This window comes from Actinocorallia populi (assembly GCF_002995495.1).
Taxonomy (GTDB): Bacteria; Actinomycetota; Actinomycetes; order Streptosporangiales; family Streptosporangiaceae; genus Actinocorallia; species Actinocorallia populi.
This window is the reverse complement of the sequence record NZ_PVZV01000008.1, coordinates 171,884-287,226: the sequence shown is the minus strand read 5'-3', so window position 1 is coordinate 287,226 and position 115,343 is coordinate 171,884. Positions and strand designations below refer to the sequence as shown.

At 72.4% G+C, this 115,343-nt stretch carries 96 protein-coding genes and 1 other RNA gene (2 of these 97 running past the window's edge); 49 read left to right on the top strand and 48 right to left on the bottom strand.

What is annotated here, in order from left to right; translation table 11 throughout:
• On the top strand, positions 1-149 hold the 3' portion of the coding sequence (locus C2865_RS30650; RefSeq protein WP_106402092.1) for a sensor histidine kinase. It extends 1,111 nt beyond the left edge of the window; only the last 149 of its 1,260 coding nucleotides appear in the window; the start codon falls outside the window, past its left edge; the stop codon is at positions 147-149.
• Here C2865_RS30650 and C2865_RS30645 read toward each other — a convergent pair.
• Positions 39-1,748 carry an AMP-binding protein gene (locus tag C2865_RS30645; RefSeq protein WP_232835891.1) on the bottom strand — a complete coding sequence of 570 codons (1,710 nt, stop codon included), beginning with the start codon at positions 1,746-1,748 and terminating at the stop codon, positions 39-41. The genes C2865_RS30650 and C2865_RS30645 overlap by 111 nt on opposite strands.
• A 239-nt stretch (positions 1,749-1,987) precedes the next feature.
• Here C2865_RS30645 and C2865_RS30640 point away from each other — a divergent pair, with 239 nt between their 5' ends.
• The 3 genes from C2865_RS30640 to C2865_RS30630 all read left to right on the top strand — a co-directional run bounded on the left by C2865_RS30640 (position 1,988) and on the right by C2865_RS30630 (position 6,864).
• Positions 1,988-3,193: a thiolase family protein gene (locus tag C2865_RS30640; RefSeq protein ID WP_106402090.1), complete on the top strand. Its 1,206-nt coding sequence runs from the start codon at positions 1,988-1,990 to the stop codon at positions 3,191-3,193.
• Positions 3,190-5,274 carry a 3-hydroxyacyl-CoA dehydrogenase NAD-binding domain-containing protein gene (locus C2865_RS30635; protein ID WP_106402089.1) on the top strand — a complete coding sequence of 695 codons (2,085 nt, stop codon included), beginning with the start codon at positions 3,190-3,192 and terminating at the stop codon, positions 5,272-5,274. Before C2865_RS30640 ends, C2865_RS30635 begins: the two co-directional genes overlap by 4 nt.
• 216 nt (positions 5,275-5,490) lie before the next feature.
• Positions 5,491-6,864, top strand: a complete 1,374-nt coding sequence (locus C2865_RS30630) for a hypothetical protein (RefSeq protein WP_106402088.1) — start codon at positions 5,491-5,493, stop codon at positions 6,862-6,864.
• 7 nt (positions 6,865-6,871) lie between these two features.
• Here C2865_RS30630 and C2865_RS30625 read toward each other — a convergent pair whose 3' ends face one another.
• The 5 genes from C2865_RS30625 to dxs form a co-directional block, all read right to left on the bottom strand.
• Positions 6,872-7,960: a baeRF3 domain-containing protein gene (locus tag C2865_RS30625; RefSeq protein WP_106402087.1), complete on the bottom strand. Its 1,089-nt coding sequence runs from the start codon at positions 7,958-7,960 to the stop codon at positions 6,872-6,874.
• A gap of 143 nt (positions 7,961-8,103) precedes the next feature.
• Positions 8,104-8,502 carry a hypothetical protein gene (locus tag C2865_RS30620; protein WP_232835890.1) on the bottom strand — a complete coding sequence of 133 codons (399 nt, stop codon included), beginning with the start codon at positions 8,500-8,502 and terminating at the stop codon, positions 8,104-8,106.
• An 82-nt stretch (positions 8,503-8,584) separates the two neighbouring features.
• A complete protein-coding gene (locus tag C2865_RS30615; RefSeq protein WP_106402086.1) occupies positions 8,585-9,898 on the bottom strand; it encodes an FAD-dependent oxidoreductase in 1,314 nt (437 codons plus the stop codon).
• A 35-nt stretch (positions 9,899-9,933) separates the two neighbouring features.
• Positions 9,934-11,418, bottom strand: coding sequence for an amino acid permease (locus C2865_RS30610; RefSeq protein ID WP_106402085.1), 1,485 nt, complete (start codon positions 11,416-11,418; stop codon positions 9,934-9,936).
• Between the two features lie 56 nt (positions 11,419-11,474).
• Positions 11,475-13,376 carry a 1-deoxy-D-xylulose-5-phosphate synthase gene (gene dxs, locus C2865_RS30605; protein WP_106402084.1) on the bottom strand — a complete coding sequence of 634 codons (1,902 nt, stop codon included), beginning with the start codon at positions 13,374-13,376 and terminating at the stop codon, positions 11,475-11,477.
• 130 nt (positions 13,377-13,506) lie between these two features.
• On the opposite strand from dxs, the gene idi reads away from it, so the two are divergent.
• Positions 13,507-14,073 (top strand): isopentenyl-diphosphate Delta-isomerase, encoded by a 567-nt coding sequence (gene idi / locus C2865_RS30600; protein WP_106402083.1) that lies wholly within the window; start codon positions 13,507-13,509, stop codon positions 14,071-14,073.
• On the opposite strand, the gene C2865_RS30595 is transcribed toward idi, so the two are convergent.
• On the bottom strand, positions 14,063-14,506 hold the full coding sequence (locus tag C2865_RS30595) for an ASCH domain-containing protein (RefSeq protein WP_106402082.1): 444 nt from the start codon (positions 14,504-14,506) through the stop codon (positions 14,063-14,065). The two genes, idi and C2865_RS30595, sit on opposite strands and share 11 nt — an antisense overlap.
• A 268-nt stretch (positions 14,507-14,774) precedes the next feature.
• Positions 14,775-17,510 carry an aconitate hydratase AcnA gene (gene acnA / locus C2865_RS30590; protein ID WP_106402081.1) on the bottom strand — a complete coding sequence of 912 codons (2,736 nt, stop codon included), beginning with the start codon at positions 17,508-17,510 and terminating at the stop codon, positions 14,775-14,777.
• A gap of 361 nt (positions 17,511-17,871) precedes the next feature.
• On the opposite strand from acnA, the gene C2865_RS30585 reads away from it, so the two are divergent.
• The 3 genes from C2865_RS30585 (at position 17,872) to C2865_RS30575 (ending at position 19,618) form a co-directional block, all read left to right on the top strand.
• Complete coding sequence (locus tag C2865_RS30585; protein WP_106402080.1) at positions 17,872-18,456, top strand: PadR family transcriptional regulator; 585 nt, start codon at positions 17,872-17,874, stop codon at positions 18,454-18,456.
• 86 nt (positions 18,457-18,542) lie between these two features.
• Complete coding sequence (locus C2865_RS30580; protein WP_106402079.1) at positions 18,543-19,148, top strand: PadR family transcriptional regulator; 606 nt, start codon at positions 18,543-18,545, stop codon at positions 19,146-19,148.
• A gap of 2 nt (positions 19,149-19,150) precedes the next feature.
• Positions 19,151-19,618 (top strand): DUF1707 SHOCT-like domain-containing protein, encoded by a 468-nt coding sequence (locus tag C2865_RS30575; RefSeq protein WP_106402078.1) that lies wholly within the window; start codon positions 19,151-19,153, stop codon positions 19,616-19,618.
• Positions 19,619-19,624: 6 nt separating this feature from the next.
• On the opposite strand, the gene eda is transcribed toward C2865_RS30575, so the two are convergent.
• Together eda and edd are read right to left on the bottom strand one after the other, a co-directional pair.
• On the bottom strand, positions 19,625-20,260 hold the full coding sequence (gene eda, locus C2865_RS30570; protein ID WP_106402077.1) for a bifunctional 4-hydroxy-2-oxoglutarate aldolase/2-dehydro-3-deoxy-phosphogluconate aldolase: 636 nt from the start codon (positions 20,258-20,260) through the stop codon (positions 19,625-19,627).
• A 634-nt stretch (positions 20,261-20,894) separates the two neighbouring features.
• Positions 20,895-22,688, bottom strand: a complete 1,794-nt coding sequence (gene edd / locus C2865_RS30565; protein ID WP_106402076.1) for a phosphogluconate dehydratase — start codon at positions 22,686-22,688, stop codon at positions 20,895-20,897.
• 126 nt (positions 22,689-22,814) lie between these two features.
• On the opposite strand from edd, the gene C2865_RS30560 reads away from it, so the two are divergent.
• The 6 genes from C2865_RS30560 (at position 22,815) to C2865_RS30535 (ending at position 30,036) form a co-directional block, all read left to right on the top strand.
• Entirely contained in the window at positions 22,815-23,927 is a 1,113-nt protein-coding gene (locus C2865_RS30560) for an ROK family transcriptional regulator (protein WP_106402075.1), read from the top strand.
• Between the two features lie 238 nt (positions 23,928-24,165).
• Positions 24,166-25,455: an ABC transporter substrate-binding protein gene (locus C2865_RS30555; RefSeq protein WP_106402074.1), complete on the top strand. Its 1,290-nt coding sequence runs from the start codon at positions 24,166-24,168 to the stop codon at positions 25,453-25,455.
• A 59-nt stretch (positions 25,456-25,514) separates the two neighbouring features.
• Positions 25,515-26,513 carry a carbohydrate ABC transporter permease gene (locus tag C2865_RS30550; RefSeq protein WP_106402073.1) on the top strand — a complete coding sequence of 333 codons (999 nt, stop codon included), beginning with the start codon at positions 25,515-25,517 and terminating at the stop codon, positions 26,511-26,513.
• On the top strand, positions 26,510-27,328 hold the full coding sequence (locus C2865_RS30545) for a carbohydrate ABC transporter permease (protein ID WP_198653721.1): 819 nt from the start codon (positions 26,510-26,512) through the stop codon (positions 27,326-27,328). Before C2865_RS30550 ends, C2865_RS30545 begins: the two co-directional genes overlap by 4 nt.
• A gap of 46 nt (positions 27,329-27,374) precedes the next feature.
• Positions 27,375-28,988, top strand: coding sequence for a glycoside hydrolase family 13 protein (locus tag C2865_RS30540; protein WP_106402072.1), 1,614 nt, complete (start codon positions 27,375-27,377; stop codon positions 28,986-28,988).
• A 10-nt stretch (positions 28,989-28,998) separates the two neighbouring features.
• Positions 28,999-30,036, top strand: coding sequence for a LacI family DNA-binding transcriptional regulator (locus C2865_RS30535; protein WP_106402071.1), 1,038 nt, complete (start codon positions 28,999-29,001; stop codon positions 30,034-30,036).
• A gap of 45 nt (positions 30,037-30,081) precedes the next feature.
• On the opposite strand, the gene C2865_RS40290 is transcribed toward C2865_RS30535, so the two are convergent.
• From C2865_RS40290 to C2865_RS30520, 4 genes are all read right to left on the bottom strand, one after another.
• Entirely contained in the window at positions 30,082-30,804 is a 723-nt protein-coding gene (locus C2865_RS40290) for a nucleotidyltransferase domain-containing protein (protein ID WP_198653720.1), read from the bottom strand.
• Complete coding sequence (locus C2865_RS40285) at positions 30,801-31,436, bottom strand: nucleotidyltransferase domain-containing protein (protein ID WP_269802755.1); 636 nt, start codon at positions 31,434-31,436, stop codon at positions 30,801-30,803. The genes C2865_RS40290 and C2865_RS40285 overlap by 4 nt, the downstream gene beginning before the upstream one ends.
• A gap of 120 nt (positions 31,437-31,556) precedes the next feature.
• Positions 31,557-32,402 (bottom strand): CDP-alcohol phosphatidyltransferase family protein, encoded by an 846-nt coding sequence (locus C2865_RS30525; RefSeq protein WP_157963958.1) that lies wholly within the window; start codon positions 32,400-32,402, stop codon positions 31,557-31,559.
• Positions 32,389-33,030, bottom strand: coding sequence for a phosphatidylserine decarboxylase (locus C2865_RS30520; RefSeq protein ID WP_232835889.1), 642 nt, complete (start codon positions 33,028-33,030; stop codon positions 32,389-32,391). The genes C2865_RS30525 and C2865_RS30520 overlap by 14 nt, the downstream gene beginning before the upstream one ends.
• A gap of 222 nt (positions 33,031-33,252) precedes the next feature.
• Between C2865_RS30520 and C2865_RS30515 the strand changes: the two genes are divergently transcribed.
• Both C2865_RS30515 and C2865_RS30510 read left to right on the top strand, forming a co-directional pair.
• Positions 33,253-34,095 carry a phosphotransferase family protein gene (locus C2865_RS30515; RefSeq protein WP_232835888.1) on the top strand — a complete coding sequence of 281 codons (843 nt, stop codon included), beginning with the start codon at positions 33,253-33,255 and terminating at the stop codon, positions 34,093-34,095.
• Between the two features lie 63 nt (positions 34,096-34,158).
• The gene (locus C2865_RS30510) at positions 34,159-34,428 is read left to right on the top strand and encodes a TFIIB-type zinc ribbon-containing protein (RefSeq protein ID WP_106402069.1); all 270 of its coding nucleotides are present in this window, start codon (positions 34,159-34,161) and stop codon (positions 34,426-34,428) included.
• Positions 34,429-34,516: 88 nt separating this feature from the next.
• Here C2865_RS30510 and C2865_RS30505 read toward each other — a convergent pair whose 3' ends face one another.
• From C2865_RS30505 to C2865_RS30470, 8 genes are all read right to left on the bottom strand, one after another.
• The gene (locus C2865_RS30505) at positions 34,517-37,090 is read right to left on the bottom strand and encodes a polynucleotide kinase-phosphatase (protein ID WP_106402068.1); all 2,574 of its coding nucleotides are present in this window, start codon (positions 37,088-37,090) and stop codon (positions 34,517-34,519) included.
• A gap of 117 nt (positions 37,091-37,207) precedes the next feature.
• A complete protein-coding gene (locus C2865_RS30500) occupies positions 37,208-38,248 on the bottom strand; it encodes a LacI family DNA-binding transcriptional regulator (protein ID WP_106402067.1) in 1,041 nt (346 codons plus the stop codon).
• 1 nt (position 38,249) lies between these two features.
• Entirely contained in the window at positions 38,250-39,542 is a 1,293-nt protein-coding gene (locus C2865_RS30495) for a GH1 family beta-glucosidase (protein ID WP_106402066.1), read from the bottom strand.
• Entirely contained in the window at positions 39,539-41,554 is a 2,016-nt protein-coding gene (gene yicI / locus C2865_RS30490) for an alpha-xylosidase (RefSeq protein ID WP_106402065.1), read from the bottom strand. Before yicI ends, C2865_RS30495 begins: the two co-directional genes overlap by 4 nt.
• The gene (locus tag C2865_RS30485) at positions 41,554-42,375 is read right to left on the bottom strand and encodes a carbohydrate ABC transporter permease (RefSeq protein WP_106402064.1); all 822 of its coding nucleotides are present in this window, start codon (positions 42,373-42,375) and stop codon (positions 41,554-41,556) included. The genes yicI and C2865_RS30485 overlap by 1 nt, the downstream gene beginning before the upstream one ends.
• Positions 42,372-43,295 carry a carbohydrate ABC transporter permease gene (locus C2865_RS30480; RefSeq protein WP_106402063.1) on the bottom strand — a complete coding sequence of 308 codons (924 nt, stop codon included), beginning with the start codon at positions 43,293-43,295 and terminating at the stop codon, positions 42,372-42,374. Before C2865_RS30480 ends, C2865_RS30485 begins: the two co-directional genes overlap by 4 nt.
• Positions 43,285-44,589 (bottom strand): ABC transporter substrate-binding protein, encoded by a 1,305-nt coding sequence (locus tag C2865_RS30475; protein WP_106402062.1) that lies wholly within the window; start codon positions 44,587-44,589, stop codon positions 43,285-43,287. Before C2865_RS30475 ends, C2865_RS30480 begins: the two co-directional genes overlap by 11 nt.
• Positions 44,590-44,719: 130 nt before the next feature.
• Positions 44,720-45,607, bottom strand: coding sequence for a LysR family transcriptional regulator (locus tag C2865_RS30470; RefSeq protein WP_106402061.1), 888 nt, complete (start codon positions 45,605-45,607; stop codon positions 44,720-44,722).
• 106 nt (positions 45,608-45,713) lie between these two features.
• Here C2865_RS30470 and C2865_RS30465 point away from each other — a divergent pair, with 106 nt between their 5' ends.
• Genes C2865_RS30465 through C2865_RS30450 form a run of 4 tightly spaced genes read left to right on the top strand, consistent with a single transcriptional unit; the run spans position 45,714 to position 54,037 of the window.
• Entirely contained in the window at positions 45,714-46,913 is a 1,200-nt protein-coding gene (locus C2865_RS30465) for an NAD(P)/FAD-dependent oxidoreductase (RefSeq protein WP_106402060.1), read from the top strand.
• A gap of 37 nt (positions 46,914-46,950) precedes the next feature.
• Entirely contained in the window at positions 46,951-52,779 is a 5,829-nt protein-coding gene (locus tag C2865_RS30460) for a type I polyketide synthase (RefSeq protein WP_106402059.1), read from the top strand.
• Positions 52,779-53,213 (top strand): acyl-CoA thioesterase, encoded by a 435-nt coding sequence (locus C2865_RS30455; protein ID WP_106402058.1) that lies wholly within the window; start codon positions 52,779-52,781, stop codon positions 53,211-53,213. Before C2865_RS30460 ends, C2865_RS30455 begins: the two co-directional genes overlap by 1 nt.
• 8 nt (positions 53,214-53,221) lie before the next feature.
• Positions 53,222-54,037 (top strand): class I SAM-dependent methyltransferase, encoded by an 816-nt coding sequence (locus C2865_RS30450; RefSeq protein ID WP_106402057.1) that lies wholly within the window; start codon positions 53,222-53,224, stop codon positions 54,035-54,037.
• Here the strand turns inward: C2865_RS30450 and C2865_RS30445 are convergent.
• On the bottom strand, positions 54,021-55,430 hold the full coding sequence (locus C2865_RS30445) for a 3' terminal RNA ribose 2'-O-methyltransferase Hen1 (RefSeq protein WP_106402207.1): 1,410 nt from the start codon (positions 55,428-55,430) through the stop codon (positions 54,021-54,023). The genes C2865_RS30450 and C2865_RS30445 overlap by 17 nt on opposite strands.
• Before the next feature lie 91 nt (positions 55,431-55,521).
• Here C2865_RS30445 and C2865_RS30440 point away from each other — a divergent pair, with 91 nt between their 5' ends.
• From C2865_RS30440 to C2865_RS30415, 6 genes are all read left to right on the top strand, one after another.
• Entirely contained in the window at positions 55,522-57,600 is a 2,079-nt protein-coding gene (locus tag C2865_RS30440) for a beta-glucosidase family protein (protein ID WP_106402056.1), read from the top strand.
• A 124-nt stretch (positions 57,601-57,724) separates the two neighbouring features.
• A complete protein-coding gene (gene lanKC, locus C2865_RS30435; RefSeq protein ID WP_106402055.1) occupies positions 57,725-60,325 on the top strand; it encodes a class III lanthionine synthetase LanKC in 2,601 nt (866 codons plus the stop codon).
• A 70-nt stretch (positions 60,326-60,395) separates the two neighbouring features.
• Positions 60,396-60,524: a SapB/AmfS family lanthipeptide gene (locus C2865_RS30430; RefSeq protein ID WP_106402054.1), complete on the top strand. Its 129-nt coding sequence runs from the start codon at positions 60,396-60,398 to the stop codon at positions 60,522-60,524.
• Positions 60,525-60,663: 139 nt separating this feature from the next.
• Positions 60,664-62,217, top strand: coding sequence for an ABC transporter transmembrane domain-containing protein (locus C2865_RS30425; protein ID WP_232835886.1), 1,554 nt, complete (start codon positions 60,664-60,666; stop codon positions 62,215-62,217).
• A complete protein-coding gene (locus tag C2865_RS30420; RefSeq protein ID WP_106402052.1) occupies positions 62,214-63,908 on the top strand; it encodes an ATP-binding cassette domain-containing protein in 1,695 nt (564 codons plus the stop codon). Before C2865_RS30425 ends, C2865_RS30420 begins: the two co-directional genes overlap by 4 nt.
• Positions 63,908-65,836 (top strand): prolyl oligopeptidase family serine peptidase, encoded by a 1,929-nt coding sequence (locus tag C2865_RS30415; RefSeq protein WP_106402051.1) that lies wholly within the window; start codon positions 63,908-63,910, stop codon positions 65,834-65,836. Before C2865_RS30420 ends, C2865_RS30415 begins: the two co-directional genes overlap by 1 nt.
• Here the strand turns inward: C2865_RS30415 and C2865_RS30410 are convergent.
• Complete coding sequence (locus C2865_RS30410) at positions 65,826-66,461, bottom strand: response regulator transcription factor (RefSeq protein WP_106402050.1); 636 nt, start codon at positions 66,459-66,461, stop codon at positions 65,826-65,828. The genes C2865_RS30415 and C2865_RS30410 overlap by 11 nt on opposite strands.
• Before the next feature lie 283 nt (positions 66,462-66,744).
• Here C2865_RS30410 and C2865_RS30405 point away from each other — a divergent pair, with 283 nt between their 5' ends.
• Positions 66,745-67,218, top strand: coding sequence for a lamin tail domain-containing protein (locus C2865_RS30405; RefSeq protein WP_106402049.1), 474 nt, complete (start codon positions 66,745-66,747; stop codon positions 67,216-67,218).
• Positions 67,219-67,264: 46 nt separating this feature from the next.
• On the opposite strand, the gene C2865_RS30400 is transcribed toward C2865_RS30405, so the two are convergent.
• Both C2865_RS30400 and C2865_RS30395 read right to left on the bottom strand, forming a co-directional pair.
• Positions 67,265-68,662, bottom strand: a complete 1,398-nt coding sequence (locus tag C2865_RS30400) for a class I SAM-dependent RNA methyltransferase (RefSeq protein WP_106402048.1) — start codon at positions 68,660-68,662, stop codon at positions 67,265-67,267.
• Positions 68,655-70,679, bottom strand: a complete 2,025-nt coding sequence (locus C2865_RS30395) for an APC family permease (protein ID WP_106402047.1) — start codon at positions 70,677-70,679, stop codon at positions 68,655-68,657. The genes C2865_RS30400 and C2865_RS30395 overlap by 8 nt, the downstream gene beginning before the upstream one ends.
• A gap of 179 nt (positions 70,680-70,858) precedes the next feature.
• Between C2865_RS30395 and C2865_RS30390 the strand changes: the two genes are divergently transcribed.
• Positions 70,859-71,524, top strand: a complete 666-nt coding sequence (locus C2865_RS30390; protein ID WP_106402046.1) for a potassium channel family protein — start codon at positions 70,859-70,861, stop codon at positions 71,522-71,524.
• Position 71,525: 1 nt separating this feature from the next.
• The gene (locus C2865_RS30385; protein WP_106402045.1) at positions 71,526-72,185 is read left to right on the top strand and encodes a potassium channel family protein; all 660 of its coding nucleotides are present in this window, start codon (positions 71,526-71,528) and stop codon (positions 72,183-72,185) included.
• Between the two features lie 83 nt (positions 72,186-72,268).
• On the opposite strand, the gene C2865_RS30380 is transcribed toward C2865_RS30385, so the two are convergent.
• The gene (locus C2865_RS30380; RefSeq protein ID WP_232835885.1) at positions 72,269-73,057 is read right to left on the bottom strand and encodes a sirohydrochlorin chelatase; all 789 of its coding nucleotides are present in this window, start codon (positions 73,055-73,057) and stop codon (positions 72,269-72,271) included.
• A 143-nt stretch (positions 73,058-73,200) separates the two neighbouring features.
• On the opposite strand from C2865_RS30380, the gene C2865_RS30375 reads away from it, so the two are divergent.
• The 5 genes from C2865_RS30375 to C2865_RS30355 all read left to right on the top strand — a co-directional run bounded on the left by C2865_RS30375 (position 73,201) and on the right by C2865_RS30355 (position 78,165).
• Positions 73,201-75,474, top strand: a complete 2,274-nt coding sequence (locus C2865_RS30375) for a sensor histidine kinase (protein ID WP_106402043.1) — start codon at positions 73,201-73,203, stop codon at positions 75,472-75,474.
• On the top strand, positions 75,471-75,869 hold the full coding sequence (locus C2865_RS30370) for a roadblock/LC7 domain-containing protein (RefSeq protein WP_106402042.1): 399 nt from the start codon (positions 75,471-75,473) through the stop codon (positions 75,867-75,869). Before C2865_RS30375 ends, C2865_RS30370 begins: the two co-directional genes overlap by 4 nt.
• The gene (locus C2865_RS30365; RefSeq protein ID WP_106402041.1) at positions 75,866-76,237 is read left to right on the top strand and encodes a DUF742 domain-containing protein; all 372 of its coding nucleotides are present in this window, start codon (positions 75,866-75,868) and stop codon (positions 76,235-76,237) included. Before C2865_RS30370 ends, C2865_RS30365 begins: the two co-directional genes overlap by 4 nt.
• Positions 76,218-76,787 carry a GTP-binding protein gene (locus tag C2865_RS30360; RefSeq protein ID WP_106402040.1) on the top strand — a complete coding sequence of 190 codons (570 nt, stop codon included), beginning with the start codon at positions 76,218-76,220 and terminating at the stop codon, positions 76,785-76,787. The genes C2865_RS30365 and C2865_RS30360 overlap by 20 nt, the downstream gene beginning before the upstream one ends.
• 100 nt (positions 76,788-76,887) lie before the next feature.
• Positions 76,888-78,165 (top strand): COG1361 family protein, encoded by a 1,278-nt coding sequence (locus C2865_RS30355; RefSeq protein WP_106402039.1) that lies wholly within the window; start codon positions 76,888-76,890, stop codon positions 78,163-78,165.
• A gap of 7 nt (positions 78,166-78,172) precedes the next feature.
• Here the strand turns inward: C2865_RS30355 and C2865_RS30350 are convergent, their stop codons facing one another.
• The 3 genes from C2865_RS30350 to C2865_RS30340 all read right to left on the bottom strand — a co-directional run bounded on the left by C2865_RS30350 (position 78,173) and on the right by C2865_RS30340 (position 80,527).
• Entirely contained in the window at positions 78,173-78,886 is a 714-nt protein-coding gene (locus C2865_RS30350) for a DUF3159 domain-containing protein (protein WP_106402038.1), read from the bottom strand.
• Positions 78,883-79,263, bottom strand: coding sequence for an OB-fold nucleic acid binding domain-containing protein (locus C2865_RS30345; RefSeq protein WP_106402037.1), 381 nt, complete (start codon positions 79,261-79,263; stop codon positions 78,883-78,885). The genes C2865_RS30350 and C2865_RS30345 overlap by 4 nt, the downstream gene beginning before the upstream one ends.
• Before the next feature lie 76 nt (positions 79,264-79,339).
• Entirely contained in the window at positions 79,340-80,527 is a 1,188-nt protein-coding gene (locus C2865_RS30340) for an MFS transporter (RefSeq protein ID WP_106402036.1), read from the bottom strand.
• 150 nt (positions 80,528-80,677) lie between these two features.
• On the opposite strand from C2865_RS30340, the gene C2865_RS30335 reads away from it, so the two are divergent.
• Positions 80,678-81,694 (top strand): LacI family DNA-binding transcriptional regulator, encoded by a 1,017-nt coding sequence (locus C2865_RS30335; protein WP_106402035.1) that lies wholly within the window; start codon positions 80,678-80,680, stop codon positions 81,692-81,694.
• Between the two features lie 92 nt (positions 81,695-81,786).
• Here C2865_RS30335 and C2865_RS30330 read toward each other — a convergent pair whose 3' ends face one another.
• The 3 genes from C2865_RS30330 to C2865_RS30320 all read right to left on the bottom strand — a co-directional run bounded on the left by C2865_RS30330 (position 81,787) and on the right by C2865_RS30320 (position 83,865).
• Entirely contained in the window at positions 81,787-82,587 is an 801-nt protein-coding gene (locus C2865_RS30330; protein WP_106402034.1) for a DUF3710 domain-containing protein, read from the bottom strand.
• A gap of 15 nt (positions 82,588-82,602) precedes the next feature.
• Entirely contained in the window at positions 82,603-83,067 is a 465-nt protein-coding gene (dut, locus tag C2865_RS30325) for a dUTP diphosphatase (RefSeq protein ID WP_106402033.1), read from the bottom strand.
• 102 nt (positions 83,068-83,169) lie between these two features.
• Positions 83,170-83,865: a PIG-L deacetylase family protein gene (locus C2865_RS30320; protein ID WP_106402032.1), complete on the bottom strand. Its 696-nt coding sequence runs from the start codon at positions 83,863-83,865 to the stop codon at positions 83,170-83,172.
• Between the two features lie 123 nt (positions 83,866-83,988).
• Here C2865_RS30320 and C2865_RS30315 point away from each other — a divergent pair, with 123 nt between their 5' ends.
• The 3 genes from C2865_RS30315 (at position 83,989) to C2865_RS30305 (ending at position 86,579) form a co-directional block, all read left to right on the top strand.
• Positions 83,989-84,273 (top strand): hypothetical protein, encoded by a 285-nt coding sequence (locus C2865_RS30315; RefSeq protein WP_106402031.1) that lies wholly within the window; start codon positions 83,989-83,991, stop codon positions 84,271-84,273.
• Complete coding sequence (locus C2865_RS30310) at positions 84,270-85,238, top strand: hypothetical protein (protein WP_198653719.1); 969 nt, start codon at positions 84,270-84,272, stop codon at positions 85,236-85,238. The genes C2865_RS30315 and C2865_RS30310 overlap by 4 nt, the downstream gene beginning before the upstream one ends.
• A gap of 66 nt (positions 85,239-85,304) precedes the next feature.
• Complete coding sequence (locus tag C2865_RS30305) at positions 85,305-86,579, top strand: cytochrome P450 (protein WP_106402030.1); 1,275 nt, start codon at positions 85,305-85,307, stop codon at positions 86,577-86,579.
• Here C2865_RS30305 and valS read toward each other — a convergent pair.
• Complete coding sequence (valS, locus tag C2865_RS30300; protein ID WP_106402029.1) at positions 86,567-89,104, bottom strand: valine--tRNA ligase; 2,538 nt, start codon at positions 89,102-89,104, stop codon at positions 86,567-86,569. The genes C2865_RS30305 and valS overlap by 13 nt on opposite strands.
• A 133-nt stretch (positions 89,105-89,237) precedes the next feature.
• On the opposite strand from valS, the gene C2865_RS30295 reads away from it, so the two are divergent.
• The gene (locus tag C2865_RS30295; protein WP_106402205.1) at positions 89,238-89,537 is read left to right on the top strand and encodes a DUF4235 domain-containing protein; all 300 of its coding nucleotides are present in this window, start codon (positions 89,238-89,240) and stop codon (positions 89,535-89,537) included.
• Positions 89,538-89,588: 51 nt separating this feature from the next.
• Here C2865_RS30295 and C2865_RS30290 read toward each other — a convergent pair whose 3' ends face one another.
• Complete coding sequence (locus tag C2865_RS30290; protein ID WP_198653718.1) at positions 89,589-90,380, bottom strand: hypothetical protein; 792 nt, start codon at positions 90,378-90,380, stop codon at positions 89,589-89,591.
• A gap of 53 nt (positions 90,381-90,433) precedes the next feature.
• A complete protein-coding gene (locus tag C2865_RS30285; protein WP_106402028.1) occupies positions 90,434-90,730 on the bottom strand; it encodes a DUF4193 domain-containing protein in 297 nt (98 codons plus the stop codon).
• 602 nt (positions 90,731-91,332) lie between these two features.
• Between C2865_RS30285 and C2865_RS30280 the strand changes: the two genes are divergently transcribed.
• Both C2865_RS30280 and C2865_RS30275 read left to right on the top strand, forming a co-directional pair.
• On the top strand, positions 91,333-93,201 hold the full coding sequence (locus C2865_RS30280) for a protein kinase domain-containing protein (RefSeq protein ID WP_106402027.1): 1,869 nt from the start codon (positions 91,333-91,335) through the stop codon (positions 93,199-93,201).
• 92 nt (positions 93,202-93,293) lie between these two features.
• Entirely contained in the window at positions 93,294-93,986 is a 693-nt protein-coding gene (locus C2865_RS30275) for a hypothetical protein (RefSeq protein ID WP_106402026.1), read from the top strand.
• Between the two features lie 70 nt (positions 93,987-94,056).
• On the opposite strand, the gene C2865_RS30270 is transcribed toward C2865_RS30275, so the two are convergent.
• Together C2865_RS30270 and C2865_RS30265 are read right to left on the bottom strand one after the other, a co-directional pair.
• Positions 94,057-95,223 carry a sensor histidine kinase gene (locus C2865_RS30270; protein WP_232835883.1) on the bottom strand — a complete coding sequence of 389 codons (1,167 nt, stop codon included), beginning with the start codon at positions 95,221-95,223 and terminating at the stop codon, positions 94,057-94,059.
• A complete protein-coding gene (locus tag C2865_RS30265; protein ID WP_106402025.1) occupies positions 95,220-95,873 on the bottom strand; it encodes a response regulator transcription factor in 654 nt (217 codons plus the stop codon). The genes C2865_RS30270 and C2865_RS30265 overlap by 4 nt, the downstream gene beginning before the upstream one ends.
• Before the next feature lie 157 nt (positions 95,874-96,030).
• On the opposite strand from C2865_RS30265, the gene C2865_RS40280 reads away from it, so the two are divergent.
• Positions 96,031-96,207 (top strand): hypothetical protein, encoded by a 177-nt coding sequence (locus tag C2865_RS40280; protein WP_198653717.1) that lies wholly within the window; start codon positions 96,031-96,033, stop codon positions 96,205-96,207.
• Here the strand turns inward: C2865_RS40280 and C2865_RS30260 are convergent.
• The 3 genes from C2865_RS30260 to C2865_RS30250 are packed head-to-tail and all read right to left on the bottom strand — an operon-like array spanning position 96,204 to position 98,985.
• Positions 96,204-97,025 (bottom strand): inositol monophosphatase family protein, encoded by an 822-nt coding sequence (locus C2865_RS30260; RefSeq protein ID WP_106402024.1) that lies wholly within the window; start codon positions 97,023-97,025, stop codon positions 96,204-96,206. The genes C2865_RS40280 and C2865_RS30260 overlap by 4 nt on opposite strands.
• A gap of 1 nt (position 97,026) precedes the next feature.
• Positions 97,027-97,899, bottom strand: a complete 873-nt coding sequence (gene hemH, locus C2865_RS30255) for a ferrochelatase (RefSeq protein ID WP_106402023.1) — start codon at positions 97,897-97,899, stop codon at positions 97,027-97,029.
• A gap of 9 nt (positions 97,900-97,908) precedes the next feature.
• Positions 97,909-98,985: a lytic transglycosylase domain-containing protein gene (locus C2865_RS30250; protein WP_232835882.1), complete on the bottom strand. Its 1,077-nt coding sequence runs from the start codon at positions 98,983-98,985 to the stop codon at positions 97,909-97,911.
• Positions 98,986-99,155: 170 nt separating this feature from the next.
• On the opposite strand from C2865_RS30250, the gene C2865_RS30245 reads away from it, so the two are divergent.
• Both C2865_RS30245 and sepH read left to right on the top strand, forming a co-directional pair.
• Positions 99,156-100,469 (top strand): D-arabinono-1,4-lactone oxidase, encoded by a 1,314-nt coding sequence (locus tag C2865_RS30245; protein ID WP_106402022.1) that lies wholly within the window; start codon positions 99,156-99,158, stop codon positions 100,467-100,469.
• A 454-nt stretch (positions 100,470-100,923) separates the two neighbouring features.
• Positions 100,924-102,657 (top strand): septation protein SepH, encoded by a 1,734-nt coding sequence (sepH, locus tag C2865_RS30240; RefSeq protein WP_106402021.1) that lies wholly within the window; start codon positions 100,924-100,926, stop codon positions 102,655-102,657.
• Positions 102,658-102,792: 135 nt separating this feature from the next.
• Here sepH and C2865_RS30235 read toward each other — a convergent pair whose 3' ends face one another.
• Positions 102,793-103,611, bottom strand: a complete 819-nt coding sequence (locus C2865_RS30235; protein WP_106402020.1) for an ABC transporter permease — start codon at positions 103,609-103,611, stop codon at positions 102,793-102,795.
• Positions 103,608-104,585: an ATP-binding cassette domain-containing protein gene (locus C2865_RS30230; protein WP_106402019.1), complete on the bottom strand. Its 978-nt coding sequence runs from the start codon at positions 104,583-104,585 to the stop codon at positions 103,608-103,610. Before C2865_RS30230 ends, C2865_RS30235 begins: the two co-directional genes overlap by 4 nt.
• 263 nt (positions 104,586-104,848) lie before the next feature.
• On the opposite strand from C2865_RS30230, the gene C2865_RS30225 reads away from it, so the two are divergent.
• Positions 104,849-105,343, top strand: a complete 495-nt coding sequence (locus C2865_RS30225; RefSeq protein WP_232835881.1) for a PH domain-containing protein — start codon at positions 104,849-104,851, stop codon at positions 105,341-105,343.
• Positions 105,340-106,824, top strand: a complete 1,485-nt coding sequence (locus C2865_RS30220; RefSeq protein WP_106402017.1) for a PH domain-containing protein — start codon at positions 105,340-105,342, stop codon at positions 106,822-106,824. Before C2865_RS30225 ends, C2865_RS30220 begins: the two co-directional genes overlap by 4 nt.
• A 347-nt stretch (positions 106,825-107,171) precedes the next feature.
• Here the strand turns inward: C2865_RS30220 and C2865_RS30215 are convergent, their stop codons facing one another.
• From C2865_RS30215 to C2865_RS30205, 3 genes are all read right to left on the bottom strand, one after another.
• Positions 107,172-109,424, bottom strand: a complete 2,253-nt coding sequence (locus C2865_RS30215; RefSeq protein ID WP_232835880.1) for a SulP family inorganic anion transporter — start codon at positions 109,422-109,424, stop codon at positions 107,172-107,174.
• 66 nt (positions 109,425-109,490) lie between these two features.
• Complete coding sequence (locus C2865_RS30210) at positions 109,491-111,359, bottom strand: hypothetical protein (RefSeq protein ID WP_106402016.1); 1,869 nt, start codon at positions 111,357-111,359, stop codon at positions 109,491-109,493.
• Positions 111,360-111,578: 219 nt separating this feature from the next.
• The gene (locus C2865_RS30205; RefSeq protein WP_106402015.1) at positions 111,579-112,151 is read right to left on the bottom strand and encodes a YbhB/YbcL family Raf kinase inhibitor-like protein; all 573 of its coding nucleotides are present in this window, start codon (positions 112,149-112,151) and stop codon (positions 111,579-111,581) included.
• A gap of 323 nt (positions 112,152-112,474) precedes the next feature.
• Between C2865_RS30205 and C2865_RS30200 the strand changes: the two genes are divergently transcribed.
• Both C2865_RS30200 and rnpB read left to right on the top strand, forming a co-directional pair.
• Complete coding sequence (locus C2865_RS30200; protein WP_106402014.1) at positions 112,475-113,851, top strand: NAD(P)/FAD-dependent oxidoreductase; 1,377 nt, start codon at positions 112,475-112,477, stop codon at positions 113,849-113,851.
• Positions 113,852-113,967: 116 nt separating this feature from the next.
• An RNA gene (gene rnpB, locus C2865_RS30195) (RNase P RNA component class A) lies at positions 113,968-114,338 on the top strand.
• A gap of 109 nt (positions 114,339-114,447) precedes the next feature.
• On the opposite strand, the gene C2865_RS41915 is transcribed toward rnpB, so the two are convergent.
• Together C2865_RS41915 and C2865_RS30185 are read right to left on the bottom strand one after the other, a co-directional pair.
• The gene (locus tag C2865_RS41915) at positions 114,448-114,648 is read right to left on the bottom strand and encodes a type II toxin-antitoxin system HicA family toxin (protein ID WP_106402013.1); all 201 of its coding nucleotides are present in this window, start codon (positions 114,646-114,648) and stop codon (positions 114,448-114,450) included.
• On the bottom strand, positions 114,645-114,872 hold the full coding sequence (locus tag C2865_RS30185; RefSeq protein ID WP_106402201.1) for a type II toxin-antitoxin system HicB family antitoxin: 228 nt from the start codon (positions 114,870-114,872) through the stop codon (positions 114,645-114,647). Before C2865_RS30185 ends, C2865_RS41915 begins: the two co-directional genes overlap by 4 nt.
• A 382-nt stretch (positions 114,873-115,254) precedes the next feature.
• On the opposite strand from C2865_RS30185, the gene C2865_RS30180 reads away from it, so the two are divergent.
• Positions 115,255-115,343, top strand: partial view of an ABC transporter ATP-binding protein gene (locus C2865_RS30180; protein WP_106402012.1) — the 5' portion only. Its footprint extends 817 nt past the window's final position; the window shows 89 of its 906 coding nt (coding positions 1-89); it begins with the start codon at positions 115,255-115,257; the stop codon falls past the right edge of the window.

The following is a 115,343-nucleotide window of genomic DNA, read 5'->3' as shown; positions in this document are numbered from 1 at the left end:
GGCCTTCGGGCGGCCTGGTGATCACCGTGTCCCTGCCGTCAGGTGCCGGTGCGCCCGTCGTGGACGGGGGCGGCGGCCAGGCCGAGGTCCTCGGGGGCGGCGTCGGTCCAGAAGGTGACGCGGCCCTCGGGGGTGCGGACACGGCCTGAGCGCAGGCCCTCCAGCCAGCGGTAGACGATCTTGCCGGTGGCGTTCCTGGGCAGTTCGGGAATGAAGAAGACATCCCTGGGGACGGCATGGCGGGCGATCTGGTCGCGGATGTGGTCGCGGACGGTGCCCTCGTCCAGTTCCATGCCGGGGCGCAGGACGATGTAGGCGGCCAGGCGCTGCCCGTACTCGCTGTCCTTGACGCCCGCCACGGCCGCCTCGAGGACCTCCGGGAGTCGCGACAGGGCGTCCTCGACCTCGCGCGGCACCACGTTCTCGCCGCCGGAGACGACCATGCCGTCCTGCCGGCCGTCCACGTAGAGCAGGCCCCGGGAGTCCAGGTGGCCGAGGTCGCCGGTGGACATCAGGCCCTCCCACACCTCGGTGGGGTCGCCGCTGGTGTAGCCCTCGAAGGCGTTCTCGTTGGCGGCGAAGATGCGGCCGATGGTCGCGCGGGGCAGCCGCCTCCCGTCGTCTCCGACGACGGCCACGGATGTGCCGCGCGGCGGGCGGCCCGCGGTGGCGGGGTTCGCCCGCAGCTCCCGGGGGCCCGCGATGCTCACCCAGCTCGCCTCGGTGGAGCCGTAGACGTTGTAGAGGCGGTCGCCGAAGGCGTCCATGAACCGGTGGGCGAGGTCTCCGGGCAGCGACGAGCCGCTGAGCGCGACCACCCGCAGGCCGCGGGTGTCGTAGGAGTCCCGCACCGCCTCGGGCAGCTCCATGATGCGCTGGATCATCACCGGGACGGCGAAGAGCGAGCACCTGCGCCACCTGTCCAGCTCGGCCAGCGTCTGCTCCGGGTCGAACCTGCGGTGCAGCACCAGCGTGGCCCGCAGGCCGAGCCCGAGCTGGAGGGCGGCGAAGCCCCACATGTGGAAGACGGGCGCGTCCACCACGAAGGTCTGCCTGCTGCGCAGCGGGATCCGCGACAGGATCGAGCCCAGCGGGCCGAGGCCGGGGCGCGGCCTGCGGCGGGCGCCCTTGGGGCGGCCGCCGGTGCCGGAGCTGAGCATGATGACCCGGCCGTCGGAGCGCGGCGGCTCGGTCGGACCGTGCGGGGTGTCGGCGATGAGCCGCTCCAGCAGCACGCCGCCGGGCATGGGCGCGTCGGCCCAGACGATGTTCTCGCGCAGCGGGCGCGGGCAGGCGGCCAGCATCGCGGCGAACTCGGCGTCGCAGACCAGCAGGTCGGGCCGGAACTCGGCGAGCACCGACCGCAGCTGGCCGGGGCCCGAGCCGGTGTTGAGCAGCACGGTCTCGGCCCCGCGCTTGCCGCAGGCCACGAGCGTCTCCACCAGGCCGCGGTGGTTGCGGCACAGGACGCCGACGCGGGGCCGCGGCCCGCTCAGCGGGAGGGCGAGCGCGAGCCGGTCGGTGCGCTCGTCGAGCTCGGCGTAGGTCAGGGAGCCGCTGTCGTCGATGACCGCGTGCTTGCCGGGCTGCGCCGCCGCCGCGGCCTTGGCCAGGCCGCCGAGCGTGGTGCCCCAGTGCTGCAGGGTGTTCAGCGCGCGGACCACCCGGACGGGATGGGCCAGGTGCAGGATGCCCGACCCGAGCAGCACGAAGAAGAGGTCGACCGCATGGCCCAGCCGTTGCCTCAACCCCGGCCGGTAGACAGGCCTCGCGTGCACCACCGCGCCCTCCCGGTGACTTTCCGCCACCGTAACCACGCGTGGCGTGCCCCACAAGTGGTCATGAACCGAAAACAGCGGGGGTTTTTCCGCCCTGGCGGAGCAGGGCGGCGGAACACCCGCGTCAGTGACTACTGACTAGTAACATGATGTGTTACCGACGAGTAGCACCGTCGGATCCGAGCCTTGAAGCCTAAGGAGACCTGATCGTGCCTCGCATCGCACGTGATGTCGTGTTCGTCGACGGCGTACGCACGCCGTTCGGCAAGGCCGGGCCCAAGGGCCTGTACGCCGAGACCCGCGCCGACGACATGGTCGTCCGCGCCATCCGTGAACTCATCCGGCGCAACCCCGGCCTGCCGCCCGAACGGGTGGACGAGGTCTCCATCGCCGCCACCACCCAGACCGGCGACCAGGGCCTGACCATCGGCCGGTCCGCCGCGGTGCTGGCCGGGCTGCCCAAGTCGGTGCCGGGCTACGCCGTCGACCGCATGTGCGCGGGCGCGATGACCGCGGTCACCACCACCGCCTCGGGCATCGCCTTCGGCGCCTACGACGTCGTCATCGCCGGCGGCGTCGAGCACATGGGCCGCCACCCCATGGGCGAGGGGGTCGACCCCAACCCGCGGTTCATGACCGACAAGATCGTGGACCCGTCCGCGCTGGTCATGGGCCTGACCGCGGAGAACCTGCACGACCGCTACCCGGAGGTCACCAAGGAGCGCTGCGACGCCTACGCGGTGCGCTCCCAGGAGAAGGTCGCCGCCGCCTACGCCGCCGGGAAGATCCAGCAGGACCTGGTGCCCACCGCGGTCCGCTCGGCCGACCGGGGCTGGGGCCTGGCCACCGCCGACGAGCCGCCGCGCCCGGGCACCACGGTCGAGGACCTCGCCAGGCTCAAGACCCCCTTCCGGGTCGCGGGCAACGTGACCGCGGGCAACGCCGCCGGTCTCAACGACGGCGCCACCGCCTGCCTGCTCATGGCCGAGGACGTCGCGGCGGAACTGGGCATGCCCGCCCGGATGCGCCTGGTCGACTTCGCCTTCGCCGGCGTGGAGCCCGAGGTCATGGGCATCGGCCCCGTCCCGGCGACGGAGAAGCTGCTGGCCCGCAACGGCCTCTCCATCCAGGACATCGGCCTGTTCGAGATCAACGAGGCCTTCGCCGTGCAGGTGCTGGCCTTCCTCGACCACTTCAAGATCGACGAGGACGACCCGCGGGTCAACCCGTGGGGCGGCGCGATCGCCGTCGGCCACCCGCTGGCCTCCTCGGGCGTGCGGCTGATGAACCAGCTCGCCCGCCACTTCGCCGAGCGCCACGACGTGCGCTACGGCCTCACCACCATGTGCGTCGGCATGGGCATGGGCGGCAGCGTTCTCTGGGAGAACCCGAACTGGGAAGGCGCGCAGAAGTGAGCGACCTCAACGAGATCTTCGCCGACGAGGTGGTCACCAAGGCCCTCGTCCGCGACGTCGAACTCCCCCACGGCGCGGGCACCCTGGCCCTCATCACGCTGGACAACGGGTTCGACCACACCAAGCCCAACACCTTCGGCCCCAACGGCCTGAAGGAGCTCGACAGGGCCATCGACGCCGTCGCCGCCCGCGACGACATCGCGGCCGTGGGCCTCACCGGAAAGCCGTTCATCTTCGCCGTCGGCGCCGACCTCAAGGGCATCCCGCTCATCGGCGACCGCGAGCAGGCGCTGGCGATCGGCAGGCTCGGCCACGACGTGTTCCGCAGGCTCGGCGAGCTGAAGGTGCCGTCGTTCGCCTACTACAACGGCGCGGCCATGGGCGGCGGCGTCGAGGTCGGCCTGCACTGCACCTACCGCACCGTCTCGCGCGGCGTCCCGGCGTTCTCCCTGCCCGAGGCGTTCCTGGGCCTGGTGCCCGGCTGGGGCGGCACCTACCTGCTGCCGAACCTCATCGGCGCGGAGAAGGCGCTCAAGCTCATCATCGACAACCCGCTCGCCCAGAACCGGGCGATCAAGGGGCAGCAGGTCTTCGACCTGGGCGTCGCCGACGCGGTCTTCGACACCGCCGACTTCCTCGAGGAGTCCCTGGCCTGGACCGCGCGGGTCCTCAAGGGCGACGTCAAGGTCGAGCGGCCCGCGGTCGACAGGGGCAAGGCCTGGGACGACGCGGTCAACATGGCCGGGTTCGTCCTGGAGGGCAGGCTGCACGGCTCGGCCCCCGCGCCCGTCCGCGCGCTGGAGCTGGTCCGCCTGGCCAAGGACCGCACCCGCGACGAGGGCTTCGCCGCCGAGGACGAGGCCCTGGCGGACCTCATCATGTCCGACGAGCTGCGGGCCGGCCTGTACGCCTTCGACCTGACCCAGAAGCGCGCCAAGCGGCCCGCCGGGGCGCCGGACAGGTCGCTGGCCCGCAAGGTCTCCAAGGTCGGCGTGGTGGGCGCGGGCCTGATGGCCGGGCAGCTGGCCCTGCTGTTCGCCCAGCGCCTGGAGGTGCCGGTCGTCATGACCGACCTGGACCAGGCCCGCCTGGACCGGGGCGTGGCCTACGCCCGCGGCGAGGTCGACAAGCTGCTGGCCAAGGGCAGGGTCAACGCCGACAAGGCCAACCGGCTCAAGGGCCTGATCACCGGCTCGCTCACCAAGGACGCCTTCGCCGACGCCGACCTCGTCATCGAGGCGGTCTTCGAGGAGATGTCGGTCAAGCAGCAGGTGTTCGCCGAGGTCGAGGCGGTCGTCTCGCCCGAGTGCGTGCTGGCGACCAACACCTCGTCCCTGTCGGTCGGCGAGATGGCGGGCAAGCTGGAGCACCCCGAGCGCGTGGTGGGCTTCCACTTCTTCAACCCGGTGGCGGTGCTGCCGCTGCTGGAGATCGTCCGCGCGGACGCCACGGACGATGTGACGTTGGCCACCGCCTTCGCCGTCGGCAGGCAGCTGAAGAAGTCGTGCGTGCTGGTCGAGGACGCGCCCGCGTTCGTGGTCAACCGCGTCCTGCTGCGCCTGCTCGCCGAGATCGTCGGCGCGGTGGAGGAGGGCACCCCGATCGAGGTGGCCGAACGCGCGGCGCAGCCGCTGGGCCTGCCGATGAGCCCGTTCACGCTGCTCGGCCTCGTCGGCCCGGCGATCGCCCTGCACGTCAACGAGACGCTCCACGCGGCCTTCCCCGAGCGGTTCCCCGTCTCGGCGAGGTTCCGCCGGTTCGTCGAGTCCGGCAAGCCCGGCGTCTACCGCCCGGACTTCACCCTCGACCCCGAGGCCGTGGAGCTCTTCTCCGGCGGCGACCGGCCCTCCACCGAGGAGCAGGTGCTGGCCCGCGCGGTCGAGGGCCTGGCCCAGGAGATCCGCATCATGCTGGACGAGGGCGTCGTGGCGGCGCCCGAGGACATCGACCTGTGCCTGATCCTGGGCGCCGGTTACCCGTTCCACCTCGGCGGCATCACGCCCTACCTGGACCGCACCGGAATTTCGGAGAAGGTCACCGGGAACCGATTCCTCGCCCCGGGCGTTGCATCAGTGGGATAGGGATCGTCCCGAAGACCAGCCGGGCGCGGGACTGGGGGGTTACCGGCCCGGCTGATGGAAGGCGTCCCGTGCCTCACGGCACGGGACGCTTTTCTTGCGTCCGCCCTGGTCACCCCCCGGTCGGAGCAGGTCAGAGCACTGACTCGGCGAGGCTTATTGATGAGAGATGTCCGTTAGGACACGATAGGAGCCCGCTGAAAGTCGTCTGGGGGAGTCGTGGGGTTCGGTATCCGCTACTTCGAGCTCGACCCCGATGCCGTCCGGCAGCGTCTGCACGCCCTGGGCGCGCGGTGCAACCAGCCGCCGCACCGCGTCCGCAAGATCGCGCTCGCCGGACCGCAGAGCGGGGTCTGGGCCGGGCTGCGCTCGGACGGCGAGCACCATGTGCTGGCGCTGATGCGGGGCGACCAGGCGGCACGTGAGGTGCTGGTGCAGGACTTCGAGGCGGCCTGGCAGATCCTGGAGGGCCTCGGCCTGGTCACCGGCGGCCGCCAGGAGAGCCTCCAGGAGGTCTGGGAGCTGCACGGCATCGAGTTCCGGCTGATCGAGGCGGCCGGGCTCGCCCCCTCCCTGGAGATCAACGGCCCCCAGGAGGAGCACGTCCGGTGGGCGGTGATCCAGCTGCGGCTGGACCCGGCCCGCGCCCGGATGTCCTCCGCCGTCTCCGGCCCGCAGGCCACCGTGACGTCCGGTCCGCAGCCCGTGCCCCACGTCCAGGCGCCCCCGCCGCAGGCCCCCGCCGCCCCTGCCCTTCCCGGGGTCCCGGTCGCGCCGGTCGCCCCCGGGCCGGGCGGCCCGCAGCCCCCCGCGGCCGGAGGCGGCCCGGCGACCCGGGCGGAGGCGGTGCCGCAGCCGGACGCCGAACCGCAGGCGCTGGTCACCGTGCCGATCCCGCCGCGCGAACCCGCCCCCGCGCCGGCCCCCGAGCCCGAGCCGGAACCGGATCCCACGCTGCTCCGGCAGTTCGTCGTGGCCGAGACCGGCTGGACCGGCGAGGCCAGCGAGTGGGTGCCCGGCGAGCACTGGATCCACTGGGCCGTGGTGCTGGAGAACCCCAACACGCTCTACTGGTGCGAGTTCCCCACCGTCCAGATCACCGTGCGGGACGAGCAGGGGCGGCTGCTGGGCCAGCACGAGCAGGTGCTGACCGCGCTGCCGCCCGGCGCCCGCATCGGCTGGGCCAGCGCGCTGGAGATCACCGGCAACCGCCCGCACACCCTGGAGATCACCCCGCAGCCCGCGGACTGGTACCCCACCGAGTCCCGGCCCGAGGACTTCCCGCCCTTCTCCTACCAGGCGGTCGAGTTCGAGATCAGGGAGCAGGAGTTCGAGGTGACCGGCGAGATCGTCAACCCCTACCCCCTGCACATCGAGGAGGTGGCGCTGGTCGCGCTGTTCCGCGACGACAGGGGGGCGCTGGTCAGCGGTGAGATGACCTTCGTGGAGGGATTGCCGGCGCACGGCACCACCCCGTTCAAGGTCGAGGCGACCGTGCCCGCGCCCTACGGGCCGATCGCCTCGCTCGATCTGCTCGCCGTGCCCTGGTCGTCCGGCGACTCCAACCCCTGGGAGTCGGCGCTGCACCGGTGAGGCGCGCTCAGTAGCGCAGGACCGCCGCGACGCGGCCGTGCTCGTCCAGCGAGCCGTCCGGGACGAAGGTGACCTTCCCGTCCCCGCGCAGGACCGCCTCCACCAGGTCGTCCACCGCGTCGCTGACGTACTCGCCCTCCATGCCGTCGTCCGGCTGCAGGCGGCCGTCCACGATGCGGGCCGGCACGAAGTGGCTCTCCTCCACCATGAGGTGGGCGACGCGGCCGAGGGGCGCCAGCTCCCAGCACTCCTCCAGGCCGCCGGCGAACCTGCGCGCCGAGCGCGCCCCGTCGAGCTCGTCCAGGGCCCGCTGCTGGGCCCTGCGGTGCTCCTCCTCCAGGACGGGCTCGACGGCGGAGGCGACCTCCGCGGGCGTCGCGGTGTCGAAGTTGCCCTCGACCGTCCCGATGACCGCGTCGGCGACGGCGTTGTGGACGACCTCCTGGAAGGCGCTGAGGTGCCGCTGGACCCCGATGACCACGAGGGGGCGCGGGTCGCGCTTGAGGACCTCGGTGAGGTTGGTCTCGATCTGGCGCAGGAACTGCATGCGCCGCTCGTCCCCGATGTGGAACTCGTGGGGGACCGGCCTGCCCCGCTCGTCGGGGACGGGGACCGCCTCGTCGTAGAACATGGGGAACAGCGCGTTGTTCACCTCGCTGATGCGCTGGCCGTCGCCGCCCAGCAGGCGGGTCTGCTTGCCCAGCGACAGCACCCAGTGCTTCCAGGTGTTCTCCAGCATCGCGACGAGGTCGCGGGTGGCGAACGTGTCGTCGATGATGACCCGCTCCCGGACGCTGACGCGCGGCAGGACGAAGGAGTGCGCCTCTCCGCCGTGGGCGGCCAGCAGCACCACCGCCTCGGCGGTGTGGTCGAAGTCGACCTGCTCGGCCGCCTTCTCCAGGTTGCGCATGAGTTCGTCGGCGACGCCCCGTTCCAGCTCCAGTTCGCGCAGCCGGTGCCGGGCCTCGTCCAGGAGCACCTTCAGCCGCACCTGGTCCTCTCTGCGTCCCGGCAGGAGGCGGTGGGTCGGCATGATGATCGAGACGGCCGGGAACGGCCGAGGTTCATGCAGGTCGGCGAGCTGCGACGCATCCACAGAAATCCCCCGATTTCTCGCGATCACTGTTTCCCTCAGGCTACTCAGCCGTCATTTACCCCAAGTCTCCATTGATCGCTCATCGGGCAAAGGATGACCCGGTCCGCGGCCCCGGATCGCGCGGGCCCGCCGGAGCCGGAAGGTCAGACGCGGTCGACCGCGAGGACCCGCCAGTGGTGGGTGACACCGGCCCGGGGGGTGCCCAGGTCCCTGCCCGCGTACGTCCAGCGCCCGCGCAGCCGCCAGGACAGGCCCGTCCCGTCGACGAGCAGGACCTCCAGGGCGAACGTCGCGTCCTGGGCCCGCGGGACGCCCGAGCGGTCGACGCCCGCCGTCGTGACCAGCGGGTCGGACTCGCAGCGCACCGCCCGCAGCCGGGTGCCGGGATCCTGCCGCCGCAGCCCCGACTCCAGGTCGCGGGCGAGCATGGCCGAATAGCCACCGCCCAGCCAGCGCAGCCGGGGAAGGACCTCCGGCGGAGGGAAACCGTACAGCTGGGGGCCGCCTGTCACGTCACGGAACCGTACGTCGAGGGTGGTCACGGGCACCACTTCCCTGCTTCCGACCCCATCGGGGTCCACTGACGATCAATGGCCCCCGATGGTCCTGCGAATCAAAGGTCGCTCAGCGGATCACGCAAGCGGAACGCATGGCCTCCCAGGTGCCCAGCTTGACGCTTTCACCGCGTGAGAGAGACTCTGCCAAAGCTTTCTCCGCCGCGTCCAGACCCAACCAGTGCCTATATGTGACGATTTCCACACCGCGGGAGCGCAACAGCTCTTCCATGTCCCCCGCGGGCCGCGGCCGGGACCCCAGTTCCGACAGGAGCGTCCGGACGGTCTCGGCGGCATCGGACTTGTTGGTGCCCACCACGCCGCTCGGGCCGCGCTTGATCCAGCCCGCCGTGTACTCGCCCTCGGCCACCTTGCCCTCGACGTTGCGGATGACCGAGGCGCGCTCGTCGAAGGGCACACCCTGCAGCGGGACGCTGCGGTAGCCGACCGAGCGGATGACCATGCCCACCGGCAGCGTCTCGAACTCGCCGGTGCCGGCGACCCGCCCGTCCACCAGCGCGGTCCGCTCCAGGCGCAGGCCCTCCACCCGGTCGGTGCCGAGGATCTCCGCGGGCGCCAGCCAGAACCGCAGGTCGATCCGGCGGTCGGCGGGCTTGGGCTCGCCCGTCCAGGCGCGCATCGCCGCGACGTTGCCGCGCACGTGCCGGTCGCTCTCGGCCAGCGCCGCGCTCTGGGCGTCCAGCTCCATGTCCTCGGGGCGCACGTGGATCGAGGCGTGGGGCAGCTCGCCGAGCTCCCTGGCCTCCTTGGTGGTGAACTTCGCCTGTGCGGGGCCGCGCCTGCCGATCAGGTGCACGCGTTTGATCCGGCTCCGGGACAACGCCTCCATCACGTGGACGGGGATGTCGGTCTCGTGCAGTTCCTCGGTGGTCTTGGCCAGGATGCGCACCACGTCCACCGCCACGTTGCCGACCCCGATGACCGCGGCCTCCTCGACCGACAGGTCGAAGGTGTGCCCCGCGGCGTCGGGATGGCCGCAGTACCAGTTGACGAAGTCGGTGGCGGCGATCGAACCGGGGAGGTCCTCCCCGGGAACGCCCAGCTTTCGGTCGACCATCGCTCCGGTGCTGTAGACCACCGCGTCGTAACAGGCGAGCAGATCCTCGCGGCTCATGTCCCTGCCGAGCTCCACTCCGCCGAAGAAGCGCACGCCCGGCGACTCCAGCACCCGCTGGAGATACCGTGCGATCGCCTTGATCGACTTGTGGTCGGGGGCCACGCCGTAGCGCACGAGGCCGTAGGGGGTGGGCAGACGGTCGAAGACGTCGACCTCCACCCCGTTCTTGACCAGGGCTTCGGCCGTGTACAGTCCGGCGGGGCCGGCACCGATCACGGCGACTTTAAAGTCCGTCACACTGGGCATTGTGCCTGCAACCACCTGTCGCAGACCACCGTGAGCTAGATCACGGATCGGGAGCTCTTTTCGGATTCCACCGCGAGCCTGCTGTGCCGGCGGCCGTAGGCCAGGTAGATCGCCGCGCCGAGGAGCATCCATACGAAGAACCGAATCCAAGTCTCGACCGGAAGGTTGACCATCACGAACAGGCTGCCCAGGACCGACAGCACCGGGACCAGCGGGACGAGCGGCGTGCGGAACGCCCGGTGCAGGTCGGGGCGGGTGCGGCGCAGCACCAGCACGCCGACGGAGACCAGCACGAAGGCGAAGAGCGTGCCGATGTTCACCAGCTCGGCCAGCGCCGACAGGGGGATCAGACCCGCCAGGACGGCGACGACCGCGCCCATGAGCATCGTCGAACGGGCGGGCGTGCCGTACCTGGGGTGCACCTTGGCCAGCCACTGCGGCAGCAGGCCGTCCCGGCTCATCGCGAAGAACACCCGGCTCTGCCCGAGCAGCAGGATGAGCACCACCGTGGTCAGCCCGAAGATGGCGCCGACGCTGATGATCCCGGCGAAGACCGGTTTGCCGACGGACTTGAAGGCGTCCGCCAGCGGCGCCGCCTCGCTGAGCTCGGTGTAGTGCTGCATGCCGACCACCACCAGCGAGACCGCCACGTACAGCAGCGTGCACAGGACCAGCGAGCCCAGGATGCCGATGGGCAGGTCGCGCTGCGGGTCGCGCGCCTCCTCCGCGGTGGTGGCCACCACGTCGAAGCCGATGTAGGCGAAGAACACGATCGCGACCGCGCCGAAGACGCCGAACCAGCCGAAGGCGACCGGCGTGACGCCGAAGAGCACCTGGATCAGCGGGGCGCGCACGCCTTCGACCGTCTCGGTGCTCTGCGCGGGCGGGATGAACGGGCTGTAGTTGGCGGCCTTCACGAAGAACAGCCCGGCGATCACCACCAGCGCGATCACCGCCAGCTTCACCGCGACCATCAGCGCGTTGATCCGGGAGGAGATCTTGATCCCGACGGTGAGCACCGCTGTCGCCGCCAGCACCACCAGCACGGCCGGGATGTTGAAGCGGGCGTGCTCACCGGCCAGCGAGGGCGGCAGTTCGAGGCCGATGCCCGCCAGCAGGGAGGCGAAGTAGCCCGACCAGCCGACGGCCACCACGGCCGAGCCCAGCGCCATCTCCAGGATGAGGTCCCAGCCGATGATCCAGGCGACGAACTCGCCCATGGTGGCGTAGGAGAAGGTGTAGGCCGAGCCCGCCACCGGGACGGTGGAGGCGAACTCGGCGTAGCACAGGGCGGCCAGGGCGCACACGACCCCGGCGCACACGAACGACACCGCGACGGCGGGGCCCGCGTACTCCCGGGCGACCCGCCCGGTCAGCACGAAGATCCCGGTGCCGACGATGACGCCGACGCCGAAGACGACCAGGTCGAGCGCCGACAGGTCCTTGCGGAGCCGGTGTCCCGACTCCTCGGTCTCCCTGACGGAACGCTCGACCGACTTGGTACGGAACAGGCTTGCCACCCACACTCCTCGCCACGGTGCGCGTCAACGTCAACACACACCGTAACGGGTCGGTGTCAGGTTGTGCGAGAGGGCGTGGACTCCCGCCGGGTCACCTTGGTGTGGGCGGCCGTGATCTCCTTGGCGAGGTCCTGCGGGGTGAGGCCGATCTCGGCCAGGATCTGGGCCCGCTTGGCGTGGTCGAGGAACTCCTGCGGGATGCCGAACGTGCGCACCGGGACGTCGACCTCGGCGTCGCGCAGCAGGCGGGCCACGGCGTCGCCCACCGCGCCGGTGCGGCCGTTGTCCTCCACCACCGCCACCAGCCGGTGGCCCGCGGCCGCCTCGGCCAGCGCCGGGTCCAGGGGCTTGACGAACAACGGGTCGACCACGGTCACCGCGATGCCCTCGCCGGCCAGGCGCTCGGCGACGTCCACCGCGGTGGGCACCATCGAGCCCGCCGCCACCAGCAGCACGTCCTCGCGCTCGCCCTGGACGATCACGTCCATGGAGCCCAGCTTGCCGACGGCGGGGATGTCGTCGCAGACCGGGCCCTTGGGGAAGCGGATCGCCGACGGGGCGTCGGGGATGTCCAGGCAGGCGCGCAGCAGGGAGCGCAGGCGCTCGCCGTCGCGCGGCACGCCGATGTGCATGCCGGGGATCAGCTGCAGGATCGACAGGTCCCACATGCCGTTGTGGGAGGCGCCGTCGTCGCCGGTGACCCCGGCGCGGTCCAGCACGAAGGTCACGCCCTGCTTGTGCAGCGCGATGTCCATGAGCACCTGGTCGAAGGCGCGGTTGAGGAAGGTCGCGTAGATCGCCACCACCGGGTGCAGGCCGCCCAGGGCCAGGCCGGCCGCCGACGTGGCGGCGTGCTGCTCGGCGATGCCCACGTCGAAGACGCGGTCGGGGTGGGCCTCGGCGAAGGCGGCCAGGCCCACCGGGTGCAGCATCGCTGCGGTGATGCCCACGACGTCCTGGCGCTCGGCGCCGATCTCGAGCATCTCGTTGGAGAAGACCTTGGTCCAGCTGGTGCCGCCGCCGGGCCTGCCCTTGCCGGTCGTGGGGTCGAACGCCCCGCCGCCGTGCATGTGGTCCTCGACGTTGGCCAGCGCCGGGCCGTAGCCCTGGCCCTTGACGGTGATCGCGTGCACGATCACCGGGCCGCCGAACTCGCGCGCCTTGCGCAGGGCGTGCTCCAGCGCCTGCTCGTCGTGCCCGTCGATGGGGCCGATGTACTTCAGGCCCAGGTCCTCGAACATGGCCTGCGGCTGCAGGATGTCCTTGAGGCCCTTCTTGAGGCCGTGCAGGGCCTCGTAGGCGAGCTCGCCGGCGACCGGCACCCGGGGCACGGTCTTCTTCACCAGGTCGAGCGCCTTCTCGTAGCCCTGGGTGACGCGCAGGTCGGCCAGGTGGCTGGCCAGGCCGCCGATCGTCGGGGAGTAGGAGCGCCCGTTGTCATTGACCACGATGATCACCGGCCGGTCCCTGCCCGCGGCGATGTTGTTCAGCGCCTCCCAGCACATGCCTCCGGTGAGGGCGCCGTCGCCCACGACCGCGACCGCGCACCGGTCGGTCTCGCCGCGCAGCTGGAACGCCTTGGCCAGGCCGTCGGCGTAGGACAGCGCGGTGGAGGCGTGGGAGTTCTCGATGACGTCGTGCTCGGACTCGGCCTGGCAGGGGTAGCCCGAGACGCCGCCCTTCTGGCGCAGGCCGCCGAAGTCCTGGCGGCCGGTGAGCATCTTGTGCACGTAGGCCTGGTGACCTGTGTCGAAGAGGATACGGTCGTTCGGGGAGTCGAACACGCGGTGCAGCGCCACGGTCAGCTCCACGACGCCGAGGTTGGGTCCCAGATGCCCGCCGGTCTTGGAGACGGCCTCGACCAGGAATTCCCGGATCTCCGCGTGCAGCGCGGGCAGGCTGTCGACGTCGAGGCGTTTCAGGTCGTCGGGGCCTTTGATCGACTCAAGCAGGCTCAAGCGGTCATCTCCTCTGAAGTAGAGGCCTCCGACGCTCTGTACGCTCCCGGAGCAGGCCCCTGCGGCTTATGGTTGCCCAGAGTTTAATGCGGGTTGGCGGAACTGGCGGAGCGAGGAGAAGAAAGTTCACATGGGCGAGAAGATAGTGTTGCTGGACGAAGCGGGACATCCCACCGGAACAGCGCCAAAAGCAGAGAGTCACCACAAAAACACACCATTTCACCTGGCGTTCTCGTCCTATCTGGTGAACGCCTCCGGACGGGTGCTGATCAGCCAGCGGGCGCACAGCAAGGCCAGCTTCCCCTCGGTGTGGACCAACAGCGCCTGCGGGCACCCCGCGCCCGGGGAGACCCTGCGCGAGGCCGTCACCCGCCGGGTGCGCAGCGAGCTGGGCCTGACGGTGCGCGACATCACGCTGGTCCTGCCCGGATTCGTCTACCGGGCCGAGATGAACGGGGTGGTCGAGCACGAGTGGTGCCCGGTGGTGCGCGCCCTGGTGGACACCGAGCCGGTGCGCGACCCCGCGGAGGTCGAGGCGTTCGAGTGGCGGGACTGGGCGGGCGTGCAGGCCCTGGTCCACGACCCCGACGCCTCGCCCTGGTTCGTCGAGCAGATGGAGCAGCTGGTGAAGCTGGGCCCGCCCCAGCAGTGGCGGCAGGCCGACGAGGGCCTGCTGCCGCCGGCCATCAGGTGGTGAGCACGCGCTCCCGGTGAGAGGGCGGCTCCAGCAGCATCGCCTTCACCTCCGCGGCCAGGGAGGGCTGGACGGTCCACAGCCCGCCCTGGCGCCCCAGCGCCACGATGGGGCGGCGCAGGGGCCGCACGCCCTCCAGCCGCCAGTGGCACTCCCCCGGCTTGGCCCACTCCCCGCACGCGCAGGCGGAGCCGCCGTCGCACACGTCGGTGAGCTCGGCGACGGCGATGGCCGCGCCCAGGGTGGCCAGCGGGTCGGACGGGTCCCAGCCCGCCGCGCGCACCCTGGGCAGCCCGCAGGAGTCGAGGTCCACCCGCATGGCCGCGTGGATCAGGAGCGTTCCACGGTAGGACGTCGGTTCCGGCTGGTTGGACAGCCGCCGGTGCCCTCGGGCGACGGCCCAGGCATACGGCTGCCGCACGCTGATCGCCTGCATGCGCTTCCTCTCCGGGATCCGCCTGACTCTCGGACTTGACACGACCCCGCACCGAACGAAGAGACCGGCCGGAGCCGGGGTAGGCGGGCTCGCCCCCGTCGACCGAGGCCCGGCGGCAGGAGAACCGCGGATTCCACCCGGCGAGAGATGGGGCCTCGTCGGAGAATCCTGACACAGAATCCTACTTTTTCCACCCCCCAGAGAGCGAGAAACCGCCGTCCGGCGAGCCGGACGGCGGTCTCCTGGCGGACGGGTCCGCCCAGCGCCCCTAGCGGGCGATCAGGCTGCGCAGCACGTACTGCATGATGCCGCCGTGGCGGTAGTAGTCGGCCTCGCCCGGGGTGTCGATGCGCACGACCGCCTCGAACTCCTTACCGTCGGCCTTGACCGTCACGGTCTTGGGCGTGCCGCCCTCGTTGAGCTTCTCGATCCCGATGATCTCGAACGTCTCGGTCCCGGTCAGGCCGAGCGAGTCGGCGCTCTGGCCCTCGGGGAACTGCAGCGGGATGACGCCCATGCCGATGAGGTTCGAGCGGTGGATGCGCTCGTAGGACTCGGCGATGACGGCCTTCACGCCCAGCAGCGCGGTGCCCTTGGCCGCCCAGTCGCGGGAGGAGCCCGAACCGTACTCCTTGCCCGCCAGGACGACCAGCGGGACGCCGGCGGCCTGGTAGTTGGCCGAGGCGTCGTAGATGAACGACTGCGGGGCGCCCTCGAGCGTGAAGTCGCGGGTGTAGCCGCCCTCGACGCCGTCCAGCAGCTGGTTGCGCAGCCGGATGTTGGCGAAGGTGCCGCGGATCATGACCTCGTGGTTGCCGCGGCGCGAGCCGTAGGAGTTGAAGTCCTTGACCGCGACGCCGTTGGCCTCCAGGTACTGGGCCGCCGGGGTGCCGACCTTGATGTTGCCGGCCGGGGAGATGTGGTCGGTGGTGACCGAGTCGCCCAGCTTGGCCAGCACGCGCGCGCCGTGGATGTCGGAGACCGGGGCGGGCTGCTCCGGCATGCCGTCGAAGTACGGGGCCTTGCGGACGTAGGTGGAGGCCTCGTCCCACTCGAAGGTGTCGCCGGTCGGGATGTTCAGGCCCTGCCAGCGCTCGTCGCCGGCGAAGACGTCGGCGTAGTCCTTGACGAACAGGTCCTGGGAGATCGAGCTCTCGACGACCTCGGCGACCTCCTCGGGGCTGGGCCAGATGTCGCGGAGGTAGACCGGCCCGTCGGTGCCCTCGCCGATCGGGTCGTTGAGGATGTCGATGTCCATCGTGCCCGCGAGCGCGTAGGCGATGACCAGCGGCGGCGAGGCCAGGTAGTTCATCTTCACGTCGGGGCTGATGCGGCCCTCGAAGTTGCGGTTGCCGGACAGGACCGCGGTGACCGCGAGGTCGTTGTCGTTGACGGCCTTGGAGATCTCCGGCTCCAGCGGGCCGGTGTTGCCGATGCAGGTGGTGCAGCCGTAGCCGACCAGGTTGTAGCCGATCTTGTCGAGGTACGGGGTGAGGCCCGCGCGCTCGTAGTAGCCGGTGACGACCTGGGAGCCGGGCGCCAGGGAGGTCTTCACCCACGGCTTGCGGGTGAGGCCCTTCTCCACCGCCTTCTTGGCGAGCAGGCCCGCGCCGACCATGACGTACGGGTTGGAGGTGTTGGTGCAGGAGGTGATCGCCGCGACCGCCACCATGCCGTGGTCGAGCTCGAAGGAGGTGCCGTCGGCCAGGGTGACCGGGACCTTCCGGTGCGGGCGGTCGTCGTTGCTCTCGCCCGCGGCGGCGGTGCCGACCGCCGGGGAGTCGGAGGCGGGGAAGGACTCCACGCCGGCCTCGTCCTCGGCGTCCTTGACGTAGTTCTGCACGTCGCGGCGCCAGGTCTCCTTGGCCTTGGAGACCTCGATGCGGTCCTGCGGGCGCTTGGGCCCGGCGATGGACGGCACGACGGTGGCCAGGTCGAGCTCGAGGTGCTCGGAGAACTCGGGCTGGGCGTCGGGGTCCAGCCACATGCCCTGTTCCTTGGCGTAGGCCTCCACGAGCGCGATCTGCTCGTCGGAGCGGCCGGTCAGGCGCAGGTACTTGGTGGTCTCGCCGTCGATCGGGAAGATCGCGCAGGTGGAGCCGAACTCGGGGCTCATGTTGCCGATGGTGGCGCGGTTGGCCAGCGGCAGGGCGGCGACGCCCGCGCCGTAGAACTCCACGAACTTGCCGACCACGCCGTGCTTGCGCAGCATCTCGGTGATGGTCAGCACCAGGTCGGTGGCGGTGGTGCCGGACGGCAGCTCGCCGGTCAGCTTGAAGCCCACGACACGCGGGATCAGCATGGAGATCGGCTGGCCGAGCATCGCGGCCTCGGCCTCGATGCCGCCGACGCCCCAGCCCAGGACGCCGATGCCGTTCTCCATCGTGGTGTGGGAGTCGGTGCCCACGCAGGTGTCGGGGTAGGCGACGCCGCCCCGGTCGAAGACGACGCGGGCCAGGTGCTCGATGTTCACCTGGTGCACGATGCCGGTGCCCGGCGGGACGACCTTGAACTCGTCGAAGGCGGTCTGGCCCCAGCGCAGGAACTGGTAGCGCTCCTGGTTGCGCTCGTACTCGACGGCGACGTTCAGGCCGAACGCCCGCGGCGAGGCGTAGTTGTCGACGATGACGGAGTGGTCGATGACCATCTCGGCCGGGGCGAGCGGGTTGATCTTGGACGGGTCGCCGCCCAGGTCGCGCACGGCCTCGCGCATGGTGGCCAGGTCGACCACGCAGGGCACGCCGGTGAAGTCCTGCATGATCACGCGGGCGGGCGTGAACTGGATCTCGGTGTCGGGCTGGGCGTTCGGGTCCCAGTTCCCCAGGGCCCGGATGTGGTCGGCCGTGATGTTGGCGCCGTCCTCGGTGCGCAGCAGGTTCTCCAGGAGAACCTTCAGGCTGTACGGGAGGCGGGCCGAGCCCTCGACGGCGTCCAGCCGGTAAATCTCGTAGGTCTTCTCGCCTACCCGCAGCTCACTCTTGCTGCCGAAGCTGTTCGCGGACACTTCCCGTCCTCCTCCTCCACGGCGTGCCGGCGGGCGGCACACCGGACGTCTGCCTGGGCGCTGGTGGAACTTCTCCCGCCCCGCTGCCTGGCCTGGACGGTCCGGCGCGGTGGGCGCGGTGGCGTTCTCCCCTGAGAATCCTGCCGTAGTCCCGATCGTACTCAGAACGCAGGTAAGCCTAACTTCGGCCGGATTTCTCTTGACGTCAAGGTATCCAGGATTTGTCTTGATATCAAGTTACCCATGGGTAGGTCAGCCACCCCCACACAGGGGGGATACGGACATCGTTGCTTGCCTCTCGAACGTTCTCGATATATCGTTAGTAGTGTCAAGAACGAAAAAGACTGATCGGAGCAACACCATGTACGGACGACGACACGGGGGACGCCGCCCCTTCGGGCTGCTCGACCCGGAACAGCCCTTCGGCGGGTTCCCCTTCGAGGGGCGGGGCGCCCGCCGCGGCGGCCCCTCCGGGCGCGGCCGCAGGAACGGGCGCGGCGCGGTGCGCGCGGCGATCCTCCTGCTGCTCGGCGAGGAGCCGCGCAACGGGCACCAGATCATCCAGGAGGCCGAACGGCGCAGCGGCGGGCTCTGGAGCCCCCGGCCCGGCGCGGTCTACCCCACCCTGCAGCAGCTGGCCGACGAGGGCCTGGTCCGCGGCGAGGAGATCGACGGGCGCAGGGTCTTCACCCTGACCGACGAGGGCCGCGAGCACGTGGCCGCCGCGCCGCCCGCCGAGCCGTGGGCAGAGCCCTTCCCCGGCGCGGGCGAGCTGGCCGCGGCCTTCCGGGACGCGGCACGGCTCCAGGCCGCGCTGGTCCAGGTGGTCAGGGACGGCTCCCCCGAGCTGGTCGCCGAGGCCCGCCGCCTGGTCGACGAGGCCCGGCGCGCCCTGCACGGGCTCCTCGCCGGCGGCCGGACCGCCGACGCGCCCGAAGCGAAGTGACACTCCGGCGCGGGGCCGGGAACCCCGGTTCCCGGCCCCGCGTTATCGATATATCTTTACGGTACGGTGAGTGATCGGAGGCACCCATGCACGGACGGCACGGCGGGCGGCACGGCCCCGGCCCCGAGTTCCTCTTCGGATGGAGCGAAAGGCGCGGCAGGGGCGGCCCCTGGGGCCCGCCCGGCGGCGGCTTCCCCTTCGGCCCGCCGCCTCCCCGCAAGGCCAGGCGCGGCGGGGTGCGCGCGGCGATCCTCCTGCTGCTCGGCGAGGGCCCGCACAACGGCTACCAGATCATCCAGGAGGTCGAGGAGCGCAGCGGCGGCACCTGGAAGCCCAGCCCCGGCGCGGTCTACCCCGCCCTCCAGCAGCTGGCCGACGAGGGCCTCATCCGCGGCGGGGAGTCCGAAGGGCGCAAGACCTTCTCCCTGACCGACGAGGGCCGCGAGCACGTGGCCGCCAACCCGCCCCGCGCCCCCTGGGACGAGCAGCCCTCCACCGAGGAGTGGCCCGGCGACCTCGGCGCGGTCTTCAAGGAGGCGGCTCAGCTGGGCACCGCGCTGGTCCAGGTGGTGCAGGCGGGCACACCCGCCCAGGTCGCCGAGGCGAGGCGCCTCATCGGCCAGACCCGGCGGCGCCTGTACGGCATCCTCGCCGACGACGACGCCGCCCCCGAGGACGAGGACGAGGAGTGACCATGCACCGGCACCACCACCCCGCCTACCAGCGGATCGCCGCCGCCCGGCTGGGCCGGCTCGCCGTGAACGACGACCGCCCGGACCTGCGGATCGGCGACGCCGAGCGCACCGCCGTGACCGAGGCGCTCCAGCGCCACTACGCCGAGGGCCGCCTCGACGGCGCCGAACTCGAGGAGCGCCTGGACCGCGCCCTGGCCGCCCGGACCGAGGCCGACCTGACGGAGATCGTCCACGACCTCCCCGGCCCGCGGCCCTGGCGCACCGCCCCGGAGCCCCGCGGCGGGCACCCCCGCCCCCGCCACCGGGGCTCGCGCTTCCTGATGACGGGCCTGCTCCTGGGCGCGGTCCTCCTCGCGATCGCGGTGGTCACCGGCTTCCCGGTCGTCTACGCCCTGGTCCGCATCCTGTTCCTGGCCCTGCTGTTCGGCCTCTTCTTCCGCCACCTGCGCCGCATCTGGTCGCGTTAGGGCGGCTCAGGCCGCCACGGGGCCGCCCAGGGCGGCGGCCTCGGCCGCGAGCTTCTCGATCCGCGCCCAGTCGCCCGAGGCGACGGCGTCGGCGGGGGTGAGCCAGGTGCCGCCCACGCAGGGCACGTTGGGCAGCGCCAGGAAGTCGGGCGCCGTCTGCAGGGTGATGCCGCCGGTGGGGCAGAAGGACAGGCCGGGCAGCGGCCCGGCGAGGGACCTCAGGTAGGGGGCTCCGCCCGCGGGCTTGGCGGGGAAGAACTTCAGTTCGGTGATGCCGTGCTCCAGCAGGGCCATGGCCTCCGACGCGGTGGAGACGCCGGGCAGGAACGGCAGGCCGCTGCCGGTCATCGCGGCGCGCAGGGTGTCGGTGCAGCCGGGGCTGACCAGGAAGCGGGAGCCCGCCTCGGCGGCCTGCTCGACCTGGCCGGGGGCCACGACGGTGCCGGCGCCCACCACGGCGCCGGGCACCTCGGCGGCGATCCGGCGGATGCCCTCCAGGGCCGCCTCGGTGCGCAGGGTCACCTCGATCACCGGCAGGCCGCCGGCGACCAGCGCCCGGGCCAGCGGTACCGCCTTGGCGGCGTCGTCGAGCACCACGACCGGCACCACGGGGGCGAGCTTCATCAGGTCCAGGGTCCGCATGTTCCATTCCTCGGGTCGCACGGCGGTCCCCCGCGCAGGCCGGCCGCGGCCCCTCCGCCACGGCCGGCCTCCGCGAGGAGGCGGTTCCCGCGAAGCCGGGCGCGGCCCCTCCTCCGGCCACGACCCCGCGGGAGAACAGTCCCCGTGGAACCGGCGCGGCCCCTCCGCCGCCCCGACACCACGGGAAACATCCCCGCGGACCGGGCACGGCCCCCGCCGCCCCGGTACCACGGAAAACATCCCCGCGGACCGGCTCCGGCCCCTCCGCCGTCACCGGGCCCGCAGGAAAACAATCCCCCGCGGAACCGGGCACGGCCTTCCGCCGACCCGGCAACGCGGGAAGTCGATTCCCCGCGGACCGGTTTCGGCCCCTCCGCCGTCATCGGGCCGCGGGAGAACAGTCCCCGTGGTTCCAGGCTCGGCCCCTCCGCCGGCCTGGAACCACGGGAGAACGGTCTCCCGCGGAGCCGGGCGCGGCCCCTCCTCCGGCCACGGCTCCGCGGGAAGTCGATTCCCCACGGGCCGGGTCCGGCCCCTCCGCCGTCGCCGGACCCGCGGGGAAGTCTCGTCTCGGGGCGCCGCCGGAGCGGCGCCGTTCGAGAAGTCTGCAGTCGTCGTCTGGTGACGACGGGGGCTAGAAGACCGAGGCGCCTCGTTCCGCCGGGCCCACCGAGGCGCGGAAGGCGGCGAAGAGGTCGCGGCCGGTGCCGCTCCACTCCTGGCGGGAGGGAGCCGCGCCCGTGCCGGGGCGGGCGGCGAGGTCGGCGAGCGCTTCGAGCTTGCCGGAGTCGGCGTCGAAGCGCACGACGTCGCCGTCCTGGATGCGGGCCAGCGGGCCGCCCGAGGCGGCCTCGGGCGTCAGGTGGATGGCGGCGGGGACCGTGCCGGACGCCCCGGACAGCCGCCCGTCGGTGACCAGCGCGACCTTGAAGCCGCGGTCCTGCAGCACCGACAGCGGCGGGGTCAGCTTGTGCAGCTCCGGCATGCCGGTGGCCTGCGGGCCCTGGTAGCGCAGCACGACCACCACGTCGCGGTCGAGCTCGCCGGCCTCGAAGGCGGCGAAGACCTGCTCCTGGGTGGCGAAGACCCGGGCGGGCGCCTCGATCACCCGGTGCTCGGGCAGGACCGCCGAGATCTTGACGACGCCGCGGCCGAGGTTGCCCTCGAGCATGCGCAGGCCGCCGTCGGCGGAGAACGGGTTCCCGGCGGGGCGCAGCACGTCCTCGTCGCCGGAGGTCTCGCGGGCGGGCTTCCACAGCAGGCCCTCGGTCTCGGCGAGGACGGGCACCGTGGTGTAGGCGTCCAGGCCCTCGCCGGTGACCGTTCTGACGTCCTCGTGCAGCAGCCCGGCCTCCAGCAGCTCGCCGATGAGGAAACCGGTGCCGCCCGCGGCGTGGAAGTGGTTCACGTCGGCGGCGCCGTTGGGGTAGATCCGGGTGAGCAGCGGGGTGACCGACGACAGCTCGGCGAAGTCGTCCCAGGTCAGCTCGATGCCGGCGGCGGCGGCCATCGCGGGCAGGTGCAGCGTGTGGTTGGTGGAGCCGCCGGTGGCCAGCAGGGCCACCACGCCGTTGACGAAGGCCTTCTCGTCCAGGACCTCGGCGATCGGCGGCGCGCCCTGCACGACGCGGCGGCCCGCCTCGTCGGTGAGCGCCTCGCGCAGCTTCGTGTCCGGCGCCACGAAGCTGGCGCCGGGCAGGTGCAGGCCCATGACCTCCATCAGCATCTGGTTGCTGTTGGCGGTGCCGTAGAAGGTGCAGGTGCCGGGCGAGTGGTAGGACTTCGCCTCGGCGTCCAGCAGCTCGTCGCGGCCGACCTCGCCGATGGCGTGCAGCTTGCGGATGCGGCTCTTCTCGGCGTTGGGCAGGCCCGAGCGCATCGGCCCCGCGGGCACCAGCACCGTGGGGAGCTGCCCGAACGCCAGCGCCCCGATGACGAGGCCGGGCACGATCTTGTCGCAGACGCCGAGCATGAGGGCGCCGTCGAACATGTCGTGGGCCAGCGCGATCGCGGTGGACATGGCCACCACGTCCCGGCTGAACAGCGACAGGTCCATGCCGGCGCGGCCCTGGGTGATGCCGTCGCACATGGCCGGGACTCCGCCCGCCACCTGGGCGACGCCGCCCGCCAGCAGGATCGCCTTCTTCAGCCGCTCGGGGTAGGTCCGGAACGGCTGGTGCGCCGAGAGCATGTCGTTGTAGGAGGTGACGATCGCGATGTTCGGCCGGGCGTTCCCGCGCAGCGCCGCCTTCTCCTCCGGGCCGCAGGCGGCGAAGCCGTGGGCGAGGTTGCCGCAGCCGAGCGCTCCGCGCGCGGGCCCCTCGGACCTGGCCTCGGCCACGCGGGCGAGGTACGCGGCGCGCCCGCCGGCGCTGCGCGCGGCGATCCGCTCGGTGACGCGGGCGACGACCGGGTGCACGGCTGCCATTGAAAGTCTCCCGGGGCAGATAGAAGAACCGGAGGCCTACCTTAGCAAGAGATCACAGCGGACTTAAGTAGGAAAAATTACAAAAGTCACGCGGAACAAGCCTCTCCGACATGGTTCACTTGAAGAATGCCGAGAGTGACCGGAGTTGCCGCCACCACCGGGGAGATCCTGCGCCTCATCCGGGAGGAGGGGCTCCACACCCGCGCGGAGCTGGCCCGCGTCACCGGCCTGTCCCGGCCCGTGATCGGGCAGCGGGTGAACGAGCTGCTGGACGCCGGTCTGGTGACCGAGAGCCCGGGCGTGTCCAGCGGCGGGCGGCCCGCGGCGCGGCTGGAGTTCAACGGCGCGGGCGGCACCGTCCTGGTCGCCTCCCTCGGCCACACCCACGGCCACCTGGCCGTCTGCGACCTGGCGGGCACGATCCTGAGCCAGGGGCCGGTCGACGTGGACGGCGGCCCCGAGGCGGGCATCGGCGCCGTCCTCGACCTGTGGGGCGCCCTGGAGCAGGGCCCGGTGCGCGGGGTGGGCATCGCCGTGCCCGGCGCGTCGGCCGAGCACGAGCCGGTCGTCGCCGCGGTCGCCGAGCGCTACCCGGTTCCGGTGTGCATCGACAACGACGTCAACGTCATGGCGCTGGGCGAGCACCGGCTCCGCCACGACGTGGACGACCTCCTGTTCGTCAAGGCCTCCACCGGCATAGGAGCCGGCATCGTCTCCGGCGGGCGCCTGCAGCGGGGCGCCTACGGCTCGGCCGGGGAGATCGGGCACATCTCCGTCCCGGACGGGCTGCTGTGCGGCTGCGGGACCGTGGGCTGCGTCGAGACCGTCGCGGGCGGCGCCGCGCTGCTGGCCCAGCTGGGCGGCCGTGCCGCGAACCTGCCGGAACTGGCGGCCCTGGCCCGTGCGGGCGACCTGGAGGCGGTGGCCGTGCTGCGCGACGCGGGCCGCCGGATCGGCGAGGTCGTCGCCGCCTCCATCAACGTGCTGAACCCGGCCCTGGTCGTCCTCGGCGGCGACCTGGCGGGCAAGAACCTCATCGCGGGCGTGCGCGAGACCGTCTACCAGAAGGCCGCGGCCGTGGCCACCCGCAGGCTGCGCATCGAGCCCAGCCTCCTCGGCGACGACGCGGGCCTCCTCGGCTGCGCCACCATGATCCTCGACCACATCCTCTCCCCCGGCGCCGTCGACGCCGCCCTGCGCGCCGCGCACAGCTCCCAGGACTCCACCCCGGTGCTCTGACCGGCTCCGACGAGCTTCTTGCAACTTTTCTTGCAGCTCTTGCAAGGCTTACCGGCGCGTCCGCCCGGCCTTCTCCCCTCGCCTGCCTGCCTCGCCCTGCCCTCATCACAGCAGTGTCACAAATCTTTCTGCAAGTTGCTGCAAACCATTTACATACTTGCAAGACGTTGCTAGCGTCCGGGCCACCGTCCGGACACCCCCCGGACGGCACCCCCTGATCGATCTGGAGGAAAGCACCATGCGGCGCATCCCCTTGACCGGCGCGGCCGTCGGTCTCGCGCTCGTGCTCACCGCCTGCGGTGGAGGCAGTGACGGCGGCAAGGACACCGAGAAGGCGGCCACGCTCGAGGGACGGGGTGAGATCACCTTCGTCAGCGGCAAGGACACCTCCGGCAACCTGCAGAAGCAGATAGACGACTGGAACGCCGCGCACCCGCAGGAGCCGGTGCGGCTCATCGAGCTCTCCGACAAGGCGGACGAGCAGCGCCAGCAGATGATCCAGAACGCCCAGACGAAGTCGGACGCCTACACCGTCCTCAACCTCGACGTCGTCTGGACCGCCGAGTTCGCCGCCAACCGCTGGGTGGAGGAGCTGCCCGAGGCCGGCCTCGGCCTCGACAAGCTGCTGAAGCCCACCGTCGACACCGGCCGGTACATGGACAAGCTGTACGCGCTGCCGATGGACTCCGACGCGGGCCTGCTGTACTACCGCAAGGACCTGCTGGAGAAGGCGGGCATCGAGAAGGCGCCCACCACCTGGAGCGAGCTGTTCGCCGCCTGCGACACCATCAGGGACAAGGTCTCCGAGGCGAAGGACCTCGACTGCTACGCCGGCCAGTTCGACAAGTACGAGGGCCTGACCGTCAACGCCTCCGAGGCCATCCACGGCGCCGGCGGCTCGGTCGTGGACGAGTCCGGCAAGCCGGCCGTGAACACCCCCGAGGCCAAGGCCGGCCTGGACGTGCTGGTCAACGCCTTCAAGGACGGCCACATCGACAAGAAGGCCATCACCTACACCGAGGAGCTCGGCCGCGCCGACTTCATCGGCGGCAAGCTGATCTTCCACCGCCAGTGGCCCTACCAGTACGCCTCGGCCACCGACCCGAAGGCGTCCAAGGTCGTCGGCAGGTTCGACGTGGCGCCGCTGCCCGGTTCCAGCGGACCGGGCGTGTCCACGCTGGGCGGCCACAACTTCGCCATCTCGGCCTTCGCCAAAAACAAGGCCACCGCGCTGGACTTCCTCAAGTACATGTCCAGCGCCGAGGTGCAGAAGGCCAACGCTTTGGTCATCGGCAAGGCGCCTTCCGTCGCCGCGCTTTACGAAGACCCCGACATCGTGAAGAAGTTCCCGTACATGCCCGCGCTGAAGACGGCCATCGAGAACGCCAAGGGCCGTCCGAAGGCCGTCAAGTACGGCGACGTCACCACCGCCGTCCAGGAGGCCGCCTACGGCGCCCTCACCGGTGAGACCACGACCGAGCAGGCGCTGACCGACCTGCAGGCCAAGCTCGAGACCCTCACCCCGTGAGCCCCCGCCGGGGCGGGGGCGCCGCCCCTGCCCCGGCCCGGAGCTCGAGAGAGAGACCCATGGCGACCATCCTCGACAAGTCCCCCGGCGGCGCCGCCCGCCCGGCGCGGGCTCCCCGGCCGGGCGGCCAGGCGCGCAACACCTCGCGGCGCCTGGCGCTGCTCCTGCTCTCCCCCACCTTCCTGGTGCTGGCGCTCGTCGTCGGCTACCCGGTGCTCTCGGGCATCCGGGAGTCCCTGTTCGCCCAGGCCGAAGGGCTGGACGAGAACGGCTTCGTCATCGAGGGCGAGCGGTTCGTCGGCCTGGACAACTACGCCGCGCTGTTCAGCGGCGAGCGCGGGGAGGCGTTCTGGAACGCCTTCTCCAACACCACGTTCTTCACCGTCACGGCCGTCGTCCTGGAGACGGCGATCGGCGTCGGGCTGGCGCTGATCATGCACCAGGCGCTGCGCGGCCGGGCGCTGATCCGGGCGAGCGTGCTGGTGCCCTGGGCGGTGCCGACCGCCATGTCCGGCCTGCTGTGGCGGTGGATCTTCCAGCCGGACGGGGTCGCCAACACCCTGCTGGGACAGGAGATCCTGTGGACCGCCGACGGCATCGCCTCCAAGCTCGCGATCGTCGTCGCCGAGGTGTGGAAGACCTCGCCGTTCATCGGCCTGCTGGTGCTGGCCGGACTGCAGATGATCCCCAAGGACGTCTACGAGGCCGCCAAGGTGGACGGCGCGAGCGCCTGGCAGCAGTTCCGCCTGATCACCCTGCCGCTGGTCAGGCCCGCACTGGTCGTCGCCGTGCTCTTCCGCATGCTCGACACCCTGCGCATGTTCGACCTGCCCTTCGTCCTCGTCGGCGCCAACAAGGACTCCGTCGAGACCCTGTCGATGCTCGCGTGGATGGAGGCGGGGAACCTGCGCTACGGCGTGGCCACCGCCTACGCCACGATCCTGTTCCTCTACATCGCGGTGATCGCCTACACCTTCGTCAAGGTGCTGGGCGCCGACGTCATCGGCGAGGCGCGGTCGAGGAAACCCGAGCAGACCGGAAAGGAGGTGGCGGCGTGAGGCGTAAGGCTCTGCCCTACCTGGGCGTCGCCCTCATCCTGGTCTTCTGCCTGGCGCCGTTCTACTGGATGGTCGTCTCGGCGTTCCGCCGGCCGTCCGACCAGTTCGACTCCGGCCCGTGGCCGTCGCCGTGGTCCACCGAGAACCTGGAGGCGGTCTTCGCCCCGGGCAACGAGTTCGTCCGGGCGCTGGCCAACAGCCTGCTGGTCGCCGGCGCGACCACCGTGCTGACCCTCCTCATCGGGGTCTTCACCGCCTACACGCTGGCCCGCCTGGACTTCCGCGGCAAGAACGCGGTGCTCGGCGTCATCATGGCGACCTCCATGTTCCCCGGCATCTCCCAGGTGGTGCCGCTGCTCAAACTGTTCACCGAGATCGACTGGATCAACACCTACCAGGCGATGGTCGTGCCCAGCCTGGGCTTCGCCCTGCCGCTGGCCGTCTGGAACCTCACGGTCTTCTTCCGCCAGCTGCCGTTCGAGCTGGAGCAGGCGGCGATGATCGACGGCTGCTCCCGCGGCCAGGCCTTCCGCAAAATCATCATTCCTCTGGCCGCGCCGGGGGTTTTCACGACCGCCATCATCGTGTTCATCATGGCCTGGAACGAATTCATCATCGCCTTCAGCATGGTCAACGAGAAAGAGATGCAGACCGCCACGGTCGCCATCGCCAAGTTCACCGGCGTCAGCGGGTTCGACCAGCCCTTCGGCACCCAGATGGCCGCCGCCGTGGTGGTGACGGTGCCGCTGGTGGTCCTGGTGCTCGTCTTCCAGCGCCGGATCGTCGCGGGCCTCACCGCAGGCGGCGTCAAGTAGCCCTGCCGCACTCCCAGACCGCTCCTATCCCCGGGGGGACTTCTTCATGACCGCTCAGACAGACAGCGTCCGGAGCACCGCGCGCGAGACCGACCGCTGGTGGCGCGACGCGGTGATCTACCAGGTCTACGTCCGCAGCTTCGCGGACGGGAACGGCGACGGGATCGGCGACCTGCCCGGCGTCCGGGCCCGCCTGCCGTACCTGGCGGCGCTGGGCGTGGACGCCGTGTGGCTGACGCCGTTCTTCGCCTCGCCGATGGCCGACTTCGGGTACGACGTGGCCGACTACCGGCGGGTGGACCCGCTGTTCGGCGACCTGGACGACGCCCGAGCCCTCATCCGCGACGCCCACGGGCTCGGCCTGCGGATCATCGTCGACATCGTGCCCAACCACACCTCCGACCGGCACGCCTGGTTCCAGGAGGCGCTGGCGGGCGACGCCGCCGCCCGCGAGCGCTACATCTTCCGCGACGGCAGGGGCGAGGAGCCGCCCAACGACTGGGAGTCGGTCTTCGGCGGCCCCGCCTGGACCCGGGTCGCCGACGGCCAGTGGTACCTGCACCTGTTCGCGCCCGAGCAGCCCGACCTCAACTGGGAGAACCCCGAGGTCCGCGCGGAGTTCGAGGACGTCCTGCGGTTCTGGCTCGACCTGGGCGCGGACGGCTTCCGCATCGACGTCGCGCACGGCATGATCAAGGCCGCGGGCCTGCCGGACGTCGGGCGCCCCGACCAGTCGCGGATGCTGGGCAACGACCCGCTGCCCTACTTCGACCAGGACGGGGTCCACGAGATCCACCGCTCCTGGCGGCGGCTGCTGGACTCCTACCCCGGGAACCGGATCGGCGTCGCCGAGGCGTGGGCGCCCACCACCGAGCGGCTCGCCCGGTACGTCCGCCCGGACGAGCTGCACCAGGCGTTCAACTTCTTCTTCCTGGGCGCCGACTGGGACGCCGGCTCCCTGCGCGAGGTCATCGACCTCTCGCTGGCGTCGGACGGCTCCGTGGGCGCCCCGTCCACGTGGGTGCTGTCCAACCACGACGTGCGCCGCCACGTCACCCGCTACGGCGGCGGCGAGGCCGGCCTGCGGCGGGCCCGCGCCGCGGCGCTGCTCATGCTGGCCCTGCCGGGCTCGGCGTACGTGTACCAGGGCGAGGAGCTGGGGCTGCCCGAGGTGCTCGACCTCCCGCCGGAGTTCCTGACCGACCCGCAGCTCGGCCGGGGCGCGGACGCCGGGCGCGACGGCTGCCGGGTGCCGCTGCCCTGGTCGGGCGAGCTGCCCCCGTTCGGGTTCGGCGAGTGCGAGGGCACCTGGCTGCCGATCCCGCCCGCCTGGAGCGGCCTGACCGTCGAGGCCCAGCGCGCCGACCCGTCCTCCACGCTGTCCCTCTACACCGCCGCCCTGGCCTTCCGGCGCGAGCACCCGGCGCTCGGCGACGGCTCGCTGGCCTGGGAGCCCTGCCCCGAGGGCACGCTGTCCCTGCGCCGCGAGCCGGGCTTCCACTGCCAGGTCAACCTCACCGGCGAGGAGGTCGCCCTGCCCTGCGCCGGCGAGGTCGTGCTGGCCAGCGGCGGCTTCCGGCGCGAGGGCGACGTGGTGTGGCTGCCCGCCGACAGTGCCGTCTGGTGGATCGAACCCGAGGGCGGCCCGCGTGGGCGGTAGATTGAGGCCCATGGCGACACGGTTGTCCGACATCGCGGCGCAGGCGGGGGTCAGTGAGGCGACCGTGAGCCGGGTGCTCAACGGCAAGCCGAACGTCTCCACCGTGACGCGGCAGTCGGTGCTCACCGCGCTGGACGTCCTGGGGTACGAGCGCCCGCCGCGGCTGCGCCCGCAGCGGGCGGGGCTCATCGGGCTGATCGTCCCGGAGCTGACCAACCCGGTGTTCCCGGTGTTCGCCCAGGTGATCGAGACGGCGCTGGCCACGTCCGGGTACACCGCGGTGCTGTGCACCCAGACCCCCGGCGGGATCCGCGAGGACGACTACACCGACCTCCTGCTGGAGCGCGGCGTCGCGGGGATCATCGTGGTCAGCGGCATGCACGCCGACTCCACCGCCACGCTGGACCGCTACACCAGGCTGACCGACCGCGGGCTGCCGCTGGTCCTGGTCAACGGCTACCGGGAGGGCGTCGACGCGCCGTTCATCTCCAACGACGACGGCGCATCGATCGAGCTGGGCGTGGAGCACCTGATCTCGCTCGGCCACACCCGGATCGGGCTGGCGCTCGGCCAGGAGCGGTTCGTGCCCTCCATCCGCAAGGCCGAGGGCTTCCGCAGGGCCCTGGCGGCGGGTCTGGGCATGGACGCCGCGGCGGCCGACGAGCTGATCACGCCCTCGCTGTTCACCGTGGAGGGCGGCCAGGCGGCGGCCTCCCGGCTGCTGGACCAGGGCTGCACCGCGATCTGCTGCGGCAGCGACATCCTGGCGATCGGCGTGATCCGCGCCGCCCGGCAGCGCGGCCTGCGGGTGCCCGAGGACGTGTCGGTGGTGGGGTTCGACGACTCCCCGCTGGTGCCCTACCTGGACCCGCCGCTCACCACGATCCGCCAGCCCGTCCGCGAGATGAGCATGACCGCGGTCGGCTACCTGCTGGAGGAGCTGGGCGGCAACCGGGTGCCGCGCGGCGAGCTGCTGTACCGGCCCGAGCTGGTGGTGCGCAGGTCCACCGGGCCCGTTGCCCGGACGGGCCCGGTGGACGGCGGCTGACCTCCGGCGCCGTTTACTTGAACATTCAAGCACGGCTCCGGGCGGTCAGTCCCCCCTTTCCGCCAGCCGGATCCGGACGACGAGGTCGTGCAGGGCCGCGCCGTCCCGCGGCTCCTCGGGCAGCCGCGAGGCGGCGCGCTCGTCCTCCAGCCGGGCCAGCAGCGCCGCCACGTCCGGCGCGAAGTCCCCGGCGGGCGCCGCGACGTGCTCGGCGGAGCGCTTGAGCCCGATCAGCTCCGGCAGGTACGCCGGGCCGCCCTCCAGCTCGTTCAGGTCGCACAGGACCTCGCCCGTCCGCATCAGGTGGATCCCGGTGAGCAGCACCCGGAAGGTGTAGAGCAGGGGCTTGAGCTCGCCGGTCTTCTCGTGCAGCCGCCACTGGGTGCGGGCGAAGCCCAGGTAGTGGTGGGCGTGGTGGCTGGTGAGCAGGCGCGGGGCCAGGGCGATGAGCTCCTCGTGGACGGGGGTCGTCTCCCGCACCAGGGGCGACAGGAGCTGCTCCAGGACGTAGCCGTTCCGCTTGCGCAGGAGGCGGCAGAACTTGAGCAGGTCGTGGGTGACCAGGTCGGTCTGGCGGTCCTGCGACATCCAGGTGAGGGTCTCCGGCCCCTGGACGAGCCCGACCACCTCCTCGGGCGGCAGGAGGTGCACGCCCCTGAGGTCCAGGTCGGAGTCCCGCGAGGGGAACCCGTACAGGTGCGCCCCGCTGACCGTCACGAAGACGCGGGGATAGGGGCAGACGTCCTCGGGCAGTTCGGCAAGGTTCACAGGGCCCTCCTCCGGACCGAGATCAGGAACTCCTCGACGGCCGCGCGGTCCGGGGCCTCGGGGAGCGGGGTCGCGGCCAGGGCGGCGTCCAGGCCGGCGAGGAGCTCGTCGCGCCAGGCGGCGACGTCCTCCCAGGTCCGCTCGCCCCGCCGGACGGCCAGAAGGCCCTCCCGGTAGGGCGTGGCGTCCACGAGGAGGTCGCCCGTCTCCACCAGGTGCCGGCCGGAGATCAGCAGGCGCAGCAGGTGCATGACGTGCTTCCACTTGACCGGGCCGCCGTCGGCCGGGGTGGCGCGCTGGAACTGCCGTTCGGCGTAGCGCAGGAACGTCCGGTGCGCCTTGCGGGAGAGGAAGGCCGGGCGCAGGGCGCGCAGCTCCTCCCCTTGCGGGGTGGTCTTCTCCACCAGGGGCGACCACAGGCATTCCAGGACGGTGGGGTTGGCCTCCAGCGCCAGCCCGCAGAAGCGCTCGACCTCCCAGGAGAACTGCTCGGGGAGCGGGCCGTCCAGATGGGTGGGCGGCTTGTCCAGCCGCCAGAACAGCTCCGTGGGGGCGACGAAGACGCCTCTGCGGTCGACGTCGCTGCCGGCCGTGTCCAGGCCGTAGGCGCGGGAGCCGGTCACGACGGACAAGATCGTGTGCTCCTCCACCAGTGCGATGGCGTCGATGGTCGGCCTCCGGGAAAAGAGACGCCCCGGCCGGGAGGGCCGGGGCGGGGGCTTGCTGCGGTACGCGGGCGGATCGCGGGCGGGTCAGCGCCTGCCGGTCTTCACCCGTTCCCCGGCGCGGCGGCGGCGGACGCTCACCCTGCGGGGGCGGCGCAGCGTCCGGCGCCGGGTGCGCGGGACGGCGTGCGCCACCCGCATGGCACGGCGCAGCCTGAGCATGATCACCGGGATCGTGCAGGCGGCCAGCAGCTCGGTGGCCGCGGTGAAGCGCATCCACTCCCCGCCGCCGGGCATGCCCGCGGCCCAGGCGACGACCGAGAGGCCGCCGACGGCCGCCCAGACCACCATCATCCCGGCGAGCGTGCGGCTGCTGGGCTTGGGGAAGGGCAGCCGGCTGACCGCCAGGGCCGCCACGCAGGCGATCGCCGCCAGCGCCACCGGGATCGGCGGCGACAGCACGATGATCGAGACCACGGTGAACGCGCACAACGGCGCGGGCATGCCGCGGAAGATCCCCGGTTCCGGCGCCGCGGTGACGTACCGGGCCAGCCGTACCACGATGGCCAGGAAGAACGCCGCGGCCGCCGCCATCGCGGGCAGCGCCCACTGGGAGGCGAACCCGGCCCAGGCCAGGGTCATCGCGGCGGGCACCAGACCGAAGGTGATCACGTCGGCGAGGTTGTCCAGGTGCGGTCCGTAGGGGGTGCTGCGCCAGCGGCGGGCCATGCGCCCGTCGAAGAGGTCGCAGATCGCCCCGATGAGCATGAGGAGGACGGCCCCGGCGAAGAAGTGCTCGTCCGTGCCCCGGAAGTCCCCCTGCACCATGATGCTGCGCAGCGCCGCGATCCCGCACAGCGCGTTGCCCAGGGTGAGGAAGTCCGCGGGGGAGAGCCGTTCCGTGGGGACCGCCTCCGGCTCAATCGCTGACAAGTCGCGTCTCACCGGCCCGGGTCCTCTGTCCGACGACGACCGCGGGGCGGACGCCCGGCGGCAGGTAAACATCGAAGCGGGAGCCGAAGCGGATCAGGCCGAGGCGTTCGCCCTGCTCCACCGTGGCGCCGTCCTCCAGGTAGGGCACGATGCGGCGGGCCACGGTCCCGGCGATCTGGACGCACTCCAGTTCGCCGATCTCGGTCTCGAAGCGCCACACGACCCGCTCGTTGCGGTCGCTCTCCTTGTCGAACGCCGGGACGTGGCCGCCCGCGACGTGCTCGACGGAGAGGATCTTGCCGGCCATGGGCGCCCGGTTGACGTGCACGTCCAGGGGGCTCATGAAGACCGCCACCCGGGTCCGCCCGTCGGGCCAGGGGTCGATGCTCTGCACCTTCCCGTCGGCTCCGGACAGCACCCGGCCGGTGCCATGGCGGGGCGGGTCACGGAAGAACCAGGTCAGGCCCGCGGCGGTGGCCGCCGCGGCGGTGCCCACCAGGGCGCGGTACCGCGACTTCCGGCTCAGCAGAACGGCGCCCGCCGCTCCGGCGAGCCCGGGGACCAGCCAGGGTCCGGCACCGCGGGCGATGGCCAGGGCCGCGCCCTCCGGTTCACGACGACCGGGCACTATCTCTTCAACTCCTAGGCAGAGGAACGGTTCGGGGGAGCTTACTCAGCGAGACGACCGTCACACCAGCGCGCCCGCGAGTGATCCACTCACAGTAGTCGATCACTACCCCCCGGTTACGATATGACACAGTCGGCCCCAGTGTGTCATGACTCGTTTGCCATTCACCTGGATTCCGAGGTGTTCCCTTCACGGTATACGGCGGAATGATTGACTGGAGGGGTGCGGGAACTACTCACCGAAGTGGCCCGGGACGCGGGCGGGGTCGGCGATCCCGCCATTCTCTACCAGCGGCACGACGTCCTGGTGATGCGTGTCGGCGAGATCGTCGTCAAGTCCCACCGGGCCGGGACCACCGGCCTGCAGGCCCGGGTCGCGGTCGCCGCCGCCCATCCCGACCTCCTGCTGGCCCCGCTGGGGCCGGTGCGCCGGATCTCCGGCCGCCTGGTGTCGGTCTGGCCCGCCGGGCTGCCGGTCGACCCCGCCGACCCGGCGGCCGTGCCCTGGGAGGAGGCCGCCCGGCTGCTGGCCGAGCTGCACTCCCGGCCGCTGCCCCCCGGGCTGCCGCGGCAGCGGGCGCCGATCCGGGTCCACGAGGTCCTGGCCAGGGACCTGCCCGCCGACCACCCCGCCACCCCGGTCGTCCGGCGCGCCTACGCCGCCCTGCCGCCGGTCCTGGAACCGGACGGCCCCGCCCGGCTGGTCCACGGCGACTTCCACCTGGGCCAGCTGGTCCGGCACGACGGCGCCTGGCGGCTGATCGACCTGGACGACCTCGGCCGGGGCGACCCGGTCTGGGACCTGGCCCGCCCTGCCGCGTTCTTCGCCTCGGGCGTCCTGGCGCCGGAGATCTGGTCCCGCTTCCTGGACGCCTACCGCGGGCACGGCGGGGCGGCCCTGACCGGCGACCCCTGGGACAGACTCGACATTCCGGCCCGCGCTCTGGCGATCCAAACGGCCGCCCGCTGCGTCTCACATGCTGTGGACGAGAACCGGCCGCTCGACGAGTACGAGACAGCCCTTATCGACACGTGTGACCGTATTGGCAGCCTCGCCCCATGTTGATGGCGTAGGGTGCCAACAAAAAACTCCTGCCACGGCCGGAGCCGTGCTGGAAAGGTGGCGGAAATGCTTCAGTGCCCGAAGTGTCGTGGCACGATGCGGACCTTCGACCGTAACGGGGTCCACATCGAACAGTGCGAGATGTGTCGCGGGATCTTCCTCGACTACGGCGAGCTGGAGACCCTCGCCCGGATCGAGAGCCAGTGGCGCCAGGCGACCCCCCCGCCGCCGGCCGCCGCGCCCGGCTGGGCGGCCCCGCCCGCGCAGCAGGTGGTCCACCACCACCACCCCCGCCACCACGGCGGCAGCCTCTTCGGCATGCTCTTCTCGACCTGATCCCCGGTAGACCGGGTTGCCCCGGTCCCCCCGGATCCGGCGGCACGAGGGCGGCGCCTTGCGGCGCCGCCCTCCGGCGTTCCCGGGCTCAGAGCCGGGGGTCGACCGGCTCGGACTCCAGCGCCAGCACCGCGAAGACCGCCTGGTGCACCCGCCAGAGCGGGTCCCCCCCGGCCAGGCGGGCCAGGGACTCGACGCCCAGCGCGTACTCGCGCAGCGCCAGGGAGCGCTTGCGGCCGAGGAAGCGGTCCCGCAGCCGGACCAGCTGGTGCGGGTCGGTGTAGTCGGGGCCGTAGATGATGCGCAGGTACTCGCGGCCCCGCACCTTCAGGCCCGGCTGGACGAGGTCCCGGCGGTCCGGTCCCGTGGCGGGCGCGGCGTCCAGCGGCTTGACGACCATGCCCTCGCCGCCCGCCTCGGTCAGGGACAGCCACCACTCGGTGGCGGCCGCCTCCGAGGCCGGGTCGGCCAGGTCCACGAAACGCGCCGCGGTGGGCCGGACCAGTCCCGACGGGTCGGCCGCGGCCAGGCGGTCGGCCAGCTCCAGGTGGGCGCGGTGGTCGGCGATCCCGTCCACGTGGGAGCGGCCCTCGGTGGCCAGCAGCTGGAAGGGCGCCAGCCGCACCCCGTCCAGGCCGTCGGTGGGCCAGCAGTAGCGGGCGTAGGCGTCGCTGAAGAGCGCGGCGTTGCGCTCCCTGCCCGTGACCCGCTCCAGGAGCGGGTCCACCTCCAGGCCGCGGGCCTTCGCCCGCTCCAGGAGCGACACCGCGGCGGGCAGGGCGGTGCGCGCGGCGGCGCCGGTCGCCGCGTACTGCACGCGCAGGAGCTCCTCCGCCTTGGCCGACCACGGCAGCAGCTCGCAGTCCAGGACCAGCCACGAGGTGTCGAGCTCCGCCCACAGGCCGGCCTTCGTCACCGCCGTGCGGACCCGGGCGAGGAACTCCTCGGTGATGTCGCCGGAGGAGAAGAACGCGCGGCCCGTCCGGGTGTGGACGGCGCCCGTGGAGCCGTCGTCGACACCGAACCGCGCGCGGGCGGCCTCCTCGTCCCGGCAGACGACCACGACCGCGCGGGAGCCCATGTGCTTCTCCTCGCAGACCACGTGGCGGGCCCCCTGCGCGCGGTAGGCGGAGAACGCCTCAGCCGGGTGCTCCAGGTAGTGCTCCAGGCCGGACGTCGCCACGGGGGCCATGGTCGGGGGAAGGTAGACCAGCCAGCGCGGGTCCACCGCGAACCGGCTCATCACCTCCAGCGCCGCCATCGCGTTCTCCTCGCGCACGGCGACCCGGCCCATCAGCGCGGTCTCCACCCCGCCGGAGCCCAGCACGTCCGTGACGCGCAGGGTGTCGATCTCCCGGTGCGCGCCCTCCTGGGACTCCTGCTCCGCCGCGAGGAGCGGCTTGACCGGCTCGTACCAGACCCGCTCGGCGGGGACGGAGACCAGTTCCTTCTCCGGGTAGCGCAGCGCGGTGAGCCTGCCGCCGAAGACCACGCCGGTGTCGACGCACAGGGTGTTGTTGGTCCACTCGGGGCCCGGCACAGGGGTGTGGCCGTAGACGACCATGGCCTTGCCCCTGTACTCGCCGGCCCACGGGTAGCGGACGGGCAGGCCGTACTCGTCGGTCTCCCCCGTCGTCTCGCCGTACAGCGCGAACGAGCGCACCCGGCCGGAGGCACGGCCGTGGTACTCCTCCTTGAGCCCGGCGTGCGCGACGACGAGCCGCCCTCCGTCCAGGACGTAGTGGCTGATGAGACCGTCCATGAACCGCACGGCCTCGCGGCGGAACTCCTCGGTCTCGGCCTCCAGCTGCTCCAGCGACTCGGCGAGGCCGTGCGAGACGGTCACCTTGCGCCCTCGCAGGGCGCGCAGCAGCTTGTTCTCGTGGTTGCCCGGGATGCACAGGGCATCGCCGTCGCGGACCATTCCCATCGCCAGCCGCAGCACACCCGGCGTGTCGGGGCCCCGGTCGACGAGGTCGCCGAGGAAGACGGCCTGGCGGGACGGGTGGTGCGCGCCGACCGGCCGGCCCTGCTCGTCGCGGCGCAGCTCGTACCCCAGTTCGGCGAGCAGGGCCTCCAGTTCGGCCCGGCAGCCGTGGACGTCGCCGATGAGGTCGAACGGGCCGGTGAGTTCGCGCTTGTCCGTCCACGACTTCTCGTAGACGATGCTCACCGCGTCGATCTCGGCCTCGTCGCCCAGCACGTAGTGGCGTTTGAACTCGCGGCCGATCCCGCGCATCCCGCGGCGCAGCTCGCGCCGCTGCCGGGGGATGACGTGGTCGGGCAGCTGCCGCTCGGGCCGCAGCGCGTTGCGCGCCTTGGCCAGCGCCTCCGGCACGTCCAGGACGATGCCCACGCAGAGCACGTCGTGGTCCCTGGCGATCCGCAGCAGCGCCTCGCGGGACTTCGGCTGGACGTTCGTGGCGTCCACCACCGTGAGGAGTCCCCGCCGCAACCGCGTCGCCACGATGTGGTGCAGCAGGTCGAAGGCGTCGCCCGTCGCCGACTGGTCGTTCTCGTCGTCGGAGACGACCAGCCTGCAGCGGTCGGAGGAGACCACCTGGCTCGGCTTGAAATGCCGGGCCGCGAAGTGGGACTTGCCCGACCCCGACACTCCGATCAGCAACACGAGGCCCATCTCGGGCAGCCGCAGTTCGGTCATCGCCCCAGTCTTGCGTGAAGATCGCAGTGAGGAAACCGGATTATCCATCGCGTGAAGGACACGGCACGCCGGAGACGCCGTACCGGGCACCCCTCCCGGTACGGCGCCTCCGCTCTCTCAGCCCCTGCGGCCGGGAGGGGCCGTGCTGGCCCTCGCCGTCAGCCGGGGCGGCAGGAGGGTGGCCTCGGGGACGTCGAGGCCGTCCAGCTTGGCCATGAGGAGGTCGACCGCGCGGGTGCCGACCTCGTGGGCCTCGATGGCCACGGAGGTCAGCGGCAGCGCGGTGCGCTCGGCGATCTCGTCCGGGCACAGCGCGACCACGGAGAGGTCCTGCGGCACCCGCAGGCCCAGGTCCGCGAAGGCCGCGACCAGCGGCTCCACCAGCGGCTCGTTGTGCACCACCACCGCGGTGAGGCCGGGGTGCAGGGCCAGCAGCCGCTCGGCCACGGCGCGCGCGGCCTCCGGGGTGGCCTCGCACGGGTGGATCGTCGACTCGATCCCGTGCGCGGCGCAGGACTCCTGGAAGCCCTCGATCACCCGCTGGGCGAAACCCGTCCCCCGCCGGTAGACCTCGGGCGGCGAGCCGACGAGGTCGACGCAGCGGTGGCCGAGCGCCGCCAGGTGGTCGACGCACGCCGCGCCCGCCGCCCGGAAGTCCAGGTCGATGCAGGTCAGCCCGGACGGCTCGGCGGGAAAGCCGATGAGCACCGACGGCCGGTCCAGCTCCCGCAGCAGCGGCACCCGCTCGTCGTGCAGCTGGACGTCCATCACGATCAGCGCGTCCGCCAGGGCGCTGCCGGCGACCCGGCGCAGTCCCGCGACGCCCTCCTCCTGGGTGAGGAGCAGGACGTCGTGGTCGTGCCGGCGCGCCTCGGTCACCACCGAGGCGGCGAACTGCATGACGACCGGGACGTGGATGCCCGGGCGCAGCGGCAGCATCAGCGCCAGCACGTTCGAGCGGCTGCTGGCCAGCGCCCGCGCCCCGGCGTGCGGCTGGTAGCCGAGCTCCTCGATGCTCTCCTGGACGCGCCGCCGGGTCTCCTCGGAGATGGTCCGCTTGCCCGACAGCACGTAGGAGACCGTGCTGGGCGACACCCCCGCCCGCCGCGCCACATCCGTGATCTTGACCGGGCTCTTCTTCCGCCTCTTCTCGCTCATGTCAGGCGTCCGGCAGGGTTGCGGATGCCGCCACGTCGCGGTACCAGCGGGCGCTGTCCTTCCAGGTGCGGCGCTGGGTCTCGTAGTCGACGTGGATGATGCCGAACCGCTTTCCGTAGCCGAAGGCCCACTCGAAGTTGTCCAGCAGGGACCACACGTAGTATCCGCGGACGTCCGCGCCCGCCTCGATCGCGTCCAGGACCGCGCCGAGGTGGCCGTGCAGGTAGCCGATCCGCCCCTCGTCGCGGACGGGTTCGGGGAACGCCGCCCCGTTCTCGGTGATCACCAGCGGCAGGCCCGGGTACTCCCGCGACAGCCGCAGCAGCAGCTCGGTCAGGCCGGACGGCTCGATCGTCCACCCCATGTCGGTGACCGGCCCCGGCTCGGCCGAGAACGCCAGGTCCTCGCAGCCGGGGAAGTCCGCCCGGCCGGTGCCGCCGGGCGCCACGACCGTCGTGGTGTAGTAGTTCACCCCGAGGAAGTCCAGCGGGGCGTGGATCGTCTCCACGTCGCCGTCGCGCACGAACGACCAGTCGGTGAGGTGCGCGGTGTGCGCGAACAGCTCCTCCGGATAGGCGCCGGACAGCAGCGGGCCGAAGAAGACCCCGTTGCCGACGGCGTCGGCGCGGCGCACCGCGGCGGCGTCCGGCCCCCGCAGCACCTGCGGGTTGAGGGTGACCCCCCTGCGTCCGGGCAGCAGCCGCGCGGCCAGGCCGTGCGCCAGGTTGAGGTGGTGGGCCGCGGTGAAGACGGCCTCGGGGTCCCGGCGGCCGGGCGCGTGCTCGCCCGTGCCGTGCCCGAGGAAGGCCGAGCACCACGGCTCGTTGAGGGTGATCCAGGTCGGGACCCGGTCGCCCAGTTCCTCGGCCACGACGGCGGCGTACTCGGCGAACCGGTGGGCGGTGTCGCGGTCGGTCCAGCCGCCCCGCTCCTCCAGCTCCCGGGGCAGGTCCCAGTGGTAGAGGGTGGCGGCGGGCTCGATCCCGCGCTCCAGCAGCCCGTCGACGAGCCGGGAGTAGAAGTCCAGGCCGCGCCGCTCGACCTTGCCGTACGGCAGGACCCGCGGCCAGGAGACGGAGAAGCGGTAGGAGCCCACGCCGAGGTCGGCCAGGTGCCCGAGGTCCTCGCGGTACCGGTGGTAGTGGTCGCAGGCCGTCTCGCCGGTGTCGCCGTTCGCGATCGGGCCGAAGCCGTCCCAGATGGACGGCGCGCGGCCGTCCTCGGCGACGGCTCCCTCGATCTGGTAGGCGGCGGTGGCCGCCCCCCAGACGAAGCCCTCGGGGAAACGTCTCATCTGTCCTCCAGGGGGATGACCGCGCCCGGGCGGACGAGCAGCGGAAGGCTCAGCACCCCGTGATTCTCTTTCACCCAGCGGGGCCCGGCGACCTTTTCCCCCGTCAGCAGACGGGTCCACTCGCCCTCGGGCACGTAGTAGGACACGTCGCCCGAAGGATCGAAGACGGGCGCGACCAGCAGGTCGGAGCCGAGCATGTACTGCAGCTCGAGCGTGGCGCAGGCCGGGTCCTCGGGGAACTCCAGGACCATCGCCCGCATCATCGGCACGCCGTCCTCGTGCGCCTCGCGCGCCACCTCGCGCAGGTAGGGCATCAGGGAGAGCTTCAGCTCGGTGAAGTGGCGCAGGACGTCCACCGACTCCTCGTCGAACGCCCACGGCACCCGGTAGGACTCGCTGCCGTGCAGCCGGCTGTGCGAGGACAGCAGGCCGAACGCGATCCAGCGCTTGAACAGCTCGGCGTCGGGCGTCCCCTCGAAGCCGCCGATGTCGTGGCTCCAGTACCCGAAACCGCACAGCCCGAGGGACAGGCCGCCGCGCAGGCTCTCGGCCATCGCGGGGAAGGTCGACTCGCAGTCGCCGCCCCAGTGGACCGGGAACTTCTGGCCTCCGGCGGTCGCCGACCGCGCGAACACGACGGCCTCGTCCTCGCCCTTGTGCTCGCGCAGTAGCTCGAAGACCGTCTCGTTGTACAGCTGGGTGTAGTAGTTGTGCATGCCCTCGGGGTCGGATCCGTCGTGGTAGACGACGTCCGTGGGGATGCGCTCGCCGAAGTCGGTCTTGAAGCAGTCCACTCCCATGTCGAGCAGCGCCTCGAGCTTGGACGCCCACCAGCGGCGCGCCTCGGGGTTGGTGAAGTCGACGACGGCCAGGCCGGGCTGCCACAGGTCCCACTGCCAGACGCCGCCGTCGGGCCGCCTGAGCAGGTATCCCTTCTCCTTGCCCTCGGCGAACAGCGGCGACCGCTGCGCGATGTAGGGGTTGATCCACACGCAGATCTTCAGGCCGCGCTCCTTGAGCCTGCGCAGCATCCCGGCGGGATCGGGGAACGTCCTGGGGTCCCACTCGAAGTCGCACCAGTGGAACTCGCGCATCCAGAACGAGTCGAAGTGGAAGACGCTCAGCGGCAGGTCGCGCTCGGCCATCCCGTCGAGGAAGGAGGTGACGGTCTCCTCGTCGTAGGAGGTGGTGAACGACGTCGACAGCCACAGGCCGAACGACCACTCCGGCAGCTTCGCGGGCCGCCCGGTGAGGGCGGTGTACTTGCGCAGGATCTCCTTGGGCGTCGGCCCGTAGATGAGCAGGTACTCCAGGGACTCGCCGCCCACGCTGAACTGGACGCGCGAGACCGCCTCGGAGCCCACCTCGAACGAGACGTGCCCGGTGTGGTTGACGAACACCCCGTAGCCGGCGTCGGTGAGGAAGAACGGGACGTTCTTGTAGGCCTGCTCGCTGGCGGTGCCGCCGTCGGCGTTCCACACGTCCACCGTCTGGCCGTTCTTGACCAGCGGCCCGAACCGCTCTCCCAGCCCGTACACGTGCTGCCCGACGCCGAGGTCGAGCTGCTCGCGGATGAAGCGGCCCTCGGGGGCGTCGAGCATCGCGGTCGCCTTGGCGGAGGTGCCGGTGAGGATCCGCCCGTCCGCCTCGAACTCCATGCGCCAGGGACCGTCCTTGCGGAACCGGACGGTCAGCGCGCCCGAGGTGAGCGTCGCCTCCTCGTCGGTGATCCTCCCCGGCTCCTCGACCGGAACGGTGTCCAGCGGGAAGCGCGGGCCGCGGTCCGCGCCGCCGGCGAAGTGGGTGACCCGGACGCTGATCACGTCCGCCAGGGGCGCGGCGCACTCGAAGGTGAGCAGGGGGCCCTTGAGGAGGTCGCCGCGGTGCCGGATCCGGGTGACGGGGGCGTACACGTTCAGGCTGCCGGGGCCCGCCTGGGCGTCCAGGACCTCCGCGGGATAGGAGGCCTGCACGCCCTCGCGCATGAGCCAGTATCCGTCGGTGAACTTCATTACTTGATGGCTCCTACGGTGATGCCGCGCGTCAGCGTCCGCTGGAAGATGAGGAAGAAGACGATCGCGGGGAGGATGCCGAGCAGCGAGGCGGCGCTCTGCATCGTGGCGTCCATGTACTTGTCGCCGGCGGTGACGCCGAGGGCGACGGGAACGGTCTGGTTCTCGTTGGAGATGAGGAAGATCAACGGGAGGAAGAACTCGTTCCAGGTCCAGATGAAGAAGAAGACCATCAGCACGGTCAGCGTCGGCATGCTCATCGGGACCACGACCCGCCACAGCGTGCGCCAGCGGCCCGCGCCATCGAGCTGGGCGGCCTCGAGCAGCTCGCGCGGGAACGTGCCGAACACCGACGACAGCAGGTAGGTGCCGAAGGCCGACTGGATCGCGGTGAAGATGATGATCATGCTCAGCCTGGTGTCGTACAGGCCGGTCTCCTTGGCCAGGTAGTACAGCGGGTAGACCAGCTGCTCCTGCGGGAGGGTGTTGGCCACCAGGAAGAGCACCATGATCCACAGCCGGCCCTTGACCCGGCCGATGCCCAGCGCGTAGGCGTTCAGCACCGACAGGACGACCGCGAAGAACGCGACCGAGGCGCTGATCAGGGCGCTGTTCCACAACTTCTGCCCGAAGTCGACACGGTCCCAGAACGCACGCAGGGCGTCGAAGTGGATGCTCTCGGGCAGGGCCAGCGGGCCGCCGGAGGAGTAGTCCGCCGGGGTCTTGACCGCGTTCATCGCCACGATCGCGAACGGCACGAGCATCACGACCGCCAGCACGGCGAGCGCCGCCAGCACGGATCCGCGCCTGATGGCCGTCATGACCGCTCCCCTCGGTCCTGGGCGCGCAGGAACGCGAACGTCACCGCGACGATGACCAGCGTCAGCACGGTCGCGATCGCCGAGCCGTAACCGACCTGGGCCTTCTGGAAGAAGTTCTGGTAGGAGAAGTAGGACGGGACGTTGGTCGACCCGCCCGGCCCGCCCCTGGTGAGCACGTAGATCGGGCCGAACACCTTGAGGGCGGCGATGGTGCAGGTCAGCAGCACCACGAAGACCTCGGGCCGGATCTGCGGCACGGTGATGTGCCGGAACCGCCGCCACCAGCCCGCGCCGTCCAGCTGGGCGGCCTCGTACAGGGCCGGGTCGACCCGCTGCAGGCCCGCCATGAAGATGACCACGGGATAGCCGATCTGCAGCCAGACGAGGATGCCGCCGACGCTGAACAGCGCGGTGGACTCGTCGCCGAGCCAGTCGTGGCCTTCGAGCCCGACCAGGCCGAGCAGCTCGTTGAGCGCGCCGTACGTCGGGTGCAGGATCCAGGTCCACACCACGCCGGCGACCGCGACCGGCAGCACCTGCGGCAGGTAGAAGGCCGCGCGCAGGGCGCTGGCGGGCCGCTGCCCGTAGTGCTTGGAGACGAAGTCGAAGATCGCCGCGGCCAGCACCAGCCCGATCAGGGTCGGAATGACGGCCATCGCGATGATGAGGACGACGTTGTTCTGGAAGGACTGCCAGAACCGGTCGTCCTCCAGCAGCTTCCGGTAGTTCTCCAGCCCGATGAACTCCGGGTCCCCCACGCCGCGCCAGCGGGTGAAGCTCAGCCCGACGCTCATCAGGAACGGCAGGCCGATCACGCACGCGAACAGGACGGCGCTGGGGACCAGGTAGAGCGCGTACGAGCCGCGCGCGGACGGCGGGCGGGCCGCCGTCCGCTCACGGGACTTCACGTCACTCGCCAAGGCCGTTGTCCTCGACGTGCTCCCGGTAGGGCCCGGCCAGGGACTCCAGGAACTGCTCCGGGGTGAAGCTGCCGTTGATCAGCTTCTGGGTGCCGGAGACCATGACGTCGTAGTAGCCGGGCGCGGGCCAGTCGGGGTAGAAGGCCAGACCGTCGCCGTTCGCCAGCTTGTTGTAGTTCTCGATGAGCTCCTTGGACTTGGGGTCCTCGATGGCCGCGGGGTCGGACGCGACCGGGACGCCGCCGGCGTTGCCGAGGATGTTCTGGATGTCCTTGCTCATCGTGATGTCGATGAAGTCGTAGGCCAGGTCCTTGGCGTCGGAGTTCTCCGGGACGACCCAGAGGTTCCCGCTGGAGCCGGCGTGCAGGTCGTTGCCGGGCCACAGGAAGCTGCCCCACTCGAAGTCCTTGATCTCCGTCTGGAAGCGGCCGTACCACCAGCTTCCGGAGACCACGATCGGGTAGTCGCCCTTCATAAAGGACGTGCCCATGTCCTCGGCCTTGATGCCGGCGGACTCCTTGGCGATGTAGCCCTTCTTCACCCAGTCGGCGAAGGTGGTCGCGCCGTACGTCCAGGCGGCGTCCTTGAAGTCGGCGGCGCCCTTGTAGAGCTCGAACCGGTCGACCCACGCGCGGTCGGCCTTGCTCAGCGCGAGCTGGTACATGATCTGCTGGGCCGGGTACTCCGCGCCGGCCGTGGCGATCGGGGTGACCTTCTCGGCCGCGAAGGCGTCGAGCACCCGCGTGAACTCGTCCATGGTCGTCGGGACCTCGACGCCGTGCTTCTCGAAGAGGTCCTTGTTGTAGTAGACCATCACGTACTCGGCGTAGTTGGGGACGCCGTACCAGCGGTCGCCGCCCATGACCCCGCGGTCGTCGTACTTGGCGGTGGTCTGCAGGGACGGGCCGAGCAGCTCGTCCCAGCCGCGCTCGCCCGCCTCCTCGGTCAGGTCGGTGAGCAGGCCCTGCTGGACGAGCAGGCCGGCGGTGGCGTTGCCCTTGTTGTACTCCAGGATGTCAGGGGCCTCGGCGGAGTTCAGCGCCATCGAGCCGCTCTGCTGGATCTGCTCGAAGGACTTCTCCTCGAACTTGACCTTCACGCCGGGGTGGGACTCCTCGAAGCGCTTGATCGCCTCCGCCCACGCCTGGCCCATCGCGCCGTCAGGGCTCTCGTAATGCCACAACCGCAGCTCCTTGGCACCGGACTCCGCCGGGTCCGAGCCGCCGCACGCGGCCAGTGACAGTGCCAGCGCGCCGGCCGTGAGCACGGCGGCGAGCCTGGTCTTTCTTCCCATGGGGTCCTCCTGGGGTGGGTCAGCCCCCGATAATCGAATCGCTTCGATTCGAAACGCTTCGACAGAAGATAGGACAAAGTGACCCAGGGCACAACACGGGAGGCGCACCGGGGCACGCCTCCTCAGGGACTCACGTCCAGGGGTTCTCGGGGATCCAGCCCTCCCGGCGGGCCAGCCGCAGTGCCGCGGCCACGACGGCCTCGGTCACCGGCTCGGCGGCTCGGGCGTTCCACAGCAGCTCCAGGTCGAAGTCCGGGAGCGGGTCGGTGAACGGGACGACGGCCAGGCCGTCGGGGACGTGGGGGATGGTCGAGGACGGGATGACGGTGAAGTTCAGCGGGTCGTTGGGGATCGGGTGCTCCCAGACGGTGAAGTCCTCGCCGGTGCTGGAGAGCGCCTCGAGGACCGCGTCGTGGTAGGCGGGCGCGCGGCGGCGGGGGAAGTAGCAGAAGGTGTGGCCGCGCAGGTCGCGCAGCGCCACGCCTCCGGACAGGGCCTTGGGGTGGGTGGCGGGCAGCAGCGCCACCAGGTGCTCCCTGCGCAGGGTCCGGCGGGCGAGCCGGGCGTGCGCGGGCGCGCAGCGCGTCAGCACCACGTCCGCCTCCCCGTCGAGGAGGGCGCGGTCGGGCGCCCAGTGCTTCACCGCCTCCAGCGTGATGCCCGGGTGCTCCTCGGCCAGGACCCGGGTCAGCTCGGGGACGGTGTCGAACCCCGCGGCGGGCAGGTAGCCCAGCCGCACGGTGCCCGCCGGTTCGGCGAGGTCGTCTCGGCCCAGCTCCCGTACGAGCCGGTCGGCGTCCTCGACGATCCTGCGGGCGCTGGCGACGAACTGCCGGCCGGCCTCGGTGAGGCGGGTCGGCCTGCGCTCGAAGAGCGCGACCCCCAGCTGCCGCTCCAGGTCACGGATCTGTCTGCTCAGTGGTGGTTGGGCCATGTTCAGTCTCCGCGCGGCGTTCTGGAAGCCGCCCTCGTCGGCGACCGCGATCACGTAGCGCATCAGACGAAGATCAACTGACATACCGGCACAGTATTACCGGTCAGTACCCAATGGGTATTGGACCGAGCATGATCACGCCCGGCAGGCTTACCCCCTACCAAGGAGTAACAATCGGGGAGAGAGCTTTTTGTCCGGCGAATACGACGTCGTCGTCGCGGGGGCGAGCACGGCCGGCTGCGCGGCCGCGATGCTCCTCGCGGCGCAGGGCGCGCGGGTCGCGCTGCTGGAGAAGCGCACCGGCATGGACGCCCACAAGGTGCTGTGCACCCACACCCTCCAGCCCGGCGCCCTGCCCGTCCTGAAGACACTGGGAGTGCTGCCGGAGCTGGAGGCCGCCGGCGCCCGGTGGCACGTCACCGAGCTGTGGACGCCGTGGGGCTGGATCCGGCCCCGCCCGGAGCCGGGCGGCCCCCCGCTGCCCCGGGGGCTCAACGTCCGCCGCTCCACGCTCGACCCGGTCCTGCGGCGGGCCGCCGCCGAGACGCCGGGCGTCGACCTGATGCTCGGCGAGCAGGTCACCGGCCTGCTGGAGGAGGACGGCCGGATCACCGGAGTGCGCACCGGCGGGCGGACCGTCACCGCCCGGCTCACCGTCGGCGCGGACGGCCGCAACTCCACCGTCGCCGCGCACAGCGGCCTGCCCGCCAGGGTCAGCGCCAACAACAGGCTCGGGTTCTTCGCCCAGTACCGGGGGCTTCCCCCCGCGCCCAGCCGGGTGTGGTTCCTCGACCCCGACACCGCCTTCGCCTTCCCCAACGACGGCGACATCACGGTGGTCGCCTGCTCCCCCGCCAAGGAGAAGCACTCCGCGGCCTTCCGGCGCGACATGGAAGGCTCCTACGAGCGCTTCATCCGCGCACTGCCCGACGCCCCTCCCATCGACGAGGGCGAGCGGGTCTCGAAGGTGGTCGGCACGTTCGACCTGCCCAACGTCTACCGCAAGCCGCACCGTCCGGGCCTCGCGCTCGTCGGCGACGCGGCGCTGGCCACCGACCCCGTGTGGGGCGTGGGCATCGGCTGGGCCCTGCAGTCCGCGCAGTGGCTCGCCGAGGCCTCCGTCCGGGGACCCGGCGAGGGGCTCGAGGAGTACGGGCGCAGGCACCGCTCCGCCCTCGACGGCCACCACAAGCTGATGGAGGACTACGCCTCCGTCCGCCCGTTCAACCCGTTCGAGAAGCTCCTGCTCTCCGCCGCCGCGCGCGACGCCGCCGCGGCCCGGCACCACCAGCGGTTCGCCGGACGGCTCATCGACGTGAAGGAGTTCGTCTCCCCGCCCGCGCTGCTGCGCGCGCTGCGGGTGAACGCCCTGCACCGTCTCGGCCGCTGACGCCGCCTTCCGTACCCCTTTCCTGGAGTTCCCTTCCATGTCTTCTCGCATCGCCATCATCGGTATGGCCTGCCGCTTCCCGGACGCGGCCAACCCCGCCGAGCTGTGGGAGAACGCCCTCGCCGGGCGGCGCTCCTTCCGCCGCCTCCCCCCGGAGCGCATCCGGATGGAGGACTACTGGTCGGCCGACAGGTCAGCGCCCGACCACTTCTACTCGACCGAGGCCGCGCTGCTGCGCGACTGGGAGTTCGACCGGCTGCGCTTCAAGGTCGCCGGAACCACCTACCGCAACACCGACATGGTGCACTGGCTGGCCCTGGAGGTCGCGGCCGAGGCGCTGGCCGACGCGGGCTTCCCCGACGGCAAGGGCGCGCCGCTGGAGTCCACCGGCGTGGTCATCGGCAACTCGCTGACCGGCGAGGGGCAGCGCGCCGCCGGGATCCGGCTGCGCTGGCCGTACGTCCGGCGGATCGTCGCGAACGCCCTGGAGGGCAAGGTCGGCAGGGAGGACCTCGCCGAGCTGCTGGGCCGGATGGAGCACGACTACAAGGCGCCCTTCCCGGTGCCGGACGGCGACTACCTCGCGGGCGGCCTGGCCAACACGATCGCGGGCCGCGTCTGCAACCACTTCGACTTCAACGGCGGCGGCTACACCGTCGACGGGGCGTGCGCCTCGTCCCTGCTGTCCCTCATCACCGCCTGCAACGCGCTGATCTCCGGGGACATGGACGTCGCGGTCGCGGGCGGCGTGGACATCAGCATCGACCCCAACGAGCTGATCGGCTTCTCCCGCGCCGGGGCCCTGGCCACCGACGACATGCGGGTGTACGACCAGCGCTCGGCCGGGTTCTGGCCCGGCGAGGGCGCCGGCATGGTGGTGCTGATGCGCGAGGAGGACGCCCTGGCGCGCGGCCACCGCGTCCACGGCATCGTCAACGGCTGGGGCATGTCCTCCGACGGCGCGGGCGGCATCACCCGGCCCGAGACCGACGGCCAGCGCATCTGCATCGACCGCGCCTACCGGCGCGCCGGCTTCGGCGTCGAGGAGGTGCCGTACTTCGAGGGCCACGGCACCGGCACCGCCGTCGGCGACGCCGCCGAGCTCCAGACGATCAGCGACGCCCGCAAGGCCGCCGACCCGTCCGCTCCCCCTGCCGTGATCGGCTCGATCAAGGCCAACATCGGGCACACCAAGGCCGCCGCCGGCGTGGCCGGGCTGATCAAGGCCGTGCAGGCCGTGAACCACGGGGTCCTGCCGCCGACCACCGGCTGCGAGCGGCCCCACCCGATCCTCACCGAGGGCACCCCGTCGCTGCGGGTGCTGCCCAAGGGCGAGGCGTGGCCGGAGGGCGCGCCGCTGCGCGCGGGCGTCAGCGCCATGGGTTTCGGCGGTATAAACACCCATGTGGTGGTGGAGTCCGCGCGCCCGTCGCGGCCCCGGATCGACGGGCGGACCCGCACGATCCTCAGCTCGCAGCAGGACACCGAACTGTTCTGCCTGGACGCCGACACCGCCGACGAGCTCGCCGCCACCGCGGTCTCGCTGTCGGCCGTCGCCGAGGGCATGTCCCGCGCCGAGCTGCCCGACCTCGCCGCACACCTCGCCACGAAGCTGGGCCGCCGGGCGCGGCGCGCGGCCGTGGTGGCGAGCACGCCGCGGCAGCTGGCCGACCGGCTCCGCCAGGTCGCCTCGCTCGCCGGAGCCGAACGGCACCTCGACCCGCTGGGCGGCGTGTTCGTCGGGACGCTCGGCGAGCTGCCGCGCGTGGTGCTGATGTTCCCGGGCCAGGGCTCGGGCGGGAACGCCTCCGGGGGCGCGGCCCGCCGCCGGTTCGAGGAGATCGAGGAGCTGTACGAGCGGGCCGCGCTGCCCACCGGCGGCGACCAGGTCGACACGGCCGTGGCCCAGCCGCGGATCGCCACCGCCTCCGTCGCGGGCCTGCGGCTGCTCGACCGCTTCGGGATCCAGGCGCGCGCCGCGGTCGGGCACAGCCTCGGCGAGCTCGTCGCGCTGCACTGGGGCGGCTCCTACGACGAGACCGCGCTGCTGCGGATCGCCGCCGCGCGGGGCAGGGCGATGAGCGAGCTGTCGGAGAGCGGCGGCGCGATGGCGAGCATCGCCGCCGACGCCGCCGCCGTCACGCCGCTGCTCGCCGGCGAGCCGGTGGTCGTCGCCGGCTACAACTCCCCCGGCCAGACCGTCGTCTCCGGGCCGTCCGAGGCCGTCACCCGCGTGGTGGCCGCGGCGACCCGGGCCGGGCTGTCCGCGGTGCGGCTGCCGGTCTCGCACGCCTTCCACTCGCCGCTGGTCTCCCCCGCCGCCGACGCGTTCGCCGCGCGGCTGGCCGAGGAGAGGCCCGGACCGGTGCGCCGCCGGGTCATCTCGACGGTCACCGCGGCCGCCGTCGCCGAGGACCCTCGGGAGCTGCTGCGCGAACAGATCACCGCGCCTGTGCGGTTCACCGAGGCGCTCGGCGAGGCGGCCAAGGACGCCGACCTGCTCATCGAGGTCGGTCCCGGCCAGGTCCTGACCGGGCTGGCACGCGAGATCACCGACGTTCCCGCCGTGGCGACCAGGACCGACGAGGAGTCCCTGGCGGGGCTGCTGCAGACGCTCGGCGCCGTGTTCGCGCTGGGCGCGAACGTTCAGATCGGCGAGCTGTTCGCCGGGCGGTTCAGCCGGCCGTTCGACCCCGCCGCCAAGCCCTACTTCCTGTCCAACCCGTGCGAGACCACTCCCGACGTGGACCCGGAGCTGCTGGTGAGCACGGCCCCGGCCGGGAGCGGCGCGACTGCGGTGTCCCCGGAGGCCGACGACACCACGGACCCTCTGCTGCTCCTGCGCCGGATGGTCGCCGATTTCGCCGAGTTCCCCCTCGAGTCGGTGCAGGCCGACAGCAAGTTCCTGGACGACCTGCACCTGAGCTCGATCGTGGTGGGGCAGATCGTCGGCGAGGCGATGAAGAAGCTCGGCCTGGACCGGCCCGCCGCGCCGACCGGCTACGCGACCGCCACGCTCGGCCAGGTGGCCGAGACCCTCACCCGGCTCGTCGAGACCGGTGAGGCCGCCACCGAGGACTCGGCCGAGGCCGCCGCCAAGATCGTCCCGCCCGGCGTGGACACCTGGGTCGAGGCGTTCGCGATCGACTGGCGCGAGCTGGACGCCCCGGCGCGCAGCGCGATGCGCACGCCCGGCGCGTGGCGGCTCGTCGGCGCGCACCCGGCCGGGCCCGCGCTGGCCGAGGCGCTGGAGGCCGCCGCGTGCGGCTCGGGCGTCGTGGCCGTCGTGCCCGCCGCCGGACCCGAGCGGCTCGGCCTGCTGCGCGCGGCCGCCGGCGCGGTGCTGGCGAACAAGGACGTCTCGCGCTGCGTGATCGTCCAGGAGGGACCGGGCTCCGCCGGTTTCGGCAAGACCCTGCACCTGGAGGCCCCCTGGGTCGCCACGGCCGTCATCACGGCCGACCTCGCGCAGGCCGGGCAGATCGAGCGCGTCGTCGCCGAGGCCGTCGCGACCGACGGGTTCCGCGAGGCCGCCTACGCCGCCGACGGCACCCGTACCGAGCCCGTCCTCCAGCAGGTCGCGCTCGCCGGGACGGACCTGCCGGTCGGCACCGGTGACGTCATGCTGGTGGCGGGCGGCGGCAAGGGCATCACCGCCGAGTGCGCACTGGAACTGGCCCGCGAGAGCGGCACCGCGCTCGCCCTGCTCGGCCGCTCCGACCCCGCGTCCGACGACGAGCTCGCCGCCAACCTGGCCCGCATGGAGGCGGCCGGGGTGACCGCGCGGTACTTCCGGGTCGACGTCACCGACCACGCCGCCGTCGCCGCGACCGTGCAGGAGGTCGGCGAGGTCCTCGGCAAGGTCACCGCCGTGCTGTACGGGGCGGGCGGCAACGTGCCGAAGCTGCTGGAGGAGCTCACCGACGACGACTACCGGCGGACCATCGACCCGAAGGTCACCGGCCTGGAAGCCGTCCTGAACGCCGTCGACCACGACACGCTGAAGCTGCTCGTCACCTTCGGCAGCATCACCGGGCGGGCCGGGCTGCGCGGCGAGGCCCACTACGCCGTCGCCAACGAGTGGCAGAGCGACCTCGTCCAGGAGCTGGCCGCCCGGCTGCCGCACACCCGCTGCCGCGCGGTGGAGTGGTCGTTGTGGTCGGGCGTCGGCATGGGCGAGCGGCTCGGCTCGGTGGAGAACCTCTCGCGCGTCGGCGTCCACACCATCACCCCCGACCAGGGCGTGCGGATGTTGCGCGGCCTCGTCGCCGACCCGGACGCGCCGGTCGTCGCCGTGGTCACCGGCCGGTTCGGGCAGATGCCGACCGTCCGGTTCGGCTCCGGCGAGCTGCCGCTGCTGCGCTTCCTGGAGCAGCCGCGGGTGCTCTACCCCGGCATCGAGCTGGTCGCCGACTCCGAGCTCAGCTGGGCCAACGACCCCTACCTGGCCGAGCACGTCTTCAGCGGCGGCACCAACGCGGTGCTTCCGGGCACCGTGGGCATCGAGGCGATGACGCAGGCCGCGGCCGGGGTGCTGGGCACCGACGCCGTCCCGGTCCTGGAGGACGTGGAGTTCCTGCGCGCCGTGGTCCTCGGCGAGGACGAGAAGGTCACGCTGCGGGTCGCCGCCCTGGTGACCGCGCCCGGCCGCGTCACCACGGTCGTGCGCTCCAGCACCACCCGCTTCCAGCTCGACCACTACCGGGCCGTGTGCGACTTCTCCGCCCCGGTTCGGACGACCGCAGCGCAGCGAGGATCGGCCGAACCGGCCCTCGGGGGTCTGGGGGTCGCCCCCCAGAAGAGCACAGTGCCCGCCCCGCTCGGGTTCGCCGACCCGGCCGACGCCGACCTGCCGGCGATGGCGTTCGACCCGGCCACCGACCTGTACGGGCCGATGCTCTTCCACGGGCCGCGGTTCAAGCTGGTGGACAGCGTGCACCGGACCGGCGCGCAGCTCGCGACGAGCCGGCTGCTGCCCGGCACCGGCGCGGCGTGGTTCGGCCGCTACCTGCCGTCCACGCTGCTGCTGGGCGACCCGGCCGCGCGCGACGCCTACATGCAGCCGATCCAGACGTGCGGCCCGACGGTCCTGGCGATCCCCGCGGGGATCCGGCGACTGGTGCCCGGACCGGCGACCGGCTCGGCCCCGGCGACGGTGCACGTCCGGCACCGGTTCGACGACGAGGAATGGGACGTGGAGGTCACCGGGCACGACGGGCGGGTCATCGAGACCTGGGAGGGCTTCACCACCCAGCTCGTCAGCAAGTACGAGGTGCCGTCGGTGTGGGTGCCGATGCTGCTCGGCTCCTACCTGGAGCAGGCGCTCATCGACCAGGGCCTGGCCGGCCGGATCATGCTCGACCGCGACCCGGCGGGCGCCGGGCGGCGGGAGGCCAGCGAGCTGATGCTCAAGCGGCTGCTCGGCGCGGGCACCGAGGTCTCCTGGCGGCCCGACGGCAAGCCCGAGGTGGACTCCGGACGGACGGTCTCGGTCTCGCACCGGGCCGGCGTCACGGTCGCGGCGGCCGTTCCGGGCGTCGACCTGGAGCTCGTGGAGAGCCGGGACTGGGCGAGCCTGCTCGGCCCGGACAGGCTCGCGCTGGCCGAGACGATCGCCGAGGAGGCGGGCGAGAGCCTCGACGCCGCCGCGACCCGCGTGTGGTCGGCCGGGGAGTGCGTGGTCAAGGCCGGGCTGCCGGTCGAGACCCCGCTCACCTTCGACTCGGTGAACGAGGGCGGCTGGGCCGGGCTGCGCTGCGGCGGGCAGCGCGTCCTCACCTACGCCACCCGGCTGCGGGACGTCGCCGAGCCCGTCGTGCTGGCCGTCCTCACCTCCGAGGGCCCGGCGGAAGGGCAGACCCGCTGATGGGCGACGCCTACGAGTACCGGCACATCGTCACCATCGAGGACACCGACCTCCTCGGCAACGTCAACTACGTCAACTACATCCGGTGGCAGGGCAGGGCCCGCGAGCTGTTCCTGCGGGACTACACGCCCGACGTCGTCGCCGGGTTCGCCGACGGGGTGCGGCTGCTGACCGTCAGCTGCCACTGCGACTACCTGCGCGAGCTGCGGGTGTTCGACGAGGTCGTGGTGCGGATGCGGCAGGGCGAGCTGGGCCAGACCCAGTCGGTGATGACGTTCGAGTACTGGCGGCAGCTCCCCGACGGCGGCGAGGAGCTCGTCGCCACCGGGGAGCAGCGGATCGCCTGCGTCACCACCGACGCCAACGGCCATCTCGTCCCCGCCCGTTTCCCCGAGTCGATGCGGCGCGTCCTTTCCCAGGTCCAGAGTCGTTAGGAGATCCCGTGCACGAACGCAAGGAGGAGGCGGTCGCGGCGACCGCCCGCTGGACGGCGGCCGTACGGGCGCACGAGTCCGGGCTGCCGGACGCGCTGTTCACCGACCCGTACGCCGCCGACCTGGCCGGGGAGGAGGGCTTCCGGCTGCTGGAGCGCTACGGCAACCCGGGCGTCAAGGAGTTCATCGCGATCCGCACCCGCTACCTGGACGAGGCGGTCGCCGGGGCGTCCGGCCAGGTCGTCCTGCTGGCCGCGGGGCTGGACACCCGGACGGCCCGGTTGGCGTGGCGGCCCGGCGCGGTCGTCTACGAGGTGGACCGGCCCGCGCTGCTGGAGGCCAAGGACGAGGAGCTGGCCGGGCTCGGCGCCCGGCACGGCTGCGAGCGCAGGACCGTCCCGGCGGACCTGACCGGCGACTGGCCGTCCGCGCTGCGGGAGGCCGGCTGGGACCCCGGCGCGCCCACCCTGTGGATCGCCGAGGGGCTGCTCTTCTACCTGCCCGAGGAGGACGCCCGCACCCTCGTGGGCGGGGTGGCGGAGCTGTCCGCGCCGGGAAGCGTGCTGGCGGGCGACCTGCTCAGCCACCAGTCGATGGTCAGCGAGTTCTCCCGCGAGGGGCTGCGCAGGCTCACCGAGGACGGCTGCCCCTGGCTGTTCGGCACCGACCGGCCGGAGGACTTCCTGGCCGACTGCGGCTGGCAGCCTTCCGAGGTGAAATGCCCGGGTGAGCCCGGCGCGTCCTTCGGGCGCTGGCCGTGGGAGCCCCTCCCCCGCGAGGTGGAGGGGTTCCCGCGCAACTTCCTGTTCACCGCACGGCGGTGAAGACGCCCATCTGGGTGGGCGGGCCGACCTCCGGGTCGTCCTCGCCCACCGGCTCGTAGCGGACCTGGTAGCCGTACCGGGCGCAGACCTCCTCGGCCCACTCGCGGAACTGCGCCCGGGTCCACTCGAAGCGGTGGTCGGCGTGCCGCATCCCCGTCAGGCCCTCGTAGCGCACGTTGTGCTCCACGTTGGGCGTGGTCACCACGACCGTCCGGGGCCGCGCGTGGCCGAAGACCACGCGGGCCAGGGCGGGCAGGCGGGGCGGGTCGACGTGCTCGATGACCTCCATCAGCACGGCGGCGTCGTACCCGCGGAACCTGTCGTCCAGGTAGGTCAGCGCGCCCTGGAACAGCTCCAGCCGCGCGGCCTGCGCGGAGGGCATGCGGTCGACCTTCAGCCTGCGGCGGGCGATGGCGACGGCGGTGTACGAGACGTCCACGCCGGCGACGCGGGCGAAGGACGGGTCGCGCAGCAGCCGGGCGAGCAGCTTGCCCTGCCCGCATCCCAGATCCAGGACGGAGCGCGCCTCCTCCTTCTTCAGCGCGGCGGAGACGGCCTCCAGCCGCCGTTCGTTCAGCGGGACCCTGCGCTCGTGCTCCTCCTCCGACCGGTCGGCCTCGGGCAGCTCCAGCGCGTCCTCGGGCAGGCCCTCGGCGTCGGCGAGGCGACCGAGCGCGGCCTGCACCAGCCTGCTCCGGTTGCCCAGGTAGCGGCGGGTGATCCCGGCCCGTTCGGGGTGGTCGGCCAGCCAGCCGGAGCCCGCGCGGATCAGCTTGTCGACCTCGTCGGGGGCGAGCCAGTAGTGCTTGGCCTGGTCGAGCACCGGCAGCAGCACGTACACCTGGTTGAGCGCGTCCGCGAGGCGCGCGGTCCCGCGCAGGGTCAGCGTGACGTACCGGGAGTCGCCCCACGCGGGGAAGCGCTCGTCCAGCGGGACGGGCTCGGCGGAGACCTCCCAGCCGAGCGGCTCGAACAGCCTCCGCGCGTAGGCCGCCCCGCCGCGGCAGGGCAGCGCGGGCAGCGACAACTCCAGCGGGACGGCCCCGTCGGCGAGTTCCTGGCGGGACGGGCAGCGCCCGCGCATCGCGGTGCGGAACACCGCGTTCATCGCCGAGGACAGCAGGGACGACGCCGCGTACGGGCGGTCGTTCACGTACTGGCTCAGGGAGAAGTCCGGGCTGTTCTTACCCCGGCTCCGCTGGAGGCCGATCGGGTCCACCTCCAGCAGCAGCGCGGCGGTGCAGCGCTCGGGAGAGGCCTCCGGGTAGAACACGTGAGCCGTCCCGAAGGCCTGCTCGAACGTCTGCACGCGGTCGGGGTGCTTGTGGAGCAGGAAGCCCAGGTCCGTCGCGGGGGCGCTCTCGTCCGAAGTCATCGTGATCGTCAGCAGCACCACGCCAGTCTCCCCCGGATCAGAGAAATGCACGATTTGTTATTCGCGCCGGGTTCCTGGCGAGTAACACCAGACACGAGAATGTCCGCTTGTGATCTCCCGAAGCACAGCAGTCGCCCTCGTCGCCGTCCTGGGCCTCCCCCTGCTCAGCGTGGCGGGGTCCTCGGCCGCCGCCCCCGGCCCCTGCGGGAGCGCGGCCGCCCGCCCCTGGTGCGACCGCGACCTGCCGCCGGACCGGCGCGCCGGGCTGCTGGTCAAGGCGCTGACCCTGGACGAGAAGCTCGGCCTGATGGCCGGGGACGACGCCCTCGGGCCGCTGTCGACGGAGACGAACCCCGACTCGCACGAGGGCACCGTCCGGGGCGTCCCCCGGCTCGGCGTCCCGACCGTGCTCATGGCCGGCGGCGGGCCCGCCGGGATCCGGCAGGGTCCGGGCACGGCGCTGCCCGCCCCGATCGCGCTCGGCGCGGGCTTCTCCACCGCGGCCGCCGCCCGGTACGGCAGGCTCGTCGGCGACGAGGGCCGGCGCAGGGGCAACGACATCGTCCTCGGGCCCGCCCTGGACATCCTGCGCATCCCCAACGCCGGACGGGGATACGAGTCCTACGGCGAGGACCCGTACCTGACCGGCGCCCTGGGCGCCCCCTGGATCAGGGCCGCGCAGAAGCAGGGCGTCATGTCGATGATCAAGCACTACCCTGCCAACAACCAGGAGACCGACCGCTACAAGATGAACGCGGTCGTCGACTCCCGGACGATGCGCGAGATCTACCTGCCGCCGTTCGAGGCCGCGGTCCGCCGGGGCGGCGCCGCCGCCGTCATGTGCGGCTACAACCAGGTGAACGGCAAGCCCTCCTGCTCCAACGGCGCGTTCCTGGGCTCCGTCCTGCGCGGCTCGTGGGGCTTCCGCGGATTCGTCGCCTCCGACTGGCTGGTCGGCGCGAAGAACACGGCGGGGTCCGTGCGCGGCGGCATGGACATCGAGATGCCCGTCGGCCTCGTGTACAGCAAGGACCGGCTCAGCGAGGCGCTGCGCGACAAGAAGATCACCCGGGGGCAGATCGACAAGCGGGTGCGGGCCTACCTGCGCACGCTCTTCGCGCACGGCGTGTTCGACCGGGCCCGGTACCGCGACCGGCCGCAGACCATCGACGTGGCGGCCGGCAACCGGACCGCGCAGTCCGTCGCCGAGAACGGCGTCACCCTGCTGCGCAACAAGGGCGTCCTGCCGCTCAAGGCCGGGACGAGCGTCGCCGTCATCGGCTCGTCCGCCGCCGACTACATCAGCGGCGTGGGCTCCTCCCGGGTCACCCCGCGCGACCCCGTCACCGCGCTGGAAGGCATCCGCGCCCGCGCGGGCGGCACCGTCGCCTACGCCGACGGCTCCAGCCTCACCGCGGCCGCCGCCACCGCCCGCCGCGCCGACGTGGCCATCGTGGTGGTCTCCGACGCGCGGGAGGAGGCCGAGGACCTCAAGTGCCTCACCCTCAAGTGCGGGGCTCCCGACCGCGAGGACCAGGACGCCCTGATCCGCAGGGTCGCCGCCGCCAACCGCAACACCGTCGTGGTCATGCAGACCGGCGGGCCCGTCCTCACCCCGTGGCGGAACAGGATCGCCGGCCTGGTGCAGGCGTGGTACCCCGGCGAGCGCGGCGGCACGGCCATCGCGCGCGTCCTTTACGGCGACGCCGAGCCCGGCGGACGGCTGCCCGTCACCTTCCCCCTCACCGGTGTGAAGGCGGCCAAGGGCGGAACCGTCCGCTACACCGAGCGGCTCCACGTCGGGTACCGCCGGTACAACGCCCGCAAACTCCCCGTCGCCTACCCGTTCGGGTACGGACTCTCGTACACGAAGTTCAAGTACAGCCGGCTGAAGGTGTCCGGCAACCGCGTCCAGGTGACCGTGACGAACACCGGGAACCGTTCGGGATCGGCCGTCCCGCAGCTTTACCTCACCTTCCCGCGCAGCGCCGGGGAGCCTCCCCGCCAGCTCAAGGGCTTCAAGAAGGTCACCCTGGCGCCGGGCCGGTCCAGGCGCGTCACCTTCGTCCTCGACCAGCGCTCCTTCTCCGTCTGGAAGAGCGGGTGGAAGGCCGTCCGCGGCTGCCACACCGTCGAGGTCGGCTCCTCCAGCCGCGGGCTCCCCCTGTCCGCCAGGGTGTGCCGCTGACCCGACCGGTGCGGAACGCATGATCCGCCCGTGCATCATCCATCGCGAGAGGTGACGGCTCGCAACTAGGAGTATCCACCGATTTCCTGAATTCTCGTTTCCAGCGGGCGAACGAGAGGGAGACGTGGACGGCTACGAGTTCTACTGCCGGATGGATCCGTTCTTCTACGACCGGCTCACCTCCGCGGCGCTGCGGGACTCGGACTACGCCAGGACGATCGGCCCCGCGCCGGACGGCTGGCTGCGCCACGTCACCGACACCTGGGTCTACCACGCGCCCGAGGACGCCGGGGACCTGCCGGCCCAGGGCTGGAAGATCCACGTCTCGGCCCGGCACGAGGACGCCGTCCGCGCGCTGGACCTCGTCTGGGAGCACTGCGTCGGGCGGCGGATCGCCTTCAAGCACCTGCGCGGCGCCCCCGCCCTGCTCGCGCAGAACTCCAAGACCGCCGACCGCGCCTCCAGCGGGAAGTTCATCACCGTCTACCCGCGGGACGAGGCGGAACTCGAACTCGCCCTCAAGGAGCTCGACGAGCTGCTCGACGGGATCGAGGGCCCCTACATCCTCAGCGATCTGCGTTACGGGACGGGGCCGCTCCACGTCAGGTACGGGGCCTTCGCCGAGCGCCACTGCCTGGACGAGCGAGGAGAACGCGTCCTGGCCCTGGAGAACGGCGAAGGCGAACTCGTCCCCGACGTGCGCGGAGTCGCCTTCGCCGTCCCGCCGTGGATCCGCCTGCCGGCGTTCCTCGAACCCCACCTGGAGGCGCGCAACGCCGTCACCGTCGCCGGCCTCCCCTACGAGATCGAGAACGTCGTCCAGTTCTCCAACGGCGGCGGCGTCTATTTCGGCCACGACCGCGACGGGCGGCGCGTCATCCTCAAGGAGTCCCGCCCGCACGCCGGTCTCGACGCCATGAACAGGGACGCGGTCGCCCGCTCCCGCCACGAGCGCGACATCCTGCGGCGCCTCGAGGGACTGGACGTGGTCCCGGAGCTGGTCGACCACTTCGTCCTCGGCGGGCACGAGTTCCTCGTCACCGGGTTCGTCGACGGCGAACCGCTCCAGCGCATGCTGGTGAACCGCTACCCGCTGTCCACCGCCCGTCCCGAGCCCGAGGCGCTGGCCGAGTACACCGCCTGGGCCTGCGAGATCCTGCCGAAGGTCGAGCAGGCGGTGGCCGCCCTGCACGCCCGCGGCGTGGTCTTCGGCGACCTGCACCCGGAGAACATCCTGGTGACCGCCGAGGGGCGGCCGGTCCTGATCGACTTCGAGGTCGCCTCCCCGGCCGCCGACGACGCCCGCCCCGCGCTGGCCCACCCGGCCTTCCTCGCCCCGGCCGGCCGGAGCGGCGTCGAGGCCGACCGCTACGCCCTGGCCTGCCTGGTCCTGGGATTGTTCGCCCCCCAGGTGACGATCACCCTCCCGCTGGACCCGGGCAAGGCCGCGCGGCTGGGGGCGCTGATCACCGAGACCTTCCCCGTCCCGCCCCGCCTCATCGAGGACGCCGTGCGGGTGCTGACCGGCGGGCGCGAACGGGGCGCCCCCCGCGCCGCGGCCCCCTCCGCCCTGGACCGGGCGGCCCGGGAGGGCTCGGCGGCATGGCCGGAACTGCGCGACGAACTGCACCGCACGATCCTGGCCTCGGCCACCCCCGAACGCGGCGACCGGCTGTTCCCCGGCGACGTCGCCCAGTTCCGCGGCGGCGGCGCGGTGAACATCGCCACCGGCGCGGCCGGCGTCCTGCTGGCCCTGTACGAGACCGGCGCGGGCCGGTTCCCGCAGTACGAGGACTGGCTGCTGGACCGCGCGCTGCGGCCCGGCAACGGGCTGGGCCTGTACGACGGCGTGATCGGCGTCGCCCACGTGCTGCACCGGCTCGGCCGCCGGGACGACGCGCTGGAACTGGCCGGGCGCTGCCTGGACGAGCACCGCCTGAACGGGCACCGCCACGACCCGGGCCTGAGCCTGTACTCGGGCCTGTCCGGGCTGGCGCTGGGCCTGCTCGGGCTCGGGCTCGCCGACCCGGCGCGCGAGATCGTCCGGACCTGCGCCGAGCGGATCGGCGGTCCGGACGGCGTCCCCGGGCTCAGCGGCGGCCGGCACCCGCGGGCCGGGCTGATGCACGGCTCCTCCGGGGCGGCGCTGCTGTTCCTGCACGCCTACGAACTCGACGGCGATCCCGCGCTGCTGGACCTGGCGCGCGACGCCCTGGCCCAGGACCTGCGCCGCTGCAGACGCGGCCCGGACGGGTCCCTGCAGGTCGACCAGGGCTGGCGCCTCCTGCCCTACCTGGAGGAGGGCTCGGCGGGCATCGTCCCCGTCCTGTCCCGCTACCTGTCCCACCGGGACGACCCGCGGCTCGCCGGGTCCCTCGCCGGGCTGCGCGCCGTCGCCGGGGCGCGGTTCTTCGTCCAGCCCGGCCTGTTCAACGGCCGCGCCGGACTCATCGCCGCGCTGCCCCCCGGCGACCCGGACCTGCCCGGCCTCGTCGCCGGACTGCGCTGGCACGCGCTGGTCCACCAAGGGGGGACGGCCTTCCCCGGCGACCGGCTCCTGCGGTTGTCGATGGACTTCGCGACCGGTACGGCCGGAGTCCTGTTCGCCCTGGGCCACGCGCTCGACGCGGCCCCCTGCTTCCTCCCCCTGATGCAGCCGCCCGGCACCGCGGACCGGAAGCACCGAGCGGCTCCCCCCTCCGACACCTGGAAAGGAGGTGCGTGACATGCCCTGATCTGCCGCTAGGCGCCCGCGAGACCCCCGCATCCCATCAGCGAAAGAGAAGGCGGATCACATGACCCTGCTCGACCTGCAGACCCTGGAGACCCCTGGCGGCGGCGGCCACGGCGGCGGCAGCACCCTGACCGTCCTGGGCTGCGCCTCGGCCAAGCCCAGCAACCTCAGCCTGCTCCTCTGCCACTGAGCGGACCGGCGGCCGGACGCGCCCCCTGACGTCCGGCCGCCGGGACGGCCGTACAGGTGAGACGGCTCCGGGCGGCTCTGCGGAGCACCGCCCGGAGCCCCCGTGCGGACTGGAACATTCCCGAGGACCGGAGGTCGCGGTGCGGTGGTGGCTCGCGCTCTTCGCGGTGGCCGGAGCCGCGTTGCAACTCGCCCTTCCGGCCGTCCTGGGCGCGGCCTTCGACCGGACGGTCTCGGGGGACCCCGGGCTCCTGCCGGCCTGCGCGCTGCTGGTCGGCGCGGCGGTGGCCTGCGACAGCCTGGAGACCTGGGCGGCGGGAGCGACCGGCGCGGCGGCCTCGGCCCGGTTGCGCGAGCGGGTCGTGCGGCATGTCCTGGCGGCGGGGCCGTCGCTGCTGGGACGGTTCCCCGGCGGGGAGCTGGCCACGCGGGCCGGGCTGAACGCCGAGGAGGCCGGGCAGGCGCCCCAGGCCCGGATCGCCGTGCTCGCCTCGCTCGTCCCGACCGCGGGCGGGCTGGTGGCACTGGTCCTGATCGACCCGTGGCTCGCCCTCGCCCTCGTCGTGGCACTGGTCCTGATCGGCCGGGTGCTGCGCGCCTTCCACCGCGACTCCGGCGTCCTCGCCGAGCGCTACCAGCGCACCCAGGGCGAACTCGCCTCCCGGCTCGTCGACGCCCTGGCCGGGGCCCGGACGATCGCCGCGGCCGGCGCGGCGGACGCCGAGACCGCCCGGGTCCTGGCCCCCCTCGCCCTCCTGCGCGCCCACGGCATGCGGTTGTGGCGGGCCAACGCCCGCGCCGGAGTCCGGGCCGGGCTGGTCGTCCCGCTCCTGGAGGTGGCGGTGCTGGCCGCGGGCGGGCTGCGCCTGGCCGCCGGAGAGCTGACCGTCGGGGAGCTGTACGCCGCGGTCCGCTACGCGGTCCTGGGCGCCGGTCTGAGCTCGGCGCTCGGCCAGGTCGGCGCCCTCGCCCGCGCCCGCGCCGCCCGCGCCCGCATCCGGGCGGTGCTGGAGGAGGCCGCGCCCCCGCACGGCGACCGGGAGCCGCCCGAAGGGCCCGGCGCCCTGGAACTGGCCGGGCTGGCCGTGCCCGGCGGCGCCCTGGTCGCCGTCGTCGGCCGGTCCGGCTCGGGCAAGTCCCGGCTCGCCGCCTCGGTCGCCGGGCTCGCTCCCCCCGCCTTCCCCGTGCTCCTGGACGGCGTCCCGGTGCCGGAGCTGTCCCGCCCGGCGCTGCGCCGGGCCGTCTCGGTGGCCTTCGACCGGCCCGTCCTGGTCGGCCCCACCCTGGGGGAGGCGATCACCCTGGGCGGCCCGCGCGCCGATCCCGTGCCCGCGGCGCGGGCGGCCGAGGCCGACGTCTTCCTGCGCGCCCTCCCCCGGGGGTACGCCACCCCGCCCGAGCGCGCCCCGCTGTCCGGCGGGGAGCGCCAGCGGGTGGGGCTGGCCCGCGCGCTGGCCCGCCCCTGCCGGGTCCTGGTCCTGGACGACGCCACCTCCTCGCTCGACCCGCTCACCCGCAACCGGGTCCTGGCCGCCGTGGCCGCGCTCCCCGCGACCCGGCTGGTCGTCACCCACCGGGCCGCCACCGCCGCCGCGGCCGACCTCGTCCTGTGGCTGGAGGACGGCCGCATCCGCGGCCACGGCGCGCACACCGACCTGTGGCGCGACCCCGGCTACCGGGAGGTCTTCCAGTGAGGCGGCGGCCCCTGCCGGTGATCGTCTGGCGGGCGCTGCGGCAGGAGCCCGGACGGCTGAGGCGCATCCTCGCCTGGTCGGTGCTGGAGAGCGCCCCGGCGTTCTTCCTGGGCTACGCCGTCGCACGGGCCGTCGACCTGTTCGCCGAGGGGCGGCCCGCCGGCGGCCTCGCCTGGCTGGCGCTGCTCGCCCTCGTCTGGACGGGGGCGGCGGTCGCGGCCGGGCGGGTCGTGCTGGCGGTGGCCGAGGTGGTCGAGCCGTTCCGGGACCGGCTGCTGGCCCATGTCGTCCGGCACGGGCTGGCCGGGGGGCGCCCGGCGGACGCGCCGGCGGCCCGCGCCAACCAGCAGGTCGAGCTGGCCAGGGACTCCCTCGCCTCCGTCGTCACGGTCCTGCGGTCCTTCGTCTTCACCGTGGCGAGCGTGGTCCTGGGGCTGCTGGCCCTGATGCCGCAGATCGCGCTGCTGGTGCTGCCGCCGTTCCTGCTCGGCCTGTGCTGCTTCCTGTGCTCGCTGCCCGCCCTGGCCCGCCGCCAGCGGGCGTTCCTGCGGGCGGACGAGCGGACCACCGGCGCGGTCACCGGGCTGGCCGGCGGGCTGCGCGACATCGCCGCCTGCGGGGCCGAGGAGCGCCTGGCCGGGCAGGTCTGCGGGATCGTGGCGGAGCAGGCCCGCGCGGGCCGCGCCCTGGCCCGGGTGACCGCGCTGCGGACCGTCGCCCTGGCGCTCGGCGGGCTGCTGCCCGCCCTGGTCCTGCTGGCGGGCACGCCCTGGCTGCTCGGCCGGGGCGCGAGCGCGGGCGCGGTCGTCGGGGCGCTGGCCTACGTCACCCAGTCGCTGGCCCCCGCGCTCGGCGGGCTGGTCGAGGGCCTGGGGATGAGCGGCGTCAGGCTCGCCGCCGTCCTGGACCTGCTGCTCCTCGCGCCCCCGCCGCGGCGCGACCTGCGGCCGCCGCGCCCCGGCCGGCCGCAGGTCGAGCTGCGCCGGGTCTCCTTCGCCTACGGCCCGCGCGCCGCGCCGGTGCTGCGGGGGCTGTCGCTGGCCCTCGACGGCGACGACCACCTGGCGGTCGTCGGGCCGAGCGGCATCGGCAAGTCGACGCTGGCGGGCCTGGTCTGCGGGCTGCTCGCCCCCGACACCGGCGAGGTCCTGGTCCGGGGCGTCCCCGCCCCGCTGCTCGACCCCGCCGCCCGCACGCTGATCCCCCAGGAGGCCTACGTCTTCCAGGGCACGCTCCGCGAGAACCTGTCCTTCCACGCCGCCGCCTCCGACGCCGCGCTCTGGCGGGCCGCCGACGCGGTGGGGCTCACCGGGCTCGCCGAGCGGCTCGGCGGGCTGTCGGCCCGGGTCGACCCCGCCCTCCTGTCGGCGGGCGAACGCCAGCTCATCGCGCTCACCCGCGCCTACCTGGCCCCCGCCGGGCCGACCGTGCTGGACGAGGCGACCTGCCACCTGGACCCCGCGGCCGAGGCCCGCGCGGAGCGGGCCTTCATGGAGCGCGGCGGCGTCCTCCTCGTCGTCGCGCACCGGGTCTCCTCGGCGAAGCGCGCCGCACGGGTGCTGTTCATGGACGGCCGCACGATCGCGCTCGGCCCCCACGCCGAACTCCTCGACTCGTTCCCGCACTACGCCGAGCTCTTCGGATCCGAACCGCCGGTGAACCCGGTGAGACTGGTGGAAGGAAAAGCCTGATGCGTGTGACCGCCTACCCGCGCGCGGAGCGCGGCGACCTGGTGGAGGTCCTGCACGGGCGTCCCGTGGCCGACCCCTACCGCTGGCTGGAGGACGCGGCCTCGGCGGCGACCGCCCGGTGGTCGGCCGAGCAGGACGCGCTGTGGCGCGCCCACGCCGCCGGGCTCCCCGGCCGCGAGGCCCTGCGCGAGCGGGCACTGGCCCTGGCCGACGCCGGGACGGTCACCGCACCGGTCCGGCGGGCCGGACGGGAGTTCGCGCTGCGCCGCCTGCCCGGCCGCCCGCATCCCGTCCTCTACGCCGACGGGCGGGCCATCGTGGATCCGGCCCTGCTGGATCCGGGCGGCACGACCGTCCTGGACTCCTGGGACCCCTCCCCGGAGGGGACCCGCGTCGCCGTCCAGCTGTCCCGGGACGGGACCGAGGTCGGCGACCTCCACGTGCTGGACGCCGGGACCGGGGACGTGCTCGGCCCGCCCGTCCCGGGGTGCCGCCACGCGCCCGTCGCCTGGATCTGCGAGGACGCCTTCTACTACGTGCGCGACCAGTGGATGAGGGTACGCCGGGTCGGCGGCGAGGACACCGCCGTCCTGCGGGTGAGAGGGGTCCCCGGCCTCGGGATCAGCCACGACGGGAACTGGCTGGTGATCTCCTCGGCCGGGCCCGGGGGGACGGGGCTGCGGCTGGCCGACCTGCGGCACGGCTCTCCCGCCGCGCCGCCCTCGCGGCCCGTCCCCCACGCGCTGGCCGCCGCCGTCGGCCGCGACGGGCGCCTCTACCTGGCCGTTCCGGAACGGGACGGGCTCGCCCTCGCCGTCGCCGACCCGCGCCGCCCCCGGGAACGCCGGACGCTCCTGCCGCCCGACCCGGAGGCGCCGCTCGCCGACTTCACCGTCCTCGCCGAGACGCTGCTGGTCTCCCGCCTCCGCGACGGGGCGGGTGAACTCCTGCGGCACGACCGGGAGAGCGGCGCGTACCTGGGTTCCGTCGCGCTGCCCGGCCGCGGCACCCTCGGGCGGCTCTCCGCCGAGGGCGACTCCGCCTGGTTCACCTACACCGACACCCTCACGCCCCCGCAGGTCTGGCGCTACGACGGCGGCGCGGAGGCCGCGTCCCTGTGGGAGGACTCCCCCGCCCGGATCGGACTCCCCGAGGTCCGCACCCACGTCCTCACCGCGACGTCCCCGGACGGGACGCCGGTACGCGTCACCGTCCTGGCTCCGCCCGGCGCCGGGCCCCGTCCCACGATCCTGCACGGCTACGGCGGGTTCGGCCTGCCGATGACGCCTTCCTACGCCCCCGACTCCCTGGCCTGGATCGAGGCGGGCGGGGCGCTGGCGATCGCCCACGTGCGCGGTGACGCGGGCAGCCGTTCCCAGGGCGTGGGCGCCCACCGGATGCGGACCCTGGAGGACTTCCTGGCCGCGGCCCGGCTCCTGATCGACGACGGCTGGACCTCCCCCGACCGGCTCGGCCTGTGGGGGGAGTCCAACGGGGGCCTGCTGGCGGCCGCCGCCCTCACCCGCAGCCCCGAGCTCTTCGCCGCCGCGGTGTGCGTCGCCCCCCTGCTCGACATGGTCCGCTACGAGCGCTCCGGCCTCGGCCCCCTCTGGACCGCCGAGTACGGCTCCGCCTCCGACCCCGCGGCCTTCCACCACCTGCTGGCCTACTCCCCCTACCACCGGGTCCGCCCCGGGACCCGTTATCCCGCGGTCCTCCTCGCGTCCTTCGGCGGCGACACCCGGGTGGACCCCCTGCACGCGCGGAAGATGTGCGCCGCGCTCCAGCGGGCCACCTCCGGGGACGGCCCGATCCTGCTGCGCCACGAGTCCGGGGTGGGCCACGGCGACCGCGCCACCGGCACGGCCGCCGGGCTGGCCGCCGACCTGCTGGCCTTCCTCGCCGCCGGGACCGGCCTCAGCCGTTGAACCGCCGCACGGATTCGTGCCACAACCAGCCGCGCTCCCGGGCGATGGCGATCGCCTCCACCCGGGTGCGCGCTCCGGCCTTGCCGACGATCCGGGCCAGGTAGTTGCGCACCGTCCCCGGTGACAGGTGCAGCCGTTCGGCGATCTCGCCGACCGTCGCGCCCTCCGCCGCGACATTGAGGACGTCCAGTTCCCGGGGGGTGAGCGGCGGAGGCGCGGTCACCAGCTCGGCGTAGGCCAGGTCGGGGTCGACGACCCGCTCGCCGCGCGCGACCCGGCGGATGGCGTCGGACAGCTGGACCGGCGAGCTGTCCTTGAGCACGAAGCCGAAGGCTCCCGCGGCCACCGCGCGGCGCAGGTCCCCCGGCCGGCTCCGCGCGGCCAGCACGACCACCGCGCACTCGGGCGCCGTCACGCGCATCTCCTCGATCAGGGGGAAGAAGTCCAGGCCGGGCAGTTCGGAGGCGACCAGCGCGACGTCCGCCGCGCACTCCATCGCCACCCGTGCCACCTTGCCGGCGTCGTCCGCCTCGCCGCCCAGGACGATGTCCGGTTCGTCGGCCAGCAGCGCGGCCAGCCCGCTGCGGAACAACCGCGCCTGGTCGGCGATCAGCACCCGAATCACAGCCGCCCTTCCCTGGTCACCACCGGCAGGTCGCCCACGACGACCGCAACTCAGCGTGAAGGAGAAATAGCACTAGGTCAAATGTAACATTCGAAACTTTTTACCTTTAAGGCTTCAAAAACCTAAGCGGGATCTTCCTGACAAACCCAGAACTAGCCAGTCAGCTAGCGGCGGCGCCCCCGCCGCACCGCCTGCCTCCCCTGCTTCATAAGACATCGGGTACAAAAGCCCAGTAGTCTGCTGAACCCTGCCAGTCTGGGGCGACTCCAGGCCCCTTGGAGAGATGGGAGACGAACCGCTGATGCGCAAGTCACTGATCGGTGCCCTCGTCCTCGGCGTCGCCCTGCCGCTGGTCGCCGCGGCGCCCGCCGAGGCCGCCCCCGCCGTGCGCTTCTCCTTCGTCCAGTACGACGCCAAGGGCAAGGACACGCGCAAGAACGTCAACGGGGAGTACCTGGTCGTCACCAATCGCGGGCGCAAGGCGGTGAGCCTGGCGGGCTGGACCATCGGTCACACCCGGCAGCTGAAGGACTCCAAGTACGTCTTCTACTTCCCGGCGCGGAAGTTCACGGTCAAGCCCGGGGGCAAGGTCATGGTGCGCATGGGCGAGGGCAGGAAGACCAGGACGACCGTCTACCAGGGCATGCGCCGCCACCTGTGGCCCAACGTCAAGGGCGCGGCCTACCTGTTCGACAAGGCCAACAAGCGGGTCGACGCCTGCGCCTGGAACAGCGCCAAGGGATCCACCGCGTGCTGAACCGCCGCTGAGGAGGCGGGGCGGACGGCTCCGCCCCGCCCTCGGGTCAGCCCCTGACCAGGGAGGCCACGCACTCGACGTGGCTGGTGTTGGGGAACAGGTCGAACGCCCGGAGCGTCTCCAGCACCCAGCCGCGCGCCGAGAAGTACTTCAGGTCGCGCGCCAGCGTCGCCGGGTCGCAGGACACGTACGCGATCTTCCGGTTGGTGCGGCGGGCGATCTCGTCGACCACCTTCTCCCCCGCGCCCGCCCGCGGCGGGTCCAGCACCGTGATGTCGGCGCCGCGCACCCGGGAGCCGCCCCGGTGCCCGGCCGCCCCGCCGCGCTTGGCCTGCGCCGCGGCGGTGCTCCTGCCCTGGCTCTGGCCGAACTCCAGCGCGGCCAGCACCTCCTCGACCTTGCCCTGCTCGACGCTGACCTGGGGCAGGTCCCTGAGGTTGAACTTGGCGTCGCGCACCGCCTGGCCCCCGGCCTCCACGCCGACCACCAGGCCGCCGGCGCCCACCCGCTCGCCCAGCACCCCGGCGAACAGGCCGACCCCGCAGTACAGGTCCAGGGCGATCTCGCCCTGCTTGGGCTGCAGCGCCTCCAGCACGGCCGCCACCAGCGTGTCCGCCGCCCCCGGGTGCACCTGCCAGAAACCGCTGCCGGTGACCTGCCACAGGCGCCCGGCCGCCTCCTCCCGGACGAACGGCACGACCGGACGGCGCCCCTCCCGCTGCTGCTGCGGCGGACCCTTGCGCTCCGGCTTGACCAGCCGCACCGGGACGTCCAGCTGCGGCACCTGCACCGGCTTGCCGCGGCGGCCCTTGGGCTCGGAGACCACCACCAGGCGGTCGCCCGTGGCGGCGGACGTGATGCCCTCCACCGAGGACGCGCCGGACCAGCGCTTGCGCTCGATGCCGATCATCTCCACGCCGGGGTGGGCGATCAGGCACTCGTCCACGTACTCCAGCTCGTGCGAGCGGTGCTTGCGCAGCCCCACCGAGCCCTGGGGGTCCACGGCGAACTGCACGCGGGTCCGCCAGCCGAGGCCCGGGCCGGAGCTCAGCGGCTCGCCGTCCTCGGTGTAGACGGCCGGGACGGGCACCTCCTCCACGTGCACGGGGCGGTCGATCCCGGCCAGCCGCTTCAGCTGCTCGGCGACCACGTCGGCCTTCAGCGCCCGCTGCGCCGCCGGGGCGGCGTGCTGCCAGTCGCATCCACCGCACCGGCCGGGCCCCGCGAACGGGCAGGGCGCCTCCACGCGGTCCGGCGAGGGCCGGAGGATCTCCACCGCGTCCGCCCGCAAATAGGTACGGGTCTCCTCGGTCACCCGGGCCCGGACGAGCTCTCCCGGGAGGGCATGGCGCACGAACACGACCAGCCCCTCGTGCCGGGCCACGCAGAAGCCTCCGTGCCCGACAGGGCCGACTTCGAGTTCAAGGAGATCCGAATCAGTCACGTTCCGCGAGTTTAGTCTGCTCCGGGGAGTCGCCCCGCCGGACCGGGCCGGCCCCTAGGCGCTCGACCCGTGCCTTGCGGCGCGCGGAGGAGGCCAGCTGCCAGGGGACGCTGGTCACCATGACGCCCGGCTGGAAGAGCAGGCGGCCCTTCAGGCGCAGGGCGCTCTGGTTGTGCAGGACGTGCTCCCACCAGCGGCCCACCACGTACTCGGGGATGTAGACGGTCACCACGTCGCGGGGCGACTTGCGCCGGACGTTGCGCACGTAGTCCAGGACCGGGCGGGTGATCTCGCGGTAGGGCGAGTCGAGGACCTTGAGCGGGACCGGCAGGTCCAGGGCGTCCCACTCGTCCTGGAGCCGCGCCGCCTCCTGGGTGTCCACCGCGACCGTGACCGCCTCCAGGATGGAGGGGCGGGTGGCCCTGGCGTAGGCCACGGCCCGCAACGTCGGCTTGTGGATCTTGGAGACCAGCACGATGGCGTGGTTGCGCGCGGGCAGCGCGTACTCCCCCTCGTCGGGCTCCAGCTCCACCGCGACCCGGTCGTAGTGGGTGCGGATCCCCCGCATCAACAGGAACAGGACGGGCATCGCGATGCACACGATCCAGGCGCCGTGGGTGAACTTGGTGATGAGGACGATCACCAGCACGGTCCCGGTGATGACCAGGCCCACCGTGTTGATCAGCCGGGAGGTCTTCATCTGGCGGCGCTTCGCCGGGTCGGTCTCGGTGCGCAGCAGCCGGTTCCAGTGCCGGACCATGCCGGTCTGGCTCACGGTGAACGACACGAAGACGCCGAGGATGTAGAGCTGGATCAGCTTGGTCACGTCCGCCTGGAAGGCGTAGATCAGCACGATCGCGGCGCCGGCCAGCATGAGGATGCCGTTGCTGAAGGCCAGCCGGTCGCCGCGGGTGTGCAGCTGCCGGGGCAGGTAGCGGTTCTGCGCCAGCACCGAGGCGAGCACGGGGAAGCCGTTGTAGGCGGTGTTGGCCGCCAGGACCAGGATCAGCGCCGTCATGGCCGTCACGAACACGTACATGGGCGTGAAGTTGCTGAACACCGTCTCGGCGATCTGGGTGATCACCGTGTTCTGCTGCTTGGAGACGTCCTCGCCGGTCGCCGGGTCGATCAGGTGGCTGCCGTGCAGGGGGTCGGCGGCCTTGGCCCCCGTCAGGTAGGCCAGCGCGGTGACGCCGCCGAACATGGTGACCGCGACCAGGCCCAGCATGGCCAGCGTCTTGGCGGCGTTCTGCCCCTTGGGCTTCTTGAACGCCGGGACGCCGTTGCTGATCGCCTCGACGCCGGTGAGCGCCGCGCACCCGGAGGCGAACGCGCGCAGCAGCAGGAAGACCCCCGCCGCCCCGGCCACGCCGGTCGCGGTGCCCTGGACCTCCAGGTCAGCGGTCTCGGCCCTGAGCTCGGCGCCGAAGGCGAGCCGGGTGAAACCCCAGATCATCATGGAGAACACCGCGAACATGAACAGGTAGGTCGGGACCGCGAAGGCGATGCCCGACTCCCGCAGGCCGCGCAGGTTCAGCATGGTCAGCAGGGTCACGATCAGGATCGCGAAGCCGACCTTGTGCTCGTGGATGAGGTGGGAGAACGCGCCGAGGTTCTCCACCGCCGACGAGATGGACACCGCGACGGTGAGCACGTAGTCGACCAGCAGCGCGCTGGCCACCACCAGTCCCCAGTTGCCGCCCAGGTTGGTGGTGGCGACCTCGAAGTCGCCGCCGCCGCTCTGGTAGGCCCGGACGTTCTGCCGGTAGGAGGCGACCACCACGAGGAGGATCAGGATGACCGCGGCGCCCACCCAGGGGGTGAAGGCGTAACCGGCCAGCCCGGCGATGCCCAGCGTGATCAGGATCTCCTGCGGCGCGTACGCCACGGAGGACAGCGCGTCGCTGGCGAACACGGGAAGCGCGACGCGCTTGGGCAGGAGCTGCTCGTGGGCCTGGCGGCTGCGCAGCGCCCGTCCCAGCAGCAGACGTTTGGCAACGTCGGGAACCTTCGACACGTAGAGAGACTCTAACCGGCGCCCGCATACGTTTTCCTGACGGACTCCCCCCCGGCGGCGGCGCGGCGGAGCCCGGGGGCCGGTATCCCGAATCGCGGTAGACCGGGCCTTGACCCGTTCAGGGGGATACTGTCGCGTACAGCCACCGAACATCTTCACGATCGAGAACGGGACGGTTCGTGCATATCGTCATCATGGGATGCGGCCGGGTCGGCTCGACCCTGGCCCATATCCTGGAGGACAAGGGCCATTCGGTCGCCATCATCGACCAGAGCCCCGAGGCGTTCCGCCGGCTGCGCGGGACGTTCAAGGGCCGCAGGGTGATCGGCATGGGCTTCGACAGGGACGTCCTCATCGAGGCGCAGATCGAGAAGGCCTCCGCCTTCGTCGCGGTCAGCAGCGGCGACAACTCCAACATCATCTCCGCGCGGGTGGCGCGGGAGACCTTCGGTGTGGAGAACGTCGTCGCGCGCATCTACGACTCCCGCCGGGCCGAGGTCTACCAGCGGCTGGGCATCCCGACCGTGGCGACCGTGCGCTGGACCGCCGAGCAGATGCTGCGCCGGCTGCTTCCCGACGGGGCGATGCCGCTGTGGCGCGACCCCACCGGCGAGGTCAAGCTCGCCGAGGTGCAGACCGACCCGGCCTGGATCGGCGCCCGGGTCGCGGACCTGGAGAGCGCCGCGCGCACCCGCGTGGCCTTCCTCAACCGGCTCGGCGAGGCCGTGGTCCCCACCGGGGACACCGTCATCCAGGACGGCGACGTGGTGCACGTGATGGCCCGCACCGCCGACATCGACCGGATCACCGAGGCGCTGGCCGAGCGCGTCCAGGAGGGCGAGTGACATGCGCGTAGCGATCGCCGGGGCCGGCGCCGTCGGCCGCTCCATCGCCCAGGAGCTGCTGGAGAACGGGCACGAGGTCCTGCTCATCGACAAGGACCCCAAGGCCATCAAGGTGGAGATGGTGCCGCGCGCCGAGTGGCTGCTGGCCGACGCCTGCGAGATCTCCTCGCTGGACGACGCGGCGCTGGAGCGCTGCCAGGTGGTGGTGGCCTCCAGCGGCGACGACAAGGTCAACCTCGTGGTCTCGCTGCTGGCCAAGACCGAGTACGGGGTGCCCCGGGTGGTGGCCCGGATCAACCACCCGAAGAACGAGTGGCTGTTCAACGAGTCCTGGGGCGTCGACGTCGCGGTCTCCACCCCCCGCCTGCTCAGCGCGCTGGTGGAGGAGGCGGTCAGCGTCGGCGACCTGGTGCGGCTGATGACGTTCCGCCAGGGCGACGCCAACCTGGTCGAGCTGACCCTGCCCGACGACGCCCCGCTCAACGGCCAGCGCGTCGGCACCGTCCAGTGGCCCAGGGACACCGCGCTGGTGGCGATCCTGCGCGAGGGGCGGGTGCTCGTGCCGTCCAAGGACGACACCCTGGAGGCCGGGGACGAGCTGATGTTCGTGGCCAGCCAGGACGTCGAGGACGAGCTGGGGGACCTGCTCAGCCCCCGCTGAACCGCCGCGGAACGAAAGAGGCCCCCGGGTCCGCCGACCCGGGGGCTTCGTCGTGTGCGGTCACCGCGCTCCGTGCCGGAGCGTCACTCCTCCAGGCCGCCGGACTGGTAGTAGGCGGCCTCCAGGGCCTCCACGTACCGCAGGACGGCCAGCTGCGCCACCGCAGGATGCGCGCCCAGCGGGCGGGCCGGCTCGGCGCCCGCGTCCGCCGCGGCCTTGGCCAGCTCGGTCTCGTCCACGTCCAGCGCGCAGGGGGACAGCGCGGGCCGGTGGGAGCCCATGCCGCGCAGCGACTCGGCGGCGGCGGCCAGCGCCGCCGGGTCGCCCAGCGGCGCGGCCACCACGGGGACGGCCAGCCGGGAGGCCAGCAGCACCGAGGTCACCTCGGCGCTCTCGTCGACGGCGCGGCAGGCCAGTACGACGCCGTCCGCGGCGGTCACCATGCTCATCATGCGGATGCGGTCGGCGCGGGCCAGGCCCGACTCGGCCAGCCTCATGTGCAGCGCCTCGGCCAGCAGCGGGTGCGGGCCGAGCCCCTCGGAGACCAGGATGGGCAGCTCGGCCAGGCCCTGGCGCAGCGCGGTCTCGACCGCGGGGTCGGGGGTGAGCAGCAGCGGCACGACCACGGCCGCGGGGTCGCCGTCCATCAGGCTCAGTTCGGCGTCGGCTCCGGCGTGCACGGGGATTCCGGGGTGCATCGCGGTGATGATCCGTGCCATCTCGGCCATGACCTCGGGCGGCCCGCCGGCGAGCACCACGGCGGGTGAGTCGGGCGGGAGCGTGAAGGAGCCGCCGCGGTGTCGGCCGCCGCGACGACCGGCACGGCGCCGGGTGGGCAGCGCGTCGGGAGTCACATCGGGGAGTTCGGTCACGGGGTAAGGGTAGTCCCGTAACGTACTTACTTTGTGCGATATGCCCGGGGAAGCGCAGGAGATCACCCCCGTAGTAGGCTCCGCACGTCCCCGCCGTTTCACTGTGACCATCCGACGGAACCCCCCACGGAGGCCTGCCGGGCATGCGACGTTCGCGCAGCCAGCCGATCAGATCCGCGATCATCTCGCTGCTGGCAGTCCCGCTCACCGCGCTCGTCGTGCTGTGGGCGTTCACCGCGGCCAGCGTCCTGTCCCAAGGGCTCGACCTGGCCAGGGCGCGCACGCTGAAGGCGGACCTGGTGCAGCCGGTCCGGGAGCTGGTCGGGGCGCTCCAGCACGAACGCAGGCTGTCGATGCTCATCATGAGCCTCCCGGCGGGGGTGCGGCCGGGCCAGCTGCAGACCTACCGCGACCTCACCGACTCGGCGCGCGAGGTCTTCGACCGCAACATCTCGAGCCGCAACCTGCGCGGCTCCGTCGGCGAGGACGTCCGCGACCCCATGGACCGGCTCGGCCGCGAACTGGGCAGCCTGGCGCTGCTGCGCTCCCTCGTCGACGACGGCGGCGCCCGCAACCGCGCCGAGGTCTACACCCACTTCCAGAACCTGGTCGACGGCGCCTTCAGCGTCCAGCGGGCCGTCGTCCCCGTGCAACCGGAACTCGCCCGCGACAACGCCCTGCTCATCTCGCTGAGCCTGGCCAGGGAGCAGGTCTCCCGCGCCGACGCCGTCGCCGTCGGCCGGCTGCCCGCCGCCGCCGGCTCCTGGGACCGCAAGGAGCTGACCGCGGCCGTCGGCGCCCGCGACTACATCTACGACGACATCCTCCCGCAGCTGCCGGCCGGAGAGCGCGACCGCTACAACGCCCTCTTCAACACCGTCGACTACCAGCGGCTCGTGCAGATGGAGGAGCGCATCACCCGCGGCACCGCGGCGGTGCCCCAGCAGGAGTGGGACGCCGCCACCGGCAAGGTGCTCGGCGACCTGCAGGACCTGGAGACCGGCCTGCGCGAGGAGCTCGACGAGCGGGAGCTGTCGGCCTCCTTCGGCGTGCTGCTGCACATCTGCCTGCTCGGCGGCATCGGCCTGCTGGCCGTGGTCCTCTCGCTGGTCATCGCCTGGCGGGTGGCGCGCAGGCTCATCCGGGAGAGCCGGGCGCTCGCCGACACCGTCGGCGACTTCACCCGCGACCAGCTGCCCGTGCTCGCCGAGATGGTGCGCAAGGGCGACCGGATCACCGACCCCGGCGCCCCCTCCGGGGTGCGGTTCAGCGTCACCGAGATCGAGCGCGTCTTCCGCTCGTTCGCCGCCGCGCGGTCGGCCGTCCTGGAGGCCGCCCGGCACGAGGCCGCCACCATGGGCACCGTCCGCGACGTGTTCGTCAACCTGGCCTCCCGCAACCAGGCGCTGCTGCACCGGCAGCTGTCGCTGCTGGACCAGATGGAGCGCGACGCCGACGACCCCGACGAGCTGGCCCTGCTGTTCCAGCTCGACCACCTGGCCACCCGGATGCGGCGGCACGCCGAGGGCCTGGTCATCCTGGCGGGCAAGGCGCCCGGACGCGGCTGGCGCTCGCCCGTCCCGCTCATGGACGTGGTGCGCGGCGCGGCCTCGGAGGTGGAGGACTACACCCGGGTCCGGGTGCTGCCCATGCCGGGGATCGCGGTGCTGGGCCCCGCCGTCGCCGACACCATCCACCTGCTGGCCGACCTCATCGAGAACGCCGTCCAGTACTCGCCGCCGGACGCCCCGATCGAGGTCTCCGGGCAGGGCGTCGCCTCCGGGTACGTGCTGGAGATCGAGGACCGCGGCCTGGGCCTGCCCGCCGACGTGCTGGAGCAGCTCAACGAGCGGCTGGCCGCGCCGCCGGACCTCGCCCTCTCCGACAGCGCGCGGCTCGGCCTGTTCGTCGTCGCCCGGCTGGCCCGGCGGCACGACATCAAGGTCTCCCTGCGCGCGTCCCCCTACGGGGGCACCACCGCGGTGGTCTTCCTCCCCACCAGGATCCTCAGCACGGACCTGCCCGCGGCGGAGCCCGCAGAGCCCCGGGAGAGGCGCGCGACCGCCCCCTCCCCCGCCCCGCTGGAGGCCGCTCCGGACCCCGCGCCTGCGGCGCGGGCGGCGTCCCCCCGGCCCGTCCTGGTGGAGGATCCCCCCGCGGAGCCGGAGTTCCACCAGGGGCTTCCCCGGCGGCGGCGCAAGGCGCGGTCCCAGCCGTCCGCCGAGGCGGCGCCCGCGGGTCCCGCGCCCGCGGCCCCGGGGCCCGTCGGCGCGGTGCCGCCGGCCGCCGGAGCCGAACGCTCCCCCGACGACCTGCGGCTGCGCATGTCGGCGATGCAGCGGGGCTGGGAGCGCGGCCGCTCCGAATCGACCTCCTTGGCCGACGACCCGTCCCTTCCCTCTGAGGAGCGCCCATGACCGAACCCGGTGATCTCAACTGGCTGCTCGACAACCTGGTCACCCGGGTGGCCCAGGTCAGGCAGGCCGTCGTCCTGTCCAGCGACGGCCTGGTCGTCGGCCAGTCCCGGGAACTGGCCCGGGACGACGCCGAGCACCTGGCCGCGCTGGCCTCCGGCTTCCAGAGCCTGGCCCGCAGCACCGGCGAGCAGTTCCAGGGCGGCGCCGTCCGCCAGACGATCGTGGAGATGGACGAGGCCTTCCTCTTCGTCACCTCCGCCGGCCAGGGCGCCAACCTGGCGGTCCTGGCCGACGCCAAGGCCGACGTGGGCGTCATCGCCTACGAGATGGCCATGCTGGTCACCCGGGTGGGGCGGCACCTGTCCGCGCGGCCCCGGACGGCGAGCCAGTCATGACCGGCCACGAGTGGCTCGACGAGGAGGCGGGGCCGATCGTCCGCCCCTTCACCCTCACCGGGGGCCGGACCGCCTCCGGGCATCCGTCCGGTCTCGATCTGATGACACTCGTGGTACGCACTTCCGAACCGGTGTACGGTTCGCTGCTCCTGTCCCCGGAACACGAGGCGATCCTGCGCCTCGCCCACAGTCCGCTGACGGTGGCCGAAGTGGCCGCCGAACTCGACCTCGCGGTGGGCGTGGTGAAGGTGCTGCTCGGCGACCTGCTCGCGGACCGGCACATCACGATGCGCCGTCCCGCTCCGGTGGCACAGTTCCCCCATCCCAGAATCATCGAAGAGGTAATTCATGGACTCCAGGCCCTCTGAGGCCGAGCTCGCCGTCAAGATCCTGGTGGCGGGCGGGTTCGGCGCGGGGAAGACCACGCTGGTCGGCTCGGTCAGCGAGATGCGCCCCCTGCGCACCGAGGAACAGCTGACCGAACGCAGCGTCGGGGTGGACGAGCTCACCGGCGTGGAGCAGAAACGCACCACCACGGTCGCCATGGACTTCGGCCGCATCACCCTGCGGACCGGGCTGGTGCTCTACCTGTTCGGCACGCCGGGCCAGGACCGGTTCTGGTTCATGTGGGACGAGCTGTCCGAGGGGGCGCTCGGCGCGGTCGTGCTGGTCGACACCCGCCGGCTGGCCGACTGCTTCGCCTCGATCGACTACTTCGAGCGGCGCGGGCTGCCGTTCATCATCGCGGTGAACACCTTCGAGGGGGGCAAGAACCACACCCCCGACGACATCCGGGTGGCGCTGGACCTCGATCCCGACATCCCCGTCATCAACTGCGACGCCCGCAGCCGCGAGTCCACGCGCCAGGTGCTCATCACCCTGATGGGCCACGTCATGACCGCGATGGCCCGCCGCTAGCCTTTACCGGACCTTGACCGGCGTGCCTCGGGGGCACGTTAGGAGAGTCGGCACTCTTCGGATTACAACGGTTACTCTCAATAACTTCGGGAGTCCGTCGATGATCCACAGCTTCAGGCGCGGTACCGGCGCCGTCACGCTCGTCTCGGCCCTGGCGGTCGCGGGGCTCGCTCCCGGGCTCCCCGCGCCCGCCCACGCCGCGGACGGGCAGCCGGTGCCGCAGCCCCGGTGGCAGCAGCCGAAGGAACGGCCCAAGTCACTGGTGCGGCCGGCCCGTCCGGCCAAGGCCGAGAAGGCGCGGAAGAAGAAGCGCAGGGCCGCCCGGCCCGTCGAGGCCCGGCGGCCGGAGATCCGGCTGGACATGGGCGGCCCCGAGGGCCCGCTCGTGCCCGGCCGGACCTACGAGTGGCCGTACTCCATCACCAACCTGGGTTCGGAGCGGGCCGAGGAGGTCTTCTTCGTGGCCCCCGTCCCCTACGACCTGGAGTTCGTCTCCGGGCAGGGGAACTGCTCGATGCAGGGCAAGGACGTGGTCTGCGCCGTCGGCCCCCTGGGCGAGGGCAAGACCCACACCGGGACGATCACCACCAAGGTGGCGGAGAGCGCCAAGCCCGCCACCACCGTCCAGGGCAAGGTCACGGTCGAGTGGAGCGGCGGGACGACACACGGGTCCTTCCCCGCCCACACCGTCTCCCCGACCTCGGACCTGGTGGTGACCGCCGACGGCCCGGCGCAGCTCCAGCCCGGACAGAAGATCACCTACACGTTCACCGTGGAGAACCGCGGCCCGTCCCCGGCCACCGGGGTCACCGTGAGCGCCCCGGCCGCCTCGCCGCCGCAGACCGCGGTGCAGGTCGAGGCCGGCCAGGGCTGCACCGCGCAGGCCGGCCAGGGCGTCACCTGCCAGCTGGGCACCCTGGAGGCCCAGCAGAGCAAGACCTTCCACGTGGTGTTCAGGGCGACGCCCAAGGCCTCACCCGGGCTGATCTACGTCAGGCGCTTCGAGGCCGTGTCCGGCGTGCCCGACCTGCACCCGGAGGACAACCACGCCACCGTCCGGCCCACCGTGATCAGGTACCTTCCCACCCGGGACAGGGAGGAGTTCCCCGGCCCCGTGCGGCCCCGGCCGATGCCGCACCTGCCGCAGGACGCCCCGGGGCCCCGGGAGGCTCCCGAAAGGCCGGCCGCCCCCGCCCCGGCGGCTCCTGCTCCGGCGGCTCCCGCCGCGCCCGTCCCGGCGCCGCGCACGGCCGTCGAGGAGCTGCCGGACACCGGGAGCGACACCCAGTCGCGGGTGGACCTGGCACTGGCCCTGCTGGGCACGGGCCTGATCCTGGTCGGCATCGGCGCCCGCCGCAGGCGCGCCGGCGCCCGTTAGCGCGCAGTCACTCGCCGGGCGCCGGACGGGCGCCCGGTTCTGCGTTCCCGGCCGCGGCGGGGGACTCCAGCGGGGTCCTGCCCCGGGCGAGCACCCAGACCATCGCCCCGAAGGAGGCGACCTGCAGCGGCCAGCCCAGCGCGATCTTGGCGGTGCCCAGCCAGCCGACCATGCCCGCCAGGTACAGCGGGTACTGCACCACCACCCGCAGGAGGCACGGCAGCACCAGCAGCCAGGTCAGCCTGGAGCACAGGCGCACCACCGCCGGGTTCTCGCGCCAGGCGGTCGGGTCGCCGGTGACCGAGCCGATGATGAACCCCACCACCGGCCAGCGCACCGCGATCGAGAAGATCATCGCCGCCGCGTAGCCGGCGTTGTAGAGGATGCCCGGCAGGAACGCGTCCTCGGCCTTGCCGGTGCGCAGCGCGAAGAACGCGGCGATGCCGATGCCGAACAGGCTGTTGAGCACGAACTGCACGGTGGAGCGCTGGGCCAGCCGGACCACCAGCAGCAGCACCGCCGAGCCGACGCCCAGCCCCACCGACAGCCGCAGGTCGTGCGTGATCAGCCAGGAGAGGGTGAAGGCGATGGTGGGGACCGCGCTCTCGACCGTCCCGCGCACCCCGCCGAGCGCCTTGCTCAGCTGGGTGCGGACCGCCGCCTCGACGGTCTGCCTGGCCTGCTCGTCGGTGGATTTTGCGAAGGCGTCGGCCTCTGTCACGTGATTCCCCGAAGCTCGTAGCGCGGATTGAAGATGACCTTGCGACCGTCCTGGAGGCTCACCAGGCCCTCGGCGCGCAACCGGCGGCCGGGCTCGATCCCTGCGATGCGGCGGCGGCCGAGCCAGACGAGGTTGACCACGTCCGAACCGTCGTAGAGCTCGGCCTCCAGGGCGGGGGCCCCGCCCCGTGGACGCAGGGTCACGGTACGTAGCGTACCGGCGACCTGAGCGCGGCGGCGCTCCCCGCACTGGGCGATCGGCGTCGCACCCTCAGCGCCCGTGTCCTTCTTGAGCTCCTCCGCTTCGAGCTCGGCGTTGCTGGAGGCGAGGCGGCGCAGGAACCTCCGCAGGCCGCCCCTCTCAGGCGCTTCGTCCATGAAGCAGAGGCTACGGCATCTCGTCCCCTCACCGGCAGTCCGCGTTCATTCCCGGATCATCCTGGCTTCTCCCCCGTCACACGGCCTTCGCCCCGGGGCGCGCCCGCAGCCAGGCCCCGCCCAGCGCGCACAGGGCGACGGCGGCCAGCCCGCCGAGCGCGGCGCCGGAGAAGGAGGCGCGGTTGCCCGCCTCCTCCTGGAGCCAGCCGGCCAGCGCGGAGCCCGCCGAGGTGCCGACCGTCATGAAGGCCACGATCCAGGCGAACGCCTCGGTGACGGTGCCGGTCGGCGCCAGCCCCTCGACCAGCCCGAAGACGCAGGCCAGGACCGGGGCCAGGCAGACGCCCGCCAGGTAGGACAGCAGCACCATGACCGGCAGCGACGGTGTGAGCGCCAGCAGCGCGTAACCGGCGGTGAGCCCGGCCAGCAGCGGGAGGATGCGCCGTTCGGGCGCGCCTGGCCAGACGCGGGAGCCGTAGACCAGCCCGCCGGTGAGCGCGCCCAGCGCGTTGACCGCCAGCAGCCAGCCCTCGGCGCCCTCCTGGCCCCGCCCCTCGGCGTAGGCGGGCATCGCCACCATGAGCACGCCCAGGCTCAGCCCGACGAAGCCCAGGCAGGAGGCGAGGAGCAGCAGCCCGCGGGAGCGCAGCGCGCCGGCCCAGTGCGCGGCGCGGACCTCGCCCCGCCAGTCGCGGGAGGGCCGGGAGGTGACCACCACGAGCGTCCCGGCCAGCCCCAGCAGCGCCGCCGCGTACAGGGACGCGGTGTCGGAGGCCAGCCCGGCCAGGACGACCAGGAGCGGGCCGAAGGTGAAGATCAGTTCCTGCGCCGCGGCGTCCATGGAGTAGGCGGCCTGCACGTGGGAGGGCCGGTGCAGCACCCGGGGCCACAGGGCGCGCAGCCCCGGCTCCAGGGGCGGTGTGAAGAAGCCCGCCAGCGCCACGGTGAGGACCGCCAGCGGGACGGAGGAGATCCCGGTGAGGGCGAAGAGCACGAATCCCAGCCCGGCCAGCAGGGCGCTGGGCAGGAGGATCCTGGGCTGGCCGAGCCGGTCCATCATCCTGCCCAGCAGGGGCTGCCCCACTCCCGTCGCCAGCCCGTGCACCGCCGACAGGGCTCCGGCCAGGGCGTAGCTCCCGTCCTCGGCGCGGGTGAAGAGGACGATGGCCAGCGCCCCCATCCCGTTCGGCAGGCGTCCCAGCAGGGTGCCGCCGAGCAGGCGGGCCGCCCAGGGGACACGCAGGAGCTCTCCATAGACGCGCATTTTTCTCCTCGCTTGTGGGGGTATGCGGGGATATGCGAAAGTAATACGTATGACGAGGGCGGGCATAAGACACAGGCGATGTCTCTGCTCTCCGGCCCGTACGTAATACTTCGTGTTCCACCAGACCTCACCCTAATCTCAAGGGGCGTGATGCCTGCAGAAACTCCGCCCACGAGCAAGGACGTGGCCGCGGCGGCGGGAGTCTCCCAGTCCACCGTCTCGATGGTCCTCAGCGGCAAGTGGCCGGGCAGGGTCTCGGCGAGCACCGCGCAGAAGGTCCGCGACGCCGCCGAACGCCTGGGCTACCGCCCCAACCCCGCGGCCCGCAACCTGCGTCTCGGCCGGACCCGCACGATCATGCTCGTCACCCCGACGATCACCGCGCCGTTCTTCTCGTCCGTCTACATCGGCGCGGCCCGGGTCGCCGCCGAGCACGGGTTCAGCCTGGTCGTCTTCACCTGGCCGCTGGAGCTCGACGGACCCTTCAACGGACCGCACGAGGCCATCGACGGCATGCTCGCCTCCTCCATGGCCGAGGCGTCCCTGGCCGGGATGCGGCGGCCGGTCCCGCTGGTCATGCTCGACAGCGACCCGGGCGGCGCGGCGCCCACCGTCAACTTCGACATCGACGGCGCCATGCACGACCTGACCGGGCACCTGTTCGCGCTGGGCCACCGCCGGATCGGGCACGTGGCCGCCGACATCGACGTCTGGACGTTCCAGTGCCGGGCGGCGGCGCTGGAGGCCAGGGTGCCCGACGTGGTCACCGAGCGGGCGGCGATCAGCATCACCACCGGCTTCGAGGCCGCGATGCGGCTGCTGTCGCGGCCGGACCGGCCCACCGCGCTGGTCTGCGACGACGACACCCTGGCCGTCGGCGCCCACAAGGCCGCGCAGGCGCTCGGCCTCGACGTGCCGGGCGACGTGGCCATCACCGGCTTCGACGACGTGCTCCTGGCCGAGGCGCTGGAGATCACCACGGTCCGGCTGCCGGCCGAGCAGCTCGGCGCCCGCGCCATGCTGGCGCTGCTGGACCTGCTGAACGGGCGCACCCCGCCCCGGCCCGTCCTGCCCACCGAGGTGGTCATCCGGCGCTCGACCTCGCCCACCGCCCCGCTCACCATCGAGACCGGGCACGCCGACACCGCGGACCGCACGGTCTCCTGAGGCGGCGCGCGAAGCGACGAGGGCCCCGGCCGGTGGTTACCGGCCGGGGCCCCTCCTCCCGCCGGGGCGGGCGCGTCAGTGCGGGCGCGCGGTCAGCGGACCTCGCTGATCTCGGGGCCGCGGCGGAACGGGTCGAAGCCGTCCTCGGCCTCGTCCTCGTCCTCCTGCTGGGCGAAGGCCTGCTGCGCCTCGGCGGGCAGGGTGAGCTCCAGCAGCTCGCGCGGCGGCATCGGGTGGTCGCCGCGGACCACGACCACCTGGCGGAACACGTCCTCCAGGAACTGCCACTGCTCCTCGTCCTGGACCGCTGCGCCGGTGACGACGGCGCGCAGGAACCAGCGGGAGCCGTCCACGCCGATGAAGCGCAGCGGCTGCCAGGCGTAGCCCTGGTCGATGATCTCCTGCGGGATCTGCTCGCGCATCTCCTGCGGCATCTGCTCCAGGACCTCCGGGGTCAGCGGCGCCGGGATCATCGCGTGCAGCTCGGGACCGAACGGGCCCTCGGCGTCCTGCACCTGCCCCTGGGCGTTCTCGGTGACCTCCTCGGCGAGCTCCTTGCGCAGCTCGTCCCAGATCCCCGAGCGCTTGGGGGCGGCCAGCGCCTGCAGCTGCATGCTGCTCTCCCCGGCGACCACGGTGATCGCCACGATCCGGCCGTTGACCGGGTTGCCCTCGGCGTCGAACTCGTTGGGCTCGAGGTTGACCTGCACCTCGATGCCGGGCCCGATCGGCACCTGCAGCGCGCCGAAGTCCAGCCGCTCCATCTCGGGCACCGTGTCCACGGCGGCGTCCCAGGGACCGCCGGCGGCCTCACCCGTCTCGGGCGCCTCGGCCTCGGTCCCGGCGGTCTCCGCCGCCGGCTTCTCTTCCTGACGACGACGTCCGAAAGCCACTTGACTACTCCTTCGTTATGAGTGCGCCCGCTGAGCGTATCCCCCGGTGGAGCCGAAACCACCGCTTCCGCGGGCCGATCCCGGCAGTTCCTCCACCTCGTGGAAGGCCGCCCGCTCCACCTTCTGGATCACCAGCTGGGCGATGCGGTCCCCCCGGGCCAGCCGCACGGTCTCCCGGAGGTCGGTGTTGATCAGGGTGACCATGATCTCACCCCGGTATCCCGCGTCCACGGTGCCGGGCGCGTTGACGAGTGTCACCCCCAATTTAGCCGCCAGACCAGAACGCGGATGGACAAAAGCGGCAAAACCATCAGGCAGCGCGATGGCCAGCCCGGTGGGCACGACCTCCCGCTCCCCCGGCTCCAGCACCACGTCCCGCGCCGCGTGCAGATCGGCTCCGGCATCCCCCGGATGCGCGTAGGCGGGCACCGGCAGTTCCGGATCCAGCCGCCTGAAGAGCACCTCGACACTGCTCCGCACGTCACTCCCCCGATGTCCAGGCCTCGGGCCGCCCCGCCCGGGCACGGCCGCCACGGGAACCCTACCGTTCCAGGACCCGTTTCAAGGTCGGCGGAACGGGCCTCAGATCTGCTCGAAGGGCACGGCGTACGGGACCCCGACGGACGCGCCGGTCTCCGCGACGATCGAGCGGATCATGCCCTCGGTGTCGAAGTCGCCGTCGAGGTTGTCGAAGTAGACCTTGTGCGCGCGCAGGGCGTGCAGGCCGGTCTCCATATGGTCGGTGACGTCCACGTAGTGCGCGGCCTGCGGGGAGTTGGCGAACAGCGCGAAGCGCACGCCCTGCCAGGCGGGCTCGGCCAGGTCCCGGAAGACCCACGGGTTGGCGGCGTCGCGGATCGCGTCCACGACGGCCGGGCCCAGGACCCGGTGGTCGGCCATGTTGAAGTTGCCGCCGCCGAACGTCTCGCGGAAGTTCAGGGAGACGACGGCCTCCGGGCGGTGCCGCCGGATCGCCCGCGCCAGCTCCCGGCGCAGCGGCAGGCCGTACTCGAGCGTGCCGTCGGGAAAGCCGAGGAACTCCACCGTCGCCACGCCCACCCGGCGCGCCGCCTCGATCTGCTCGGCCTCGCGCAGCGGCCCGACCCGCTCGGGCTCCATCGACTGGATGCCCGCCTCGCCGCTGGTCGCCAGGACCTCGACGACCTCCTTGCCCTGCGCCGTCCAGCGGGCGATCGCCATGGCCGCGCCGTACTCCAGGTCGTCGGGGTGCGCCACGATCGCCAGGGCGCGCTGCCAGTCCTCAGCCACCGGTTCCATACGTTCCACATTAGCCCGCCCGAATTCCGTATTGATCGGTGGACTCTTCATGGAATTCGCATTACATGGCTCCCCCTTTATCCCCTCACCACCGGACCCATCCGCCGTCGCCAAGCGAGCCATATGACTGAGAATCCCTTCGACAGGCTGCTGGACAACGGCACTCCCCGCGCACCGGCCGACGTGGGACGGCTGGGCGGCTTCCCCCTGAACGCCTCCTGGCGCAGGCCGCTGGAGCCGGAGCCCTTCGGAGGCGCGGCCCTGGAGGCCATTGGCACCGAGCCCGGCCTGCTGGTCCTGGCCCCCTGGTCGTGCTCTTCGCCCGTCCTCCGCTGCTCCTCCGGCGCGTCGCGCCGGTCGCGGGGGCGCGGCGGGCCTGAGGACGCCGCACTAGTCTGTCCGGCGTGAACCTGAAGACCAGTCGCGGCGGGCCGCGTGTGAGGACGAGCGCGCGTCTGGCGCCCCTGGCGGTCCTGCTGGCCGCGGCCACGGCCTGCGGCGGCGGTGGCGGCGACGTCGGCACCGTGCCCGTGTCCAGCGCGCGGACGGCTCCGGCGGCCTCCCCGCCGGCCCCGTCCGCGCCCGGCACCCCCGCCGCTCCGGAACGGGCGCCGGCGGTCAAACCGAAGGTGGCGCCGGGGGTCTCGGCGCGGTGGGTCGTCTACGACCGCACCACCGGCAGGACCGTCAGCCGGCGGGCCGTGCACAAGACCGTGCGCTCGGCCTCGGTGGTGAAGCTGTTCATCGCGCTGGACTACCTGCAGCGGCGCGGCGGGAAGGTGGCGCCCGCCGACGCGAGGCGGTTCCGTGCGATGCTGCGCTCCAGCGACGACAAGGCCGCCACCCATTTCTGGAACCTGGGCGGCAAGGGCGCGATCGTCAAGCGGATGAGCAAGAGGATCGGCCTGACCGACACCGCGCCGCCGCCCGCCGCGCAACCGGGGTACTGGGGCTACACCGCGATCAGCGCGATGGACATCGCCAAGACCTACCGGTACCTGCTGGAGAAGGCCTCGCCGAGCGCCCGTTCGACGATCATGGGCCATCTGCGCAAGGCGACCAAGTGCGGCACGGACGGCTTCGACCAGTCCTTCGGGCTGCCCCGGGCGACCAGGCGGGCCGGGGCCGTCAAGCAGGGCTGGTCCGGCTTCGGGCTCACCCCGCCCTACCCGTGCACGAGCGGCGCCCGGTTCGTCCCGGCGGCCGCGCCCGACCTCGGTCTGGGCCGCCCCGTGCTGCACACCACCGGCACGGTGGGGGGCCGGGACCGCTGGATCGTGGTCGTGCTGACGCTCAACCCCGCGGGCGCGTCCTACCGCTCGTCCGTCGAGCGCATCACCGCGCTCACCAGATCGTTGACGAAGGGCCTCTGACGGGGCTTGACCGGGAGGGCCCGCGGGGGGTTGCATAAACCGAACGCGGTTCTGATGGAGGCGGCGATGACGGTGCAGACGACCGGACCGGCGGGACTCGACCTGTCCGACCCGATGTTCTGGACCCGGCCCCTGGCCGAGCGCGACGCGGCCTTCGCCCACCTGCGTTCGCTGCCCTCCCCGGTGCTCTTCCCGGAGATCGACGTGCCCTTCATCAAGGGCGGCGACGGCTACTGGGCGCTGGTGCGGCACGCGGACGTGGTGGAGGCCAGCCGCCGCCCTGAGGTCTTCAGCAGCGAGCCCACCACCAACAGCATCGCCGACATGCCCGGCTACCTGGCGCGGTTCTTCGGCTCCATGATCAACATGGACGATCCGCGGCACGCCAAGATCCGGCGCATCGTCTCGCGCGCCTTCACCCCGCGCGTGCTCGCCCGCCTGGACCACCAGATCGAGGAGACGGCGCGCGGCATCGTCGACGGCGTGCTGCGCGGCGAGGGCACCGGCGACTTCGTCTCGGACGTGGCGGCCCGGCTGCCCCTGACGATCATCTGCGACATGATGGGCATCCCCGAGGCCGACCGGGAGATGGTGCTCGAGCGCTCCAACACCATCCTGGGCATCGGCGACCCCGAGTACGGGGTCGGCTCGCAGATCAGCCGGGTCAGCGTCGGGATGGCCCTCACCCGGCTGCTCGACGCCGGGATGGAGCTGCAGCTGCTCATCCGCAGGCTCGGCCGGCTCCGCCGCCGCCGGCCCGGCGACGACCTGGTCACCGCGCTCGTGCACGGCAACGTCGACGGCGAGCACCTCACCGACCAGGAGCTCGGCTCGTTCTTCATCCTGCTCGTCGTGGCGGGCAACGAGACCACCCGCAACGCCATCAGCCACGCGCTGAAGCTGCTGACCGTCCACGAGGACCAGCGCGCCCTGCTGCTGGCCGACCCGGCCGCCCGGATGCCCGGCGCGATCGAGGAGGTCGTCCGCTACGCCACGCCCGTCATCCAGTTCCGCCGCACCCTCGCCCGCGACACCGTCCTGAACGGCCACCCGCTGCGCGAGGGCGAGAAGGTGCTGCTGTTCTACAACTCCGCCAACCGCGACGAGGCGGTCTTCCCCGACCCCGACCGCTTCGACATCACCCGCTCGCCCAACCCGCACGTCGGGTTCGGCGGGCCCGGCCCGCACTTCTGCCTGGGCGCGAACCTGGCCCGCCGGGAGATCGGCGTGATGCTGCGCGAGCTCTACACCCGCGTCCCCTCCCTGCGCTCCACCGCCCCGCCGGACCGCCTCCTGTCCGGCTTCATCAACGGCATCAAACACCTTCCCTACGAGGTCTGAGACGGGCTCTCGGCCAGGGTGACGTCGACCTCGAGCGGTCCGTCCGCCGGAGCGACGGCCAGGTCGGCGATGACGCCCGCCGCGCGCAGGTCGGCCTCCGCGCGGGCGGCGAAGGACGCCTCCGCGCCGCGCAGGGCCGCGCGGGCGACCTCGGCGCGCATGGACGTCCGCGCGGCGGACTTGGCCTTGCGGATCTGGCGCAGGGCGTCCGCGGTGGCGGACAGGATCCGCGGGTCGCCCGTCTCCGGCAGCTCCTCGGGGGCGGGCCAGGACGCCAGGTGGACCGAGCCGTCACGCCACCAGGACCAGACCTCCTCGGTGACATAGGGCAGGAACGGGGCGAAGAGCCGCAGCATGACGTCCAGCGCGGCGCGCAGCGCCGACCGGGCGGCCTCGGAGCCGGGCCCCCGGCCGTAGGCGCGCTGCTTCACCAGTTCCAGGTAGTCGTCGCAGAACTGCCAGAAGAACCGTTCGACGCGCTCCAGCGCCCGCGTGTAGTCGTAGGACTCGAACGCGGCGGTGGCCTCGGCGGCGACGCTTCGCAGCTCGGCGAGCATCGCCAGGTCCAGCGGCTCCAGCGCGTCGTCGGCGAGCGGCCCCTCCAGACCCAGCACGAACCGGGAGGCGTTGAGGATCTTGAGGGCGAGCCGGCGGCCGACCTTGATCTGGCCGGTGTCGAAGGCGGTGTCGGTGCCCGGACGGCCGTTGGCCGCCCAGTAGCGGACGGCGTCGGAGCCGTACTCGCGCAGCAGGCCCAGCGGGGTCACGACGTTGCCGACGGACTTGGACATCTTCTTGCGGTCGGGGTCGAGGATCCAGCCCGACAGCGCGGTGTTCGTCCACGGCAGCGAACCGGACTCCAGTTCGGCCCGGACGACCGTGGAGAACAGCCAGGTGCGGATGATGTCGTGCGCCTGGGGGCGCAGGTCGTAGGGGAAGACGCGGGAGAAGAGGTCGGGGTCGTGCTCCCAGCCGCCGGCGATCTGCGGGGTGAGCGAGGACGTCGCCCAGGTGTCGAGGACGTCGGGGTCCCCGGTGAAGCCGCCCGGCTTCCCGCGCTGCTCCTCTGTGTACCCGGCGGGGACGTCGGAGGAGGGGTCGACGGGCAGCAGCCCCTCCTCGGGGACGAGCGGCCGGTCGTGGCGCGGCTCGCCCTGCTCGTCCAGCGGGTACCAGACGGGGATCGGGACGCCGAAGAAGCGCTGCCGGGAGATCAGCCAGTCGCCGTTCAGGCCCTCGACCCAGTTCTCGTACCGCGAACGCATGTACGCCGGGTGCCAGGAGATCTGGCGGCCCCGCTCCAGGAAGCGCTCGCGCAGCGCCTCGTCGCGCCCCCCGTTGCGCAGGTACCACTGCCGGGTCGTGACGATCTCCAGCGGCTTGCTGCCCTTCTCGTAGAAGGAGACCGGGCGGACGACCGGGCGCGGGTCGCCCTCCAGCTCCCCCGACGCGCGCAGCAGCTCCACGATCCGCTCCCGCGCGGAGTGGACGGTCTTGCCCGCCAGCTCGGCGTACGGCTCGGCCGGGACGTCCGACGGCGGCTCGGCGGCCAGCCTCCCGTCGCGCCCGACGGCGGCGCGGATCGGCAGGTCGAGCTCCCGCCACCAGACGACGTCGGTGGTGTCGCCGAACGTGCAGACCATGACGGCGCCCGAGCCCTTCTCGGGGTCGGCCAGGCGGTGCGCCAGGACGGGGACCTCGACGCCGAACAGCGGCGTGCGGACCGTCCGGCCGAACAGCCCGCGGTAGCGCTCGTCGTCGGGGTGGGCGACGAGCGCGACGCACGCGGGCAGCAGCTCCGGCCGGGTCGTCTCGACGTGGACCGGCCCGTCGGGACCGCGGAAGGCCAGCCGGTGGAAGGCGCCCGGGTGGTCGCGGTTCTCCAGTTCGGCCTGGGCGACGGCGGTGCGGAAGGTGACGTCCCACAGGGTGGGCGCCTTCGACAGGTAGGCCTCCCCCCTGGCCAGGTTGCGCAGGAACGCGCGCTGGGAGGCGGTGCGGGCGCGGGCGCCGATGGTGGAGTACAGGTGGTTCCAGTCGACCGAGAGGCCGACCCGGCGCCACATCTCCTCGAACGCCTTCTCGTCGACCTCGGTGAGCCGCTCGCACAGCTCGATGAAGTTGCGGCGGCTGATCGGGATCTGGTTCTTGCCGGGCTTCTCCGGCGGCTGGAAGTCCGGGTCGTAGGGCAGGGAGGGGTCGCAGCGGACGCCGTAGAAGTTCTGGACGCGCCGTTCGGTGGGCAGCCCGTTGTCGTCCCAGCCCATCGGGTAGAAGACGGCCTTGCCGCGCATGCGCTGGTAGCGGGCGACCGTGTCGGTGTGGGTGTAGGAGAAGACGTGCCCGACGTGGAGCGATCCGCTGACCGTCGGCGGAGGCGTGTCGACGGAGTAGACCTCCGCGCGCTCCCTCGTCCGGTCGAAGGCGTAGGTCCCCTGCTCGGCCCACAGCACCACCCACTTGTCCTCCAGGCCGTCGAGGGAGACCTTCTCGGGGACAGCGGGGATGCGTGGTGTCTGTGTCATGCGCCAAGGATAGAGAGAGGTCACAGCCCCGTCGCGCTTATTTCCCGGGGGCCGCGGGGATGAAGGCGGGATCGCGATAGCGTCGTCGCGGTCGGAAAGTGCCGGACGCTGAGGAGGAACGACGAGGATGCGGATGCGCCAGAAGCCGGATGTCGGCTGGAAGATCTTCGTGGGGGTCGCCGGGCTGGCGGGCGGCTTCGTGGCCCGCAAGGGCCTGGAGTACGCCTGGACGAAGGGGACCGGAAAGAAGCCCCCGGTCAGTCCCGAGTCCCCGGACGTCACGCTGGGCGAGGCCCTCGGCTGGTCGGTGCTGATCGGCGTGGGCATGGAGGTCACCCGGGTGCTGATCAGCCGCGCCGCGGTCAAGCGCTGGGAGAGCAGCACGGGTGCGCTGCCGCTGCACCTGCTCAAGGAGACGCCGCTCGCCGACTAGGCGGCGAGGCCCCCTCCGCGCGGCGGGCCGCCTCCGGAAGGAGGCGGCCGGTCAGTCGGCCGGAGGGGGGCCGGGCGGCGGCAGTTCCGAAGGGCGGTGGCCCGGGAACTCGCGGGCTCCCCGGTCCAGTCCCTTCACGCCGCCGTACCTGGCGAGGTCGTCGCGCACCTTCTCCGCGAGCTTCTTGGTGGCCGCGCGGTTGAGCGTCCCGCCCGCCACGGCTCCGGTGAGGAAGGGCCCCAGCGTCGTCATGTGGCGGCCGAGCGTGCGCAGCAGCCGTTTGCGCAGCGCCGCCTTGGCGGCGCTGCCGAGCCCGGCGCTGAGCGAGCCGGTCTCCAGCGGGTTGACGCCCCGCTGCTTGGCCCAGGCGGTGACGTGCGCCATCGCCCGCTGGGCCGGGCCGCCCTGCACCTGCACACCGTGCGCCTCGTGCAGCTCGGCGATCAGCTTGGTCTCGATCGCCGCCACCACCAGGGTCTCGGCGACGATCTGGGCGGGGGCGGTGAGCAGCAGCGGCGGGGCGGTGAACTGCACCGCCGCCAGTGCTCCACCGGCCGCGCCCACCGCCGTGGTGGCGTTCACGGCGTTCCGCGTCAGTTCGTCGGCGAGGGCCTGTGCGGACAGGCCCGGATGGTGCCGGCGGAGCGTCTCAAGATCCCGGATCGGGATCCTGGGGGCGATGTCGGCGAACACCTCACCGAGCCAGCGGCCGCCCTGCAGGCCCCTGATCCCGGCCTGCCTGGCGTTGTCGCTCAGCAGCCGGGCCAGCCTGGCCAGCAGCCTGCCGCGGGTCGCGTTGTCCAGGTCCTCCGTACCGGACAGGCGACCGATCAGCTCGCCCATCTCCCTCCGCTCGTCTTCGGGAGCGGGAAGGTGTTCGCCTTCGTCCGTCATGGTCAGGCCGCGCACTCGGTGCAGACCGGCTCGCCGTTCTTCTCCTTGGCGAGCTGGCTGCGGTGGTGGACCAGGAAGCACCTGCTGCAGGTGAACTCGTCGGCCTGCTTGGGAACCACCTTGAAGGACAGTTCCTCGTTGGACAGGTCCGCGCCCGGCAGCTCGGCGACCTCGCCGGCGTCCAGGTCCTCGTCGATGATCCCGGCCGACTTGTCGGTGCGGCGGGCCTGCAGTTCCTGCAGGCTGTCCTCACCGAGGTCGTCGTCGGTCTTGCGTGGGCTGTCGTAGTCGGTGGCCATCTCTCTCCATCCCCCTCACACCCTCGGGGCGCCGCCCTGAGGCTCCGTTCCTCTATATGCACCCCGTCGCGCGGATGTAACGCCCGAGAGGTCTAACTTGTGCCCGATCTTGGGCGGGAAATTCTGTCACATAATGTGACGCTCAACACACATGTCGCAATGATGCTCTCCAGTCGCGGAAATACCCTCGGGCGTCCGCGGCCGACCTTCCTGCCCGGAAAGGCGGGTCGCGCACCGTGGAATCACCCACATGGAGCGCTACCGCGGCGGGGATCATACCCCTTGGGGACGTCGGGAGGAGTCATGACATGACCATGTGCGACAAAAAACCGCAAGACATTGCCACCTTTGTGGCGAACAACACTGCTTCGTCCACCGTCGCACCAGAGGAAGACCGGACAAGACCGGGACACAGGTCCCTGGGGTGCGGACAGGGCAAAGCTCTAGAAAAGGGCAGAACCTCGGACAGCACTCGTACGTCTGACCTAACGCGATATCGTCGCCGCTTGATGTCCCACCGCGGTGCCTGCACCGGCACGCAGCACCCGTGGGCCGAACGCGCCGGCGCGCGTTGAACGTTTCACCGACCTGGGAGGGGTCACATGCCGAAGTACGCTCCCCTGGAGCAGGGTGACCCGACCTCGCTCGGCGCCTACGAGGTGCTCGGGCGCCTCGGCGCGGGCGGCCAGGGCGCCGTCTACCTGGGCAGGACGGCCGGCGGCGAGCACGTGGCCATCAAGCTCCTGCACGCCCAGATGAACGCCGACCCCCAGGCGCGGGCCCGCTTCGTCCGCGAGGTCGCCGCGGCCCAGAAGGTGGAGCCCTTCTGCACCGCCCGCATCATCGAGGCGCAGGTCGACGGCGAGCAGCCCTACGTGGTCAGCGAGTACATCGACGGGCCCTCCCTGCACGAGCTCGTCGCCACGCAGGGGCCGCGCCCGGCGCAGGAGCTCAACCTGCTGGCCATCGGCATGCTGACCGCCCTCGCGGCCATCCACGAGGTCGGCATCGTGCACCGCGACTTCAAGCCCAACAACGTGCTCATCGCCGCCGACGGCCCCCGCGTCGTGGACTTCGGCATCGCCCGCACCGTCAACTCCCAGGAGAGCGCGGTCACCGCGACCGGCATGGTGGTGGGCACCCCCGGCTACCTGGCACCCGAGCAGCTCACCGGAGCGCCGCTGCAGCCGGGCGTCGACATCTTCGCCTTCGGCGCCACCATGGTCTTCGCCGCGACCGGCCAGTCGCCGTTCGAGGCCGAGACCCTCCCGGTCATCATCAACCGCATCCTCAACGACGACCCCGACCTGTCGGGGCTGCCACCGCAGCTGCGGCCGCTGATCGCCGGCTGCCTGGCCAAGGACGCCGCCCGCCGCCCCTCGGCGCTGGAGGCCCTGCTGCAGCTGGTGCCCCAGTCCGGCGGCGCCGCGGCCACTCCCGGCCAGCGCGAGGAGCTCCTCAACGAGGGCACCCGGATCGCCGCGCAGCTGCCCGCTCCGCCCCCTCCGCGCACGCCCACCCCGGCGCCCTTCGCCCCGCCCGCCCAGCAGCCGCAGCAGCCCTACGCGGCCGCCCCCGGCACGGTCAGCCCCCAGCCGTTCCAGCAGCCGGGCCTGCCGCCGCAACACGGGCAGCCCGGCACCCCGCCGCCGTTCCAGCAGTCGGGGTTCCAGCCCGGACTGCAGCACGGACAGCACCCCCAGCACGGGCAGCACCCCCAGCCGGGCCAGCCGAGCTTCCAGCCGGCCTCTCCGTTCCAGCCGCACACTCCCCCGCCGTTCCAGCCGGGCGGCCACGGGCAGGGCTTCCCGCCCGGCCCCGGCACCCCCGGCGCGTTCGCGCCGCCGCCCCCCGGCCCCCCTGCCCGCAAGTCCAACGGCCCGGCGATCGCCGCCATCGGCTGCTCGGTGCTGCTCATCCTGGTCCTGCTGGTGGCGATCGTGGTCGTCGTCTCCGACAAGGACGAGAACGACCCGATCGTCGCCCCCACCAACAACACCACCAGCGAGCCGTCGCAGCAGCAGCCGCCGCAGAACGTGCCGGAGCCCTCCGGCGAATGCGACCCGCAGCCGTCCGACACGACCTTCTGCTCGGACTACGCCGGCACCTGGACGGGCGTCATCACCCAGGTCAAGCCGTCCACCGGCCGCTACCGGGTCACCGTCGTCATCCAGGAGGGCGCCTCCACCGGGCAGGTCACCTACGCCAACGCCCCCGGCGACGACAGCACCTGGTCGTGCTCGGGCACGCTGACCTTCCTGCACCACACCCCCGACGCCGTCTACAAGACGGTCGTCCGCGAGAACATCACCACCAAGAACAACGCGAAGTGCGACAGCGTCTCATACGACGAGTTGTTCCCTAAGTCCTCCAACAAGAACGAAATGTTCTTCACCAACTTCTTCAACCAGGAAGACGCCGACGAAGGCGGCGACGACTACAGCGCGATCGGCACTCTGACGAGGCAGTGAGCGCTCCCCCGGTCCCGCGCCTCCCCGCGTGATCCGCTACCCCCTTTGCCCCCGCCACCTGCACACAAGCTCATCGCAGATGGGATTCCCCCGTGTATCAACCCCCCGGTAACCCTCCGCCGTACGGCGGCACTCCTCCGCCGTTCGGCGGCACCCCGCCGCCCTTCACCCCGACCCCGCCGCCGCGCAAGTCCAAGCTGCCGGCGATGCTCATGGTCCTGCTCGGCGTCGTGGTGGTCTTCGTCGTCCTCATCGCGGTCCTGATCACCGTCCTGGACGACGGCGACGAACGCCCGACCGTCCTCCCGCCGCCGCAGCAGCAGCAGCAACAGCAGGACCCGCAGCAGCAGAGCAGCACCCCGGCCGACCCGGTGGTCACCGGCGGGTTCGGCCCCACCTACGTGGGGACCTGGCGGGGCGAGGTCATCCAGACCAAGCCCACCACCGGCAGGTACGTCGTCACCGTCGTCATCCCGCAGAACTCCACCACCGGGCAGATCACCTACGAGAACGAGCCCGGCGCCGCCTCCACCTGGTCGTGCTCGGGCACCGTGGAGTTCCTGCACCACACTCCCGGCGCGGACTACAAGTCCGTCGTCCGCGAGAACATCACGAACAAGAACAACGCGAAGTGCGACACGTACTCCTACGACGTCCTCTTCCCCAAGCCGGACAACACCGGCGCGCTCACGGACGGCATGTTCATCAAGAACTACTTCAGTGAGAGCGTCGCGGACGCCGACGACGACCACAACGCGATCGGCGAGCTGAAGCGGCAGAGCTGAACGCGGCCGGCACCGCTCACGCGAAGGGCCCCCGGGACGGCACCGTCCCGGGGGCCCTTCCTTCGTTCCCCTACTGGTGGAGGGGGAGGCTGGCGGTGATGATGAGGCCCCCGCCCGGACGCGGGTTGGCCACGACGACGCCGCGGTGCGCGGTGACCACCGAGCGGACGATGGACAGCCCCAGGCCCGCGCCCTTGGCCGACTCGATCCGGTCGCTGTTGAGCCGCCGGAACGGTTCGAAGAGGCGGTCCACCTCGTAGGCGGGGATCGTCGGGCCGGTGTTCTCCACCTGGCAGGTCGCGAACCCGTTCAGCTCTCCGGTGCGGACGTAGACCTCGCCGTCCTCGACGTTGTGCTTGAAGGCGTTCTCCACCAGGTTGGCCACCAGGTGCTCCAGCAGGACCGGGTCGCCGGTGGTCTCCGCGGAGGTGAGCTCGGTGTGCAGCACGACCTCGAGGGGGTTGCCGCCGGAGCGCTTGCGCATCGACTCCAGGACCGTCTCGGTGACCTCCTTGAGGTCGACGGTCGTGTGCGTGGTCAGCTCCCGCTCGCTGCGGGCCAGCAGCAGCAGGCCCTCGATGAGCCGCTCGTGCCGGGCGTTGTTGGCCAGCAGGGTCTTGCCGATCGTCAGCAGGTCCGGCGAGACGTCCGGGTCGGTGAGCGCGACCTCCAGCAGCGTGCGGTTGATCGCCAGCGGGGTGCGCAGCTCGTGCGAGGCGTTGCCGACGAACCGGCGTTGGGAGTCGAACGCCTCGCCGAGCCGCTCCAGCATGGCGTCGAACGTGTCGGCCAGCTCCTTGATCTCGTCCTCGGGCCCCTCCAGCGCGATGCGCTGGTGCAGGGTGCTCCCGGACAGGCGGCGGGCCGCGGCGGTGATGTTCTGCAGCGGGGCCAGGGCGCGGTCGGCGACGACGTAGCCGAGGAACAGGGCGAGCACGCCGACCCCGCCCAGGGCGAAGAGCATGCGCTTGACCAGCTGCGCCAGCATCGTCTCGCGGAGGTAGTTGACCTCCACCGTGTAGTAGCCCCGCGGGGAGTCCAGGTCCGGGTAGTTGAGCTGCTTGTTCGGGGGGAGCACCGAGCTGAAGGACTGGCCCACGAAGACGTAGGTGACCAGCATCAGCAGCACGCCGGCGAAGAAGAAGAGCGAGCCGTACAGCAGGGTGAGCCGCATCCGGACGCTGACCCGGCGCGGCAGCTGGCGGAGGTCCGAGATGAGGGTGCCCGGGGACGTCACAGCCGGTACCCCACTCCCGGGACGGTCTCGATGACGGGCGGGTCGCCGAGCTTCTTGCGCAGGGTCATCATCGTCACCCGCACCACGTTGGTGAACGGGTCGATGTGCTCGTCCCAGGCCTTCTCCAGCAGCTGCTCGGAGCTGACGACCACGCCTTCGGCGGCCATCAGCACCTGCAGGACGGCGAACTCCTTGCGGGTCAGCTCCACCGGCCTGCCGTCCCTGGTGACGGTGAACCGGTTGGGATCGAGTTCGATGCCCGCCCGCGACAGCACCGGCGGCAGCGGGGTGGCCGCGCGGCGGCCCAGCGCCCGCACCCTGGCGATCAGCTCCTTGAAGGCGAACGGCTTGGCCAGGTAGTCGTCGGCGCCCAGGTTGAGCCCGGCCACCCGGTCGTCCAGCTCCCCCGCGGCGGTCAGCATGAGGATGCGCGCGCCGTAGCGCTCGGCGACGAGCACCCGGCACACCTCGTCCCCGTGCACCTTCGGCAGGTCCCGGTCGAGCACGACCACGTCGTAGTCGTTCACGGAGGCGCGCTCCAGCGCGCCCGCACCGTCGTAGGCGATGTCGACGGCCATCGCCTCCCGCCGCAGACCCGTGGCGATCGCGTCCGCCATCACCCGCTCGTCCTCGACGACCAGAACTCGCACTTCGTCTCCCCCTGTTCTCGCAACAGCATCCGTTATGTCACACACCGGGTAAGTGACCGGTAAGTAGCGCGTGCGAGAATCTCACCCCCTCCTGGATTTCCTGGTTTAGACCAATGAGCCAGGGGTAAGGAGGGTCTGACCCGGAAGGACCGCCCCCATGAGCGAGCTGAACGAGACCATCCAGCAGCGGCTGGCCGAGGCCTACGAGTCGCTGCACGCGGCCAAGACGGAAGGAGACGTCTACCTGGCCGACCTCCGCCAGTCCGAGATCGACGAACTGCGCCGTATCGCCGCCAACCACGACCTCCCCCCGCACGCGGGCCAACCCGTCTAGTCCCGCAGGGGATCCAGCGGGGCCAGCAGGTCGTGCAGCGGGCCGAAGAGATCGGCGGCCGCGGCGATCGTGAGCTCGGGCCCGGCGGCCTCCCCCCGCAGCCCGCCGATCCGCCCGCCCGCCTCGGTCACGATCAGCCTGCCCGCGGCGATGTCCCAGAGCTGGACCCCCCGCTCGTAGTAGCCGTTCACCAGGCCTGACGCCACCATGCACAGGTCGATGGCGCAGGCCCCGTTCCTGCGGATGTCGCGGACGTGCGGCAGCACCCCCGCCAGCACCTCCGCCTGCGTGGCGCGGCGCCGCGGCGCGTACCCGAACCCCGTCGCGATCAGCGCCTGCTCCAGCGGCACCCCGGTGCCGCAGCGCACCGGCTCGCCGTTGCGGAACGCCCCGCCGCCCCTGACCGCGGTGAACGTCCAGCCCCGGCGCGGCACCTCGATCACCGCCGCGACGGTCTGGCCGTCCCGCTCGGCGGCGATGCTCACCGCCCAGTCCGGCAGGTCGTACAGGTAGTTGACGGTGCCGTCGATCGGGTCGATCACCCAGCGGATGCCCGAGGAGCCCTCGCTGGCGCCGCCCTCCTCGCCGAGGAAGGCGTCCAGCGGCCGCGCCGCGCCGATCCGGTCGCGGATCAGCCGCTCGGCCGCCTCGTCCATCTGGGTGACGACGTCGGTGGCGCTGGACTTGACCGCCACCACCTCGGGACCGGTGGCCGGCCGCTTGTCGATGAGCATGCGGCCGGTCTCCCTGGCGGTCTCCACCGCCAGGTCGAGCAGGGCCAGCAGTTCCTGCGGCTCGTCGCCGACGCTCGGGTTCATCTCAGGCCCTCTCGAACAGGTCGCGGGCCAGGGGGGCCAGCGCGGCACCGGGGGTGGAGGCGCGTACCAGGGTCATGCCCAGCTTCTCGGCGGTCTGCCGGGCCTCGACGTCGAGGTCGAACTTGACCTCCATGTGGTCGGACACGAAGCCGATCGGCACCAGCACCACGCTGTCGACGCCCTCCTCGTGCAGGCGCTCCAGGTGGTCGAGCACGTCGGGCTCCAGCCAGGGCTGGGAAGGCGGCCCGCTGCGGCTCTGGTAGACGAGGTCGTAGGGCCGGTCGGACCCGGAGGCCGCGTGGACCCGGCGGGCGACCTCCTCCAGCTCCCGCACGTAGTCCTCGCTGCCCTTCTGCGCCAACGGGACGCTGTGGGCGGTGAAGACGAGCCGCGCCCCCGGCGCCTGGGCGAGCGCCTCGCGGGTGTTGGCCGTGAACGGCTCGAGGAACCCCGGCTCCAGGCAGTAGACCGGCAGCTTGGTGATCTCGGGGGCGTCCGGGACGGCCGCGCGGGCGCGGGCGATGTCCTCCAGGTACTGGCCGCTGGAGGAGTAGCCGCTGTAGGCCGACGTGACGAACGCCGCCGCCGAGCGGACGCCGTCCTCCTTCATCCGGGCGACGGTGTCCTCCAGGTAGGGGGGCCAGTTGCGGTTGCCCCAGTAGACCGGCACGTCGACCAGGTCCTCGATGGCGCTCTTCAGCTCGCGGCACAGCTCGTTGATGGGGCTCACGCCGCCGAAGAGGTGGTAGTGCTCGGCCACCTCTTCCAGTCTCTCCCGCGGCACGTTGCGGCCCCTGGTGACGTTCTCCAGAAAGGGCATGACGTCCTCGGGGCCCTCCGGCCCCCCGAACGAGATCAGCAGCAGAGCGTCCATGGCCTCAGCCTATGAGAACCGCCGGGCGTAGGCGTCGGCGAGGGACAGGACCTTGCGGACGTACCAGTCGGCGTGGTTGTAGGCGTAGACGGCCTTGTAGAGGTCGCGCTGCGCGCCTGAGGCGCACAGGTAGCGGGCCGCCGCCGGGATGGCGTCGTAGGGGTTCATGATGTCCGCCCTGCCGTCTCCGTCGCCGTCCACGCCGTAGGACCTCCAGGTGGCGGGCATGAACTGCATGGGGCCCAGGGCCCCGGCGCTGGACGGGCCGACGTTGGTGCCGTGGTCGCTCTCGACCTGCCCGATCGCGGCCAGGACCGTCCAGGACAGGCCCGGACAGGTGGTGGCGGCCTTCTTGTAGAGGTCGAGGTAGCTGGCTCCGGCCTGCGGGGCCGCGGTGTCCAGGTCCACCACGACGGCCTTCCTCCCCAGGACCGCGCGGACCTTCTTCGCGATGTCCGCGGACGCGGCACCCGGGGCGTTGACCATCAGCGCGACGGAGGAGACCAGCCCGAGCGCCGTCCCGGTGCGCCGGCTGACCAGGAGGTCCACCTGGGGGACGCCCAGCGGCGCGGTGCCGCCCAGGACGACCTCCGGGGCGGAGCGGGCGACGATCTGGTAGGGGCGGCCGAGCTCCAGCTTCAGCTCGCGGGCGGTGCCGGCGGCGGCCACGAACCTGTCGGCGGCCAGCGCCGCCCACAGGTCCTGGTTCCTGGCGGTCGCCGGGGCGGTCCAGGACCGGAACCGCGAGGGGTCGACGGCGAAGACGTTGACCCGCCGCCCCTCCAGGGAGACCGCGCCGCCGTCCACCACGATCACGTCCCGCACCCGGGGGATCCGGCGGACCCGCTCGACCTGCGCGTCGCCCACCCCGGCGGCGGCCACCGCCAGGACGTGCGGGGGGACGACCCGCTCCAGCGGCGCCACCTGCTCGGCGACCACCATGTCCGCGGTGATCCGGGACTGCGGCGTCCGGGCCGTCGGCCGGCCGCCCTCCTCCCCGAGCCGGACGGCCAGCCAGCCCGCGCCGGCCGTCAACGCCAGCACCAGGACCACGGACAGAGCGGTGAGCAGCCGGTTTCTTCTCACCGCAGCAGGTTATCGGGCCGGGTGATACCGGTCCCGGGCCCCCGGTACGGTGATCCGGGAGGAGAGCCCGGCAGTGATCCCTACCGGATGCCGCCCCCGGTCGGATCACGATCGGATAACCATTCGGAACGTGAATTTTCCTCACGAATAGCGTCCACTACTCTCCTCCCATGCCTCCTGAAACCTCCCCCGGTGCCTGGCGCAACTGGGCCGGGAACCAGCAGTCGGCCCCGGCGCGGACGGTCTTCCCCCGATCCGCCGAAGAGGTCGCCGAGCAGGTCCGCCGTGCCGCCGAGGACGGCCTGACCGTCCGCATGCCGGGATCCGGCCACTCCTTCACCGGGGTGGCGCTCACCGAGGGGGTGCAGCTCAGCCCGCGCGAGCTGACGGCCGTCCGCTCCATCGACACCGCCACCGGGCTGGTCACCGCCGAGGCCGGGCTGCCGCTGTGGCGGCTCAACCAGGTGCTGGAGGAGCACGGCCTCGCCCTGGCCAACATGGGCGACATCCAGGAGCAGACGATCGCCGGCGCCTCCCAGACGGGCACCCACGGCACCGGGCGCGACCACGCCGGGCTCGCCTCCCAGATCGCCGGCCTGGAGATGGTGCTCGCCGACGGGAGCAAGGTCGCCTGCTCGCGCACCGAGCGCCCGGAGCTGTTCGACGCCGCCCGGGTCGGCATGGGCGCGCTGGGCGTCGTCACCGCCATCACCTGGCAGACCGTCCCGGCCTTCCTGCTGCGCGCGCAGGAGGAGCCGATGGTTTGGGACGAGGTGCTCGCCCGGCTGGACGAGCTGGAGGCCGACAACGAGCACTTCGAGTTCTACTGGTTCCCGCACAGCGAGGGCTGCCTGACCAAGCGCAACAACCGGGTGGACGGGCCGCGCGAGCCGCTGCCGGGCTTCAAGGCATGGCTGGACGACGAGTTCCTGTCCAACCAGGTGTTCGGCGTCGCCCAGAAGGTGACCCGGCGCCTCCCGGGGACCATCGGCTCCATCAACGGGATATCGGCCAGGCTGCTCGGCGCGCGCGCCTACACCGACACCTCCTACAAGGTGTTCACCAGCTCCCGCGCCGTGCGCTTCAAGGAGCAGGAGTACGCGATCCCGCGCGAGCACCTGGTGCCCGCGCTGCGCGAGATCCGCGCCGCGTTCGACCGGCACGGATGGCGGATCAGCTTCCCGATCGAGGTGCGGGTGCTCCCGGCCGAGGACGCCTGGCTGTCGATGGCCCACGGCCGCCGGACGGCGTTCATCGCGATCCACGTCTACCACCGCAACGAGCACGCCGCCTACTTCGAGGGCGTCGAGGAGATCCTCACCGCGCTCGGCGGCCGCCCCCACTGGGGCAAGATGCACACCCGCGACGCGTCCTACCTGGAGACCGTCTACCCGCGCTTCGCCGACTTCGCCCGGATCCGGAGCGAACTCGACCCCGACCGCCGCTTCGCCAACCCCTACCTCCGCCAGGTCCTCGGGGACTGACCGGAGGCAGCCGAGAGATATTTCTGACACGTACCTCAAAGAGTGGCGTTTCGGCTCAACCATAATGAGGTAGAGAAACCTCAACCAACCACATGTTTTCCCTGTTCCAGCTTGGGTGGACCGGCGGCGGTCGGGAAAAGGATGCATAAGAAAACGGCAGCCTCACCCCCCGGAGGGCCTCCGGCACGGCAAGCTGACCCAGGGAGAAGAACAGCTTTGTTCCTTAACACCAGGTGACCGCACTCACATCGCACTAGCACACCGAACGAATCCAAGCGACGATGTTCGGACATGCCGGGTACGGTGCTGGCAGTGGGTGCGTCCTTGGCGAGAGACTCCAGGGGCTCCGGATCGAAGTCTTCGGTCCGGGGAATCGGGGGAAGGGACGCATGCGCCCGCTGTCGCAAGGACGGTGCTTGGATGAGGGCCGGGGACAAGGCTGGGAAGGACACGCATGCAGGAGCTGCGCCTCGTGGCGGTGAGCGAGGACGGTTCGTACCTCGTGCTGGCCTCCGCCGGCCGGGGCACCCGGTTCACCCTGCCCGTGGACGACCGGCTGCGCGCCGCGATCCGCGGGCACTTCTCCCGTCTCGGTCAGTTCGAGATCGAAGTGGAGAGTCCGTTGCGCCCCAAGGAGATCCAGGCCCGCATCCGCGCCGGGGAGACCGCCGAGGAGATCGCCGAGTCGGCCGGCATCCCGGTTGAACGCGTCCGCTGGTTCGAGGGGCCGGTCCTCCAGGAACGCGAGTACATGGCCCAGCAGGCGCAGCGCTGCGTCGTGCGCGCCCCCGGCGAGTCCACGCCCGGACCGCCGCTGGGCGAGCTGGTCGAGGAACGCCTCGGCCGCCGCGGCGCCGACCTCGAGGAGGTCACCTGGGACGCCTGGAAGTGCGAGGACAACAGCTGGCAGATCCGGCTGTCCTTCTACGACGGCGGCCGCCCGCACGCGGCCGAGTGGAAGTTCGACCCGCGCCGCCGTGTCGCGCGCGCGCTGGACGACGAGGCCTCCCGGCTCAGTTCGCTGACCGAGGAGGAGGCACCCGCCCCCGACACGGTCACCCCGCTGCGCCGCCCCGCCATGAAGATCGTCTCCGACCAGCGGCGCGACTACCCGGCGGGCCGCCCCTTCGCGCCGGCCCCGCCCGCCGCCACCCCGCTCAACCCCGAGCCGTTCACCCCCGAGCGCTTCCAGCGCGAGGCCCGCGCCGCCGACTTCCCCGACCTGGAGGCGCTGAGCGCCCTCCTGGAGGGCGGCGAGCCCACCGTCCTGCCCCCGCCGCCCGGCCGTGAGCCCGGCGAGGCACCCGCCTCGCGCGCCTCCGCCATCACCTTCAACCCGTCCGTCCCGCGGGAGCCCGACACCCCGCCCGCCGAGGCCCCCGCCGCGGACGTGCCCTCCTTCGAGGCACCCACCTTCGAGGCACCCACTTTCGAGGCGCCCGCCGAGGCCGCCGCGCCGCGTCCCGCCGACACCGAGCCCGCGGCCTCCGCCGAGCGGTCCCCGGCCCCGCAGCCCGCCGTCCCGCAGGAGCCCGCCCCGCAGGCCGCCGACGACGCACGGGAGCACGACGCGGCGGTCCACGACGTGCAGGCGCACGACATCCCCGCGCCGCGGCCGTCCGTCGAGGCCGGACCGCCCGTCTCCGCCAAGGCCGACCCGGCCGCCGCCGCGGACTCCGCGGAGGCGCCCGCCGCCTCCGTCGGCGGCTCCGCCCCGGAGGCCGGTGCCTCCGCTCCGCCCGAGCGTCCCGTTCCCGAGCGCCCGGCCTCCGCCGAACAGGACGGCCGGCCGGTCTCCGACCGCCCGGCCGCCTCCACCGCACCCGAGCGCCCCGCCCGTCCCCAGGACGCCCCGGCCGCTCCGGCGGCCACCGGCCCGGACCCCGCCGCACCCGAGCAGCCCGCGCCCAGGCCCGCCGCCCCCGCGGAACCGGCCGCCGCCCAGGAGCCGCCGCCCGCCGAGGCCCCGCCCGCCGCCCAGCAGCCCGCGCCCGCGCCCGAACCGCACCGCGAGCCGCCCAAGCCCAAGCCCGTCCCCAAACCGGCGCCCAAGCCCGCCCCGGTCCCCGCGGCGGCAGCCGTCCCGGCCAAGGCCGAGCCCCGTCCCCGCAAGCGCCCGGCCCGCAGCCGCCGCGCCAGCGTGCCCTCCTGGGACGAGATCATGTTCGGCGCCCGCCGCCCCGACTGACCCGCCCGACCACCAGGAAGGCCCCGGCTCCATGCCGGGGCCTTCCCCTTTCCCCCGAAAGCTCTGCACGGCTCCCGTCCGCCGCCGCAAACAGGACGAAGCCCCGGCACGGAGCCGGGGCTTCGGTGGGCGGACTCAGGTCCGGCGGCGGAAGGCGCGAAGGCACAGCGGGATGAAGACCGCCGCCATGACGGCGGCCCAGGCGAGGGTGATCAGGGCGTGCTGGAGGACGGGACCGCCCACCAGGAGGCCGCGCAGGGCCGTCGTGAGCTGGGAGACCGGGTTGATGTCGGTCATGAAGGTCTTCAGCCAGCCGGGAGTGCCCTCGGCCGGCACCACGAAGGCGTTGCTGAGGAAGGTCAGCGGGAAGATCGCGGTGAAGCCGAAGACCTGGACCTTCTCCGCGTCACTGGCCGTCAGGCCGACCAGCACCGTGATCCAGGCGAACATCAGGGTGAAGGCCAGGAGCAGGAGGAAGGCGCCCAGCACGCCCAGCACGCCCGTCTCGATCCGGAAGCCGATGACGACGCCGACCACCAGGACCACCAGCATCGACCAGGCCTGCTTCACCACGTCCGCGAGGATCCGGCCGAGCAGCGGGGCGGTCCGGGCGATCGGCAGGCTGCGGAACCTGTCGAAGACGCCCTTGGTGATGTCGACGTTGAGCCCGAGCCCGGTGCTCATCGAGGCGAACAGCGCGTTCTGCGCGATGATGCCGGGAATGACGACCGGCAGGTAGGCCGCGACGCTGCCGGAGATCGACGGGCCGAACACGTAGGAGAACAGCAGCACGAACATGATGGGCTGGATGCTGAGGTCCACCAGCTCCATCGGGTTGTGCTTGATCTGCACCAGCCCGCGCCAGGCCAGGGTCAGCACGTTGCGCAGAGCGGTGACCGGTGTGACCTTCCGCGGAAGGACTGCCGCCTGGGCGGCCGGGATCGTCGCGGTCATACGGAGGCCTCTTCCCTTCCCTCGTCCGCGGCCGGGGAACCGGTCCGCTCCCTGTTCCCGGTGAGGGCGAAGAACACCTCGTCGAGGCTGGCCTTGCGCAGGGACAGCTCGCCCACCGCCACCCCGGCGTCGTCCAGCGCGCGCACCACCGCGGGCATCGCCCGGGAGTCGCCCACCGGCACGGTCAGCAGGCCCTGGTTCACCTCGGGGGCCGAGCCCAGCAGTTCGGCGACGACCAGCGCCGCCTTGTCCACCTCCGCCTCGTGCACCGGGCGCAGCTCCAGCACCTGCCCGCCGGTCTGCGCCTTGAGCTGGTCGGAGGTGCCCTCGGCGATCACCCGCCCGTGGTCGATGACCACGATCTCGTCGGCGAGCTGGTCGGCCTCCTCCAGGTACTGGGTGGTGAGCAGGACGGTGACGCCGTCCTCGGCGAGCCCGCGGACCATGTCCCACAGGCCGTTGCGGCTGCGCGGGTCCAGGCCGGTGGTCGGCTCGTCCAGGTAGAGGATGGACGGGTGGCCCACCAGCGAGGCCGCGAGGTCCAGCCGGCGCCGCATGCCGCCGGAGAACGTCTTGGCCGCCCTGTCGCGGGCGTCCCACAACTCGAACCGCCGCAGCAGCTCGGCGGCGCGGGCCCTGGCCCCGGCCCGGCTCAGGCCCAGCAGGCGGCCGATGAGCATGAGGTTCTCGGTGCCGGTGAGCATCTCGTCGACGCCGGCGTACTGGCCGGTGAGCCCGATGAGCCGGCGTACCCGGTGGCCCTCCCTGACCACGTCGTGGCCGCCCACCTCGGCGGTGCCGGCGTCCGGCCGGATCAGGGTGGCCAGCACCCGGACCGTCGTGGTCTTGCCCGCTCCGTTGGGCCCCAGCACGCCCAGGACGCGCCCGGGCGGCACCGCGAGGCTCACCCCGTCCAGCGCGCGGGTCTCACCGAAGCGCTTCACCAGGCCCTCGGCCCGGATGGCGTACGTCATTCGGTTGATCTCCTCGATCTGTGGTCTCCTGCGGCGGCGTGCCCGACCTGGACACGGTAGGACGGCGGCCCCGCCGGAGCCACCGGTTTTCCGCGGCGCCCCGGCGTCCCGCCGCCCCCCGCCGGGACGTTCGTGCGTGACTCGTACGTGGATCCATGCCTGTCTTCGCGCGCGGCCGCAGTGATCCCGGCCACAACACGAACGGTACGCGGAGGGTCTGACATTCCGGAGGACCACGCCTCCGGCCGCATAGGGTGATCTGTGTGAACTCGCGGTTGAGGCCTCCCGCGCACCGGGTGTCGGCCCGCGCGATGGCCAAATGGGCGGTCGAGCTGCTGCTCGGCGGCGCGGTGCTGACCGGCTGCGCCTTCGCGCTGAGCGGCTGGGCCGCCAGGGCGGACTGGGCCTGGCGGTTGCCGTGGCTGCCCTGGCTGGTGGTCGCGGTGACGGCGCTGTCCGTGCTGACCGTCCCGTACTGGCGCTACCGGGTCCACCGCTGGGAGATCAGCTCCGACGTGGTCTACCTGCGGATCGGCGCGCTGCAGCGGCAGTGGCTGCTGGTGCCCGTCAGCCGCATCCAGACGGTCGACGCCCAGCAGAACTGGCTGGAGCGCCTGCTCCGCCTGGCCACCCTGCGGATCAGCACCGCCTCGCACGAGGGCTCCTCGGAGCTCGTCGGCCTGCCGCTGCCGACCGCCACCTCCCTCGCCTCCGAACTGGCGCACCGCGCCCACGCGCTGCGCGACGACGCGACATGAGCGGCGGCGAGCGGCCCCTCCCCGAAGGAGCGCCCCGCAGGCTCAGCCCCCTCACCTGGATCGTCGGGGCGGTCCGCGAGACGCTCGCGCTGCTCGCGGTGGCCGTGACCGCCCTGCTCGTCAGCGAGGGCGGAGCGGGGCTCTACTTCGCGATGGCCGCCCTGGGCTTCGGGCTGGTCCACCAGGTGGTCCGCTGGTGGACGTTCACCTACGCCGTCACCGACGACCGGATCGTGCTGCGCCACCAGCTCATCGGCAGGTCGGTCAAGACGATCCCCCTCGAACGCGTCCGGGGCGTCGACATCACCGCCGGTTTCCTGCACCGGCTGCTCGGCCTCGCGGTCCTGCGCATCGACGCGGCGTCGGACGGCGACGAGGGCGTCCTGAACGCGGTGTCCCGGCGGGAGGCGGAACGGCTGCGGGAACTGCTGCTGGGGCGCCGGGAGGAACCGTCGCGGGAGCACGTCATCGCCCGCGCCGACCTCTCCTGGTACCGGTACGCCCCGCTCAGCGGCGCCTACCTGCTGACGCCGTTCGCGCTGATCGGCAGCCTCCTGGGCACCCTCTACAACCTCAACAACGAGTTCGGCCTGGTCTCCGAGGGCACGCTCTCCCACCTGGGCGACACGGTCGTGGGCCTGCCCCCGATCCTGGGGGTGCTCGCACTCCTGCTGCTGGCGCTGGTGATGCCCGTCGCGTCCGTCCTGGTCTTCACCTGGTTCAACTGGGACTTCACCCTGCGCGCCGTGCCCGGGGAGGACGACAAGGGCGCGCTGGCGGCCGAGCGCGGCCTGGTGTCGCGGCGCAGCGTGACCCTGGAGCGGCGCCGTGTCCGCGGCGTCGAACTGCGCGACAACCCCCTGGAACGCCGCAAGAACGTGGCACGCCTGACGGCGCTCGTCACCGGCCTCGGCGACGCGGAGCACCGCGGGCGCCTGCTGCCGACCGCGCCAAGGGAGACCGTCCTGCACGTGGCGGAAGAGGTCGTCGGCAAGTTCAAGGAGCCGTTGACCGGCCATCCGAGGGCGGCGCTGACCCGCAGGCTCGTCCGCGCGGTCCTGCCCCCGCTGGCGGTCTCCGTCCTGGCGGTCGCCAGCGGGCCGCTGTGGCTGGCGATCGTGGCGGCCGTGGCCACCGTCGCCGCCGTCCCGCTCGCCCTGGACCGCTACGCCCAGCTCGGCCACGCCTCGGGCGGCGGCCTGCTGTCGGTGCGCTCGGGCTCCCTCGTGCGCAACCAGCAGATCATCGAGCACCGCGCCGTCGTGGGCTGGCGGTTCCGCCAGTCCCTCTTCCAGCGCCGCCGCGACCTGGTCACCCTGACCGTCGCGGTCGGCGCGGGCGAGGGCGCCTACGACGCCCTCGACCTGTCCGAGGAGGACGCGCTGCGCCTCGCCTCCTGCGTCGAACCCGACTGGATCACACCGTTCCTGGCAACTCCCCCGAAACCACCGGCAGATCCCCGCGAACCTCCGGCGAGCTGAGCCCGGCGGGCCCCGGCGAACCCGGCCCTCGGGCGAACCGAGCCCCCGCGGCCCGAGCCCTCCGGCGAACCGGCCTCCGACGGTCCGGACCCCCGGACGGACGAAGCCTCCTGGTGGATCGAGTCCTCCGGCGGGCCGTGCCCTCCCTCCGGTGGACCATGCCTCCGGTGGGCCGAGCTCTTCGGCGAGGAGAGCCCGCCCGCAGGCCCGGATCTGCTCGCGGCCCCGATTCCGCGTGAGTCTCCGTTCGGGTGGCACCGACGGCGAGGGGCCGCCCGGTGCTGTACCGGACGGCCCCTGCCGTGGTCTTCGGCCTTTCGGGGCCCCCTTGTCGGGGAACCTTTCGGTCAGGCGGGAGACGAGGTCGTTCCGCGCGAGGCGTCTCCCCTGCGCGGGGCCCTCTCGTCCGAGGGCGCGACCGAGTCGGGTACGGACAGGAACTTGCCCTGCTCGGGGTCGAGGATGTGGACCTTGGCGGTCTCCAGGTCCAGGTACATGCCGACGAGCTCCACCTCGCCCAGCTCCACCCGGCGCTTCAGCCAGGGGTAGGTGAGCAGGTTGTCCAGCTGCTGCATGACGTTGACCTGGCAGAGCCGGGCCAGCGGTGTGCGCGCGTCCTCGGGGCCCGGCTCGTGCAGGAACCGGTCGAGGCTGTGGTTGGCGTGCTTGAGCCAGTTCGACAGCTGGGGCAGGTGCTCGATCTCGGTGCCGCCGCCCAGCACGCCGGCCATGGCGCCGCACTGGGAATGGCCGCAGACGGTGATCGTCTTGATGTCCAGGACCGACGTCGCGTATTCCACGGACGCCATCACCGAATCGTCGGGAACACGCGCGCCGTGGCGGGGAACGAGATTGCCGACGTTTCGCGTGATGAAGAGGTCACCAGGGCCGCTGGCCGTGATGAGGTTGGGCACCACTCGTGAATCGACACAGGTGATGAACAAATGGTCGGGGGTCTGCGCCATGGACAGCTCCGCCATGATCGGCCGGACCAGCCGAGCGGTGCTTCCGTGGTACTCGCGTACCCCTGCCAGCAGGATCTCTCGGGGACTTGCCTGCTCGAGCGGCTCGAGCTGGCGCCTGTCACGGTTCGCCCACGGCGCCCACCAGCGGGGGGACCCCGCGGATTTACGCGGAGGCGGGGAGCTTTCTCCGGTCATCGCGCTCTCATACCAGGATTCGTGGATCTCATCGATGTCGACTCTACCGCCAAGGCGTTCGTGGGAAACGCGCCAGGTATGGATGGCGTCGAACGCCGCGTTGTCCATGAAGTCAACATCGAGGTCGAGATCGACCGGGGCGCCCGGCGGGATCCGGGTGAGCGCGGCGGTGAGCCGGGGCACGCCCAGGAACGTCAGGGACCCCTCGACCACCACGTGCCACCGGCCGTCCCGCTGCTCGGTGCGCACCGCCACCCGGGTGAGCCGCCGCAGCGCCAGGCACGCGGCCAGCCCGATGCCGACCAGCACCCCCTCGCCCAGGCCCAGGACGACCACGCCGCCCATCGTCACCCAGTAGATCAGGGACTCCCGGTGCGGGCGCAGGCCGCGCAGATGCGCCCGGTCGATCATCCGCAGGCCCAGCGTCACCAGCAGGGCCGCCAGCGCCGCCAGCGGGATCTGCTCCAGCACCGCCCCGCAGGCCAGGGCCAGCACCAGCACCCAGACGCCGTGCAGCACCGTGGAGCCGCGGGTCAGCGCGCCCGCCCGCACGTTCGTGGTGCTGCGCACGATCACCCCGGCGACCGGCAGGCCGCCCAGCAGGCCCGAGACGAAGTTGCCCGCGCCCTGGCCGACCAGCTCGCGGTCCAGGTCGCTGCGCGGCACGCCCACCGGCCGCATCCGGTCGATGGCGACACTGCACAGCAGGGACTCCACCCCGGCGACCAGCGCTATCGCCACGACCGCGCCCACCAGGTCGGGCAGCGCCGCGTCCGGGACCGAGGGCGGGCCCCAGTGCACCAGCAGGCTGGACGGCAGGTCCACGCGCGGCACGTCGAAGCCGCCGAACCAGGCGACCCCCGTCGCCGCGGACACCGCCACCAGCGGGGCCGGCACCCGCCGCCACGGTGTGCGCTCCCAGACCAGCAGCACCGCGATGGTCAGCACCCCCAGGCTGACCGCCAGGGAGTGCTGGGTCAGGATCTGCTGGGGCAGCTCCACGAGGTTGGCCAGGGCCGAGTGCTGCGGGCTGCCGCCCATGACGACGTGCAGCTGGGACAGGATGAGCACCACGCCGACCCCCGCCAGCATGCCGTGCACCACCGCCGGGGACACCGCCAGCGCCGTGCGCGCCACCCGGCAGGCGCCCAGCGCGATCTGCAGGAGCCCGCCGCACATGGTGATGGCGCAGGTGGCCCGCCAGCCGTAGGTCTCGATCATCGAGGCCACGATCACGGTGAGGCCGGCGGCGGGACCGCTGACCTGCAGCGGCGAGCCGCCGAGCAGCCCCACCACGACGCCTCCGACGATCGCGGCGATCAGCCCGGCCTCCACCGGGGCCCCCGAGGCCACCGCGATGCCGAGCGACAGCGGCATCGCCACCAGGAACACCACGAACGAGGCGGGTACGTCCCGCCCGGGCGCGAGAAAACGTTTCACTGCTGACTGCGATTCGAGCGTCACACTCCGTATCGAATCACAGTCGGAGGGTCATCGGGGGTCAAATCAGTGGCGGTAATCCCGATAACTGTCCCATTCCTCGGTAGAGCGCTGGCCCGGCTGCTCGCCGTGCTGGCTCCCGTAGGACTGCTGGTCTCCCGTGGGGGCGCCGTAGGGGGGGTTCTGGTCACCGGGGTAGGTGGTGCCGCTGAAGTCCCCGTAGCGGCCCGTCTCGCCCGTTCCCTGGCCCTGCTGGGGGGAGCCGCCGTAGGAGGAGGAGCCCTGCTGGCCGTACCCGCCGCTCAGCGGGTCGTCGTAGCGGGGGGTGTTCTCGCCGCCGTAGGCGGGGGTCGTGGGGTAGCCCTGCTCCGTGCCGTAGGACGAACCGTAGGAGCCGCTGGAGGAATCGTCGTAGCGGGGGGAAGAGGAGGACTGCCAACCGGAACCGTAGTCCCCGTCCGCCGGGTGCAGCGGGTCGTTGAGCGGGTCGCTCAGCGGGGTCGGGCCGCCGTAGGACGACGGCGAGGCGCCGTCGCCGGTCTGCCGCCGGTCGGCCTGGATGCGCTGGAGCAGTTCGTCGACGGTCGGCAGGCGGGTGTCGCCGGTGTCGCCGGGCGACGGCTGCGGCTCGGGCTGCCCGCCGTAGGACGGGACGCCGCCCAGCGGCGGGGTCAGCGGAGCCGACGGCCCGGTGGACGAGGGGTTCAGCGGGGCTCCGCCGAGCGGGCCCGTCCCCAGGGGGCCGGTGCTCTGCGGACCGGTGCCGAGCGGGCCCGCGCTCTGCGGGCCGGTGCTGAGCGGACCGCCGAGCGGACCCGTGTTCAGCGGGCTGGAGCCGGTGCTCTGCGGGCCGGTGCCCAGCGGGCCCGAGCCCAGGGGCGCTCCGCCCAGCGGGCCGCCCAGGCCCGTGCCGCCGACCTGGTAGGCCTGCGTGGCCTCCGGGTCGCGGTTGTCGGCGCGGGCCGCGGGCCGGGCGAACGGGTCCGGCAGGCCCAGCGGGTCGGGCTGGGGCGGGGCCGACGGGCGCGGCGGTTCGTAGGCGGGCTGGTCGTAGACGGCGGGCTGGTCGAACGCGGGCGGGTCGTAGGCGGCCGGCTGGTCGTAGGCCGCGGGCTGCTGCTCGTAGGGCGGGTCGAAGTCTCGGACCGCCGGCTGGTCGAACCTCGTCAGCGGCTCGTCGGCCCGCCAGGACCGCGCCGCGGGCTCCTGCTCGTAGCCGCCGGGCGCCTGCGGGTCGCCCTGGCCGGCGTAGTAGTCGTCGCCGTACTGGGAGTCGTCGGCGTACTGGCCGCGGGCGTACTGGTCCTCGCCGTACTGGTCGCCGTAGCCCTGCTGGTCGGCGTAGCCCTGCTGATCGGCGTACCCCTGCTGGTCGGCGTAGCCCTGCTGATCGGCCGCGTACTGCTGGTCGCCGTAGCCCTGCTGGTCGCCCGCGTACTGGTCGGCGTACCCCTGCTGGTCGGCCGCGTACTGGTCGTTGTAGCCCTGCTGGTCGCCGTAGCCCTGGTCGTTGTAGCCGTCGGCCTGGTACTGGTCGTAGCCGTCCTGGCCCGCGGCGGCCGGCTCGGGTTCGGCGCCGTTCAGGGGGTCGGAGGCAGGGGGCTGCTCGGCTCCCTGGGCGCCCTCCTGCTGCCAGGGGAACTTGGGCTTGTCGAAGGTGATCGTCGCCCAGTAGTCGTCGTCGCCCATCCGGTCGGACTTGCCCTTGGCGCGCCGGGGCTCGGCCGAGGTGGGCGCGGACAGCGGGCCTCCGGCGACCCTGCGGTCGGCGGCGCCCTCCTCGTCCGGTTCGCCCGGACGCCGGCCCTTCGGTTCCGACTCCTCGCTCATCCAGTCTTCGTCGTCCTGATGGCGGCCCTCGCGCATTCCCATCACGACGAGCACCACGATGAGGCCGACCAGCAGTACCAGACCGCCGACAACGGCAAAGATCATTGCTCCACCCCATGCCTCGGCCGGGCGGGGAGGTCCGGCCTCGCTCCGAAAAGCTCTGTCCCGATTATCGTCCGGTGCGCGCCGGGCGTCCCGCTCCCCATCCACGTGCTCGACGAGACCCCCGGGAAGGCGAACTGCCCGTTATAGCCCTCGCCACACCCTTCGTGAGCATCTACCATCACACGATCCCCGCTGTCTCTGCCACGGATACGCCGACTCTCATGAGTCGGCGCTCTGCCCCAGATAGCCGGTGATCCGCCCCCACCCGACGGTTCGCTCGGCGATGGCGGGCAGGGAGTCCTTCAGCTCGGCCACCTGGCCGGCCGGCACGGGCTCCTTGAGCGCGTAGACGGTGTACCGGTACCGGTGCCGCTCCCCCGCCGGGGGGCAGGGTGCGGCGTAGGACGCCTGGCCCGCGGAGTTGCGGCCCTGGACGGCGCGGTCCGGCAGAGACGCCTCCACGAGGTCCGCGGTGGTTCCGTCCAGATTCGCGAGCACCCAGTGAATATAAGTGCCCCCGCGAGCGTCCGGGTCGTCCACGACGATCGCGAAGGCCTTCGACTCGGGCACACCCGACCAGTGGAGCGGCAGCGTCCTGCCCTGACCCCCGCGGGCCTCGCATTGATAACGCCCTGGAATGTCCTTGAGGTCGCTGAAAGCCGGGCTGCTGACGGTGAACTCCGTCAGCTCCCCGCCGTCGCCGGAACCGCTGCCGACGACGCCGCACCCCGAGATCAGGGGAAGCAGCAGGGCCACACCGAGGGCGGCGGCCCGACCCGAAGTCATTTTCATCCGATCAGCACTCCTGGCCGACGATCGTACGCGAGGGGATGGCATGGCGCGTTCCCGCCGGACCACCCTACGGCCTCGGGCCCCGCCGCGGTCCGGCTTCCACAGGCCCGCGGATCTCCGGACCGGGGGTGTGAGCTTGGTCATGCCGAGGGGTCAGGAAATTCGCCGAGTGGAAACTTGTGGCGTAGTTCACGCGCCCAGAACGCTCCAACTTTACGGTTTGGGGAATTTCATTGAATCTTCCCCTGTTATGGCTTGGACTAGACCAGATACATCGGCTACATTGTGAATGTCTTCACAAAGTGATCCATAGGAGCTCTGAGATGGCCAGAAGGCCTGTCGCGAACCCCGACGCCCCGCACGTCCTCATCGTCGGCGGGGGCTACGTGGGCCTCTACACCGCGCTCCGCCTCCAGAAGAAGCTGAAGAGCGAGCTGAAGCGCGGCGACGTCAAGGTCACGATCGTCGACCCGCAGTCGTACATGACCTACCAGCCCTTCCTCCCCGAGGCCGCCGCCGGCAACCTCTCGCCCCGGCACGTCGTGGTGCCGCTGCGCCGGGTCCTGCCGAAGGTCGACATCGTGACCGCGCGGGTCACCGAGCTCTCCCACGCCGAGCGCTGGGCGATCATCCAGCCGGTCGAGGGCCCCCCGCAGCGGATCTCCTACGACTACCTCGTGATGGCCGCGGGCTCCGTCTCGCGCACCCTGCCGATCCCCGGCCTCGCCGAGCACGGCATCGGCTTCAAGACCATCGGCGAGGCCATCCACCTCCGCAACCACGTCCTGGCCCAGCTGGACATCGCCGCCTCCACCGACGACGAGGACGTGCGCAAGCGCGCGCTGACCTTCGTCGTGGTCGGCGGCGGTTTCGCCGGCATCGAGGCCCTGGCCGAGATGGAGGACATGGCCCGCGACGCGATCCGCATGTACTCCAACCTGCGCGCCGCCGACATGCGCTGGGTGATGGTCGAGGCCTCCGACCGGATCCTGCCCGAGGTCGGCCCCGAGCTCGGGCGCTGGACCGCCGAGCAGCTGCGCGGCCGCGGCATCGAGGTCAAGCTGAAGACGTTCCTCACCTCCGCCGTGGACAAGCAGATCGAGCTGTCGGACGGCGAGAGCTTCCCGACCAACACCCTGGTCTGGACGGCCGGCGCCAAGGCCAACCCGGTCGCCAAGTCCACCGACCTGCCGGTCGACGAGCGGGGCCGGGTCAAGGGCAACGAGTTCCTGCAGATCGAGGGCACCGTCCGCGCCTTCACCGCCGGTGACAACGCGGCCATCCCCGACCTGACCAAGGAGGGCGAGTTCTGCGCCCCCAACGCCCAGCACGCGGTCCGGCAGAGCAAGGTCCTGGCCGACAACCTGGTGGCGGCGCTGCGCGGCAAGGCCCTCAAGCCCTACCGCCACGCCTACGTCGGCTCGGTGGCCGGCCTCGGCCTCCACAAGGGCGTCGCCCACGTCTACGGCGTGAAGCTGCGCGGCCTCGCCGCCTGGTTCATGCACCGGACGTACCACCTGTCCCGCGTCCCCACCTTCAACCGCAAGGTCCGCGTGGTGGCCGACTGGACCCTCGCCCTGTTCTTCAAGCGCGAGACGATCTCGCTCGGCAGCATCGAGCAGCCCCGTGAGGAGTTCGTCCTCGCCGCCGCCTCGGACCGCCCCGTCGAGACCGACGTCGTGAAGAGCGCCGCGAAGTAACCGCGAGACCCCTTCAGGAGGCGTACGCCCGTCCGGGCGTGCGCCTCCTGTCCTTTCCCGGAAGGCCGTGACCCGACCGCCCCGGGGGAACCGACTAGACTGGGGATCACGGCGGACGAGCCGGCCGGGCGGCCGCGTCGGGGGTTTCGGTCCCCGCCGAGGAAAGTCCGGGCTCCACAGAGCAGGGTGGTCGGCAACACCGACCCGGGGCGACCCGCGGGACAGTGCCACAGAGAACAGACCGCCTCCCGCTCACGCGGGCGGTAAGGGTGAAACGGTGAGGTAAGAGCTCACCAGCGCACGGGGCGACCCGCGCGGCTAGGTAAACCCCACCCGGAGCAAGACCAGACAGCGGACGCCCGAGGGCTGCTCGCCCGAGTCCGCGGGTAGGTCGCTGGAGGACGCCGGCAACGGCGTCCCGAGATGGATGGCCGCCACTCCCACGAGAGCGGGAGCACAGAACCCGGCTTACAGGCCGACTCGTCCGCCGCTCCCACGCCAAAGCCCTAGGTCAGCAACCTGGCCGGTCGGCCGGACCGGACGCAGCCGCAGGAGTCTCCTCCGCTAGGGAAGGGCTTCGAGGAATTCCCGTTGACTCACGCGAGCCTGACGCAGGATGCCGTGAATGGTGCCGTCTTCAGGTCCCTACGACCATGGTCGGGGATGGTGACCGCACGACCGTCGGGATGCCGCAGGCGGACGTGGCTGCCGGACTGGCGAATCTGGACGAAGCCGAGACCGGCGAAAGCCTTCAAGACAGCGCCGGCGGGAATCGGCGGGATGGCTCGGGGGCTCATGCGGAGAGCTGCACCTCGAAGGGCACCAGAGCCGGAGTCGGGTGGAGCTGTGCCGCCAGTTCTTCGGGGGTCAGGTCTTCGAGAGTCAGCTCCACAGCCTCTTTGATCATGGCCAGAGCGTGTTCGAAGCTGTCTCCCTGGCTGGTGACGTCCAGCTCCGGACAGTGCACCACGTAGGCGTCGTCCTCTTGCCAGATCTGCGCGGTCAGGTGCAGCTTGCTCATGGCGACCAATCTACCCCGACAGTGTCTCGGGGCCCGGGGTTCCAGGACGGGTAAAAAGCTGCGTAGAGGGCTGTCCCGGGGCTGTACGGCAAGATCAGGCAGTGGCCGCATCCAGCCTGGTCGGGGTGGTGACCTCTCCGTTCCCGGCTTCTCCGGGCGGACTCAATGACTTTGCATGTAGGCGGGATGGGGTGCCGGGGCGGGACGGAGCCGTCCGTGCGGGTGGCTCCGTCCGTCTCATTCGCTTCGGGGGCCTGGGGTCGGTGTGCCGTGCTCGCTGTGATGGCGGCGGGGGTCGTATGGGGGATCAACCGATCGGATGATGGGAGGAGGAGCGTTTCTGACGATGTGGGCGGGTAGCGCTTGAGGCGATCCTCGAGGCATGTCGATCATCGAAGTCAGGGGCCTGCGCAAGGCCTACGGCGGCCGTTCCGTGGTGGACGGCGTCGCGTTCGCCGTGGAGGAAGGGGA

Coding starts and splice junctions, on each gene's coding strand:
- C2865_RS30285 (WP_106402028.1), bottom strand. CDS start 90,730: ATGGCCACCGACTACGACAGCCCACGCAAGACCGACGACGACCTCGGT.
- C2865_RS30315 (WP_106402031.1), top strand. CDS start 83,989: ATGACTGAGAATCCCTTCGACAGGCTGCTGGACAACGGCACTCCCCGC.
- C2865_RS30485 (WP_106402064.1), bottom strand. CDS start 42,375: ATGACGGCCATCAGGCGCGGATCCGTGCTGGCGGCGCTCGCCGTGCTG.
- C2865_RS30220 (WP_106402017.1), top strand. CDS start 105,340: ATGAGCGGCGGCGAGCGGCCCCTCCCCGAAGGAGCGCCCCGCAGGCTC.
- C2865_RS30615 (WP_106402086.1), bottom strand. CDS start 9,898: ATGCCCAGTGTGACGGACTTTAAAGTCGCCGTGATCGGTGCCGGCCCC.
- C2865_RS30505 (WP_106402068.1), bottom strand. CDS start 37,090: ATGACCGAACTGCGGCTGCCCGAGATGGGCCTCGTGTTGCTGATCGGA.
- C2865_RS30470 (WP_106402061.1), bottom strand. CDS start 45,607: ATGTCAGTTGATCTTCGTCTGATGCGCTACGTGATCGCGGTCGCCGAC.
- C2865_RS30460 (WP_106402059.1), top strand. CDS start 46,951: ATGTCTTCTCGCATCGCCATCATCGGTATGGCCTGCCGCTTCCCGGAC.
- C2865_RS30355 (WP_106402039.1), top strand. CDS start 76,888: ATGATCCACAGCTTCAGGCGCGGTACCGGCGCCGTCACGCTCGTCTCG.
- C2865_RS30455 (WP_106402058.1), top strand. CDS start 52,779: ATGGGCGACGCCTACGAGTACCGGCACATCGTCACCATCGAGGACACC.
- C2865_RS30235 (WP_106402020.1), bottom strand. CDS start 103,611: ATGACCGCGACGATCCCGGCCGCCCAGGCGGCAGTCCTTCCGCGGAAG.
- C2865_RS30280 (WP_106402027.1), top strand. CDS start 91,333: ATGCCGAAGTACGCTCCCCTGGAGCAGGGTGACCCGACCTCGCTCGGC.
- C2865_RS30245 (WP_106402022.1), top strand. CDS start 99,156: ATGCCTCCTGAAACCTCCCCCGGTGCCTGGCGCAACTGGGCCGGGAAC.
- sepH (WP_106402021.1), top strand. CDS start 100,924: ATGCAGGAGCTGCGCCTCGTGGCGGTGAGCGAGGACGGTTCGTACCTC.
- C2865_RS30585 (WP_106402080.1), top strand. CDS start 17,872: ATGTACGGACGACGACACGGGGGACGCCGCCCCTTCGGGCTGCTCGAC.
- C2865_RS30335 (WP_106402035.1), top strand. CDS start 80,678: ATGCCTGCAGAAACTCCGCCCACGAGCAAGGACGTGGCCGCGGCGGCG.
- C2865_RS30595 (WP_106402082.1), bottom strand. CDS start 14,506: ATGCAGGCGATCAGCGTGCGGCAGCCGTATGCCTGGGCCGTCGCCCGA.
- C2865_RS30495 (WP_106402066.1), bottom strand. CDS start 39,542: ATGAGACGTTTCCCCGAGGGCTTCGTCTGGGGGGCGGCCACCGCCGCC.
- hemH (WP_106402023.1), bottom strand. CDS start 97,899: ATGGACGCTCTGCTGCTGATCTCGTTCGGGGGGCCGGAGGGCCCCGAG.
- C2865_RS30345 (WP_106402037.1), bottom strand. CDS start 79,263: ATGGACGAAGCGCCTGAGAGGGGCGGCCTGCGGAGGTTCCTGCGCCGC.
- C2865_RS30260 (WP_106402024.1), bottom strand. CDS start 97,025: ATGAACCCGAGCGTCGGCGACGAGCCGCAGGAACTGCTGGCCCTGCTC.
- C2865_RS30340 (WP_106402036.1), bottom strand. CDS start 80,527: ATGCGCGTCTATGGAGAGCTCCTGCGTGTCCCCTGGGCGGCCCGCCTG.
- C2865_RS30305 (WP_106402030.1), top strand. CDS start 85,305: ATGACGGTGCAGACGACCGGACCGGCGGGACTCGACCTGTCCGACCCG.
- C2865_RS30475 (WP_106402062.1), bottom strand. CDS start 44,589: ATGGGAAGAAAGACCAGGCTCGCCGCCGTGCTCACGGCCGGCGCGCTG.
- C2865_RS30320 (WP_106402032.1), bottom strand. CDS start 83,865: ATGGAACCGGTGGCTGAGGACTGGCAGCGCGCCCTGGCGATCGTGGCG.
- C2865_RS41915 (WP_106402013.1), bottom strand. CDS start 114,648: ATGAGCCCCCGAGCCATCCCGCCGATTCCCGCCGGCGCTGTCTTGAAG.
- C2865_RS30535 (WP_106402071.1), top strand. CDS start 28,999: ATGGCGACACGGTTGTCCGACATCGCGGCGCAGGCGGGGGTCAGTGAG.
- edd (WP_106402076.1), bottom strand. CDS start 22,688: ATGGCAGCCGTGCACCCGGTCGTCGCCCGCGTCACCGAGCGGATCGCC.
- C2865_RS40280 (WP_198653717.1), top strand. CDS start 96,031: ATGAGCGAGCTGAACGAGACCATCCAGCAGCGGCTGGCCGAGGCCTAC.
- C2865_RS30560 (WP_106402075.1), top strand. CDS start 22,815: ATGCCGAGAGTGACCGGAGTTGCCGCCACCACCGGGGAGATCCTGCGC.
- C2865_RS30405 (WP_106402049.1), top strand. CDS start 66,745: ATGGGAGACGAACCGCTGATGCGCAAGTCACTGATCGGTGCCCTCGTC.
- C2865_RS30205 (WP_106402015.1), bottom strand. CDS start 112,151: ATGAAAATGACTTCGGGTCGGGCCGCCGCCCTCGGTGTGGCCCTGCTG.
- C2865_RS30365 (WP_106402041.1), top strand. CDS start 75,866: ATGACCGGCCACGAGTGGCTCGACGAGGAGGCGGGGCCGATCGTCCGC.
- C2865_RS30415 (WP_106402051.1), top strand. CDS start 63,908: ATGCGTGTGACCGCCTACCCGCGCGCGGAGCGCGGCGACCTGGTGGAG.
- eda (WP_106402077.1), bottom strand. CDS start 20,260: ATGCGGACCCTGGACCTGATGAAGCTCGCCCCCGTGGTGCCGGTCGTG.
- C2865_RS30580 (WP_106402079.1), top strand. CDS start 18,543: ATGCACGGACGGCACGGCGGGCGGCACGGCCCCGGCCCCGAGTTCCTC.
- C2865_RS30290 (WP_198653718.1), bottom strand. CDS start 90,380: ATGGGCGAGCTGATCGGTCGCCTGTCCGGTACGGAGGACCTGGACAAC.
- C2865_RS30370 (WP_106402042.1), top strand. CDS start 75,471: ATGACCGAACCCGGTGATCTCAACTGGCTGCTCGACAACCTGGTCACC.
- C2865_RS30550 (WP_106402073.1), top strand. CDS start 25,515: ATGGCGACCATCCTCGACAAGTCCCCCGGCGGCGCCGCCCGCCCGGCG.
- C2865_RS30385 (WP_106402045.1), top strand. CDS start 71,526: ATGCGCGTAGCGATCGCCGGGGCCGGCGCCGTCGGCCGCTCCATCGCC.
- C2865_RS30430 (WP_106402054.1), top strand. CDS start 60,396: ATGACCCTGCTCGACCTGCAGACCCTGGAGACCCCTGGCGGCGGCGGC.
- idi (WP_106402083.1), top strand. CDS start 13,507: ATGGGCGAGAAGATAGTGTTGCTGGACGAAGCGGGACATCCCACCGGA.
- C2865_RS30575 (WP_106402078.1), top strand. CDS start 19,151: ATGCACCGGCACCACCACCCCGCCTACCAGCGGATCGCCGCCGCCCGG.
- C2865_RS30510 (WP_106402069.1), top strand. CDS start 34,159: ATGCTTCAGTGCCCGAAGTGTCGTGGCACGATGCGGACCTTCGACCGT.
- C2865_RS30185 (WP_106402201.1), bottom strand. CDS start 114,872: ATGAGCAAGCTGCACCTGACCGCGCAGATCTGGCAAGAGGACGACGCC.
- C2865_RS30555 (WP_106402074.1), top strand. CDS start 24,166: ATGCGGCGCATCCCCTTGACCGGCGCGGCCGTCGGTCTCGCGCTCGTG.
- C2865_RS30540 (WP_106402072.1), top strand. CDS start 27,375: ATGACCGCTCAGACAGACAGCGTCCGGAGCACCGCGCGCGAGACCGAC.
- C2865_RS30230 (WP_106402019.1), bottom strand. CDS start 104,585: ATGACGTACGCCATCCGGGCCGAGGGCCTGGTGAAGCGCTTCGGTGAG.
- C2865_RS30360 (WP_106402040.1), top strand. CDS start 76,218: ATGGACTCCAGGCCCTCTGAGGCCGAGCTCGCCGTCAAGATCCTGGTG.
- C2865_RS30375 (WP_106402043.1), top strand. CDS start 73,201: ATGCGACGTTCGCGCAGCCAGCCGATCAGATCCGCGATCATCTCGCTG.
- C2865_RS30200 (WP_106402014.1), top strand. CDS start 112,475: ATGGCCAGAAGGCCTGTCGCGAACCCCGACGCCCCGCACGTCCTCATC.
- C2865_RS30295 (WP_106402205.1), top strand. CDS start 89,238: ATGCGCCAGAAGCCGGATGTCGGCTGGAAGATCTTCGTGGGGGTCGCC.
- C2865_RS30210 (WP_106402016.1), bottom strand. CDS start 111,359: ATGATCTTTGCCGTTGTCGGCGGTCTGGTACTGCTGGTCGGCCTCATC.
- yicI (WP_106402065.1), bottom strand. CDS start 41,554: ATGAAGTTCACCGACGGATACTGGCTCATGCGCGAGGGCGTGCAGGCC.
- valS (WP_106402029.1), bottom strand. CDS start 89,104: ATGACACAGACACCACGCATCCCCGCTGTCCCCGAGAAGGTCTCCCTC.
- C2865_RS30500 (WP_106402067.1), bottom strand. CDS start 38,248: ATGAGCGAGAAGAGGCGGAAGAAGAGCCCGGTCAAGATCACGGATGTG.